General features: G+C 53.7%; 111 protein-coding genes and 5 tRNA genes (2 of these 116 running past the window's edge). 87 read left to right on the plus strand and 29 right to left on the minus strand.

What is annotated here, in order from left to right; all coding sequences use genetic code 11:
• The 7 genes from AC1EK1_RS03085 to fabD form a co-directional block, all read right to left on the minus strand.
• Window positions 1–115: the 5' portion of a chromate transporter gene (locus AC1EK1_RS03085; RefSeq protein ID WP_480305898.1), read on the minus strand. Its footprint begins 428 nt before the window's first position; only the first 115 of its 543 coding nucleotides appear in the window; it begins with the start codon at window positions 113–115; the stop codon falls past the left edge of the window.
• 137 nt (window positions 116–252) lie between these two features.
• Window positions 253–1467, minus strand: coding sequence for a bifunctional 3,4-dihydroxy-2-butanone-4-phosphate synthase/GTP cyclohydrolase II (locus AC1EK1_RS03090; protein WP_480305665.1), 1215 nt, complete (start codon window positions 1465–1467; stop codon window positions 253–255).
• 39 nt (window positions 1468–1506) lie between these two features.
• Entirely contained in the window at window positions 1507–3531 is a 2025-nt protein-coding gene (locus AC1EK1_RS03095) for an LptF/LptG family permease (RefSeq protein ID WP_480305666.1), read from the minus strand.
• A gap of 18 nt (window positions 3532–3549) precedes the next feature.
• Window positions 3550–5160: a ribonuclease Y gene (gene rny, locus AC1EK1_RS03100; RefSeq protein WP_480305667.1), complete on the minus strand. Its 1611-nt coding sequence runs from the start codon at window positions 5158–5160 to the stop codon at window positions 3550–3552.
• An 80-nt stretch (window positions 5161–5240) separates the two neighbouring features.
• Complete coding sequence (gene zapA / locus AC1EK1_RS03105; RefSeq protein ID WP_480305668.1) at window positions 5241–5564, minus strand: cell division protein ZapA; 324 nt, start codon at window positions 5562–5564, stop codon at window positions 5241–5243.
• Window positions 5561–5881: a hypothetical protein gene (locus AC1EK1_RS03110; RefSeq protein ID WP_480305669.1), complete on the minus strand. Its 321-nt coding sequence runs from the start codon at window positions 5879–5881 to the stop codon at window positions 5561–5563. The genes zapA and AC1EK1_RS03110 overlap by 4 nt, the downstream gene beginning before the upstream one ends.
• Entirely contained in the window at window positions 5865–6749 is an 885-nt protein-coding gene (gene fabD / locus AC1EK1_RS03115) for an ACP S-malonyltransferase (RefSeq protein ID WP_480305670.1), read from the minus strand. The genes AC1EK1_RS03110 and fabD overlap by 17 nt, the downstream gene beginning before the upstream one ends.
• 640 nt (window positions 6750–7389) lie before the next feature.
• Between fabD and AC1EK1_RS03120 the strand changes: the two genes are divergently transcribed.
• The 3 genes from AC1EK1_RS03120 (at window position 7390) to AC1EK1_RS03130 (ending at window position 9642) form a co-directional block, all read left to right on the plus strand.
• Complete coding sequence (locus tag AC1EK1_RS03120; RefSeq protein ID WP_480305671.1) at window positions 7390–7875, plus strand: alanyl-tRNA editing protein; 486 nt, start codon at window positions 7390–7392, stop codon at window positions 7873–7875.
• 68 nt (window positions 7876–7943) lie between these two features.
• Entirely contained in the window at window positions 7944–8333 is a 390-nt protein-coding gene (locus tag AC1EK1_RS03125) for a VOC family protein (RefSeq protein WP_480305672.1), read from the plus strand.
• A 43-nt stretch (window positions 8334–8376) separates the two neighbouring features.
• On the plus strand, window positions 8377–9642 hold the full coding sequence (locus AC1EK1_RS03130; protein WP_480305673.1) for an acetyl-CoA hydrolase/transferase family protein: 1266 nt from the start codon (window positions 8377–8379) through the stop codon (window positions 9640–9642).
• On the opposite strand, the gene AC1EK1_RS03135 is transcribed toward AC1EK1_RS03130, so the two are convergent.
• The 10 genes from AC1EK1_RS03135 to AC1EK1_RS03180 all read right to left on the minus strand — a co-directional run bounded on the left by AC1EK1_RS03135 (window position 9637) and on the right by AC1EK1_RS03180 (window position 22645).
• Window positions 9637–10170, minus strand: a complete 534-nt coding sequence (locus AC1EK1_RS03135; protein ID WP_480305675.1) for a GNAT family N-acetyltransferase — start codon at window positions 10168–10170, stop codon at window positions 9637–9639. The genes AC1EK1_RS03130 and AC1EK1_RS03135 overlap by 6 nt on opposite strands.
• Window positions 10167–11429, minus strand: coding sequence for a DUF2851 family protein (locus tag AC1EK1_RS03140; protein ID WP_480305676.1), 1263 nt, complete (start codon window positions 11427–11429; stop codon window positions 10167–10169). Before AC1EK1_RS03140 ends, AC1EK1_RS03135 begins: the two co-directional genes overlap by 4 nt.
• Window positions 11426–14239, minus strand: a complete 2814-nt coding sequence (gene uvrA / locus AC1EK1_RS03145; RefSeq protein WP_480305677.1) for an excinuclease ABC subunit UvrA — start codon at window positions 14237–14239, stop codon at window positions 11426–11428. Before uvrA ends, AC1EK1_RS03140 begins: the two co-directional genes overlap by 4 nt.
• A 637-nt stretch (window positions 14240–14876) precedes the next feature.
• Window positions 14877–15545, minus strand: a complete 669-nt coding sequence (locus AC1EK1_RS03150) for a hypothetical protein (protein ID WP_480305679.1) — start codon at window positions 15543–15545, stop codon at window positions 14877–14879.
• Between the two features lie 110 nt (window positions 15546–15655).
• Window positions 15656–16591, minus strand: a complete 936-nt coding sequence (locus tag AC1EK1_RS03155; protein ID WP_480305680.1) for a glycosyltransferase family 2 protein — start codon at window positions 16589–16591, stop codon at window positions 15656–15658.
• On the minus strand, window positions 16588–17664 hold the full coding sequence (gene rfbB / locus AC1EK1_RS03160; RefSeq protein WP_480305681.1) for a dTDP-glucose 4,6-dehydratase: 1077 nt from the start codon (window positions 17662–17664) through the stop codon (window positions 16588–16590). The genes AC1EK1_RS03155 and rfbB overlap by 4 nt, the downstream gene beginning before the upstream one ends.
• Window positions 17661–18551: a glucose-1-phosphate thymidylyltransferase RfbA gene (gene rfbA / locus AC1EK1_RS03165; RefSeq protein ID WP_480305899.1), complete on the minus strand. Its 891-nt coding sequence runs from the start codon at window positions 18549–18551 to the stop codon at window positions 17661–17663. The genes rfbB and rfbA overlap by 4 nt, the downstream gene beginning before the upstream one ends.
• Window positions 18552–18582: 31 nt before the next feature.
• Window positions 18583–20448 (minus strand): ABC-F family ATP-binding cassette domain-containing protein, encoded by a 1866-nt coding sequence (locus AC1EK1_RS03170; RefSeq protein ID WP_480305682.1) that lies wholly within the window; start codon window positions 20446–20448, stop codon window positions 18583–18585.
• Between the two features lie 9 nt (window positions 20449–20457).
• Window positions 20458–21672, minus strand: coding sequence for a DNA polymerase III subunit (locus tag AC1EK1_RS03175; RefSeq protein WP_480305683.1), 1215 nt, complete (start codon window positions 21670–21672; stop codon window positions 20458–20460).
• Window positions 21602–22645 (minus strand): dihydroorotate dehydrogenase-like protein, encoded by a 1044-nt coding sequence (locus AC1EK1_RS03180; protein ID WP_480305684.1) that lies wholly within the window; start codon window positions 22643–22645, stop codon window positions 21602–21604. The genes AC1EK1_RS03175 and AC1EK1_RS03180 overlap by 71 nt, the downstream gene beginning before the upstream one ends.
• Before the next feature lie 469 nt (window positions 22646–23114).
• Here AC1EK1_RS03180 and AC1EK1_RS03185 point away from each other — a divergent pair, with 469 nt between their 5' ends.
• Window positions 23115–23588, plus strand: a complete 474-nt coding sequence (locus AC1EK1_RS03185) for a Dps family protein (protein WP_480305685.1) — start codon at window positions 23115–23117, stop codon at window positions 23586–23588.
• Window positions 23589–23908: 320 nt separating this feature from the next.
• Here the strand turns inward: AC1EK1_RS03185 and AC1EK1_RS03190 are convergent, their stop codons facing one another.
• The 5 genes from AC1EK1_RS03190 to AC1EK1_RS03210 form a co-directional block, all read right to left on the minus strand.
• On the minus strand, window positions 23909–24667 hold the full coding sequence (locus AC1EK1_RS03190; protein WP_480305686.1) for a porin family protein: 759 nt from the start codon (window positions 24665–24667) through the stop codon (window positions 23909–23911).
• Window positions 24664–25806, minus strand: a complete 1143-nt coding sequence (locus tag AC1EK1_RS03195; protein WP_480305687.1) for a PCMD domain-containing protein — start codon at window positions 25804–25806, stop codon at window positions 24664–24666. Before AC1EK1_RS03195 ends, AC1EK1_RS03190 begins: the two co-directional genes overlap by 4 nt.
• 251 nt (window positions 25807–26057) lie before the next feature.
• Window positions 26058–26588, minus strand: coding sequence for a gamma carbonic anhydrase family protein (locus tag AC1EK1_RS03200; protein ID WP_480305688.1), 531 nt, complete (start codon window positions 26586–26588; stop codon window positions 26058–26060).
• 4 nt (window positions 26589–26592) lie between these two features.
• On the minus strand, window positions 26593–28389 hold the full coding sequence (locus AC1EK1_RS03205; protein ID WP_480305900.1) for an aminopeptidase P family protein: 1797 nt from the start codon (window positions 28387–28389) through the stop codon (window positions 26593–26595).
• Window positions 28390–28432: 43 nt separating this feature from the next.
• On the minus strand, window positions 28433–30010 hold the full coding sequence (locus AC1EK1_RS03210; RefSeq protein ID WP_480305901.1) for a DUF4301 family protein: 1578 nt from the start codon (window positions 30008–30010) through the stop codon (window positions 28433–28435).
• 402 nt (window positions 30011–30412) lie between these two features.
• Between AC1EK1_RS03210 and AC1EK1_RS03215 the strand changes: the two genes are divergently transcribed.
• A complete protein-coding gene (locus AC1EK1_RS03215) occupies window positions 30413–33094 on the plus strand; it encodes a transglutaminase domain-containing protein (RefSeq protein WP_480305689.1) in 2682 nt (893 codons plus the stop codon).
• 121 nt (window positions 33095–33215) lie between these two features.
• Here AC1EK1_RS03215 and murI read toward each other — a convergent pair whose 3' ends face one another.
• The 5 genes from murI to thiL are packed head-to-tail and all read right to left on the minus strand — an operon-like array spanning window position 33216 to window position 36838.
• Window positions 33216–34088, minus strand: coding sequence for a glutamate racemase (gene murI, locus AC1EK1_RS03220; protein WP_480305691.1), 873 nt, complete (start codon window positions 34086–34088; stop codon window positions 33216–33218).
• On the minus strand, window positions 34088–34480 hold the full coding sequence (locus AC1EK1_RS03225) for a YccF domain-containing protein (RefSeq protein WP_480305692.1): 393 nt from the start codon (window positions 34478–34480) through the stop codon (window positions 34088–34090). Before AC1EK1_RS03225 ends, murI begins: the two co-directional genes overlap by 1 nt.
• Before the next feature lie 33 nt (window positions 34481–34513).
• Window positions 34514–35011, minus strand: coding sequence for a dihydrofolate reductase (locus AC1EK1_RS03230; RefSeq protein WP_480305693.1), 498 nt, complete (start codon window positions 35009–35011; stop codon window positions 34514–34516).
• A gap of 10 nt (window positions 35012–35021) precedes the next feature.
• Window positions 35022–35816 carry a thymidylate synthase gene (locus AC1EK1_RS03235; RefSeq protein ID WP_480305694.1) on the minus strand — a complete coding sequence of 265 codons (795 nt, stop codon included), beginning with the start codon at window positions 35814–35816 and terminating at the stop codon, window positions 35022–35024.
• Window positions 35813–36838: a thiamine-phosphate kinase gene (thiL, locus tag AC1EK1_RS03240; RefSeq protein WP_480305695.1), complete on the minus strand. Its 1026-nt coding sequence runs from the start codon at window positions 36836–36838 to the stop codon at window positions 35813–35815. The genes AC1EK1_RS03235 and thiL overlap by 4 nt, the downstream gene beginning before the upstream one ends.
• Before the next feature lie 479 nt (window positions 36839–37317).
• Between thiL and cdaA the strand changes: the two genes are divergently transcribed.
• From cdaA to rpoC, 15 genes are all read left to right on the plus strand, one after another.
• Window positions 37318–38136, plus strand: coding sequence for a diadenylate cyclase CdaA (gene cdaA / locus AC1EK1_RS03245; protein ID WP_480305696.1), 819 nt, complete (start codon window positions 37318–37320; stop codon window positions 38134–38136).
• A 14-nt stretch (window positions 38137–38150) separates the two neighbouring features.
• The gene (locus tag AC1EK1_RS03250) at window positions 38151–40328 is read left to right on the plus strand and encodes a RelA/SpoT family protein (RefSeq protein WP_480305697.1); all 2178 of its coding nucleotides are present in this window, start codon (window positions 38151–38153) and stop codon (window positions 40326–40328) included.
• Window positions 40329–40511: 183 nt separating this feature from the next.
• A tRNA-Tyr gene (locus tag AC1EK1_RS03255) sits at window positions 40512–40594 on the plus strand.
• Between the two features lie 12 nt (window positions 40595–40606).
• Window positions 40607–40679 (plus strand) — tRNA-Gly (locus tag AC1EK1_RS03260).
• Between the two features lie 13 nt (window positions 40680–40692).
• Window positions 40693–40764, plus strand: a tRNA-Thr gene (locus tag AC1EK1_RS03265).
• A 278-nt stretch (window positions 40765–41042) separates the two neighbouring features.
• Window positions 41043–42230 (plus strand): elongation factor Tu, encoded by a 1188-nt coding sequence (gene tuf, locus AC1EK1_RS03270; RefSeq protein WP_480305699.1) that lies wholly within the window; start codon window positions 41043–41045, stop codon window positions 42228–42230.
• A 116-nt stretch (window positions 42231–42346) separates the two neighbouring features.
• Window positions 42347–42419: transfer RNA gene (locus AC1EK1_RS03275), tRNA-Trp, on the plus strand.
• Window positions 42420–42464: 45 nt separating this feature from the next.
• Entirely contained in the window at window positions 42465–42686 is a 222-nt protein-coding gene (secE, locus tag AC1EK1_RS03280; protein WP_480305700.1) for a preprotein translocase subunit SecE, read from the plus strand.
• A gap of 225 nt (window positions 42687–42911) precedes the next feature.
• The gene (gene nusG / locus AC1EK1_RS03285) at window positions 42912–43481 is read left to right on the plus strand and encodes a transcription termination/antitermination protein NusG (protein ID WP_480305701.1); all 570 of its coding nucleotides are present in this window, start codon (window positions 42912–42914) and stop codon (window positions 43479–43481) included.
• 159 nt (window positions 43482–43640) lie between these two features.
• A complete protein-coding gene (gene rplK / locus AC1EK1_RS03290) occupies window positions 43641–44087 on the plus strand; it encodes a 50S ribosomal protein L11 (protein ID WP_480305702.1) in 447 nt (148 codons plus the stop codon).
• Window positions 44088–44107: 20 nt separating this feature from the next.
• Window positions 44108–44809 (plus strand): 50S ribosomal protein L1, encoded by a 702-nt coding sequence (gene rplA / locus AC1EK1_RS03295; protein WP_480305703.1) that lies wholly within the window; start codon window positions 44108–44110, stop codon window positions 44807–44809.
• A 56-nt stretch (window positions 44810–44865) separates the two neighbouring features.
• Window positions 44866–45423, plus strand: a complete 558-nt coding sequence (rplJ, locus tag AC1EK1_RS03300) for a 50S ribosomal protein L10 (RefSeq protein WP_480305704.1) — start codon at window positions 44866–44868, stop codon at window positions 45421–45423.
• Window positions 45424–45489: 66 nt separating this feature from the next.
• On the plus strand, window positions 45490–45867 hold the full coding sequence (gene rplL / locus AC1EK1_RS03305; RefSeq protein ID WP_480305705.1) for a 50S ribosomal protein L7/L12: 378 nt from the start codon (window positions 45490–45492) through the stop codon (window positions 45865–45867).
• Between the two features lie 125 nt (window positions 45868–45992).
• Window positions 45993–49805 carry a DNA-directed RNA polymerase subunit beta gene (rpoB, locus tag AC1EK1_RS03310; protein ID WP_480305706.1) on the plus strand — a complete coding sequence of 1271 codons (3813 nt, stop codon included), beginning with the start codon at window positions 45993–45995 and terminating at the stop codon, window positions 49803–49805.
• Window positions 49806–49856: 51 nt separating this feature from the next.
• Complete coding sequence (gene rpoC, locus AC1EK1_RS03315) at window positions 49857–54176, plus strand: DNA-directed RNA polymerase subunit beta' (RefSeq protein ID WP_480305707.1); 4320 nt, start codon at window positions 49857–49859, stop codon at window positions 54174–54176.
• A 138-nt stretch (window positions 54177–54314) separates the two neighbouring features.
• On the opposite strand, the gene AC1EK1_RS03320 is transcribed toward rpoC, so the two are convergent.
• Window positions 54315–56009: a DUF262 domain-containing protein gene (locus AC1EK1_RS03320; protein ID WP_480305709.1), complete on the minus strand. Its 1695-nt coding sequence runs from the start codon at window positions 56007–56009 to the stop codon at window positions 54315–54317.
• 517 nt (window positions 56010–56526) lie between these two features.
• On the opposite strand from AC1EK1_RS03320, the gene AC1EK1_RS03325 reads away from it, so the two are divergent.
• The 11 genes from AC1EK1_RS03325 to kbl all read left to right on the plus strand — a co-directional run bounded on the left by AC1EK1_RS03325 (window position 56527) and on the right by kbl (window position 73095).
• Window positions 56527–58860, plus strand: coding sequence for an efflux RND transporter permease subunit (locus AC1EK1_RS03325; protein ID WP_480305710.1), 2334 nt, complete (start codon window positions 56527–56529; stop codon window positions 58858–58860).
• Between the two features lie 12 nt (window positions 58861–58872).
• Entirely contained in the window at window positions 58873–59661 is a 789-nt protein-coding gene (locus tag AC1EK1_RS03330) for an outer membrane lipoprotein-sorting protein (RefSeq protein WP_480305711.1), read from the plus strand.
• A complete protein-coding gene (locus AC1EK1_RS03335) occupies window positions 59661–60911 on the plus strand; it encodes a DUF1302 family protein (RefSeq protein ID WP_480305902.1) in 1251 nt (416 codons plus the stop codon). The genes AC1EK1_RS03330 and AC1EK1_RS03335 overlap by 1 nt, the downstream gene beginning before the upstream one ends.
• A gap of 83 nt (window positions 60912–60994) precedes the next feature.
• Complete coding sequence (locus AC1EK1_RS03340) at window positions 60995–61447, plus strand: hypothetical protein (protein ID WP_480305712.1); 453 nt, start codon at window positions 60995–60997, stop codon at window positions 61445–61447.
• A 561-nt stretch (window positions 61448–62008) separates the two neighbouring features.
• Complete coding sequence (locus tag AC1EK1_RS03345; RefSeq protein WP_480305904.1) at window positions 62009–62470, plus strand: N-acetylmuramoyl-L-alanine amidase; 462 nt, start codon at window positions 62009–62011, stop codon at window positions 62468–62470.
• 171 nt (window positions 62471–62641) lie between these two features.
• Window positions 62642–62866, plus strand: coding sequence for a hypothetical protein (locus AC1EK1_RS03350; RefSeq protein WP_480305713.1), 225 nt, complete (start codon window positions 62642–62644; stop codon window positions 62864–62866).
• Between the two features lie 273 nt (window positions 62867–63139).
• On the plus strand, window positions 63140–66493 hold the full coding sequence (locus AC1EK1_RS03355; RefSeq protein ID WP_480305714.1) for a SusC/RagA family TonB-linked outer membrane protein: 3354 nt from the start codon (window positions 63140–63142) through the stop codon (window positions 66491–66493).
• A gap of 24 nt (window positions 66494–66517) precedes the next feature.
• Window positions 66518–68092 (plus strand): RagB/SusD family nutrient uptake outer membrane protein, encoded by a 1575-nt coding sequence (locus AC1EK1_RS03360; protein ID WP_480305715.1) that lies wholly within the window; start codon window positions 66518–66520, stop codon window positions 68090–68092.
• Window positions 68093–68111: 19 nt separating this feature from the next.
• Window positions 68112–69794 (plus strand): substrate import-associated zinc metallohydrolase lipoprotein, encoded by a 1683-nt coding sequence (locus tag AC1EK1_RS03365; RefSeq protein ID WP_480305716.1) that lies wholly within the window; start codon window positions 68112–68114, stop codon window positions 69792–69794.
• A gap of 25 nt (window positions 69795–69819) precedes the next feature.
• Window positions 69820–71172, plus strand: coding sequence for a DUF4302 domain-containing protein (locus AC1EK1_RS03370; RefSeq protein ID WP_480305717.1), 1353 nt, complete (start codon window positions 69820–69822; stop codon window positions 71170–71172).
• A gap of 723 nt (window positions 71173–71895) precedes the next feature.
• Window positions 71896–73095, plus strand: coding sequence for a glycine C-acetyltransferase (kbl, locus tag AC1EK1_RS03375; protein WP_480305718.1), 1200 nt, complete (start codon window positions 71896–71898; stop codon window positions 73093–73095).
• Between the two features lie 397 nt (window positions 73096–73492).
• Here the strand turns inward: kbl and AC1EK1_RS03380 are convergent, their stop codons facing one another.
• Window positions 73493–73735 carry a leucine-rich repeat protein gene (locus tag AC1EK1_RS03380; protein ID WP_480305905.1) on the minus strand — a complete coding sequence of 81 codons (243 nt, stop codon included), beginning with the start codon at window positions 73733–73735 and terminating at the stop codon, window positions 73493–73495.
• A 203-nt stretch (window positions 73736–73938) separates the two neighbouring features.
• On the opposite strand from AC1EK1_RS03380, the gene AC1EK1_RS03385 reads away from it, so the two are divergent.
• The 56 genes from AC1EK1_RS03385 to AC1EK1_RS03660 all read left to right on the plus strand — a co-directional run.
• A complete protein-coding gene (locus AC1EK1_RS03385; RefSeq protein WP_480305719.1) occupies window positions 73939–74439 on the plus strand; it encodes an HU family DNA-binding protein in 501 nt (166 codons plus the stop codon).
• 146 nt (window positions 74440–74585) lie between these two features.
• Window positions 74586–74924, plus strand: coding sequence for a hypothetical protein (locus tag AC1EK1_RS03390; RefSeq protein WP_480305720.1), 339 nt, complete (start codon window positions 74586–74588; stop codon window positions 74922–74924).
• The gene (locus AC1EK1_RS03395; RefSeq protein ID WP_480305721.1) at window positions 74921–75346 is read left to right on the plus strand and encodes a hypothetical protein; all 426 of its coding nucleotides are present in this window, start codon (window positions 74921–74923) and stop codon (window positions 75344–75346) included. The genes AC1EK1_RS03390 and AC1EK1_RS03395 overlap by 4 nt, the downstream gene beginning before the upstream one ends.
• A gap of 44 nt (window positions 75347–75390) precedes the next feature.
• Entirely contained in the window at window positions 75391–75927 is a 537-nt protein-coding gene (locus tag AC1EK1_RS03400) for an NAD(P)H-dependent oxidoreductase (RefSeq protein ID WP_480305722.1), read from the plus strand.
• Entirely contained in the window at window positions 75924–76838 is a 915-nt protein-coding gene (locus tag AC1EK1_RS03405; protein ID WP_480305723.1) for a dimethylarginine dimethylaminohydrolase family protein, read from the plus strand. Before AC1EK1_RS03400 ends, AC1EK1_RS03405 begins: the two co-directional genes overlap by 4 nt.
• Window positions 76839–76883: 45 nt before the next feature.
• Window positions 76884–79481, plus strand: coding sequence for a bifunctional fucokinase/fucose-1-phosphate guanylyltransferase (locus tag AC1EK1_RS03410; protein ID WP_480305724.1), 2598 nt, complete (start codon window positions 76884–76886; stop codon window positions 79479–79481).
• Complete coding sequence (gene radA / locus AC1EK1_RS03415; protein WP_480305725.1) at window positions 79481–80863, plus strand: DNA repair protein RadA; 1383 nt, start codon at window positions 79481–79483, stop codon at window positions 80861–80863. Before AC1EK1_RS03410 ends, radA begins: the two co-directional genes overlap by 1 nt.
• 18 nt (window positions 80864–80881) lie before the next feature.
• Complete coding sequence (locus tag AC1EK1_RS03420; protein WP_480305726.1) at window positions 80882–82111, plus strand: anaerobic sulfatase-maturation protein; 1230 nt, start codon at window positions 80882–80884, stop codon at window positions 82109–82111.
• 106 nt (window positions 82112–82217) lie between these two features.
• On the plus strand, window positions 82218–83495 hold the full coding sequence (locus AC1EK1_RS03425) for a THUMP domain-containing class I SAM-dependent RNA methyltransferase (protein ID WP_480307236.1): 1278 nt from the start codon (window positions 82218–82220) through the stop codon (window positions 83493–83495).
• A gap of 293 nt (window positions 83496–83788) precedes the next feature.
• Window positions 83789–84196 (plus strand): 30S ribosomal protein S6, encoded by a 408-nt coding sequence (gene rpsF, locus AC1EK1_RS03430; RefSeq protein WP_480305906.1) that lies wholly within the window; start codon window positions 83789–83791, stop codon window positions 84194–84196.
• 10 nt (window positions 84197–84206) lie between these two features.
• Entirely contained in the window at window positions 84207–84470 is a 264-nt protein-coding gene (gene rpsR / locus AC1EK1_RS03435; RefSeq protein ID WP_480305728.1) for a 30S ribosomal protein S18, read from the plus strand.
• 58 nt (window positions 84471–84528) lie between these two features.
• On the plus strand, window positions 84529–85125 hold the full coding sequence (rplI, locus tag AC1EK1_RS03440; RefSeq protein ID WP_480305729.1) for a 50S ribosomal protein L9: 597 nt from the start codon (window positions 84529–84531) through the stop codon (window positions 85123–85125).
• Window positions 85126–85248: 123 nt separating this feature from the next.
• On the plus strand, window positions 85249–85866 hold the full coding sequence (locus AC1EK1_RS03445; protein WP_480305730.1) for a 50S ribosomal protein L25/general stress protein Ctc: 618 nt from the start codon (window positions 85249–85251) through the stop codon (window positions 85864–85866).
• A gap of 121 nt (window positions 85867–85987) precedes the next feature.
• Complete coding sequence (locus AC1EK1_RS03450; RefSeq protein ID WP_480305731.1) at window positions 85988–86599, plus strand: DUF3109 family protein; 612 nt, start codon at window positions 85988–85990, stop codon at window positions 86597–86599.
• Window positions 86586–87173 (plus strand): aminoacyl-tRNA hydrolase, encoded by a 588-nt coding sequence (gene pth / locus AC1EK1_RS03455; protein WP_480305907.1) that lies wholly within the window; start codon window positions 86586–86588, stop codon window positions 87171–87173. The genes AC1EK1_RS03450 and pth overlap by 14 nt, the downstream gene beginning before the upstream one ends.
• Window positions 87166–87645 carry an RNA-binding S4 domain-containing protein gene (locus tag AC1EK1_RS03460; RefSeq protein ID WP_480305732.1) on the plus strand — a complete coding sequence of 160 codons (480 nt, stop codon included), beginning with the start codon at window positions 87166–87168 and terminating at the stop codon, window positions 87643–87645. Before pth ends, AC1EK1_RS03460 begins: the two co-directional genes overlap by 8 nt.
• 452 nt (window positions 87646–88097) lie before the next feature.
• On the plus strand, window positions 88098–90743 hold the full coding sequence (locus tag AC1EK1_RS03465; protein WP_480305733.1) for a valine--tRNA ligase: 2646 nt from the start codon (window positions 88098–88100) through the stop codon (window positions 90741–90743).
• Window positions 90744–90778: 35 nt separating this feature from the next.
• Window positions 90779–91234, plus strand: a complete 456-nt coding sequence (locus tag AC1EK1_RS03470; protein ID WP_480305734.1) for a hypothetical protein — start codon at window positions 90779–90781, stop codon at window positions 91232–91234.
• Between the two features lie 25 nt (window positions 91235–91259).
• Window positions 91260–91332: transfer RNA gene (locus AC1EK1_RS03475), tRNA-Thr, on the plus strand.
• A 139-nt stretch (window positions 91333–91471) separates the two neighbouring features.
• Complete coding sequence (locus tag AC1EK1_RS03480; protein ID WP_480305735.1) at window positions 91472–92137, plus strand: TetR/AcrR family transcriptional regulator; 666 nt, start codon at window positions 91472–91474, stop codon at window positions 92135–92137.
• A gap of 119 nt (window positions 92138–92256) precedes the next feature.
• Window positions 92257–93108, plus strand: a complete 852-nt coding sequence (locus AC1EK1_RS03485; RefSeq protein WP_480305736.1) for a class I SAM-dependent methyltransferase — start codon at window positions 92257–92259, stop codon at window positions 93106–93108.
• Between the two features lie 166 nt (window positions 93109–93274).
• The gene (locus AC1EK1_RS03490; protein WP_480305737.1) at window positions 93275–93856 is read left to right on the plus strand and encodes an outer membrane beta-barrel protein; all 582 of its coding nucleotides are present in this window, start codon (window positions 93275–93277) and stop codon (window positions 93854–93856) included.
• Between the two features lie 600 nt (window positions 93857–94456).
• The gene (rpsL, locus tag AC1EK1_RS03495; protein ID WP_480305739.1) at window positions 94457–94840 is read left to right on the plus strand and encodes a 30S ribosomal protein S12; all 384 of its coding nucleotides are present in this window, start codon (window positions 94457–94459) and stop codon (window positions 94838–94840) included.
• 764 nt (window positions 94841–95604) lie between these two features.
• The gene (gene rpsG, locus AC1EK1_RS03500; protein ID WP_480305740.1) at window positions 95605–96081 is read left to right on the plus strand and encodes a 30S ribosomal protein S7; all 477 of its coding nucleotides are present in this window, start codon (window positions 95605–95607) and stop codon (window positions 96079–96081) included.
• Between the two features lie 61 nt (window positions 96082–96142).
• A complete protein-coding gene (gene fusA, locus AC1EK1_RS03505) occupies window positions 96143–98266 on the plus strand; it encodes an elongation factor G (protein WP_480305742.1) in 2124 nt (707 codons plus the stop codon).
• A 39-nt stretch (window positions 98267–98305) separates the two neighbouring features.
• On the plus strand, window positions 98306–98617 hold the full coding sequence (gene rpsJ, locus AC1EK1_RS03510) for a 30S ribosomal protein S10 (RefSeq protein ID WP_480305743.1): 312 nt from the start codon (window positions 98306–98308) through the stop codon (window positions 98615–98617).
• Between the two features lie 52 nt (window positions 98618–98669).
• A complete protein-coding gene (rplC, locus tag AC1EK1_RS03515) occupies window positions 98670–99287 on the plus strand; it encodes a 50S ribosomal protein L3 (protein ID WP_480305744.1) in 618 nt (205 codons plus the stop codon).
• 8 nt (window positions 99288–99295) lie between these two features.
• Window positions 99296–99925, plus strand: a complete 630-nt coding sequence (gene rplD, locus AC1EK1_RS03520) for a 50S ribosomal protein L4 (protein WP_480305745.1) — start codon at window positions 99296–99298, stop codon at window positions 99923–99925.
• Between the two features lie 12 nt (window positions 99926–99937).
• On the plus strand, window positions 99938–100231 hold the full coding sequence (rplW, locus tag AC1EK1_RS03525; protein WP_480305746.1) for a 50S ribosomal protein L23: 294 nt from the start codon (window positions 99938–99940) through the stop codon (window positions 100229–100231).
• Window positions 100232–100239: 8 nt separating this feature from the next.
• On the plus strand, window positions 100240–101076 hold the full coding sequence (rplB, locus tag AC1EK1_RS03530) for a 50S ribosomal protein L2 (RefSeq protein ID WP_480305747.1): 837 nt from the start codon (window positions 100240–100242) through the stop codon (window positions 101074–101076).
• A gap of 35 nt (window positions 101077–101111) precedes the next feature.
• Entirely contained in the window at window positions 101112–101378 is a 267-nt protein-coding gene (gene rpsS, locus AC1EK1_RS03535) for a 30S ribosomal protein S19 (RefSeq protein WP_480305748.1), read from the plus strand.
• Between the two features lie 60 nt (window positions 101379–101438).
• Window positions 101439–101846, plus strand: a complete 408-nt coding sequence (gene rplV, locus AC1EK1_RS03540; RefSeq protein WP_480305750.1) for a 50S ribosomal protein L22 — start codon at window positions 101439–101441, stop codon at window positions 101844–101846.
• A gap of 8 nt (window positions 101847–101854) precedes the next feature.
• Window positions 101855–102592 carry a 30S ribosomal protein S3 gene (rpsC, locus tag AC1EK1_RS03545; RefSeq protein ID WP_480305751.1) on the plus strand — a complete coding sequence of 246 codons (738 nt, stop codon included), beginning with the start codon at window positions 101855–101857 and terminating at the stop codon, window positions 102590–102592.
• A 106-nt stretch (window positions 102593–102698) separates the two neighbouring features.
• Window positions 102699–103121 carry a 50S ribosomal protein L16 gene (rplP, locus tag AC1EK1_RS03550; RefSeq protein ID WP_480305753.1) on the plus strand — a complete coding sequence of 141 codons (423 nt, stop codon included), beginning with the start codon at window positions 102699–102701 and terminating at the stop codon, window positions 103119–103121.
• A 58-nt stretch (window positions 103122–103179) separates the two neighbouring features.
• Entirely contained in the window at window positions 103180–103383 is a 204-nt protein-coding gene (gene rpmC, locus AC1EK1_RS03555; protein WP_480305754.1) for a 50S ribosomal protein L29, read from the plus strand.
• A 14-nt stretch (window positions 103384–103397) separates the two neighbouring features.
• Window positions 103398–103655 carry a 30S ribosomal protein S17 gene (gene rpsQ, locus AC1EK1_RS03560; RefSeq protein WP_480305756.1) on the plus strand — a complete coding sequence of 86 codons (258 nt, stop codon included), beginning with the start codon at window positions 103398–103400 and terminating at the stop codon, window positions 103653–103655.
• Window positions 103656–103685: 30 nt separating this feature from the next.
• Window positions 103686–104051: a 50S ribosomal protein L14 gene (rplN, locus tag AC1EK1_RS03565; protein ID WP_480305757.1), complete on the plus strand. Its 366-nt coding sequence runs from the start codon at window positions 103686–103688 to the stop codon at window positions 104049–104051.
• Between the two features lie 72 nt (window positions 104052–104123).
• Window positions 104124–104438: a 50S ribosomal protein L24 gene (gene rplX / locus AC1EK1_RS03570; RefSeq protein WP_480305758.1), complete on the plus strand. Its 315-nt coding sequence runs from the start codon at window positions 104124–104126 to the stop codon at window positions 104436–104438.
• Between the two features lie 93 nt (window positions 104439–104531).
• Entirely contained in the window at window positions 104532–105083 is a 552-nt protein-coding gene (gene rplE, locus AC1EK1_RS03575; RefSeq protein ID WP_480305759.1) for a 50S ribosomal protein L5, read from the plus strand.
• Between the two features lie 23 nt (window positions 105084–105106).
• Window positions 105107–105376, plus strand: a complete 270-nt coding sequence (gene rpsN, locus AC1EK1_RS03580) for a 30S ribosomal protein S14 (protein WP_480305760.1) — start codon at window positions 105107–105109, stop codon at window positions 105374–105376.
• A 761-nt stretch (window positions 105377–106137) separates the two neighbouring features.
• On the plus strand, window positions 106138–106536 hold the full coding sequence (rpsH, locus tag AC1EK1_RS03585) for a 30S ribosomal protein S8 (protein WP_480305762.1): 399 nt from the start codon (window positions 106138–106140) through the stop codon (window positions 106534–106536).
• A 35-nt stretch (window positions 106537–106571) separates the two neighbouring features.
• The gene (rplF, locus tag AC1EK1_RS03590; RefSeq protein WP_480305763.1) at window positions 106572–107123 is read left to right on the plus strand and encodes a 50S ribosomal protein L6; all 552 of its coding nucleotides are present in this window, start codon (window positions 106572–106574) and stop codon (window positions 107121–107123) included.
• A gap of 27 nt (window positions 107124–107150) precedes the next feature.
• The gene (gene rplR, locus AC1EK1_RS03595) at window positions 107151–107495 is read left to right on the plus strand and encodes a 50S ribosomal protein L18 (protein WP_480305765.1); all 345 of its coding nucleotides are present in this window, start codon (window positions 107151–107153) and stop codon (window positions 107493–107495) included.
• Window positions 107496–107534: 39 nt separating this feature from the next.
• Window positions 107535–108041, plus strand: a complete 507-nt coding sequence (gene rpsE, locus AC1EK1_RS03600; RefSeq protein ID WP_480305766.1) for a 30S ribosomal protein S5 — start codon at window positions 107535–107537, stop codon at window positions 108039–108041.
• Window positions 108042–108095: 54 nt separating this feature from the next.
• Complete coding sequence (gene rpmD, locus AC1EK1_RS03605; RefSeq protein ID WP_480305768.1) at window positions 108096–108275, plus strand: 50S ribosomal protein L30; 180 nt, start codon at window positions 108096–108098, stop codon at window positions 108273–108275.
• A gap of 78 nt (window positions 108276–108353) precedes the next feature.
• Window positions 108354–108806, plus strand: coding sequence for a 50S ribosomal protein L15 (rplO, locus tag AC1EK1_RS03610; protein WP_480305770.1), 453 nt, complete (start codon window positions 108354–108356; stop codon window positions 108804–108806).
• A 26-nt stretch (window positions 108807–108832) separates the two neighbouring features.
• Complete coding sequence (secY, locus tag AC1EK1_RS03615) at window positions 108833–110161, plus strand: preprotein translocase subunit SecY (protein ID WP_480305772.1); 1329 nt, start codon at window positions 108833–108835, stop codon at window positions 110159–110161.
• Window positions 110162–110194: 33 nt separating this feature from the next.
• Window positions 110195–111001, plus strand: a complete 807-nt coding sequence (gene map, locus AC1EK1_RS03620) for a type I methionyl aminopeptidase (RefSeq protein ID WP_480305773.1) — start codon at window positions 110195–110197, stop codon at window positions 110999–111001.
• Window positions 111002–111052: 51 nt separating this feature from the next.
• Window positions 111053–111271 (plus strand): translation initiation factor IF-1, encoded by a 219-nt coding sequence (gene infA / locus AC1EK1_RS03625; protein WP_480305774.1) that lies wholly within the window; start codon window positions 111053–111055, stop codon window positions 111269–111271.
• 35 nt (window positions 111272–111306) lie between these two features.
• Window positions 111307–111423, plus strand: coding sequence for a type B 50S ribosomal protein L36 (gene ykgO, locus AC1EK1_RS03630; protein WP_480305775.1), 117 nt, complete (start codon window positions 111307–111309; stop codon window positions 111421–111423).
• Between the two features lie 57 nt (window positions 111424–111480).
• Window positions 111481–111861 (plus strand): 30S ribosomal protein S13, encoded by a 381-nt coding sequence (gene rpsM / locus AC1EK1_RS03635; RefSeq protein ID WP_480305776.1) that lies wholly within the window; start codon window positions 111481–111483, stop codon window positions 111859–111861.
• Window positions 111862–111887: 26 nt separating this feature from the next.
• Entirely contained in the window at window positions 111888–112274 is a 387-nt protein-coding gene (rpsK, locus tag AC1EK1_RS03640) for a 30S ribosomal protein S11 (protein WP_480305777.1), read from the plus strand.
• 188 nt (window positions 112275–112462) lie between these two features.
• Window positions 112463–113062 (plus strand): 30S ribosomal protein S4, encoded by a 600-nt coding sequence (gene rpsD, locus AC1EK1_RS03645; protein WP_480305778.1) that lies wholly within the window; start codon window positions 112463–112465, stop codon window positions 113060–113062.
• A 51-nt stretch (window positions 113063–113113) separates the two neighbouring features.
• Window positions 113114–114109 (plus strand): DNA-directed RNA polymerase subunit alpha, encoded by a 996-nt coding sequence (locus AC1EK1_RS03650; protein WP_480305779.1) that lies wholly within the window; start codon window positions 113114–113116, stop codon window positions 114107–114109.
• Window positions 114110–114118: 9 nt separating this feature from the next.
• Complete coding sequence (gene rplQ, locus AC1EK1_RS03655; protein ID WP_480305780.1) at window positions 114119–114646, plus strand: 50S ribosomal protein L17; 528 nt, start codon at window positions 114119–114121, stop codon at window positions 114644–114646.
• 379 nt (window positions 114647–115025) lie between these two features.
• On the plus strand, window positions 115026–115343 hold the beginning of the coding sequence (locus tag AC1EK1_RS03660; RefSeq protein WP_480305781.1) for a DUF6377 domain-containing protein. Its footprint extends 1434 nt past the window's final position; the window shows 318 of its 1752 coding nt (coding positions 1–318); its start codon is at window positions 115026–115028; its stop codon lies off the right edge, out of view.

The following is a 115343-nucleotide window of genomic DNA, read 5'->3' on the forward strand; positions in this document are numbered from 1 at the left end:
TCATCCAGTGGTGCTTGTCCACTATCTGCCGGCGGATCAGCTCCAGCATCGCATAACCACCTCCGAAGGTGAAGCCACCGATCAGGAAAAAGGTGCAAAAGAGCTGCACAAGCATCCGAGCATCCATTGGCTTGCCGGCTGTGGTGCGGTCGTGGTCGGTAGGCATTTGGGTGGGTTTCATCTGTATGGTGGATCGATCCGGTGGCTTCCTCCCCACGGGGTGAGTGGCCAGGGCTCCGGCCCTTTTGGGGGCTAAATGTTGTGCAGGGTGTGTCCCATCTTTTCTTTTTTTGTACGTTGGTAGCAGGCGTTGTGTGGGTTGGGTTCGATCTCCAGGGGCACGTTTTCGACGATCTCGAGTCCGTAGCTTTCGAGCCCGATGCGCTTGACGGGGTTATTGGTGAGGAGGCGCATCTTTTTGACCCCAATGAGCCGGAGGATCTCCGCTCCGACCCCATAGTCTCTTTCGTCGGGATCAAATCCCAGGTGGATATTGGCCTCCACGGTGTCCAGCCCCTCTTGCTGGAGTTTGTAGGCCTCGATCTTTTTCATGAGTCCGATGCCCCGTCCCTCTTGGTTGAGGTAGACGACGACACCTCGCCCCTCTTTTTCGACAGCTTGCATGGCGTGATGCAGCTGATCTCCACAGTCGCATCTGAGGGAGCCAAAGATATCCCCGGTGGCGCAGCTGCTGTGTACTCGTACGAGGACCGGCTTGCCATCACGGATGTCGCCTTTGATGAGTGCGATGTGCTCTCGTCCGTTGCTCACTTGGCGGAAAGGGATGATGTGAAAGTCGCCATACTTGGTGGGTAGGAGTGCCTCTGTCCCCATCTCGACGATGCTCTCTGCTTGGAGCCTGTACTTGATGAGGTCTGCTATGGAGATGATCTTGAAGCCGTACTGATCTCTGATCTTGACCAAGTCAGGGAGGCGGGCCATGGTCCCATCTTCGTTGATGACCTCTATGAGGCAGGCGACGGGGTTCATCCCGGCGAGTCGTGCTAGGTCGACAGAGGCCTCTGTGTGTCCGGCCCGACGCAGGACCCCTTTGTTTTTTGCACGGAGTGGGCTGATGTGTCCAGGTCGCGCTAGGTCGGAGGCTTTGGTACGGGCATCACCAAGTGCGTTGATCGTGGTGGCTCGGTCGTACATGGATACTCCGGTGGTTACCCCCTTGCCGATCAGATCCACTGTGACCGTGAATGGCGTCTCATGCAGTGAGGTGTTGTCGGATACTTGGAGCGGGAGGTGTAGCATATCCGCCCACTCTTCGGACATAGGGGCACAGAGTACGCCTCGCCCGTGAGACATCATGAAGTTTACGATCTCCGGGGTTACCTTTTCGGCAGATATGATGAAGTCTCCTTCGTTTTCGCGATCCTCGTCGTCGACCACGATGATGATCTTGCCGGACTTGTAGTCCTCTATTGCTTCTTCAATGGTATTGAGTTTGAAATTGTCCATCTCTATATAAAAAACAAGGGTATTGGTATGTGCTGTAGATTACTTGGCATAGTAGCTTGCTCGCTTTACCTCTTCCAGGACTTGAAAGTTGACCTCCACTAGTCGGTTGATCTCTCGGAGGTAGACACGCTCTCGCAGTCGGTAGTAGATGTATATCGGTAGCCCTATGGGTAGGAGTATCAGGCAGAGGAGTCGCAGCCACTTTTGGCTCGGGCGGTAGGTCTTGCTGACTCGATCCAGCAACGGATAGGCTCCCAATCGGTGTACCAGTAGGATATCCGGTGAGTACCGTAGGTTGTTGATGATCTCGTGGATCAGGGTGTTGATCTTTTCGCGCTCTTGGGTTCGGTGGATGCCGAGGAAAAACTTGACGTAATGCATATTGCCCCGGTACTTGATGACATCGGTGGTCTCGTTGAGTGCGAGGATCTCTTTTTCGGCTAGGTCGTAGTCCGGCTCTGCCCCGGTGTCGGCGACGGGTGGGACATTCCGGGCCGTGTCGGTTCCGAGGAGCTTGCGGATGCTGTTGGCCGCACTGTCCAAGGTGAGCTTGTTGGCATCAATGGTGGCAATATAGCAGAGTAGGAGCCCCACGGGGCCGAGTACCATGTTGGGCAACCACATCCCATACCACACCTCCCAGGCACCACTGCGTGCCATCTTCATCCCGGTCGACTCCAAAAAGTAAAAGATGATGAAAAAAAAGACCGCTGTCACGAATGGGATGCCGATGCCCCCTTTCCGGATCAATGCGCCCAGCGGTGCTCCGACCAAAAAGAATACCACACAGGCAACAGGGTAGGTCGTCTTGCGCCAGTATTCAAACTGGTTTTTCTTCATCAGGCTCTCCATGTCGTCTTGCTCCATGTTGGAGAAGTAGAGGTCGCTCTGCCGATTGTTGAGGGTCGAGGTTGAGCTCTGGTAGAGTTGTCGCTTTTGGGTCATCCCCATAGTGGCAAACTTCTTGCCCATGTCGTACTTGGCTTGCTCTGCTTTGGGCAGTTGGGCAAAAGTGTTGACCGGTTTTCGGTCCAGCTTTTTGGCCAAGTTTTTGATGCCGGGGTGCGGATGGTCTTCGCCCAATTCGGTTTCTTGCTCTTCTCGGAGGACTTGCCGGATAGTGGTGGGTGCCCTGCCGATGTTGGCAAATACCTCCTGAGTGTTGTTGCGCTTGAGGACAATCTCCTGGTTGACCTGGGTGATGGAGTCGATCGACAGACGAAGTGAGTCGGTAAAGGCCTCCAGCTCCCACATGTTTTTGCCGACAAACTGGCTGCTCAGCATCCCCTCATCCACCATGTTGAGGTTGTTGTCAAAGTGGATCTGCACGACCTTCTTGTCAAATCTCTCACGCATGTAGGGCTCCATACCAGAGTTTGTCGAGTAGTAGCCCTTGTTTTCGCGGAGGTTCCGAAAGGCTTCGCCCGAGAGGAGTTCCAGCACAAGCACGCTGCCGTCCTTGATTGAGTAGAGACGTCCCGAGTCGGCTCTCAGCACGGTGGCGTTTTGAAATCCATCCTTGTAGTCGTAGATCATCATGCCGTACATCATCTTTCGCTCACTGTCCTTGCGCTCGACATAGATGCTGTACCCGTCGATCTCTCTATAAAAGACACCGGAGGGGATGGCCAGCTCCGGCGACTTGTTTTTGATCGAAAAGTAGTATTGCCAAAACTTTACCTGAGAGGTAATCATCAGGTCGTTCTGAAAGACAAAGAGCCCAACCCCCACGATTATGGATAGGAAAAAGAGGGGCTTGAGGATGCGGACAAAAGGGATCCCGGCCGCTCGCATGGAGAGTAGCTCCAGTCGCTCACCTAGGTTGCCAAAGGTCATGAGCGACGCCACGAGCATCGCTAGGATCAGGCCCAGAGGGGCGACTGTCATGGCGGCATAAAACAGGAGCTTGAGGAAGACGATCGTGTCCACCCCTTTGCCCACAATATCTCCCACAAAACGCCACAGAAGCTGGATCACCACGATGAACCATGCCACCGAAAAGCTCCCTAGGAGCAGTGGGGCAAAGGTCTTGATGACGTAGATATGGAGCTTCTTGATCCTCACAGTGGCTTGGGGGCCGGCTTACTTGGCGTAGGAGACCATGCGGGTCTCTCGGATGACTGTGATCTTGACCTGTCCCGGGTAGGTCATTTCGTCTTGGATCTGCTGTGCTATGGCGGTGGACAGCTCTTGCGTCTTTGCGTCGTCGATCTTGTCGGCACCGACGATTACGCGCAGCTCTCGCCCGGCTTGGATGGCGTAGGTCTTGATCACACCGGGGTAGGATAGGGCCACCTTCTCTAGGTCGTTGAGCCGCTTGATGTAGGCTTCGGCGATCTCCCGACGGGCACCGGGTCGGGCACCGCTGATCGAGTCGCAGACTTGCACGATGGGTGCTATGAGGGTCTCCATCTCGATATCATCGTGGTGGGCACCCACAGCGTTGCAGATATCCGGCTTTTCCTTGTACTTCTCGCACAGCTTCATCCCGAGTAGTGCGTGTGGCATCTCAGGCTCGTCGTCGGGGACCTTGCCAATATCGTGTAGCAGTCCGGCACGGCGTGCTTTTTTGGGGTTGAGCCCCAGCTCCGAGGCCATCACGGCACAGAGGTTGGCGGTTTCGCGTGCGTGCTGTAGGAGGTTTTGTCCGTAGGAGGAGCGGTACTTCATCTTGCCCACCAGTCGGATCAGCTCCGGGTGTAGTCCGTGGATCCCGAGGTCGATGACGGTGCGCTTGCCGGTCTCGATGATCTCGTCCTCTATCTGCAGGCGTACCTTCTCCACCACCTCCTCGATGCGGGCGGGGTGTATACGACCATCCTGTACCAGTTGGTGCAGTGCCAGTCGTGCGATCTCACGGCGTACCGGGTCAAAGCACGACAGTACGATGGCTTCCGGTGTGTCGTCCACGATCACCTCTACGCCTGTGGCCGCCTCGAGTGCGCGTATGTTGCGTCCCTCACGGCCGATGATCCTACCCTTGATCTCGTCACTGTCGATGTGGAAGATGGTTACGGCGTTTTCTATCGCTGTTTCGGCGGCCACCCGTTGGATCGTCTTGATCACGATGTTCTTGGCCTGAAAGTTGGCCGACATTTTGGCCTCGTCGATGATTTCGTTCACCATCACGGCGGCTTCGGTCCTGGCCTCTTCCTTGAGGCTTTCGACGAGTCGATCCTTGGCCTCGTCTGCCGAGAGTCCGCTGATGGTCTCCAGCTCGGAGAGTTCGCGCTTGCGGATGTTCTCTAGCTCTGTCTCGCGCTCTTTGTTGAGTTGGATCTGTTTTTCCAGGGCTTCGTTTTTTTCATCCAGCTCTTTTGTCCGTCCGAGCAGCTCCTCTTGTTTGAGGAGGATCGACTGCTCTCTGCTCTTGAGCTTGGTCTCTACGGTCTGCAGTTTGTTTTGCCTTGCTTGGACCTCTCTGTCGAGTGCGTTTTTTCGTTTCAAAAACTCCTCTTTGATCTCGAGCAGTTTGTTTTTCTTTAGCAGGTCGTTGTCGGCATTGGCTTTGCGGATCAGGTCTTCGGCATCGGCTGTCGCTTTGTCTCGTATCTGTTGGCCGGCCTCTTTGGCTTCGGCCAGTAGTCGGTCGCGCTCCTCGTAGCTTCTCCGTATCAGCTCCCGTCTTGTGAGGAAGCCTCCTACGACGAGCAGGAGGAGTGCCAGTATTATCGCTAGTATTATTGGACTCATTATGGTGGGGGTCTATATATAGTTGTGTTTGTAGTTTTTTTGTGAGTTTGTTCCCTCCTCTGTGTGTGGCTTTTGCCTTTTCAGGGCTCGCCATCATCTAGTTTGTCTAGGATCTCTATGATCGTCTCTATCCTGTTGTTGGTGTCGTCGGCCTTGTCTCTGTCGGTGAGTCGCTCGAGTCGGTAGGCGAGGTGTAGGGCGACGTAGGTGAGGATCTGCTCCTCGGAGGCCTCCGGGTGTGCGGTGGTGTATTGGCCGACCAGCGATCCTGCATTGGTGGCTCCGTTGCGGAGACACTTCTCTGTGGTGGGATCACGAGGTATGCGCAGAGTCATTCGCTCCCTGCCTATGCGGACGTTGATCCGCCACTCGTCATCTTTTCGCTCAGAGGGTGGTGTGCTCATCGGGGGTCGTTGTCTATTAGCTCGAGACAATGCTCTACCAGCTCGATCATCTCATCTACCTCTCGGCGTAGCTCTAGGACCGGAGCCACGGCCTCGGTGTCGCCACGGACCGAGAGCTTTTGCTCCAGTGCTCGGATCTCGCCCTTCAGTCGCTCTCGCTCCTCTAGTAGGCTGTCTCGCTCCTGCCGTAGCCCCGACAGTTGGGCGCGTTGGCGGCGAAACTTCTCCACCAAGTGTCCTGTCTTCTCCTCTAGGAGAGTGAGGAGACGGTCGCGGGAGTCGGTAGGCCCGGGGGAGGGGCTAGTCTTGGTAGCCACTTGTTGTCACCGAGTTGTCGATCTTTCGGATCAAACCTTGGAGGACAGCTCCCGGCCCAAACTCCACAAACTCCCCGGCGCCATCGGCGATCATCTGTCGGGTGAGCTGAGTCCAGAGGACCGGTGAGGAGAGTTGTTTCACGAGGTTGTCGCGGATCTCGCTTGCCCGGCTGTGGGGTAGAGCGTCCACGTTTTGGTAGACGGGGCAGGAGGCGTCTCCAAAGTTGGCCTCACTGATCGCCTGCGCCAGCTCAGCGCGTGCCGACTCCATGAAGGGGCTGTGAAACGCTCCACCGACCTTTAGGGGCAGAGCGCGCTTGGCACCGGCTTCTTTGGCTTTTTCGCAAGCGGCTTGTACGCCGGCGATGGATCCGGAGATCACCACCTGGCCGGGGCAGTTGAAGTTGGCACCTATCACCGTCTCACCGGTCACGCTCTCGCAGATCTCGATGACTTTCTCATCCGGCAGTCCGAGTATTGCGGCCATGGTGGAGGGGTGTGCCTCACATGCTTTTTGCATCGCATGGGCACGCTTGGAGACTAGGCGCAGTGCCTCCTCAAAGCTTAGGACACCGGCCACGGCCAGAGCCGTAAACTCTCCCAGTGAGTGCCCGGCCACCATGTCGGGTGCTTGCTGTCCGTGTATGCGATTGGCGATGTAGGAGTGGACGAATACCGCAGGTTGTGTCACCTTCGTCTGCTTTAGCTCCTCGTCTGTGCCGGAAAAGAGGGTGTCGGTCAGCGAAAAGCCCAAGACTTCGTTGGCGGTCTCAAAGAGCTCTCGGGCCTCAGGGTAGTTGTCGTATAGGCTTTTGCCCATGCCCACAAACTGTGCGCCCTGACCCGGAAAAACATATGCTGTCTTCATTGCTGTAATGTATTCTAGAGTTTTGGGTGTGTACTACACCACGATTACCCACAAACTTACCAAAAAAAAGCAGTCATACCCTATTTTATTCCCAAAATGAGGGGGATCGTGAGGTGTCCTTGGTACACTTTTTGTCCTAAGTACACCGCTTTTGGGGTTCTCGATCTGTGTGCAAGTGGCTGTGATTGAGTGGGTAATAGTCGTGCGGCGTGGCCCTGCCGGTCGTCTTCGTGTGGCGGTCTCAAGCGATTGGGTCGCTTGAGCCGAGTGGCAAGTGCGAGCGTAAAGAGTGGTTTCGGTGGCGGGTGCTAAAATCCTCTCTCTGTACTCGCAAACTTTTTTCTCCGGCCGAAAAACAATAAACCACACTGTGATTTGTTCAAATCACTGTGTGATTTCAACAAATCACTTAGTGATTTATTCGCGTCACAGTGTGATTTGAATAAATCACTTAGTGATTTTATCTTTTTCTCCGGTCAGGCGAATCTTTTTCTCCGACCTTGCCGGCTTTTTCTCCGACCTCAAAGAGAAGTTTCGACCTTTTTTGCAGCATTTCTCAATGGAGTCAGAGGGAGCCTGAGCCGACTCCCGTGTGCTAACTTGTGTCCGTTGAGTGAGAATTTCGTTAGCTTTGTCAGCCATGGAGCAAGTAATATTCAACGAACACAACAAAAAGGAGTACCCACCCATGCATACGGTGGAGCATGTACTCAATGCCGCAATGGTGCGGCTCTTTGGGACCGGCAGGAGTGTCGGTGCGCATGTGGAGCGAAAAAAGTCGAGGATGGACTTTGAGACCAAGTTTGTCCCGACAGATGAGGATCTGGCCTGTCTCGAGCGGGAGATCAACCGTGTGCTGGATCTGGACTTGCCGGTCACGTACCAGGTGGTGAATAAGCGTGATGCTGAGCGCTATGGGGTGGACGTGAGTCGCATCCCGGATGATGCGTCGGAGGCTGTGCGACTGGTGCGTGTGGGGGACTATGATATCTGCCTGTGTATCGGCCAACATGTGGAGCATACGAGGCAGTGTGGGCATATCGACTTGTATGCCCACAGCTATGACCGGGAGCGTGGACGGTGGAGGGTGCGTTTCAAGCTGACTGACCCCGATCCCTCCTTTTGACCCCCTATTTTTTTCCCCCCCCCCGAGTGGAGGCGAGGGGCTCCTATACTTTTTTTTGAGCAAAACGAATGATGAAAGAGAGACAGCCTGCGAGATTTGATCACTTCAACTTTAATGTCCTTGACTTGCAACGCAGCTTGGACTTTTACGAAAAAGCACTCGGCCTGAAGGAGGTGCGTCGCAAGGTGGCTGAGGATGGGTCGTACATACTGGTCTACCTCGGTGATGGCGGACAGACGGACTTTGCCCTCGAGCTGACTTGGCTGCGGGATCGCAAGGAGCCCTATGACCTGGGGGATCTGGAGTACCACCTCTGTCTGAGGGTGCGCGGTGACTACGATGAGTGGCGGGCGTACCACAAGGAGATGGGGGCGGTCTGCTACGAAAATGAGCAGATGGGGCTCTACTTCATCAGCGACCCGGACGGGTACTGGATCGAGATACTGCCTCTCCGCTAGGTCGGTGGGCACTTTTTTGGGAGCTACTAGGAGCCACAAGTGTATGCGTAGAGTATCTATAGCTGAGGCGGTGCGGGAAATAGAGGACGGGGCTTCGATCGTGATGAGCCATGCGGCTGTCACGGCTGATCTGCTGACGGACGAACTGGTACGGCAAAAGGGGGAGCATCGAGGACTCAAGCTCTTTCATCTGATCCACCTCGGCAGTCAAGCCCACTTGGCACCCGATATGGCGGACTGTGTGCAGGTGAGGACGATGTTTATCCACGGGAGGGCGATACTGGAGGCGGTGGCTGAGCGTCGTGCCGAGTATATCCCGTGCCATTTTAGCCAGTTGTCGGACTTTTTTGGGCATACAATACCGGTGGACTGGGCGGTGGTGCAGGTCACCCCTCCGGACAGTCGGGGGCGGTACAGCCTGAGTCTGTCGTGCGACTATGGTTTGCCGGCTGTCCAAAAAGCCAAGCGTGTGATCGCGATAGTCAATGATCGCCTGCCTTTTGTCTACGGCGAAAACTACATTACGGCCGACCGAATAGACCTGCTGGTGGAGCACAGTGCGCCCCCTTTTGGGATAGAGCCAAAGGTGCCGACTGATCTGGAGCGTCGTATCGCTGAGATCTGCACCGAGTATGTGCCGGATGGTGCCACGCTGCAGGTGGGTATAGGTGGTATCCCCGATGCGGTCCTGGACGGGCTCACCGATCGCAAGGACCTGGGGATCCATACCGAGCTGCTGACTCCCGGTGTGCAGAGACTGCATGATACGGGGGCCATCACCGGGGCAAAAAAGGGGCACCGGGTCGGCAAGATGATCGCGACCTTTGCTCTAGGCAACCAAGCACTCTACGACTGGCTGCACCTCAATGAGGAGGTGGAGTTTTATCCCGCAGGTGTGGTCAATGACTACAGGGAGATTGTCGCCAACAACCGTATGATCTCCATCAACTCTGCTGTGGAGGTGGATCTGCTGGGGCAGGTGAATGCAGAGGTGATCAACGGACGTATGTACAGTGGCACGGGCGGTCAGGTGGACTTTGTGCGCGGTGCGTGTGGCTCTCCCGGTGGGTGCAGCATACTGGCTCTCCCATCGACGGCAAGGGGTGGGGCGGTCTCTAGGATCGTCGCCGGCCTGACCGACCATACGGCTACCACGCTCCGAAACGATGTCGATGTCATTGTCACCGAGTATGGTGCCGCCGAGCTGAGAGGACGCACCATGAGCGAGCGGGCAAAAGCTCTGATCGAGATCGCCCACCCGGACTTTAGGGAACGGCTGGAGGAGGAGTGGGCTACACGCTTTTCATAGCTCGTCGGTGCAACCATAGACTCTGCTCCTGAGGGTGCGGATCGCATCCTCGGGGAGGTGCTCGCTGGTGCACATGAGCCGAAGGGGGACCTCCTCATCCGTCTCACGATAGGGGGGCTGGATGTAGGGCGTATCGAGCAGGTAGAGCCCGTGCCGCTTGTAGAATGCGACGCGTCGACGTGTGAGCTCGTCCTCCGGTAGCTCCACCTCCAGGATCAGCGGAGTGTCCTTGGGTAGTTGGTCGAGCAACCACTGTAGCGCACGGCTGCCGTAGCCCTTGCGACGCGTGGAGGAGATGATGGCGAAGTGCTCCAAGTAGTGAAAGGTCGGAAACTCCCAGAAGTGCATGAAGCCAATATAGTGCTCCCCATCGCAAAATGCGTAGGAGCGAAAGTCACTGTCGTCGCCCAGCAGGTCGGGCAGCAGTCCCACGTCTCGTCGCTCAACGGAGGGGAAAGCAGTGGTGTAGGTCTCGAGGATGTGCGCCCACAGTGGGTCGTTGGGGTCGGTAATTCTTTGTGGTTTCACGGTTGTTGGAAATGAAGGTGTTGGAAAATCAATGGAGCCACAGGGCATGTCAGGCAACTGTAGGGGGCGCAATAGTGCTCGTGCAGCTGGAGTATGGCCTGAGTGTCGGCACTTGATCGGGGGGCAATCCCGTGGTCGGAGAATAGGCGGACTATTCGGTTTTGCTCCGGAGGCAACGTGGACAGATAGGCGATGGCCGCCTCTGCCATGCCTCGATCGCCTGTACTCCGTCCGTAGAGGTAGGCTGTGGGGATGATGGCGTTGATCAGTAGGGAGAGTAGCGTCGTCTGTCCCGGACCACCCATTTTGCGCTTGGCCGGGTGACCAAAGTCGATGTGCCTTTGCCAGTAGTCACTTGGTGGGTGGCTCAGTAGATCGGTGAGTGTCGTGTAGTCTTGGGCGACCATAGAGGCCCGCAGCTCGTCCTCCCGATGTATGAGCTGTGCAGCGATGGCCAGCATCCTTGTCGGATAGGATGGAGGGCGGACCCTTAGTTTTTTGAAAAGCCCATGCGGTAGGGGCGTGAGCCCAAACTTTTGTCGGTAAAAGGCATACTCGCCATACAGCTTGGCCTCGTATTCGTCCCGCGGTTGTTCTTCGATCAGGCCGGCTTGGCCTAGGAGCATCGCCTCGAGTGCCGTGAGGTCCGAGGCATGCTTTTTTAGGTAGGTGTAGGGGAGGGATCTGGCGACCTGCTCCATGGCGTCGTTGTTTTGGTGTGCGCCGAGGTACCGCAGTAGGGAGCGGTAAAAGAAGGTGGTCGCATACGGCTCCTCGGCATCGGTGAGCTTGTCGAGCTTTTGCAGCATTCGGTCTTGGAGCAGGCGGGGGGTCAGGTCATGGATTCGGTCGAGGTCGACAGCGGATATCTCCGGAGCGCACCGTAGGGCTTGCGGGCCCTCCTCCAGTGCTTCTATGCGTCGGATCACGCTCTTCTCCACATGGAGGGTGGCGGTGGGGATGCTCCTCTTTGTTGCATTTGTCGTGGGTCTGTCGTTGGTCAGTACCACGTGGAGTACCACGTTGTCGTATCTTTCGTCGGTGTCGTGTCCGTGATGGTACCAGTCCGATGCCTGTATATGGATCTCCACTGCGCCCACCCAGACGATGGAGCCGATCTCCACCTTGGCGACCAAGAAGTCGGGACCGGCACCAATGTTGTACTGCCCCACATCCAAGACAGTGACCGGCTCTCCGTCGACAGTGACCGAGTCGTACAGTCGGTTTTGCCAGATATAGTGCAGGGTACGCTCTTTCACCGGCTCATTGCTTTTTTGAGGTACTGTCCGGTGAAGGAGTCGCTCACCTCTGTCAGCCCTTCCGGTCTTCCTTGGTAGACGAGGTGTCCACCGGCTTTTCCGCCATCGGGTCCTAGGTCGATCACGTAGTCCGCACTCTTGATCACCTCCATATTGTGCTCCACGATGACGACAGTGTGCCCCTCATCCAGGAGTGCCCTAAAGGCATCCATCAGGACATGTATGTCGTGGATGTGCAGTCCCGTCGTCGGCTCGTCGAATATAAAGAGGGTATGCTCTCGTCGCTTGCCGATGAGGTAGGAGGCGAGCTTGACGCGCTGGCTCTCTCCACCGGAGAGGGTGCCGGAGTTTTGCCCCAGCTTCACGTACCCCAGTCCCACTCGCTCGAGGACGCTGATGGCTGAGGCGATACTGCCACAGTAGGGCTCTTCGTCGGCGTATTTCCCAAAAAAGGCTACCGCTTCACTCACTGTCATCTCCAGTATGTCGTAGATATTTTTGTCCCTAAAGCGCACCTCCAGCACATCGTCCTGAAATCTGCGCCCATGGCACTCCTCGCACTCGATCTCCATGTCGGCCATGAACTGCATCTCCACCGTCACCACTCCCTCGCCCTGGCAGTACTCGCAGCGGCCTCCCTCGCGGTTGAATGAAAAGAATCCAGCACTAAAGCCCAGTTGCTTGGAGAGTGGTTGCTCCGCCATCAGGTTCCGGATATCGTCATAGGCACCGATATAGGTCACGGGGTTGGAGCGGGTACTCTTGCCGAGAGCATCCTGTGAGACGTACTCGATTTGCTTCACATCCGACACATTGCCACTGATCTCGTCACATGCTACAGGGCTGTCGGTGGCCAAGCCACTCTTGATGGCACTCAGTCCCTCATAGAAGACCTCCCTTACCAGTGTACTCTTGCCACTGCCACTGACCCCCGTGACCACGGTCAGTACATTGAGCGGAAAAGTGACATCGATCCCCTTGAGGTTGTGCTTGTAGGCTCCCTTGATCACTATCGAGCGATCAAATGGGCGTCGCTCCGTCACCTCCGGGATCTTCATTCGACCTGTCAGGTACTCCACGGTGTAGGATTTGGTAGGCTTTTGGGGCAGGTCATTGGGGCTTCCTTGGTAGACGATCTCGCCCCCCAGTCTGCCGGCATTGGGGCCGAGGTCTATGATCAGGTCCGCCGCCCGTATCACCTCCTCGTCATGCTCCACGACGACGACTGTGTTGCCTGCATTGGTCAGGGCTCTCAGTACCTCGATCAGGAGGTGCGTGTCTCGTGCGTGTAGGCCGATACTTGGCTCGTCCAGTATGTAGAGGGCCCCTATCAGTCCGCCACTCAGCGACTTGGCTATCGTTATCCGCTGGCTCTCTCCGCCACTGAGGGTACCGGCTATGCGACCCAGAGTGAGGTAGTTTAGGCCGATGGCGTCCAAAAAGCCCACGCGGTGCCTTAGCTCGTCGAGGAGCTGCTCCCCTATCTTGCGGTCGTCGGCCGGCAGCTCCAGGTGGCGCAACCACTCGTTTAGCTCACCGATGGACATCTCGACCAAGTCTCCGATACTCTTGCCGGCTATCTTTACGTAAAAAGCCTCCTTTTTCAGCCGTTGCCCTTTGCACGTCGGGCAGATTGACTTGCCCCTATACCGAGCCAGCATGATCCGGTAGTGCATCTTGTGCGTGTTTTTGCGCAAAAAGTCAAAAAAGTCGTTGATCCCATACACTTGTCCCGGCTTGCCGTTCCACAGCAAGTCACGATCCGCATCGGAGAGCAGGTGGTACGGCTTGTGGATCGGGAAGCCCAGATCGGCCGTGTCTTGGATGAAGCGATCCTTCCACTTGGACATCTTGGCCCCTCGCCAGCACATCACGCACTCCTCGTAGAGCGACAGGCGTTTGTCTCGGATTACCCGATCCTCATCAATCCCCATCACCTGCCCGTACCCCTCGCAGGTCGGGCATGCTCCCAGGGAGCTGTTGAACGAAAAGAGCTTGTCCGTGGGCTCCTCAAAGAGTAGCCCATCCGCCTCAAAGCGGTCACTAAATGCTCGCTCTCCGCCCTCCCAAACGACCAAGCAATCGCCTCGCCCCTCAAAGAATGCGGTCTCCACCGAGTCTCCGATCCGGATGGTCGTCGCATCGCGATCCGGCTGTACCCGCACACGGTCGATCACCAAGTGCATCCCACTCTTTTTCATGCGGCTCAGACCCTTTGCCTCCAGTAGGTCGCTGATCCGAACCACCTCCCCCTCACGCAGCACACGCACATAGCCATTGGCCAGCTGCAACTGTAGGTGCTCCTCCAGTGAGCGACCGTGTGGCACAATCATCGGCGCACAGATCATTACCGCTGTATCCGGTGCGAGACTGTTCACAAAAGCTACCACATCTGCCGTGCTGTGACGCTTCACCTCCTCTCCGCTGATCGGACTGAAGGTGTGCCCCACGCGTGCAAAAAACATCCGCAAGTAGTCGTACACCTCTGTCATCGTCCCCACCGTACTGCGCGGTGTGCGGTTGGGGACCCGCTGCCGGATGGCGATGGCGGGCGGGATACCGGTGATGTAGTCCGCCTCCGGCTTGCTCATCTTGCTCACAAACTGCCGGGCGTACACGCTCAGGCTCTCCACGTACCGACGCTGACCCTCGGCATATAGGGTGTCAAAGGCAAGCGAACTCTTGCCACTGCCACTCAGACCTGATATCACCACCAGCTTGCCCCGAGGGATCTTGAGGGATATGTCCTTGAGATTATTGACCCGCACACCGTGGAGGTCGATATACTTTTGCTCCTCTACTTTGTCCATGCTCTATGCCCTGTCAGAGACTGTCTCACGAGAGGGATCTGCGAAATTGCACTTCGTGTATTCTCTGCCAATGGCTGTAAAGTTACCAAAATCAACGCATCGTTTCTAGGCTCTCTCATTCCCTCCGCCTATCGGTCGTTGAGGGGATTGTTTTTTTTTGGGGGGGGGGTGGTGCGGATTTTTTTTCTAGAGAATGTTGCACGAAGTGCCATTCTCGCACATTTGCTAAAATGTGCTGAGACTTTGCACGAAGGATGAGATGCAAGGCGCTGAGGATAAGGGCGAAGGGAGCGTACTCACGTACGTGACCTAGCCCGAATTCCGAAAGCAACGCAGCATATCGCCTTCGTGCAACAGTCTCTTCTATCCGTCTAAGCAATCGCTTCTGTCCGTGAAAACTTTTGCTTCTATCCGTGAATAGTTTCGCTTCTATCCGTGAAACTTGAGGTCCTCTGCAAGAATTTGATTTTTAGTGCTTTACAAAATCCGTTTTCGGACCAAAAAAATGGGGCTTTTTTTGCCCCCGATAGGAGACGAAAAAAAGCAAGGGCAACCCCCCGGGGGGCACTCTTGCTTTTTTGGGAAAAAGGCAATGAGCGTGGTCTCACACGCTCACTCTGCCCCGTATCTCCACTGATCAAAAGGCATAGGTCACCCCAAAGTCACAGGAGATGGTGGGGATGCCGTAGGTCGAGTCGGTCCTCTGCGAGTATCCGACACCAAAGCTGGGCAGAAGCATCGTCTTGATATTCAGACGATCGGTGATGCGGAAGTTGTAGCCGATACAGGGCGACATCATGAAGGTGTGCGACAGCTTGATAATGTCTTTGGACGGCTTTAGGGCGACCTTCCAGCTATCGTGGAAGTAGATCAGGTCAAAGCCGGCAAAAAATCCATCCCCTGCTTCGCCGGGACGAGCATACCAGCGGATCGCAACATTGACGAAGGGAGAGATGCCGTGGTAGTCTCCCATGAAGCCGATTCGAGTGGCGCCCTTGCTCTCTACGTTGCAGTTGGAGTAGTAGGGGTTTTCGCACTTTTTCTCCGGATCCGGGCCGAAGAGGAGGGGCTGAAAGTTCCAGTGAATTGCTTCGCCTATCCCATACCTCATGGTCCAGTGCTTGGCTATGGTGTGCTCAAAGGTGACCCCATTGCGCATACCCAGCTCTACGCTCCACCGTGTGGTCGGTAGGCCGGTTGATTGGGTGGATGTGGATTGGGACGATTGTCCCCATACGTTGTTTGCAAAAAGTGGCAGAGCCAAGGCGCAAGCCATCAAAGTCGTTTTGAGTCTCATGTGATTCATATCTATACAGAAGTCTTTTGATCTAATGAGGCGCAAAAGTAAAAAAAGTTATGAGCCGGCCAAGTGGTCGGTAGACTCGGCCACTGCTTTGTCTCTTTTTTGCTTGCTGATTATTTGCGGAAGGGCTCTTCGATGAAGCCGATGCCGTAGCCGAAGTGCTGTACAAAGGCGGCCACCACGCAGTAGACGGACTCTCGGGGGGTGTACCCCTTGAGGAGTGCATCTCCCAGTATCAGGAGGGCGTAGAGGAGGGGTAGCTGTACCAGGCCCACGGCGAGACTACCCAGGCAACCGAGGACAAAGAGGCTCGGCAGTGCGTGGACAACCTTGAGCGTGCCGGGGTGCTTGGCACGGAGTGTCCATCGTGCTCGTCCGCTGTGGCGTACTTGGCTAAAGAAGGCGGCGAATGTACTCCGTCGCTTGTGGTAGAGCCAGCAGTCGGGGTAGAGGGCTGAGGTGTGGCCGGACTCGATGACGCGCATGCTGAAGTCGAGATCCTCTCCGTACCTCATGCTCGTGTCAAAGCCCCCCAATTGGTCGAATACGCTCTTGCGTACCCCCATGTTGAAGGTCCGTGGGTAAAAGCGGTCGACGGTCTCTTTTTGCCCACCTCGTATGCCACCTGTGGTGAGGAAGGCGGTCATGCTGTAGCTGATGGCTTTTTGGATCGGGGTGAAGGTGTCGTGTCCTCGGTCGGGTCCGCCCCAGAGGTCGGCCTCTGTGGATCGGATGGCGCGAGTGACTGCCGAGAGGTACTCGGGGGGTAGGATGGTGTCGGAGTCGAGGAAGAGGAGCCACTCGCCCTCTGCTTGCCGGGCTCCGGTATTGCGTGCGGAGGACGGGCCTCCGTTTTTTTGAGTCAGGTACCGGAGTGCAAATGGTGCCGTGCTGTACTGCCGTACTACCTGCTCCGCGGTGATGGTGGAGCCGTCCTCTACGACGATGACCTCGATGGCCTCGTGTGGCTTGGTCTGGGTCGTGAGACTGTGCAGCAGCTCCTCCAGCTCTTCCGGGCGGTTGTATAGGGGGATGATGATGGAGATCATGGGAGAGGCGGGTTTTGCTCGTGATACATGGTCCGGTAGTAGTTGCGGTACTCTCCTCCGGTGACATTGTCCAGCCACTCTTGGTGGTCGAGGTACCAGCGTATGGTCTTTCGGATCCCCTCCTCAAAGGTGACCGATGGCTTCCAGCCCAGTTGGTCCGCTATCTTTTGGGCATCTATGGCGTATCGGAGGTCGTGCCCTTTGCGGTCCTTTACGAAGGTGATGAGTGGGAGTGAGTGCCCCTCGGGGTTGCCCAGCATCTCGTCGGTCGTGTGGATGACCAGCTTGATCAGGTCGATGTTGCGCCACTCGTTGTGCCCACCGATGTTGTAGGTCTCACCGGGTTGTCCCTTGTGTAGGATGAGGTCGATGGCTCGTACATGATCGGTGACAAAGAGCCAGTCGCGGATGTTGTCTCCCTTGCCGTAGATGGGTATGGGCTTGCCGGTGCGGATGTTTTGGATCACGAGGGGGATGAGCTTCTCGGGAAACTGGTAGGGGCCATAGTTGTTGGAGCAATTGGAGATGAGCGTGGGTAGGCCGTAGGTGTCGTGGTAGGCTCGGACGAAGTGGTCGGCGGATGCTTTGCTGGCCGAGTAGGGTGAGTGTGGGTCGTACCTATTGGTCTCGGAGAAGGGGGGCTCGCCCGGTGCCAGTGCTCCGTAGACTTCGTCGGTGGATATGTGAAAGAAGCGGGCAGTATCCATGAGGTCGTGTCGCTCCCAGTACTCTCGTGCGGCTTGGAGTAGGGTGAGTGTGCCGAGGACATTGGTGCGTGCGAAGGTGAAGGGATCCAGGATGCTGCGGTCGACGTGGCTCTCGGCGGCGGTATTGAGGATAGCGTCGATCCGGTACTGCTCCATCACGGCCTGCATGGTGGGGTAGTCGGCTATATCGGCGTGGATGAAGGTGTAGTTGGGGCACCCTTGGAGGTCTGTCAGGTTGTCGAGGTTGCCGGCGTAGGTGAGCTTGTCGAGATTGTGGATCTGTAGGTCCGGGTACTTTTGGACCATGTGTCGGACGAGGTTGGATCCGATGAATCCGGCTCCGCCGGTGATGAGTATGTTTTTCATGATTCTTGAGGGTCGTCTTGGTTGGCTACCTTTTGGAGGTACTTGCCGTATTCGTTTTGGGCCATTTCGTCGGCGCACCGGAGCAGTTGGCTCTGTGAGATCCAGCCGTTTCGGTAGGCGATCTCTTCGAGGCAGGCGATCTTGAGTCCTTGGCGTTTTTGGATCACTTCGACAAAGGTGGAGGCTTCGCTGAGGGAGTCGAAAGTGCCGGTGTCGAGCCAGGCAAACCCTCGGCCCATGAGTGTGATGTCGAGGGTTTTTGCTCGGAGGTAGGTGTCGTTGACGGAGGTGATCTCGAGCTCTCCTCGTGCCGATGGTTTGATCTGCTTGGCTATCTGTATAACGTTATTGGGGTAAAAGTAGAGGCCGACGACGGCGTGATGGGACTGTGGGTGGCGGGGTTTTTCCTCAATGTGCACGGGCTTGCCATCCCGTAGGGTGACGACTCCGTAGCGCTCCGGCTCATCCACTTGGTAGCCAAATATGTGGGCGTGGCGTGCACTCCGGACACTCGTCACGGCAGTGCGTAACATCTCACTGAGGCCGCGACCGTAGAAGATGTTGTCGCCTAGGATGAGGCAGACATCATCCGAGCCAATGAACTCCTCCCCGATCACAAAAGCCTGGGCCAAACCATCGGGCGAGGGTTGCACAGCGTACGAGAGGCGTATGCCGTAGTCGCTTCCGTCGCCCAGCAGGTGCCGAAATGCCGGGAGGTCGTGTGGCGTGGAGATGAGAAGTATGTCGCGTATACCGGCCAGCATAAGGGTCGACAGCGGGTAGTAGATCATTGGTTTGTCGTACACGGGCAGGAGCTGCTTGCTGACCCCTTTCGTGATGGGATAGAGTCTGCTGCCGGATCCGCCGGCGAGGATGATGCCTTTCATGGATGGTGTGGACATGGTTTTTGGGGGGTGGCTACTCGATTTCGCTGAGCTCCAGCCAGCGCATCTCTTTTTCGTCGATCTCGTCTTTTAGTGCGGTGTATTGGTTGGCAAGCCGAGTCAGTTCGTCCGGAGCCACTGTCCCGCTATTCATTGTTTCTGTGATTTGATGGAGTTGCTTTTGGAGCTCGGGGAGCTCGTTTTCGATAGCGTCGAACTCTTGTTGCTCTCTGTAGCTGCGTCTCTTTTTTCGGTCTTGCCGTATGGGCTTGTCGGTCGGTGGTGTGGTGGATGCTTGGGTGTGCGCCTTGGTGGCTGTGCTTTTTTGCCGGAGTCGGTAGTCGGTATAGTTGCCCGGAAAGTCCTCCACACTGCCATCTCCGCAGAGGACAAAGAGGTGCTCGGCCAGTCGATCCATGAAGAATCGGTCGTGCGATACTATCAGGAGGCAGCCACTAAAGTCCGTAAGGTACTCCTCCAGTACTTGTATGGTGGGGATATCGAGATCGTTGGTGGGCTCGTCCAGCACGAGGAAGTTGGGGTTGTCCATCAGGACTGTGCAGAGCTGCAGTCGTCTCTTTTCTCCTCCACTGAGCTTGGCGACGTAGTCCTGCTGGCGTGCCGGTGAGAAGAGGAAGCGGTTAAGGAACTGCATGGCACTAATGCTTTTGCCACTGCTCAGGGTAATGTGCTCCGCTCGGTCGGTAAGTACTTCGATCACCTTTTTGTCCTCCGGAAATTGGGGCGGTGTCTGGGCAAAGTAGCCAAAGCGGACGGTCTCACCTAGCGTGATGGTACCGGCTGTGGGCTGGATCAGCCCCATGATGAGCTTGATGAGTGTGGTCTTACCGGCACCATTTGGCCCTATGATACCCACTCGATCCCTGCGGGCAAAGTCGTAGGAAAAGTCGCGGAGGACCACTTTGTCGCCAAAGGACTTGCAGAGACCTCGGGCCTCAAAGATCTTTTTGCCAATATACAATGATCCGGCACTCTCCAGTGTGGGTTGGCGTGAGGTGCTGGCCGATCGGAGCCGTGACTCGGTCTCGTGAAAGGCGTCTTTGCGGTACTTGGCCTTGGAGGAGCGTGCCTGTGGTGTGCTGCGCATCCACTCCAGCTCACGCCGATAGATATTGCGGAGCGACTGTTGCTCTGCTTGCATTTGGTCCAGTCGCTCTTGTCGCTTTTCGAGGTAGAGGGAGTAGTTGCCCTCGTAGGTGTATAGTCTGTGGTCGTCTAGCTCAATGATGGTGTCGCACACTTGATCCAGGAAGTATCTGTCGTGTGTGACCATGAGGAGTGTTACGGGCTTTTCTCTGAGGTACTCCTCGAGCCACTCTGTCACGTCGGGGTCGAGGTGGTTGGTAGGCTCGTCCAGGATGAGGAGGTTGGGTGCGTCGAGTAGCACGGAGGCGAGTGCGATCCGCTTGTTTTCTCCGCCGGATAGCCCTTGGGTGGATCTGGTGGGGTCGGTGAGGTGTAGGCGATCGAGCAGTGCCGTGAGCTCTTGTGTGATACTCCAGCCATCGAGGGCATCCATCTGCGCCATGGCTTGCATGAGTGTCTGTGGATCCTTGCTCTGCTCGGCCTCCTCGTAGCGCTCGATGGCGTTGCGCAGCTCCGGACGTATCCCGCTGAGGCAGGCGGTGAGGATGTCGGGGTAGTCGCCAAAGTCGGAGTGCTGAGGTAAATAGGCCACTCGTGCTTCCTTGGGGATTAGGACCGTGCCGGAGTCTGCCGGCTCTTTCCCGATCAGGATCTTCAGGAGGGTACTCTTGCCGGCTCCATTTGGGGCGATGAGACCCACCTTTTGTCCTTCCTCCAGTGAAAAGGTGAGGCCTCGAAACAACTCAAGGACGCCAAAACTCTTGGATAAGTTGTCTACCTGTAGTATTGCCATAGTGGATTGCTATCGAGTGTATGATCTGGCGAAGTGGATCATGAGGTCAAAAAAGACGATCTTGATGTTGGCGTTTTGCATGAGTTCGTTGCGGGCATTGTCTAGGTTTTCCATGAGAGCGGGGTAGGCTGCAAAGGGCAGCCTCTCCGCTATTTTTTGTAACCGTGGCAGGTCGGCGGATGGGATGTAGACGGCATCTGTGAGGCCGAGACGCAGGGCATTGGCCTCGCGGAGCAGCCCGATGATCCGGTCGATAAGGTCGATTACCTGTGGGCGACTTGCTTTGGCGATCTCTTCGGTCATGCTCAAGTAGAGCCTGGGATCGCTCACCAGGGTCGTCTCGAGTAGGGTGAGGGCTTGTTGTGCCAGGGGGTCTTTGACTCCAGAGGCGAGGCGGAGAGCTTGGTAGAGATTGCCTTGTGCTAGGTGGCCCACCTCCACAGCCTCCACGGAGGCCAGTCCAAATCGATCGGCGAGCAATGTCCGCAGAGTCTCCTCGGGTATCGGGGGGATCCGAACTCTCTGAAAGCGACTGACGATGGTCGGTAGCAGCAGGTCCGGACGATGGCTTACAGCCAGGAAGATCATCTCCTCCGGGGGTTCTTCAAAGAGCTTGAGGAGCTTGTTGGCCGTATCGCTTCTCATGGTCTCGGGTTGCCAGATGAGGACTACTTGGTGGTGGCTTTGGAAGGACTTGAGGACGCTCTTCTTGGAGAGTTTGTCGGCCTCGGCCACCAGTATATTCAGCTGCTTATTGCCGGAGTCGAGTGTCTCTTGCCACTCTTGGTTGGTGAAGCGGACGTGCTTTTGCATCATTTTGGCAAAGGCGTCCGCATAGTCGCTTGCTGTTGTCTCCTTCTCACCCTCTTTTGCGATCGGATAGATGATGCTAAAGTCCGGGTGCTGCCACTCGTCCATCTGCCGGCACGAGAGACAGCTACCACAGGGACCTTCATCGGTGGGGTGCTCACAGAGAATGTGTCGGGCAAAGGCCACCGCCAGGGGAAAAGCCTCTCCGCCCGGCATCCCCTCCAGGAGTAGCGCATGAGGGATGGTCCCTCGGCTCACTAGGTCGCAGAGGTGACCGATCTGTCGTGCTTGGCCGTAGACCTCACTGTAGTCGGGGAGGATGCGATGGGGCATTGCCGGTGGATCAGTATAGGGTGTGGTGGGGTTGGCTGTTGCCACCAAAGCTATCTGTCGGACGGTCGTCGTGGCTGCCAAAGTGCTTCATGAATTGGCTCCTCTGCATCAGGTTGGCATGGTCGACACGCGTGGCGGCCAGCCTACCTATCAGCTCATCGACACTCTTGTACCTATGATCCTCCATCCACTTGTGGAGAAAGTCCAGGCTCTCCGCCACGATACGTGCACCGCCGTGGTAGAGTGCCGTGCAGTACTGGACGGCATTGGCACCGGCCAGCAGTCCTTTCACGAGGTCCTTGCCGTCACGAGCACCGGACGAGATAGCGATGGAGAGATCCGGCACCGTCCCACGTACCAGAGCGGTATAGCGTATGCCGTCCAAAAGGTCCGTCTCGCTGCTAAAGACTGGCCCCGAGACAATGGACTCATTCCGAATGTCAATGTCCGGAAAGTAGCTCCGGTTGAATAGCACCACACCCTCTGCTCCTGCGATAGAGAGGCTTCGGCAGAGGCTGATGATATTGGTATAGTACTTGGATAGCTTGAGGGTGATGGGGGTCGACGCCGGAAGGACGGCTACCAAGTCCGACACCATCTGTATGAGGTTGCGCTCCGCCACTCCCCACTCTTGCGCACGGTCAGTGTCGATACGCATGACATTGAGCTCCAGGGCATCGGCACCGGCTTCCACGAGAGTCCGGGCATACTCGATCCACCGATCCGACTTGTAGCAGTTGATGCTGGCGATCACCGGTATCTCCAGTGTGTCTTTGCAGGCCTTGACGAGGTCGGTGTGCTGTGCCAGTGCATGATCACGGACATAGCTTTGCAGGTATTCATCCGCCCCAGGAAAGTCATAGCTTTGGTTCTCCAGCGAGGCTGCTTCGTGCTCTATCTGCTCCTCAAAAATCGACTTGAGTACCACTGCACCGGCCCCTCCTTTGGCGAAGTCTTGTATCTTCTTGGGATCTTGGGTCAGGCCTGAGCTGGCTATGACGAACGGGCTTTGTAGGCTTAGGGTCTTAGCGTATTTGGTGGAGATGGTTGCCATAAACGTTGGGCGATGTAGGTTCTAAAAAAAACAAATGCACTTCTTTTCTTACCCCCTTTCACAAAGATAGCAAGAAATTGCAAGGTGCGACGCGACACCTACGTCTCCTGCTCGTCATCTCCGTGCTCCCAAAGCCTGTCGCCCACTTTTTGCATCTCCCGCTTTGCAAAGGTTAGGATCATTTTTTGTTGTCTGTTGTTGTGAAAAAACACAAGCCAGTGGTCTCTAAAACCTCAAGTCGCTATGCGATGGGGTACCTAGTAATAGGTATTTTCATTGATTGTGCATCTAGAGTGGCCTTACTTTCTGGATAATTAACAAGCTACGACACATGAAAGGTGGTATTATTGTTGTAACTTGTACACTCAAGAGAGAGTGTGTATAAAGTGAGAGGCTGGCTTCCCTCTTTTGATCCTTACTGTTTATTGGAAGCAACGGCACTCACTCATCTTTCATTACCTATAGAAGTATGAAAATAATAGAGATAACCGGAATAAAGTCCGAAAATGCCAAGAAGATGGTTGGTGCACTCAATGCGTACCTAGCCAACCTCCATGTCTACTACTCCAACCTGCGTGGCTTTCACTGGCATGTCCAGGGCGTCACTTTTTTTGGAATGCATGCCAAGCTAGAGGAGTTGTACGACCAAGTTTTTGAGCAGATCGATGCTGTGGCAGAGCGTGTATTGATGCTAGATGGTATTCCTACCCGCAGGTTTGAGGAGATTCAGGGCTTAGCAACACTTCGTGAGACAGGGGTCATCACCGATGCCACCGAGATCACCAAGCAAGTTCTTCACTCCATCAAGGTTTTGGTAGAGGGAGAGCGTGAGTTGTTGTCTCTTGCAGGAGAACTGAATGACGATGCCACAGCTGACCTCATCACCGGCTTTTTGACGATGCACGAAAAGCAAGCTTGGATGTTCACTGCGTTGCTCCAATAAGGTCAGTCTCATAGAGACGTGAGGGGGTGTGTCAAAAGTTACTTTGGCACACCCCCTCTTTTGGTCTTTCTTGCTAAAATCTGCTTTGCTTTTTTCCCTTCCTCGCAAGGCTCAATTTTTTCTTCTATCCGTCTAAGCGATCGCTTCTATCCGTGAAAAGTTTTGCTTCTATCCGTGAACCCGATCGCTTCTATCCGTGAAACTCAAAGCTCCTTGCAAGTGTTTGATTATCAGTCTCTCCAAAAAGGTGTTTTTGGCCCCGAAAAATCGCTTTTTTTCTGGGGGGTCCGCTTTTTGCCCTCTTTTTGGTCGGAGGTGACTCAGAAGCGGTAGCCGAAAGAGAAGTTCATAAAGATCGGGTAGAGATTCATCCCCAGGCCCTTGAAACTTCGCTCAAAGATCGTACCCCAGCCCCAAGTCAGGTCGGAGTTGATCGTAAAGTCTCGTACCGCCAGCCAGGTGGCACCTACCTGGAAGCCTCCATTGTGCCTCCTGAGGTGCTCGTTGAAGTTGTACGCACCCATGCCGTCATCACCGAAAGTGAGTTTTTCGCCCACCGGTGATCCAATCCGTAGGTAACCATCGTGCACAAATCCGGTAAAGCTCTGGCTGAGCATGTAGGAGTAGTAGTAGCCGGCACGTACCTTCCACTTTTCGCCCAGCTTGTAGTTGATCATCAGTGGCAGGGTGAGTGCCGTGGCGGAGTAGGTGGTCGAGACGGCACCGGTGTAGTTGCCCGATATAGTTTGGCCGGCATTGACGATCTCGGTGTGCTGGTTTTTGACCCGTGCATCGGTTTTCATCCCTTTTTCTTCAAACTTTAGCCCCAGCGAAATCCCGATCTCCGGGCTCTTGGGCAACCATCGTGTGACCACGACCTCGGCCGTGCCATTGAGTCGTGGACTGTAGGATCCGATGCCACGGATCTCGACCGGCAGTGGGCAGGGGGATACGGCACCGATATTGACTCCTTGCTTTAGTTCAAAGTCCCAGCCGAGCTGACGGTGACGTGGTGTGTCATCGGCACTGACGTTGAGGGCAAGTGCCAGTAGTGTGAGTAGAAACAATTGCTTTTTCATTGCTCGGCTTTTTCTTCTTTGGTGAATAGTTTGATTTCATCGACGGTCAGGTGGCTGTCCACTGCTCCCTCAAACTTTGCCGCATTTAGGCTCGACGAGAAGACAATGGAGTAGCTGTACTTCCCCTCACGGAGCTTGTCGGGGTCAATGGACTTCCCATTTTGTGGCTCAAAGGGGATCAAGAAGTGGTGCCACTTGCCATCCCCCACTTTCTCCTTGATCCGTGCCAGTAGCACGAGGTCGGGGTGGGTTAGAGAATTGGTGCCATCAAGGTGTTTGGTGCCGTTTGAGGTGTCAAAGACAATGGCATAGAGGTCAAAGGTATCCTGCTTGCCCTCTAGTACCTTCCGGTCCTTGTCGATCAGTACCGGCCCCGGTGTGTAGCGGTAGTAGCCTCCCAGAAAGGCCGGCTCGACCGTGAGTGGCATCCCAAACTCAGTTGCCTTTAGTGGGCTGAAAAGAAGCAGACCGGTATTGAGGTTGCCTAGGAATAGGCTTCCGGCCGCTATGGGCTTGCCTTTTGTGAAAAAGCCCATGTCCGGGATGCTACGGGTCACCAGTGCGGCCGCCTTGCCCCGATAGCCATCCTCTGTCTGGTAGGTGGGGTAGGCATTGGCGGGAGCATCCTGATTGGTCATCGAGAAGCCGAGGTTGCCTGTAGCCCAGTCCATAGCCGGGGTGCCGTCCTCATTTGGCTCATAGAAGATGTGAAAATACTTCTTGCCACTGTTGTCGGTGTGAAACCGTGCGTGCTCAAAGTCAAAGCTGAGTGGTGCCTCCTTTTGGGCAACGGACACTTGGTACTCTTTGGACCAAGCTCCATCCTCGGAGGTTACCGTGTAGGTTTGGGGCTTGCTAAAGTCCAATGGTGTCCCGGAGGCGGGATGGATCTTTGCCCCGGGGGTGAGCTCGAAGCATGGGGCCAGCTTGGTGGCATCCTCCCAGCCATGCAGGTAGATCGTCACGGTGTTGTTGGTCAGGACAGTGGGGCGCAACAGCGTCACGCCCTCTATGCTGACTCCCAGAATGTCCGCCTCGGCATTGGGCACCTCGTGTCGGATACATCCCGGAAGGATCCACGTGAGCAGGAGCAGCGCAATGACCACAGACCATTTTTGTCTCAGTGTTGTTGGCTTCATTGGTGTCTTTTTTGATGTGTTAGTACCTAATCTGCTTTCGTCCTCTCCCCTCAAAAAAAAATCAAGCAAAGGTACGCTTTATTTTTCAGAGTGTGACGGGAAGACAAGTCACCGCTGTCGGAAAGTCCCCAATGCTCTGACAATGTAACGGTTGCACTGATCGAAACTCCTCGCTTGGGGGCAAATACAAGGAGCGGAGTGTCCGGTGGGCACTCCGCTCCATTCGATATGGGTCGGAAAGGGTATGCGAACTACTCTCTCTCGTCCTGAGGAGGGTACCAGGAGGCGTACATCCGGTAGTTTCTTGCCGTGCGTTGGCTCAAAAACTCTGCTTGCTCCTGATCCAACCACTTCACAAACTTGGCCGGCACTCCGGCATAGAGGCTCCCCGGCTCCACCTGTGTGCCACTCAGTACGACCGCACCGGCGGCGATGACCGCACCTCGTCCTACGACGGCATTGTCCATCACGATGGCACCCATGCCGACCAGGACGCCCTCGCAAAGGTGGGCACCATGGATGATGGCATTGTGCCCCACGGAGACGTTGTCCTCGAGGATACTGACTGACTTTTCGTAGAGGGTGTGGATGATGGCGCCGTCTTGGATATTGACCCCTTTGCCGATCCGGATGCTGTTGACATCTCCTCGCACAACGGCCGAAAACCAAATGCTACTCCCACTCCCGATCTCCACGTCGCCTACCACGGTGGCATTGGCGGCCAAGAAGACCTCCTCGGCGATCTTGGGTGTAAACCCCCGCACAGTCTGGATTACCGGCATGGCTTTAGCGAGTGAGAGGGGTGGTCTTGGCTCGTAGCCAGTCGGCTTCGTGGACGGTCAGAAGGGGTGAGATCTCTTCGTAAACTCTCTGTTGGTAGTCGTTGTACCACTTTAGCTCCTCATCAGTGAGGAGCTCCACCTCCACCAGGTTGTTGTCGAGGTAGCAGAGGGTGAGGGTCTCAAAGCGGTAAAATGGTACCCCGTCCTCACCTACTTGGTAGGGAACGGTGCGGATCAGGTTCTCGATCCGGATACCGTACTTATTAGTGGGGTAGTAGCCCGGCTCGTTGGAGGTGACCATGCCCGGTAAGAGAGGGGTATTGTTCTCCTCCAGACGGATGTTTTGCGGCCCCTCGTGGACGTTGAGGAAGTGGCCTACGCCGTGCCCGGTGCCGTGGGTGAACATCTTGCACTCACGCCAGAGGAATCGCCGTGCCAGTACATCCAGCTGTGCTCCACGTGTGCCGGCAGGGAAGATGGCGGTGGCGATGCCTATGTGTCCTTTGAGGACATTGGTGTAGTCGTGCTTTTGCTGGGCAGTGGGGTGTCCGTCGAGGGAGATGGTGCGGGTGATATCCGTCGTGCCGTCGTGGTACTGGCCGCCCGAGTCGAGCAAAAACATCCCACTCCGCTCTAGCTTGGCCGATCCTTCCTTTGTCGCATGGTAGTGAACGATGGCGCCGTTGGCATTGTAGCCGGCAATGGTTGCAAAGGAGTCGCTGACGTAGCCCTCGCCTTGTGCCCTAAATTCGGCCAGCTTTAGTCCGATCTCGTACTCGGTCGGATGTCCTCCCTCTGCCAAGGTCTGCTCCAGCCACATGAAGAAGCGAGTCAGTGCCACAGCGTCTCGGCGCATCACACGCTTGCATCCTTGGTACTCGGCTTCGTTTTTCTGTGCTTTGAGTAGGGTTACCGGGCTCAGCTTGTGTACCTGGGTGCAGGATTCGGGTATGGAGGCATAGAAGGCATAGTTGGTCCGAACCGGGTCGACCCATACCACCTGGTTGTCTGCAATGGCTCGTACATCTTTGTAGATCTCTTCGTAGGGCTTGATGGTGACGCCGTTTTGCTCAAGGGTTTGGCGCACCTCGTTGGTGAGCTTTTGTGGTAGGGTGTAAAAGGCGACCTCCTCCGGGGTGATCATACCGTATGCGATGCCTACGGGGTTGTAGTCCACGTCTTTTCCGCGGACGTTGAAGAGCCAAGCCACCTCATCCAGCATGGTGAGTATGATGGTGTCTGCTCCGCCTTGCGCCAGCGCTTGGCGGGTCTTCTGTACCTTTTCGGCGGTGCTGACCCCGGCGTACTCGAGGGGTTGGACGAAAAATGGGTGTGTGGGGATCTCTCGCTTTTCTTCCATCAAGTCGGAGATGAGCTCCCGATCAGTGACCACTTTCACGCCACCGATCTTGAGCTCTCGTATGTAGTCGAGAGCGACGTTCGCGGGCATTGAGCGACCCCAAAAACCAACCCGCTTGACCTGCTCGTTGGTCCTGAGGTAGTCGGCGATGGTCGGGACACCGGGCATCCCCTCCTTCATCAGCTGTATGGTGGTCCCTTCTAGGACGGCTGTAGCCTCTAGGAAGTAGCGCGAGTCGGTCCACAAAAAGGCCTCGTCGGTCGTGACCACCACTGTGCCTGCGGATCCCAAGAATCCGGAGATCCACTGGCGGTACTGCCATACTTCGGGGGTGTATTCGCTCAGGTGCTGGTCCGAGCTGGGTATGATGTAGGCATCCAGGTTGGCTTTTGCCATGGAGGCCCTTAGGTCGTTGAGTCTGGAGATGATTTCGTTTTTCATACTCATATTATATAGTATTGGTGAGATTGTATGTTGTCTTGTTTTATTGTGCAGAGTGTGCGGGGCGCAGTAGGTCGTTGACCGTCTTTACGGGGTTGAATGTGTCGGCCGGCACTTCCACAAAGGCGGTGTTCCACTTGCTCATGGCGCCATTCCACAGGCCGGGCAGCTCGAGGGCTTTTAGCTCTTGCCCGTTTTTGCTCTTATTGCTGATAAATCCGGTGTCCGGGTCTACAAAAAGGCGCAGATCGTACTTATTCCCTCGGTAGTCTTTGGTACAGCAGACGATGTCTACGGGATTGAAGTATCGGCTGTTCCGAAACTCACTCTCGGCGTGCAGATCTTCTTTGTTGATCTGTGAGGCCTCCAGTATTTGCAGCCCCGTGCGGCCATCTTTGTCACGGATGATGTAGGGCCCGCCACCCGGCTCTCCCTCATTGCGCACCATTCCACACACGCGTATGGGGCGATTGAGGAGCAGGCGGAGTAGTCTTGCTATGGCCTCACTGTTTTCCTCCTGTCGAATCTCGGCGAGGGCATCATCGCCATCCACGCCGGACAGCTCCCCGGTCTCGATACAAAACGCATCCCGCATGAAGGCCTGTATCTCCGACAAAAGGGTGGCTCCGGGGTGAGGATTGCTTGCCAGCAGGCCGGCGTATCGGTACACTTTGTCGCGCAGGCTCACGAGGTAGCCGCCCAGTATCTTTTGGTGTATGATGGTGCTGCTTTTTTGGAAATCTGGGACGACGTTGTCGATATTTTTGATGAAGATGATGTCGGCATCGACGTCGTTGAGGTTCTCGATCAGGGCACCGTGTCCGCCCGGTCTAAAGACCAAAGCCCCCTTTTCGTCTCGTATGGGATGGTTGTCGAGATCCACTGCCACGGTGTCGGTACTCGGCTTTTGGATCGAGTGTGTGACACTAAACACAGTGCCGTAGGTCTCCTCGAGTGCCTCTTTGCGACGCTGCAGGAGTGCCTCAAAAGGCTTGATGTGCTCCGGAGAGAGGGTGAAGTGTAGGTGAGTCACCCCACTGCTGTTGCGAGTGTATAGGGCACCCTCGGCCAGATGCTCCTCCATGGCGGTACGAGGTGTCTGTGGGTACTTGTGAAAGAGGACAAGTGCCTTGGGGAGGTTGGCATAGTTGAGCCCCACCTCAGTCAGGAGGTACTTGATCACGACACGCTCCTCGCCTCGCTCGAATAACTTGGGTACGGTCTTGCCTCCCTCTCCGAGCATGCAGGCGCGGTTGAGTGCGTCGTAAAAGGCAAAGCTCTGTATGTGATCCAATACTTCACGGACCGCCGGAGAGGGCTCGTCACCATTGAGAAATCGATGTAGATCCCGAAACATCCGTGAGGCCGCTCCGGAGGCGGGGACAAACTTGAGGACCTTCACCGAAGGGTCTCGGAGCACGTCGGCCCAGGTCTCGAGAGCCGAGGCGGACTGCTTTTCGTTGAGGACGGTGATCCCACTTTTTGCATCGGCGGCACGAACAATGCTGAGGTACGGGAATCCCTCCTCAAAAGCACTTAGTTGTCGCTCCAGCTGGGTTCGGCTGATCCCTTTGCGCTCTATCTGCGCTAGGTCGGCGGGGGTGGGTTGGTAGGTTTCCATATTCATGTTAGCGTAGAGGGGTATGGCTATTTCCGTATCTTCACAAATGTACAAAATTCCCGCACACCGTGTCGGAATAGTCCGGGATATTTCCAAAACACGCCCTCCGCCGACACCCCGCTCCGAACCCCTCCCAAACGGCTCCAAAACGCCCATCTGTAAGTATCTGAAAATGAGTGTGTCCAGAGAGGCATCGAGTTTCACGGATAGAAGCGAAAGTTTTCACGGATAGAAGCGAAAGTTTTCACGGATAGAAGCCGATGCTTAGACGGATAGAAGCGAAAAAATCAATCGCTCGTCCTCCTTGTGCAATAGTCTCGGAAATGTGCTAAATTTGGGAGAGTTTGTGGCCCCTGTGCCCACTGTGTCGTTTTTCTCACTGCTAAGTCAATCATTTGCCCTATGAATACCCGATATCACCTCCTCGCACGCCTGCTCCTGCTCCTTGTGGGTGGCACTTTGTGGGTCGGCTGCACGAGCGAAGCCCCTCTCTTTCCGGACACGGTCGTCCGAAAGGCTGGTGAGGATCTCACCCAAAAGCTATCCGCACTCTCTCTAGATCCGAGCGTGACCAAGCCGGCGACGGATACCCTGACTCGCGAAGAGTCCGATGCGCTGACCTTCCTCTACGCCTACATGGATCTGCCGGATCTCATGGACCACACACCGGAGTACTATCTGGCCAATACCCGGGTGGCACTCCAAGCGCGTCGGGAGCTCCCGTGGGGGTCACGAGTGCCGGCCAAGATTTTTAGGCACTTTGTACTTCCGCTGCGGGTCAACAACGAGTTTTTGGACGACTTTAGGACCACCTACTACACCGAGTTGCGCGATCTCGTCCGTGGAATGACCATGGAGCAGGCGGTGCTGGAGCTCAACCACTGGTGCCACAGGCACATTACCTATGCGCCCAGTGATGGTCGTACCTTGCCTCCCCTCTCCACACTCCGCAATGCCCTCGGTCGCTGTGGCGAGCAGAGTACCTTTGTGGTCGCTGTGCTGCGTACTGTGGGGATTCCAGCCAGGCAGGTCTACACACCTCGCTGGGCCCATACCGACAACAACCACGCCTGGGTGGAGGCTTGGGTGGACGGTGAATGGCACTACCTGGGAGCCAGTGAGCCGGCCCCGGTGCTGGACAATGCGTGGTTCGATGCACCGGTACTGCGCGCCATGCTCCTCCACACGACGGCTTTTGGACACTACAGCGGCGATGAGGAGTTTTTGAAACAAACCCCCGTCTCCACTGAGCTCAATGTCTCCGACAACTATGTCCCCACCGCCAATGCCAAGGTGAGGGTGCTCAACCCCGACGGCACACCTGCGGAGGGAGCCGAGGTCACCTTTAGGCTGTACAACTATGCGGAGCTCTACCCCCTTGTCCGCCGGACAGCCAATAATCTGGGTGAGGCCAGTGCTCGCTTGGGACTAGGCGATATCGTCGTCGTCGCCAATAGGGGTCCGCTCATCGCGATGCAAAAGCTATCGGTACGACCGGATGCGGCACCGCTGGTGCTCACTCTGGGAAGCTGGGAGGATTTGCCGGAGGAGCAATTGTTTCGGCTGACTCCGCCCACAGAGAAGCGACCGAAGGTGCGCTTTACGCCCGAGCAGGCGGAGGCCAACAGCCGCAGGATGGCACAAAACGACTCCGTCCGGCTCGCCTATACCGCCACTTTCCCGACACGTGAGCAGGGCTACGACCTGGCCAAGTCGCTCGGACTGGCAGGGAAAATGGCAGATCAAGTGGCCGAGTATGTCGTCGACAGCAGAGGCAATCACAAGGTGGTCACCTCTTTTGTCACCTCGGCTTGCGCACAAGGCCGTGCCGAGCAGGCAGTGGCTCTGCTGAGTACACTTCGGACCAAAGATCTGGGAGATATACCCGCAGAGGTCCTACAGGACGCTCTGGATCGAGACCTGACACCCGCACAGTGGCAGGACCCCAATATCGTCTCTCCACGTGTGATGCTGGAGACCATATTTCCGGTGGAGAAAGAGCTGGAGAGCTGGGCTACAGAGATCACCGATGCGGCTCATGCCACTTCGATCCAGGGTCGTGCCAAAGCGATAGGGGAGCTGGTCCGTACTTTTTGGATCGATGACACCTACAACCCCAAGCGCATGCAGATGAGTCCGGCCTCCACGTGGCGACTAAGAGGAGGCGATGAGCGCAGTGTCATCGTCCTACTCGTGCGCCTACTGCGTGCGGCAAAGGTGCCGGCGCGCTACGACACAGCCAATGGCGTGGTCCTCTATGCCGATGAGTCCGGCGCCGAGCATATCGTGCCTCTGGCAACCCGCAAGGAGGGCGAGGAGGATGAGGAGGTGGCACTCTCCGGCGAGGGATGTCCGCTCCAACTCACCTATACCGAAACACAATCGTTCCTCAAAAAGCCACAGTACAATGTCCACTATAGTGTGAACTACCTGCGTGAGAAGGATAGCGACCTGAGAAGCTATGAATTTGAGTACGGTGCCGAGCTGTCCGCTGTCAACGGATCTCGCCTCTTGTACCAGCGCAACTTCCTCAGCACCGGTGTACGGCAGGCGGATGGCACAGCGCGCTATATGCTGCGCAAGTTGCCGTGCGACATCCCGACCGAGCTACGCTTTGACATCGATGAGAGTGAGGTCAATGTGATCGGTGAATTGGACGCAGAGAGCCTCTATTTCGACCTCGATGCTCGGGCCGAAAAGTCCATCCTGAGCACCACCGGCAGAGGATACTACCTACTCGTACTCGCCCGCCCAGGCCACGAGCCGAGCGACCATATCCTTCGAGACTTGGGGACACTAGTGGATGAGGGGGGCAAGCTCCCTGTGCCCACACTTGTCTTGACCCAAGAGGGACAGGATGGGCAGTCACTGCACGATCTCCTGCCACAAGCCATCCGAGGAACCGACACCCAAGGTCTGCTGGGCAAGGTGGCGGCCGGAATGGAGCAGACACAGCCACTGGACTATCCTGTGGTGGTGGTTGCGGATACATTCAACCGGATCGTGTTTTTCAGCCAAGGCTACACCATCGGCATAGGGGATCGTATCGCTGCCGTACTCAGCTCCATCCGAGTGGATGAGTAGACGCTTGTACCCTCGAGAAAAATGTTGCCCTCGTGCAAAAAAAAGAGAGCCATGACCTCATGGCTCTCCTTTTTTTGTGATAGGTGTGGTCGCCTAAGACGGACAAGCCCTCTTGCCCACCTTATCCGAGAAAAACATGCTCAACCGAGGCGTTTTTTAGCTCGTAGCCTATAAAGCGCGAGGCCAGCTGGGCAAAGCGTTCGTCCCCCTCAGTGGTGAGGAGATGGAGCTGTCCGCCCCTGGATAGTCGTTGCTCCATCTCCGGGTGTCGGCGTAGGTAGTCCATAGTGGACTCGTTCATGATATCGCTTTGTCCTTGGATCCGGATGTGGTCGGGCACATACTTGCGTATCACCGGCAGGAGAAGCGGGTAGTGGGTGCAAGCGAGCTGAATGAGGTCCATGTCGGGATCCATTGCCAAAAGGGCCTCCACCTCTCTCCGGACAAAGTAATCCACGCCCACACTGCTGTGGTACTCCCCATGCTCCACCAAGGGCACCCACATGGGAGCCGCATGCTGAGAGAGGGTGATCCTAGGGAAGTACTCGCTCATCTCTATGCCGTAGGTATTGCTCTGTACGGTTGCGGCGGTGGCTAGGATCCCCACATGTCCGTTGCGTGTGTTGGCATCCATATGCTCGACCGTGGGGCGAATGACCCCGAGGACACGCCGAGTGGGGTCGGCACTCCGGACGAGGTCAATGTTTTGGATAGCTCTGAGTGCCCGAGCAGAGGCGGTATTGCACGCCAGTAGCACCAGTGGACATCCTTGCTCAAATAGATAGGCCACCGCCTGTCCGGTATAGCGGTAGATGGTGTCGAAGGTGTGTTGACCGTATGGAGAGCGAGCGTTGTCGCCTAGATAGAGGTAGTCGTACTGTGGCAAAACCTCTCGCAGCCCTCGCAATATGGTGAGGCCTCCGTACCCGGAGTCAAAGATCCCGATAGGTGCTGTCCTGTCGGGCGGATGATGAAAAGCGTGATCCGGAAACATCAGGCAAACTCTATATCTCGTCCGAAAGGCGCAAGGGTGAGTTGGGCAAACTTGAAGTGCATCTTACCCCACGGGATGCCGATGATGGTGATGCAGAGCAAGACACCGACCACTAGGTGCGACAAGGCGGTCAGCAATCCACCGGTCAGGATCCACAGGACGTTGCCTACACACCCGATGGCACCACCCCTGGCGTCCGAAACCTTGGCACCAAAGGGGAAGAGTGTCAGGGTGCCAATCTTGAGGATCTGCAACCCCCACGGGATGCCAATGATGCTGAGGCACCAGAGCACACCGCAGAAAAAATACTCAATCGCCAGGATAAGACCGCCACCCAAGGTCCACCAAACTATTGTTTTGAAAAGATTCCAAGGAGATGTTACACTTGACATAGAGTTGATGTTCCGAAATATGAATAAAGTGAATTACCGGCGTTCCCAGGTCGTAAAGAGATAGGGGTAGAGGTTTTTTTCGTCCGCCGGATGTGCCTCTTTGTTTGTACAGATCCACCTTGTCGGGTCGATCTCCGGAAAAAAAGTGTCGGCCTCCGGAAAGGTCTGCTCCACCACTGTAATGTAGAGCCTGTCGACTCTCTCCATCGACTGCCTATAGATCTGCGCCCCACCGATCACGAAAGATTGCTCCTCATGGGCCACAAGTCCGAACGCCTCCTCCAGTGAGCCGGCCACTTCGATCCCCGGCCTTTTGTAGTCGGTGTCGCGAGTGATCACGATATTTCGCCTACCGGGCAGTGCACCCTTGGGGAAGGATTCAAACGTGCGTCGCCCCATGATGATGGGGTAGCCCATGGTTGTGGACTTGAAGTGAGCCAGATCTGCCGGTAGCCCCCTGCGCCAAGGCATGTCACCGCCTTGCCCTATCTCGTGCTTTTGGCCTATAGCTACAATGAGGTTGAGTCGCATAGCAAAAGTATCAGACAGCCACTGTCGCTTTGATCGCCGGCCAAGGGTCGTAGCCCACCAGCTCAAAGTCCTCGTACCGAAAATCCTCAATCTCCTTCACCTCCGGGTTGAGCAACATTTGGGGCAACGCTCTAGGCGCTCGCTGTAGTTGGGTGCGTGCCTGCTCGAGGTGGTTGAGGTAGAGGTGTGTGTCTCCGGTCGTGTGGACAAAGGTCCCGGCTTCCAGCCCCGTCACTTGGGCCACCATCCGGAGGAGTAGGGCATAGCTGGCTATGTTGAAGGGCACGCCCAAAAATAGGTCCGCACTCCTCTGATACATTTGGAGCGAAAGGACACCATCTGCGACATAAAATTGGAAAAGCAAGTGGCACGGAGGCAACCGCATCTCCTCGATCTGTCCGACGTTCCAGGCACTCACCACCATGCGACGACTGTCGGGGTTGGTCCGTATCGTCCGTATCACCTCTGCCAGCTGGTCATGCACCCGCCCCTCTTGGTCCATCCAGCGACGCCACTGCGCCCCATAGATTGGTCCCAGGTCTCCCTGCTCATCTGCCCACTCGTTCCAGATCCGCACCCCGTTTTCTTGCAGGTATCGGACGTTTGTGTCTCCGTGGACGAACCACAGGAGCTCATGAATGATGCTGCGGAGGTGTAGCTTTTTGGTCGTTACCAGCGGAAAACCATCCCGTAGGTCGTATCGGGCTTGGTGCCCAAAGGTGCTGAGAGTCCCGGTCCCGGTACGATCGCCCTTGCGAGTCCCGTGCTCCAGAGTGTCGCGTAGGAGGTCGAGGTATTGTTTCATGATCTTTGTTTTGAAAAACCTTGTGCCGTTATATCCGTCTCGCTACCCCCACTACTCACTAGGCGACAGCCATCACCGGCATCCGTGACAAAACCGATCTGGCTCACATCGGGCAGGGTGTCCAGTAGCTCTTTGGACGAGAGTGGAGCTGTGAAGAGTAGCTCAAAATCCTCCCCGCCATTCAGCGCACACATCGTGGGGTCCAGCCCAAAGTCCTCGGCCATCCCCACAGTCTCGTGGTCGATCGGTATGCGCTGCTCATACACTCTGCAACCAACCCCCGATGATTTGCACAGCTGCAAAAGGTCACTCGCCAGTCCATCAGTGACATCGATCATTGCACCGGGGCGCAACCCCACTCGGTCGAGCTCCCGGAGGATATCCAGTCGTGCGATGGGTCTCATCTGACGTTGCAGGATATACTCCCGTCCCTCAAAGTCGGGTTTGAAGTCCGCTGTACCATCATAGGCCACCTTTTCGCGCACCAGTAGCTGAAGGCCCATGTAGGCGGCACCCAGGTTGCCGGTCACGCAGAGGAGGTCACCCCGCCGAGCCGTCGAGCGCAAGATCGCCTCACCCTCACCGACACTGCCGATAGCCGTGACACTGATCGTCAATCCCGTGAGGGATGGGGTCGTATCGCCACCCACCAGATCCACGTGGTAAAACTCACACGCCTCTGCCACACCCGCCATGATGGCAGAGACATCCTCCACCTGAAAACGCTGCGAAAGCCCCAGAGAGAGTAGGATCTGATGAGGGGTCCCCCCCATCGCAATGAGGTCCGAAACCCCCGACGTCACTGCCTTGAAGCCTAGATAACGAAGCGGAAAATAGACCAAGTCAAAGTGAATCCCCTCCATCAGCAACTCCGTACTCACCAGAGTATGGGAGGCAACCGATGGGCCAAGGACAGCCGCATCATCCCCGATGCCCACTATTGTCGACTCATCATGTGTGGACCGAAAAGGCTCCGTGATCTTTTGCACCAGCCCAAAGGCACCAAGCTCTGCTATATCCATGGGATCTCTCTCGCTCTGTGGATTGTTTTACTACGTTGTGAGACCCAAATAAGGCCCCATCTTCACACAAACTTACAACAATTTCTTCGGGCAAGACAAAAACCACCCGGAGAAGCCCATTTTGAGGTCTGTTTTGGCACTTTTGCAACCTCCACAGAGTCAGTTGATTGCAAGAAGCCTCGAGTTTCACGGATAGAAGCAAAAGTCTTCACGGATAGAAGCAAAACTTTTCACGGATAGAAGCAAAACTTTTCACGGATAGAAGCGATCGCTTAGACGGATAGAAAAAATAAAGATGCACCGCGGATCGGAGGGGGCACCCTTATGTTTTTCCCCTTTTTCTCAATCCAAACAACCATCTAGCTCCGGGTGTCGCACCTCCGGCATCTTGAATCCCGGGTGGCGAAACATACGCCCAGAGGACCAGTGCTTCGCAGAAAATGGTATCTTTGGGCAGATACAGTGTGACTGACGACGATATGAGCTGGCTATCATTTACCTTCATTGACTTTTTGGACATCGTCATTTTTGGCTCTGTCCTATACCTTATATACAACTCGCTACGCAAGAGTGGGAGCAGCAACCTCCTACTGGGCATCGCCACCTTGGTCCTGCTGTGGGTGGTGGCCTCACTGTTGCTCAATATGCGCCTGATGGGCAAAGTGATGAGCGCAGTCATGAACGCCGGCTTGCTGGCGCTGGTGATCATCTTTCAGGACGATATACGGCGTTTTCTCAACGCCCTCGGCTCCGGTGGCAATCGATGGCTCTCCATCCGGAGACTCTTCAAGAGCCGGAGCAAAAGTGACGAAAAGGCCGAAGCCTCCTACATAGCCATGATCACCTTTGCATCGGTGAGTATGGCGCGCAAAAAAGTAGGCGCACTGATCGTCATAGAGGAGAAGATCAGCCTCGAACCCTACATGCACACAGGCGAGATCATCAATGCCGATATCAACTCCCGACTCATCGAAAACATCTTTTTCAAAAACTCCCCACTCCACGATGGAGCCCTCATCATCAGCCACCACAAGCTCATGGCTGCCGGGTGCATCTTGCCCGTGGCACAAGGACAGGAGTTGCCCAAGGAGATGGGACTCCGTCACCGGTCGGGACTGGGGATGAGCCAGCAATCCGATGCCAAGGTCATCATCGTCAGCGAAGAGCGCGGGGAGATAGCACTCGCCTACCGAGGCGAGCTCATCGCCAATGCCGATGTGGACCAACTGCAGGCCTTTCTCTCCTCCTCCTTCAAGGATATGAGCGAAGTGGGGACCATCGTGAATGTCAAGCCATAGGAGAGGAGTACAAAATGAGCCGTTTGAAGTACGACAACCGCACGACGACACAGCTCCTGAGACAGCTGGTCCAAGCCGATCACGATATCCCCAAGGCGCAGTGGCATCCCCTACTTGCCACCCTGCGACGTGTGGGACAGAAGCATGGAGACAGGGAGCCGGCCAACCAACTCCTCACCGCCTTGGTGATCGTCGAGGAGATCGGCCTGCGAGGTAGCTCCATCCTGGCTCACCTGCTGGAGCAACCGGTACTCGAGGGACTCTACACTGTGGATGAGGCAAGGGCGGTCTTTGGCCCGGACGTGGCACACCTCCTGGAGCTACTCCTACGAGTGACCGACCTGTATGCCACCTCACCGGTCGTCACGACCGAAAACTTTAGCCACTTCCTCCTCTCCTTTGCCGAGGATGTCCGGATCATACTCATATTATTAGCCAGACGGCTGCAGCTCCTCAGAGTGGCGGAGCAACACTTGGATGAGGATGCACGCCTCGGCCTGGCTATCGAGGTCTCCTACCTCTATGCTCCACTGGCTCACCGACTGGGACTCTATGGCGTCAAGAGTGAGATGGAGGACCTCTGCCTAAAGTACACCGACCGTCCGACCTTTGACTACATCAAGGAGAAGCTCGCCGAGACCAAAGCAAGCCGAGACGCCTACATCGAGGCCTTTATCGGGCCGGTGCGCAAGCGACTGGACGAGGCCAAGCTCAAGTACACCATCAAGGGGCGCACCAAGTCCATCTCCTCCATCCGCAACAAGCTCAAGAAAAAGAAGGTGGCCTTTGAGGAGATCTACGACCTTTTTGCCATCCGTATCGTCCTAGAGGCACCACCCGAGGAGGAGCGCGCCCAGTGCTGGCAGGTCTACTCCATCATCACCGATATGTACCGCCCCAATCCCGAGCGGCTCAAGGACTGGGTCTCTATCCCCAAGTCCAATGGCTACGAGAGCCTACACATCACCGTGATGGGCCCGAGCCGACGCTGGGTGGAGGTCCAGATCCGTACCCGACGGATGGACGAAGTGGCTGAGAAAGGGCTTGCCGCACACTGGCGCTACAAGGGGATAAGATCCGAGAGTGGTTTGGACGAATTCATGACCGGCGTCCGAAGCCTCCTCGAAAACCCCAACCAAAGCGAGGAGGAGCGCATCCAAGCCTTCAAGATGGACCTCTATGATGAGGAGATCTACGTCTTTACGCCACGGGGTGACCTAGTCAAGCTACCCAAGGGTGCAACCACCCTCGACTTTGCCTACCAGATCCACACCCGTGTCGGGAGCCATACCGTCTCTGCCAAGGTCAACGGTGTCAACACCTCCTTGCGACAAGTCCTCAAAAATGGCGATACTGTCGAGGTCATCACCTCAAAAAACCAGCAACCCAAGCCCGACTGGCTCAACTACGTCACCACCGGTAGGGCAAGAGCCAAAATAAAAGCCAGTCTGAGAGCGCAAAACGAGGAGGTCATCCGCCTGGCGAGAGAAGAGCTGCAACGACGGGTCAAAAACCGAAAACTCCCCTACAACGAAGGAGAGGTGGGCAAGCTGGTGCGCAAGATGGGCTACAAGCAACTCACCTCCTTTTTCCTCGACCTAAGCCACGATCGGGTCGACCTCAATGCTTTTTTGGATCGATACCGCACCTGTGTCGACACCCAAGAGACCGATACCTCCGAAAAGCTAAAGGCCGAGGACTACATCAGCCCAACCGTGCCCGAGCGCATCACCAAGGAAAAAGACGAGGTCCTGCTGATCGACAAAAACCTCTCCGGAATCGCCTACCGTTTCGCCAAGTGCTGCAACCCCATATATGGCGATAAGATATTCGCCTTCACGACCGGAAATGGCATGAGCATACACCGCATGGACTGCCCCAATGCACCAGATCTCTTTCGGAACTACGGCTACCGCATACTCAAGGCAGAGTGGACGGGACAAAAAAATGCCGTCGGTTACGAAGCCGCACTCCGTGTCGTGGGAAATGATGACCTAGCTGTGGTCAACAACATCACCGGTCAGATCTCTACCGAAAAAGAGGTGACCCTCCGCAGCTTCAAAGTCAACTCCGAAGATGGCCTTTTCGTCGGCTACTTCTACATTTACGTCAAGAGCTTGGGGGTGCTCACCGCACTCCTCAACAAGCTCAGAACCACCAAGGGAGTAAAGCAGGTGGAGCGAGTCGACTGACCGGGCGACCGCAGACAGTTGGTCAACTAAAATATTCGCTGTATATTTGTGCCAAGATTGAACGAAGGTACGGACAAATAAAAACAAGAGGGCAAAAGTTTTGCATATTTGAAATATTTGGTTACCTTTGCGAACGATTAACCGCTTGGTCAAATGGTGACGGCGGGCCCGAAAGGGATAATTGGGCAGTTACCAGAGTGGACAAATGGGGCTGACTGTAACTCAGCTGGCTTTCGCCTACGGTGGTTCGAATCCATCACTGCCCACAAAACAATCATGCGGAAGTAGCTCAGTCGATAGAGCATTAGCCTTCCAAGCTAAGGGTCGCGGGTTTGAGCCCCGTCTTCCGCTCAAAAAAAATAATGCCTATGTAGCTCAGTGGTAGAGCACTTCCTTGGTAAGGAAGAGGTCCCGGGTTCAAATCCCGGCATCGGCTCAAGTGGCGCTAGCATGGCCTATTCAAGTGCTTGATAGAGTGAGGAGGTCATCTACTGCTGACAAACAACGCAGGTGAAGAGGAAGAGACTCACGCGGGTCGATTGCCAGCCGTGTCGCCCAAGATAAGGCCTAGGCCTGATGAGGACACAGACGGCAGAGCGCCGTGGGTCAAGGCTTCACCTCCTTTTTGTGTTTTAGTGAAGAGGTTGTGAGTGTTGGCTCGTGCCGCGAGAGAGTGAATTACTTAACTCAACTATATTTTATTGTTATCAAACTATGGCAAAAGAACATTACGAAAGGACCAAACCGCACGTAAATATCGGTACAATTGGTCACGTGGACCACGGTAAGACGACCCTGACCGCTGCTATCACCAAGGTGCTTGGTGAGAAGTTCGGCAAGGAAATTCGCTCGTTTGACTCCATTGATAACGCTCCTGAGGAGAAAGAGCGTGGTATTACGATCAACTCTTCACACGTAGAGTACGAGACAGCGACCCGTCACTATGCACACGTTGACTGTCCAGGGCACGCCGACTATGTCAAGAACATGGTAACCGGTGCAGCTCAGATGGACGGTGCTATCATCGTAGTGGCTGCCACTGACGGTCCTATGCCTCAGACTAGAGAGCACATCCTGCTAGCTCGTCAGGTGAACGTACCTCGCCTTGTAGTCTTCATGAACAAGTGTGACATGGTAGACGACGAGGAGATGCTCGAGCTCGTGGAGATGGAGATGAGAGACCTGCTCTCTTTCTATGACTTTGACGGCGACAATACTCCTGTCATCCGTGGATCTGCACTCGGTGCACTCAACGGTGAGGAGAAGTGGGTGAAGTCTGTAGAGGAACTGATGGACGCAGTAGATAACTGGATCCCGCTGCCTCCTCGTGACGTGGACAAGCCCTTCCTGATGCCTGTAGAGGATGTCTTCTCTATCACAGGTCGTGGTACCGTGGCTACCGGACGTATCGAGACTGGTAAGATCCACGTGAACGACGAGGTACAGATCATCGGTCTTGGTGCCGAGGGTCGCAAGTCTGTCGTGACCGGTGTGGAGATGTTCCGCAAGATTTTGGATCAAGGCGAGGCCGGTGACAACGTAGGTCTGCTTCTCCGTGGTGTTGAGAAGGATGAGATCAAGCGTGGTATGATCATCGCTGCTCCCAACTCTGTGAAGCCTCACACCAAGTTCAAGGCTGAGGTCTATATCCTGAAAAAGGAAGAGGGTGGTCGTCACACACCGTTCCGCAACCACTACCGTCCACAGTTCTACATCCGTACGCTCGACGTGACCGGTGAGATCAAACTCCCCGAGGGACACGAGATCGTGATGCCTGGTGACAACGTTACCATCGAGGTGGATCTGATCAGCCCGGTAGCATGTAGCGTAGGTCTCCGCTTCGCAATCCGCGAGGGTGGCCGTACGGTAGGTGCAGGCCAGATCACTGAGCTGCTTGACTAATACGTCAGAAGAAGCATTGATCCTCTCCCCCGTGAGAGGTGACAAGAAATAGCATGAGCAGTGTAGCCGACACTGTTACGAAAAAAACAAGCCAAGGCTACACTGCTATGCTACATACGGGTTTAGCTCAGTCGGTAGAGCACTGGTCTCCAAAACCAGGTGTCGGGAGTTCGAGCCTCTCAACCCGTGCATAGAAAAATTTAGAAATTGTATATAGGAGATACTTTTAGGTTTATGGCTAAATCTAAGGATCGAAACATCTTTGTGCGAGCTTGGAACTATTGCGTTACCTGCTACGAAGAGCTACGCTATAAGGTGACATGGCCCGCAAAAAAAGAGCTCTCATCGAGTGCAGTGATTGTATTGGCAGCTTCCGTGATACTCTCTCTGTTTATCTTTTTGGTGGACCAGGCTTTCGAGTTCATCATGGGAGGTATTTATCACTTCATCGTCTAGCGTGAATCTGCTCAGTGTCACCTCTAGGTGGGGCTGAGTGTTCCGATAGCATGGCGGTGATGGGATGGTACTTCTGCTCACAGCATGTACACTGGCCGAGGCGCCAAGGGTTTTCCTGAAAGCACCTCCCACTCTGAGTGGCAGTGTGGCAGATAAGTGGAGTGATCACCTGTTGGTCATGAAACATTCTGCAAGTCATTCACGTCTAGAGAACAACCAACATCAATGAGTAAGAAAGACGACTTCAAGTTCTACGTACTACGTACCATTACGGGTAAGGAGACAGAGGTAGAGAGCTACATTTCCGGTATGCGAGATGTGGAGCCTTTGTTTCGTACCAATGTGCGCGAGATTCTGATCCCGATGGAGACTGTCCTACAGGTCAACAAAAGTGCCAAGGGCGGTAAGGTCGAGCGGACTCGCCCATACTACTCCGGGTACGTGTTTGTAGAAGCTCTGCTTGAGGGAGAGACGGCGCACCTGCTCCGTCGTGTGCCCAATGTACTGGGCTTCCTGGGCGGAGACGTGGAGCCGGTTTCGCTTTCGGACCACGATGTGAGACAGCTGCACGAAACAGCTGACAAGCTGAGTGAATCCTCAGATGATGTGGAGATGAACTTTGTCGTGGGAGAACGGGTGAAGGTGACCTTTGGTCCTTTCTCCGGCTTCTTTGGCGAGGTGATCGAGGTGATGGATGACCGCAAAAGACTGAAGATCCTGGTAAAGGTATTCGGTCGTGAGACAACCATGGAACTGGACTATGTACAGGTGGAAAAGGAGAGCCAGCCAGACTAATTGACCGAACGACACCGGAGCTTTGTGGTAGATGTTACGCACTCCCGGCCTTGGGAGTATCGCAAGGAGAAAAGGTGGCGGTCTCAAGTAGTAGCTCGTTTGTACTTTGATGTGTTCCACACCATTTTATTTATTAACACAACAAACTGAATTTTAATCATGGCAAAAGAAATTGCTGGCCAGATGAAACTGCAAATCAAAGGTGGTGCGGCTAACCCTTCACCTCCTGTTGGCCCCGCACTTGGTGCAAAGGGAATCAACATCATGGAGTTTTGCAAGCAATTCAACGCCAGGACCCAAGACAAAGCCGGACAGATCCTGCCTGTAGTGATTACTTACTATGCGGATAAGTCCTTTGACTTTGTTGTCAAGACGCCTCCTGTCGCTGTACAGCTTCTGGAAAAAGCGAAGAAGAAATCCGGTAGTGCTGAGCCCAATCGCAAGAAAGTGGCTACACTGACCTGGGACGATGTCAAAGCTATCGCAGAAGACAAAATGGTCGACCTAAACTGCTTCACTGTGTCAAGCGCAATGAAGTTGGTGGCCGGAACAGCAAGGAGTATGGGGATAGCCGTAAAGGGTGACTTCCCGGCTGATGTTCAATAACTAAGAAACAGATCGAAACAATGAGCAAACTGACGAAAAATCAAAAGTTGGCCCTGAGCAAGATCGAGCCGGGAAAAATCTACACACTACGTGAAGCAGCAGCGCTCGTAAAAGAGATTACGACGACGAAGTTTGATGCTTCAGTAGATTTGGATGTTCGCCTCGGTGTTGATCCTCGTAAGGCTAACCAGATGGTACGTGGTGTAGTTAGTCTACCACACGGTACCGGTAAGGAAACTAGGGTGCTGGTACTCTGCTCCTCTGATAAGGAGGAAGAGGCAAAGGAAGCTGGTGCAGACTTTGTAGGACTGGACGAATACATTGAAAAGATCAAAGGCGGGTGGACCGATATTGACGTCATCATCACCATGCCTGCAATCATGGGTAAGATCGGTGCACTGGGTAGAGTGCTTGGACCTCGTGGTCTCATGCCTAACCCCAAGAGTGGAACCGTGACCAACGAGATCGGAGCCGCTGTACGTGAAGTAAAGCAGGGTAAGATCGACTTTAGGGTCGACAAGTCCGGTATCGTTCACTCAACTGTGGGTAAGGTTTCTTTTGATGCCGACAAGATCTACGACAACGCCCGTGAATTTCTCAATACGCTCGTGAAGCTCCGCCCTGCGGCCGCTAAGGGAACGTATATGAAGAGTGTTTATTTATCAAGCACTATGAGTCCGAGCATCAAGGTGGATACACGCTCTCTCGAGGGTGACAAGTAACCATCGGATGCTGAACCGGTACTTTTTTTATACAACAGGAAGAAAACGGACCCATAATGAGAAAAGAAGATAAACAGAGAATACTAGACTCACTGGTAGAGCTAATCGGTCAGTACGATAACTTTTATCTCACTGACATGGAAGGCATGCCGGCGGACAAGACAAGCGAACTGCGTCGTGAGGCATTCAAGCGTGGTGTGAAGGTCGTTGTGGCCAAAAACACGCTCCTCCGGCTTGCTCTGAAAGAGGTAAATGAGGAGGCTTACAGCCCACTCTTTGAAACTCTGAAGGGTAACACCGCAGTGATGTTTAGCGAGACCGCCAATGCTCCGGCTCGACTGATCAAGGAGTTTACGAAGGACGCTCGCAAGGCTGCGGCCGCTACAGGAGCTCCTGTGCGCCCTGAACTGAAGAGCGCCTATGTGCAAGGAGGTATCTACCTCGGAGCAGGCAAGCTCGAAGAGCTCGTGAACGTGAAGAGCAAGGAGGAGCTACTCGGCGATATCCTACTCATGCTGGAGTCTCCAATACAAGGTGTGGTTTCCGCACTGGAGTCTGCCGCTGGTGGTACGATACATGGTGTGCTCCAAACCCTCGAAGAGCGTGGCGAGTAATCAACAAACAAGAGAAAGTGATTTTTTCAGTAAACAGATAACCAAACATAAATACAAGATACTAAAATGGCAGATATCAAAGCAATAGCTGAACAACTCGTGAACCTGACCGTTATTGAAGTAACCGAGCTCAAAAACATCCTGAAGGATGAGTACGGTATCGAACCAGCAGCAGCGGCAGTAGCAGTTGCAGGACCTGTCGCAGGTGGTGAAGCCGCAGCAGCTGAGGAGAAGACTGAGTTTGATGTAATCCTCAAGGCTGCAGGTGGTGCAAAACTTCAGGTGGTTAAGACCGTCAAGGAACAGCTTGGCGTAGGTCTGAAGGAAGCAAAGGAACTCGTAGACGGTGCTCCATCAACGATCAAGGAAGGTGCTGACAAAGCTACAGCTGAAGCACTGAAGGCTGCGCTTGAAGAAGCAGGAGCTGAGGTTGAGATTAAGTAATAAACTTCCTCTACTCTCGCACTAAATGTGCGAGAATATGGTTAAGAACCCCCAAACGGGGGGTTCTTAACCATTTCATGTCTTTTTCTGTCCCCTTTTTTATTTCATTCCCCTAATAACCCACCATGTCCTCAAATAAATCTGCACAAAGAGTAAACTTTGCGTCCATACAGCACCCTGTGGACTTTCCAGACTTTTTGGACGTTCAGCTCAAGTCCTTCAAGGATTTTATGCAGCTGGATACCCCTTCCGAAAAGCGAAAGAACGAGGGGTTGTACAAGGTGTTCATGGAGAATTTCCCGATCCATGACACTCGGAACAACTTCATACTAGAGTTTTTGGACTATTTCATAGATCCACCGAGGTACTCTATTGAAGAGTGCTTGACCAGAGGACTGACCTACAATGTTCCGCTCAAGGCGAAGCTCCGCTTGGAGTGTACCGATCCGGATCATGTGGACTTTGACACTTCGGTACAGGAGGTCTATCTAGGGCAGATCCCATACATGACACCATCAGGCACCTTTGTGATCAATGGTGCTGAGCGTGTCGTCGTCTCCCAAATGCACCGCTCACCAGGTGTGTTTTTCTCGGAGAGTGTGCACAACAATGGAACCAAGCTATATAGTGCTCGTGTGATTCCGTTCAAGGGATCGTGGATTGAGTTTGCGACGGATATCAGCAACGTCATGTACGCCTATATCGATCGCAAAAAGAAGCTCCCTGTGACCACTCTGCTGCGTGCTATTGGCTATGAAACAGACAAGGACATACTGAGTCTTTTTGGCATCGCCGAGGAGATGAAGGTCAATAAGACCAATCTAAAGAAAAACCTAGGTCGTAAAATTGCGGCTCGCGTACTGAAGAGCTGGATAGAGGATCTAGTAGATGAGGAAACAGGGGAGGTGGTATCCATGGAACGCTACGAAGTCGTGGTGGACCGTGATGAAGAACTAACGGAGGAAAATGCAGAGCTGATCCTTGAGTCGGGCGCAAAGAATATACTCCTGACCAAAGAGAGCGAGGGCGGACTTGACTATTCGGTCATCACCAATACGCTACAAAAGGACCCCTCCAACTCGCAAAAGGAGGCCGTCTATCACATCTATAAGCAACTGCGTAGCCAAGACCCGGTGGACGAGACGTCTGCTCAGGAGGTGATCAACAGCCTCTTTTTCTCCGACAAACGATATGACCTTGGAGACGTAGGCCGCTACCGCATCAACAAAAAGCTCAAGCTGGATATCAGCGAAGATATCAAAGTGCTGACCAACGAGGATATTGCCAGCATCATTACCTACATCGTTGCGCTAAAGAACGGTAAAGCCACTGTCGATGATATTGACCACTTGAGTAACCGTCGTGTACGTACTGTGGGTGAGCAACTCTACCAGCAATTTGGTATCGGCTTGTCCCGCATGGCGCGTACGGTACGAGAGCGAATGAATGTCCGTGACAATGAGGTTTTTACCCCCGTTGATCTGATCAACGCAAAGACGATAAGCAGTGTGGTCAACTCTTTCTTTGGGACCAATCCGCTGTCTCAGTTTATGGACCAGACGAACCCGCTGGCCGAAATCACACACAAGCGTCGTCTATCTGCACTAGGTCCCGGTGGTATTAGTCGTGATCGTGCGGGATTTGAGGTTCGTGACGTTCACTATACCCACTATGGTCGTCTCTGCCCTATTGAGACACCTGAGGGTCCAAACATCGGTCTGATCAGCTCACTTTGTGTGTATGCCAAGATCAATGACCTAGGCTTTATCGCCACCCCCTACCGCAAGGTAAAGGATGGCAAGGTGGATTTTACCAAAGCCGGTATTGACTATTACACTGCCGAAGCGGAGGAAGAAAAAACAGTAGCACAGGGTAATGCTCCTTTGCGTGAGGATGGAACTTTCCAAAATGATACTGTGAAGTCAAGGTATGGGTCTGACTTCCCTGTAGTTTCGCCTGATGAGGTGGATCTCATGGATGTATCTCCTATGCAGATAGCATCCATCGCCGCTTCGTTGATTCCTTTCCTGGAGCATGACGATGCTCACCGTGCGCTCATGGGTTCAAACATGATGCGACAAGCTGTGCCGCTGATCCACAGCGACGCACCGATTGTGGGTACCGGTTTGGAAGGACAGCTGGTCCGCGACTCTCGTACTCAACTTGTCGCTGAGCGAGATGGTGTCGTGGAGTACGTTGATGCTGCAGAGATAAGGATCAGGTACAATTATACAGAAGATGAGCTCTTTACCCGCTTTGATAGCGATACAGTCACCTATCGTCTGCCTAAGTGGCGCAAGACCAACCAGAGCACAACTATCGACCTACGTCCTATTGTTTTCAAGGGCGACAAAGTCAAGAAAGGACAGCTGCTTACCGAGGGCTATTCTACCGAAAATGGCGAACTGGCACTTGGACGCAACCTCGTAGTTGCCTATATGCCTTGGAAGGGCTACAACTATGAGGATGCTATCGTCCTGAGCGAGCGTATGGTGTCTGAAGACTACTTCACCAGTGTCCATGTCGACGAGTACAATCTAGAGGTTCGCGAGACCAAGCGAGGTATGGAAGAGCTGACAAGTGACATCCCCAACGTCAGTGAAGATGCAACCAAGGATCTTGACGAGCGAGGCATTATCCGCGTAGGTGCCAGAGTGCATCCGGGGGATATCATGGTCGGAAAGATTACTCCAAAGGGTGAGAGCGACCCCACTCCGGAGGAAAAACTACTCCATGCGATATTTGGTGAGAAGGCAGGAGACGTGAAGGATGCTTCCCTCAAGGCGAATCCCTCTCTGTCGGGGGTTGTGATTGACACACACCTCTATTCTCGAGCTGTCAAGACCAAAAACAGTCGTGTCACTCTGCGTGAAGTGAAAAAGCGCCTCACTGAGGAGGAGGAGAGTGAGAAGAAGGAGCTTCTGGATATCATGATCGACAAGCTATCAGTCCTCACAGCCAAAAAGGTCTCTCAAGGTGTCACCGATACTCAGGGTATAGTGGTGCTCAGCAAGGGAGCCAAGTTTACCAAAGCAGCACTCAAGCAACTTGAGCTACACGAAGTGAACGGCACCGGATGGACTAGTGATGAGCACACAAATACACTCATTGCAGAGCTTTTGCGCAACTACAACAACAAGGTCAAAAAGATAGAAAGCGACTACCGACGCAAGCAGTTTGATGCCACTTTGGGTGACGAACTCCCCAATGGTATCCTCCAAAATGCAAAAGTCTTGATTGCCAAAAAACGCAAGATACAGGTAGGTGATAAGATGGCCGGACGTCACGGAAACAAGGGTATTGTCTCCAAGATTGTTCGTCGCGAGGATATGCCATTCTTGGAGGATGGTACCCCAGTGGACATCTGCCTCAACCCCCTTGGTGTACCATCGCGTATGAATCTGGGTCAGATTTTCGAGGCTGTCCTTGGCTGGGCAGGCGCCAAGCTGGGGACCAAGTTTGCCACTCCTATCTTTGATGGGGCGACCCTTGATGACCTCAATACCTGGACCGACAAGGCAGGACTTCCACGCTATGGAACTACCTACCTGAGAGACGGCGAGACGGGTGAGCGCTTTGACCAACCCGCCACCGTCGGTGTGACCTACTTCCTAAAGCTGGGGCACATGGTAGATGACAAGATGCACGCCCGTTCCATTGGTCCGTATTCACTGATTACTCAGCAACCTCTTGGTGGTAAAGCACAGTTTGGAGGTCAGCGTTTCGGAGAGATGGAGGTGTGGGCCCTGGAGGCTTATGGCGCAGCCCATACGCTACAGGAGATCCTCACGATCAAGAGCGACGACGTAGTAGGACGATCCAAAGCATACGAAGCCATCGTCAAGGGTACTCCTATGCCCAAGCCCGGCATTCCGGAGTCCCTGAATGTTCTCTTGCACGAACTCCGTGGTCTTGGTCTCACTTTCGAGCTAGACTGATCACGCGCCACCCTATTCATTCCTCAATCATAGTAAAGCAATAAAGTACCTATGGCTTTCAAAAGAGATAAAAAGGTAAAGTCCAACTTTAATAGCATCCGCATAGGGATTGCCTCTCCTGAGGAGATCCTGGAGACCTCATCCGGTGAAGTCCTCAAGCCTGAGACAATCAACTACCGGACTTACAAGCCCGAGCGAGACGGCCTATTCTGTGAGAGAATATTTGGCCCTGTCAAGGATTATGAGTGCCACTGCGGAAAGTACAAGGGGATACGGTATCGCGGTGTAGTCTGCGACCGTTGTCAGGTAGAGGTGACAGAGAAAAAAGTGCGCCGTGAGCGTATGGGACACATCAAGCTAGAGGTGCCCGTGGTACACATCTGGTTTTTCAGGTCTGTCCCCAATAAGATTGCCTACCTGCTTGGTATTCCGTCCAAAAAACTAGAGAAGATTATTTATTACGAGAGCTATGCGGTCATCAATCCGGGCCCCATGGAAAATCTCGAGCCGGGTGACCTCATTTCTGAGGAAGAATACCTGGAGATCCTTGACGGACTTCCCGAGGGTAATCAAGATTTGCCTAATGGTGATCCCGGCAAGTTTGAGTCCGATACCGGAGCCGAGGCTATACTCTCTCTACTGGAGCGAGTGGATCTCGACAAACTCTCATATGAGTTGCGTGCCAGAGCATCCAAGGAAACCTCTCAGCAACGCAAAAAAGAAGCCCTCAAGCGTCTACAAGTCGTCGAGAGTTTCCGCGCGAGCAACGGCTATAGTCGCCCGGAGTGGATGGTGCTCAAGGTAGTGCCGGTCATTCCACCCGATCTGCGCCCTCTCGTACCTCTTGATGGCGGTCGTTTTGCGACCTCTGACCTCAACGAGCTTTATCGTCGCGTCATTATCCGCAACAACCGCCTTCGTCGCCTCATTGAGACACGCGCACCGCAGGTGATTCTCCGAAACGAGAAGCGCATGCTACAGGAGTCAGTGGATAGCCTTTTCGACAATTCCGGCAAGTCCGGAGCCGTCAAGGGAGACAGCAACCGACCGCTCAAGTCACTTACCGACTCACTCAAAGGTAAGCAAGGACGATTCCGCCAAAACCTCCTCGGTAAGCGTGTGGACTATTCAGCGCGTTCTGTTATTGTCGTAGGACCGGAGCTAAAGATGCATGAGTGCGGGCTGCCCAAGGAGATGGCGGCCGAGCTCTACAAGCCCTTTATTATCCGCAAGTTGATTGAGCGTGGGCTTGTCAAGACTGTCAAGAGTGCCAAGCGATTGGTCGATAGGCGTGTCCCCGAGGTATGGGATATCCTTGAGCATGTGATCAAAGGACACCCCGTCCTCCTCAACCGTGCGCCTACGCTGCACCGTCTTGGTATTCAGGCTTTCCAGCCTCGCCTGATCGAGGGAAAAGCTATACAGCTCCACCCCTTGGCTTGTACCGCATTCAACGCCGACTTCGACGGTGACCAGATGGCTGTGCACCTCCCGCTTAGCAATGAAGCCATACTTGAGGCACAGTTCCTTATGCTGGCTTCGCACAATATCCTCAACCCCGCCAACGGTACCCCTATCACCGTACCCTCACAGGATATGGTGCTTGGGCTCTACTACATCACCAAGCTACGTAAGGAGGCAAAGGGAGAGGGACACACGTTCTATGGCCCGGCAGAGGCTATGATTGCCTTCAATGAAGGACACATAGCCATGCATGCCCGCATCAAGGTTCGCATACAGGATATTGACAAGGACGGCAACAGCTACGAGCATATAGTCGAGACCTCAGTTGGACGACTGATGTTCAACTCTGTGGTCCCCAAGGGTATCCCCTACATCAACGACGTGGTAGGCAAAAAGGTCCTCCGCACCATCATTGGTGAGGTGATCAAGGAGTGTGGCATCGCCAAAACCTCCAAGTTCTTGGACGACATCAAGGACATGGGCTTCACCATGGCCTACAAAGCCGGGCTATCCTTCAACCTCGATGACGTCATCATCCCCGAGGAAAAGGAGGAGATGATCCAGGAGGGCTTTGAGGAGGTCGACAGCATCATGGAGGACTTCAGCTACGGAAATATCACCAACAACGAGCGTTACAACCAGATCATAGACGTTTGGACGAATGTGAACAATAACTTGTCCGCTGTCCTCATGTCACAGCTCAAGAGCGACAACGATGGCTTCAACCCCATCTACATGATGATGGATTCCGGAGCCCGTGGATCTGCCAACCAGATTCAGCAGCTATCCGGTATACGTGGTCTGATGGCCAAGCCACAGAGAGGTAGCGAAGGAGCACAGACCATGGAAAACCCGATCCTCTCCAACTTCAAGGAGGGCCTCTCCGTGCTCGAGTACTTTATCTCCACGCACGGTGCCCGCAAGGGACTTTCGGATACTGCGCTCAAGACGGCCGATGCCGGGTACCTTACCCGTCGGCTTGTAGACGTCTCACAGGATGTCATCATCACCGAGGAGGACTGTGGGACGCTCCGCGGAATTATCCGCCGAGAGATCAAGGAGGGCAACAACGTGGTTGCCTCACTGTACGAGCGTATTTTGGGCCGTGTCTCCGTACACGACATCATACACCCGCTTACAGGCGAACTGATCGTCAAGGCTGGTGAGGAGATTCGTGAAAGAGCCGCCGAGGCTATTCAGGAGTCACCGATCACCGAAGTGGAGATCCGCTCCGTCCTCTCCTGCGAGAGCAAGCGTGGGGTATGTGCCAAGTGCTATGGTCGCAACCTAGCTCACAACAGTCCGGTCGAGATCGGAGAGGTCGTGGGAGTCGTTGCCGCACAGTCCATTGGAGAGCCCGGTACACAGCTGACGCTGCGAACCTTCCACGCCGGAGGTGTTGCATCATCAGACACCGTGGAGCGCTTCTTCAAGGCCAAGTACGACGGTATCTTGGAGATAGACGAGTTGCGTACAGTTGACTACAAGCGAGAGGATGGCACCACTGCGATGGTCGTTATAGGCCGACAGGCTGAGATGCGTGTCGTGGACGAAAACACACAGATGACTCTCACCAATGCCAATATTCCCTACGGTGCGACACTGTACGTCAAGCCAGGGTCCAAGGTTGGTGCCGATGACATCATCTACGAGTCAGACCCCTTCAACGCTGTACTTCTTGCCGAAGTGGACGGTACACTCAAGTACGAGGATGTCGTCGAAAACGTCACCTTCCTCGTCCAGACAGACTCTAACGTCTCCTCCGTACACGAGGAACGGATCATCATCGAGAGTAAGGACAAAAAGCTATCCCCTGCACTCAATGTGGTGGACAAGGATGGCAACCTGCTCAAGACCATCAACCTACCGGTCAACGCACACCTTGTCAAGAAAGACAACGAAAAGGTACGCGCCGGTGAGGTACTCGCCAAGATCCCACGTGTGATCATGAAGACCGGTGATATCACCGGTGGTCTGCCACGTGTGACAGAGCTATTCGAGGCACGCAACCCAACCAACCCTGCCGTCGTATCCGAGATCGATGGAGAGATCCAACTTGGACGTATCCGCCGCGGTAATCGCGAGGTGATCGTCACCAGCAAGATGGGCGAGGAGCGCAAGTACCTCATACCGCTCTCCCGACAGCTATTGGTGCAGGAAAATGACTTTGTACGAGCCGGTGATCCACTCTCCGATGGAGCCATCACGCCGGCCGACATTCTGGCAATCCTTGGACCAAATGCTGTCCAAAACTACATTGTCAATGGTGTCCAAGACGTCTACCGCAAGCAGGGTGTTGCGATCAACGACAAGCACTTTGAGGTCATTGTACGACAGATGATGCGAAAGGTGGAGATCGTCGATCCGGGTGATACGATCTTCCTTGAGCAACAGCTTGTGGACAAGATCGAGGTCAACGAGGAGAACGACCGCCTGTGGGGTAAAAAGGTCATCACCAACCCAGGTGACTCCGAAAACTACTACGAGGGACAGCTGATCACCATGCGTCGCCTGCGCGACGAAAATAGTCAGCTCCGTCGCAAGGACCTCACCCCCATGGAAGTCCGTGACGCCATGCCGGCTACGACCAACCAAGTACTTCAGGGTATCACACGTGCGGCACTACAGACACAGAGCTTCATGTCCGCCGCATCCTTCCAGGAGACCCCCAAGGTACTCAACAACGCCGCCATCGAGGGCAAGATCGACAACCTGGATGCCCTCAAGGAAAATGTCATCTGCGGACACCTGATCCCCGCAGGTACCGGTCTCCGTGAGTACGAGGATATTGTCGTGATCTCCAAGAAAGAGGAGCAGAGACTTCGTGCACTCGAGGAGGTCAAGGCGGCCACAGCCCCCGAGGCTGATGCCGCGACCAATGAGCCATTCGTAATGCCGGAGGACTAAGTACCCACAGAGCTAGACAGCTCATCCAACACAGCAGAGAGCGGGCGTGCCAAGTAATTTTTGGCACGCCCGCTCTTTTTGTTTTGTCCAAAGTGCCCGTCCCGGACTACCGTCCAGCCACTTTGTCATCAGGTTCTATTATAGAACTTCTTTCAAGTAGCCAACGATCTTATTTTGGCGGTTCCGGATCTTCTCCTTATCCCAGAGGAGGTCATGCTTTGTCTCTTCTTGGACTTCCAGCTGTTGTTGCAAGTGGGTATAGCTCTCGCGCTTTACCTGAAATTTGCCGTTGCTCAGCGATATGTTGTGGCTGCCGGAGAGTAGCAAGTAGTTGCCCAAGCACTCCAGGTAGTTGGCGACGAAGTCCTCATCATAGGGGCAGTATCCATTGTCAGCTTCGGTGTTTTCGGTCTGTGGTGCTATGTGCTCTAGGTGAGGGGTGTCGATACTGTCGTATCTAATGGGCTTATAGCCACGCTTCCCGCTCTCTATCAGGTGGTTTTCGTACTTCCACAAAAGGATCTTTGCGGTCTCATGATATATACCCATACCGAGGCAGCGAGCAATCTCCTCATTATTCCAGTAGCCCCACCAGCCGGTTGCTTCCTTCAGCCAGTTGATGTGCTCTACGACCGTCTTTGCCTCCGACCTCATGTTGCAGTAGCAGTCATTGAGGCGCCATACCAGGTTGGCGCGAGTCCCGACGATGCTATTCCTCAAAAAGATCTGCTCCAGCGATCTCGCCAGTTGGTTCAGATCCTCTTGGCTCATCCCGTTGTGCATGGCTTTGATGACAAACGGAAACATGATGCCCTTATCTGCCGATACCAGCAGTGCGTGATAGTCCATGTTTTCCTTTTCTTCCCGTAGGAATCCGGCCACACTGGCAAAGCAGGATGAGAGACTGCGGGTAAAGTCGCGGATGAAGTCAATACTGTTGGGAGCACCCAGACGCTCGGTTATGAAGTCTGTGGCGCTTACATCAGTCAAGTTGTCTCTGAATACCTTGATGGTGTAGGTCAGGATATTGTCTTCATTGACGTAATCCTCTATCTGTGTGATCAGGCTGTAGATTTTCTCAAATCTGCCTGTTATTTCGGACAGAATGCTCTCCGTCTCACCTTGTGGCGCATACAAGTGTATGTGGTACATAAATTGCGCCTTGATGATCTCCAGGTTAGTGGGCTTTTTGCCACGGTTGTTTTGGAAAATAAACATCTGCACCGCCTCTGTGACATCCTTTACCACATGTGTCGTGCAGGAGGCGTTTGTGATGGCATTGAGGAGGACTATGAGCTCGGTTTCATCAGCATTGGAGAGTTGCGCTGTGAAGTAGTCAAATGCGGCCGCGATCCTTTTTTGCGAAGCCGTGTCACTCTCACCGGCATCGACAGAGACTTGGTCGATCACGTAGTCTCTGAACATCTGATTGTCGTAGCCAACGGTCGAGAAGCGATAGTTTGTACCTAGTTTGATGGTGTTGCAATGGAGGATAAATAGGTCATCGTCTAGCTCTTTCAGGTTTTTGACCTTTTTGACCTCCATTAGTCGCTTGTAGAGGGCAGACAAAAAGATGACTGCAGTCGTCAGTCGCTGTTGTCCATCGATGACAGCATACCGGTCTTTCCCCTTTTCCTCAAAAAGGAAGTGACCGAAATAGTACGGTGTCGAGGAGTGACTGCTCACATAGTTTCGCAGGTCGGACAAGAAGGTATTGACCTGCTTGGGGCTTTTGTCCGATCGGTCGGTGTCCCATGAGTATGCTCGCTGATAGTCAGGCACGCTGATTGAGCCAACAGATAGTAGTCTTGATAGGTGGGTTGAGGATTCCATAATGATATTATTTTACAATGTTTGAATGATGTATTAAAATGGTGATTTACTAGTTACACACCATAAAGATATGCCCCATGGTCTGCCATATATAGGCAGAGGGTCAAAACTCTCGCTCTACTGCAGGTACGGCAGCCCACTTTTGGGGGAGGATATTTTATTTCCATCCGTTTCGGCAATTGCGTATTGGGGCATAGAGTCGATCGAAAAACCATGTTTGTTGGGTAATTCCGAATGGCAGGTGAAACAAAAAATCAGTAGGATTAGGTATTGTGATCGGGTAGGTGGTTTGTTACATTTGTTGTTAGAGATCAATACTTTATCGAGACGAAAGCAATCCGGATCCTCGGATTTGTTGTCATCGGCTTGGCGGAGGCGCATGGTCTAGACTTGTCCTCTGCGTTACTTTTGAACAAAGATCGTTTTTTTTTTTTTTTTTACAAATGGGGCCCTGGTTCGCTATAGGAGGGATCGTTGCTTTTACTCCCCCGAGTCGCAATAAGGGTGATAGTGAAAGATGAAACTCACAAAAATCAACAGTAAGTTTAGACGACTGGCGGAGTGGATACTGTGTCATCGGCTTTGGGTAGCAGGGGTTTTTGTCGTGCTTCTTGCCCTCTCGCTTGTGGGGCTAAAGCGTATCGTGATGAAAACATCCTTTGAGGACTACTTTGTCAGCGGTGATCCGATGTTGCTCAAGACGGATGAGTTCAAGGCTGTCTTTGGCAACGACTACTATGTTGCAGTGTTGGTGAAGAGCCCGGACCTCTTTTCGCACCGAGGCTTGACCCTTCTCCGAGAGCTGAGTGATGAGCTACGGGATAGCCTGTCCTATGCCGAAAGGGTGACCTCACTCACCGACATTGAGTTTACGCAAGGGACCGAGGAGGGGATCTCTATCGAGCAGATTGTCCCCGAGGAGATCCCATCGGATCCCTCCGCACTACGAGCGATCAAAGCTCGTGCCTACAGCAAGCCACATTTGGCGGAGCGACTACTGTCTCGGGATGGGACGATGACCTGGATCATGGTGAAGTTGCGCCCTTTCCCCGGCGAGAGCGATAGAGCGACAGGAGAGGAGGCCCCGGATATGCTTACGGGCAGGGAGGCCGCTCATATAGTCAGCAAAGCAAAGTATGCCGAGCTGTCACCCAATGTGGCGGGGATGCCCTATATGGGCTACGAAAAGGTCCTGTACTTCCAAAACGAGACCATGCGACTGTTTCTTTTTGCTTTCATCCTATCGATCATTGTGATGTTCATCGTGACTCGGTCGATCCGCGGTATCATAGCTCCGTTGCTGACCACCCTGTTTGGCCTGACCATAGGGGTGGGGACCATGGGATGGCTGAGGTGCTATGTCGATATGGTCTCGATCATGATAGCGGTGATCCTGACTTTTGCCTGCTCTATAGCCTACAATATCCACCTGTACAACTACTTCAAGACCGAGTTCGTCCGGACCGGTCGACGTCGAGAGTCTATCCTAGAGGCTGTGGGTGAGACCGGGTGGAGTGTGCTCCTGTCCGGTGTGACCACGATTGTCGCGATGATGACCTTCCTTGCGATCAAGATAGTCCCCATGAAAGCGATTGGGATCAATACCTCCCTCTGTCTGCTTTCGGTACTGCTTACCTGCCTGGTGCTTACACCGATCATTCTCTCCTTCGGGAAGGATCGCCGGCCCTCACCCGACATGCCGAGGAGTTTTGAGGGTGTCATGGGAGAGTCGTTTAGTCGCTTTGGAGACTTTGTGATGGTGCACCACCGCTCGATATTTGTCTACTCCACACTCCTCACGCTCTTCTGTGGGGTAGGGCTCTTCTTCATCGAGCCGGCCTTTGATGTAGAAAAAACCATAGGTCGAAAGGTCCCCTATGCTCGGAAGTTCCTCGAGCTGTGTGAGACAGAGTTGGGCTCCATGTACTCCTACGACCTGATGATCACACTCCCTCATGAGGACGATGCCAAGAAGCCGGAGAATCTCCGCAAGCTGGACGAACTGACCAAGGTCGTGGCCGGCTATGACCTGACGAAGCGATACAGCTGTGTCACCGATATCATCAAGGATATGAACTGCACACTCAACGGCAATGAGGAGCGTTTTTATGCCATCCCGGACAGTGCCGACATGGTGGCACAGACTCTCCTACTCTACGAAAATGCAGGCGGTACGGAGTCGGAGTACTGGATGGACTATGAGTATAAGCGTCTGCGCCTACAGGTCGAGCTCAACAACTACAACTCATGTGAGGTAGAGAGAGAGATGGACAACCTACAGGACGAGGCCCGTCGCCTCTTCCCCGGTGCACAAGTGTCGGTGGTCGGAAACATCCCACAATTCACCGTGATGCAACAATATGTGGAGCGTGGCCAGATGTGGTCGATGCTACTCTCCGTATTGGTCATTGGGGTGATCCTGCTACTCATCTTTGGAAGCTGGAAAGTCGCCCTCGTTGGCATGATCCCCAATATAGCTCCTGCTATCATCGTAGGAGGTATGATGGGATGGCTGGGGTACCCGCTCGATATGATGACCGCTTCGCTGATCCCTATGGTGCTGGGTATCGCTGTGGATGATACGATTCACTTCATCAATTGTGGCCACGTTGCCTATGATCGGTGTGGCGACTATGCGGAGTCTGTCAGGAGGACTTTTCGGACAGAGGGGCTGGCGATCGTTATGTCCACGGTGATCATCTCCTTTACTTTCTTGGGCTTTGCCTTCTCGGATGCCATTCAGGTCCGAAACTGGGGTATCCTGGCAGTGGCCGGTATGATCTCTGCCCTGTTGGCGGATCTCTTTTTGACCCCCATCCTTTTTAGGTACCTCCGTATATTCAACAAATAAACCAAGTAGCATATGAAAACAACGAGACTTTTCACCCTGTTGGTCGTTATCCTATTGGCCGCCTGTTGGGCGCAGGCACAAGCCCAAAACCTCTCGGGACGGGAGGTGATGCAAAAAGCCAAAAACCGCCCCGATGGCGACACTCGCTATGCGATGGTGGAGATGACACTCCTACAAAAAAGCGGACGAAAGCGTGTGCGCAAACTGGAGTCGTGGAGTATGGATGAGGGTCAAAATACGAAGACGATTATGTTTTTTACCTACCCGGGAGATGTCAAGGGGGCCGGCTTCCTCTCCTGGACCTACAACGATCCCTCCAAAAACGACGACAAGTGGCTCTATTTGCCGGCTATGAAAAAAACTCGCCGCATCAGTGGCAAGTCCTCCCGGACGGACTACTTCATGGGAAGCGACTTTACCTACAACGATATGAGCAGTCGCAATGTGGACGAGGAGGAGCATACGCTCCTGAGAGAAGAGACTGTGGCGGAGCACAAGTGCTGGGTCGTGGAGTCGAAACCCAAAGACAAGGAGGAGCTCTACTCTCGGCGTATCACGTGGATAAGGCAGGACTGCCTGTTGCCGGTCAAGGCTGAGTACTACGACAAGCTCAACAAGCTACATCGTCGGCTCTCTGTCTCGCAAGTCAAGCAGGTCGACGGCTATTGGACCATCCAAGCGATGAATATGGAAAACGTCCAGACAGGGCATGCAACGGAGATAAAGATGAGTGGCCAAGAGTATGACCTCAAGCTGACTCCAAGTATGTTCACCGTCGCTAGGTTGGAAAAAGGACTATGATGACCAAAAAATCAATAGGGGTGCTCCTGCTCCTCCTTGTCTCCCTACTGCCACAGGCATGGGCGCAGACCGACTCCGGAGCAGAGGAGGGGGAGGAAAAGCTGCAGGTCCGGGTAAAGGGCTTTTTGGACTCCTATCATGCAGTCTGCTCCGAAGGGAAGGCTGAGTGGATGGCGTCACGAACCAGAGCTCGAGGTGAAGTGACGGTCGAAAAAGGTGATGCCGGACTCTTTCTGTCGCTGAATGCCACCTACAATGCACTCCTCAGAGATCGAACGGGGGTGGAGCTGCGTGAGGCCTACCTCTCCTATACGACCGAAAACCTCGACCTGCGTATCGGACGGCAGATTGTGGTGTGGGGAGTGGCCGATGGACTGCGCATCACCGACTGTGTGTCGCCCTTTGACTACACGGAGTTTTTGGCTCGGGACTACGACGACATACGGATGCCGGTCAATGCCCTGCGTGCACAGTACACCCTGGGGAGTGTCACTCTTGAGGGGATCTGTACCCCCATCCCCGAGCTCTGCATACTCCCCACTGATCCCAATAACCCCTGGGCCATACATTTGCCCGGCTGGACGGACTCGGAGAAAAACCGGCCGGCACGGACGCTCAAAAATATGGAGTATGGGGGTAGGATCAAAGCATCACTGCAGGGGGTGGACTTTTCCCTCGCTTTGTTGCGAACGTGGAATAAGATGCCGGCTTTCGAGATCGGACTGGCGGAGGATGGACTGTCGCTCATCACCATAGGCCAATACCGCCGCATGACCATGCTGGGTGCCGACTGCGCCTTGCCCATAGGGGAGTTGGTCCTCAGAGGTGAAGTGGCCTACAATATCGGAGAGGCACAGAGTGTGCGGGTCGGACACAAGGGGGAGCGTCGCAATACGCTCAATACGCTTGTGGGTGTGGACTGGTATGCCGGCAACGACTGGAATATCAGCGTACAGTACAGCCACAAGGTTACGCCCAACCCCGGCGATGGTCTCTCAGCCTATCGGCATGCCGGGCTTGCCACAGCAAGGATCTCCAAGGAGCTTTTGCAGAACACCCTGAAGCTCTCCACTTTTGCCTACGTGGATCTCGCTGATGGAGGCCTCTTCAATCGCTTTGCAGCCACCTATTCTTTGACCGATCAAGTGGCTCTCTCCGCAGGTTACGACTACCTCTCGGGCAACAAAGGCCTTTTCGCCCAATACCGCCACAATGATGAGGCTTGGATAAAACTGAAGTACAGCTTTTAGCCCGGCTCCACACCTCATGCCCACCATTACGGATTTTGTGTACATTTACCACGCAAATGTATCACTTAGTACCAAAACAAGATATGAAGAACTACCTATCAGAGCGACTGTGTCGCAAGGGCGCACCGGCCATCTGGATTGCTCTCCTATCAACACTCTGCCTACTCACTTCGTGCAAGCCTGACCTCTCGGAGCGTGATTTTGTGTTGGCACAAAAGCGAGACAGTCGGCTTATTGGCTCCTGGGTGAGTGTGGCGATGCATGAGGATCCCTCGGACAACCCACTCATTGTCTTTGAGTACACCCGTGAGGGTGAGGTCAAGAGGTACCAGAATGGTGAGCGGTTTTTCCTCAAGTACTACTTTTACACCAAGGGAAACATCCTGTACGAGCTGGAGCTGGGCGACGGCTTCAAGCGATCCAATTGGACCCGTGAGTACGAGTACCGCTTCTCTGAGGATGGGGATACACTCTATATCAAGGAGCGAGGAGGCACCATGGTGCGGCAATGGCGACGCATACGTGATGTAGACTAAAAGGTGACCTAGTGTGGAGGGTGGGTCGGTGCCGACCTATTTTTCCCCTTCTCTCCGTCTAAGCGATTGCTTCTAGCCGTGAAAAGTTTTGCTTCTATCCGTGAAATCGATCGCTTCTGTCCGTGAAACTCAAGGCTGCTTGTAAGTACTTGATTATCAAAGCCCCCAAAAGGGGCTTTTTTGATCCCCAAAATAGCACTTTTGGCCCCTTTTTCAGGGGCTTTTTTTTGTCGGAAAAAGTGGGTCGGGACTTGGCCGATCTGTTTAGCGTCATCTCAATCTTTGCGTCATTCCCTATTTATAAGCGATCTCGTAAGTCCGATCTGCCGACAATCCTCGTTGAGGCTTTTGTAAGTCCTTTTGTCTAAGCGATTTACTCCTGTTGTGGATTATTTTACCGTAAAAGTTTGGTAGTTTGCGTATATAGTTATTATCTTTGCACTACCGATTATTGTCCTCAACACTTTATTCTAATTATTGATTATGAAGATAACTTATTCGAGTATGCCATCATGGCAAAAACGTACCCCCACGCTTCCGACTCCGGAGCTGATCACGCACATGCTGGAGATCACTGCTGTGGCACGTCCGATCAGCTTGGCGGTGATCCACTGCAGTGCCTCACCGATCCGAGTGCGGTACACGCCCATGCAGCTGATCCGTGACCACCTGAGCCGAGGCTATACGCACGCCGGCTACCACTACTACATTACCCGTGAGGGAGACCTGTATGGGTTGCGCCCTCTGAGTATAGTGGGCGCCCATGCACGTGGTCACAATATCGGTAGTGTGGGGATCTGCTACGAGGGTGGCCTGGATCGCAACGGTCTGCCGGCCGATACCCGCACTCCGGCTCAGCGGCAGATGATGAGCCAACTACTGGGTCGCCTGCGCGAGCTCTATCCCGACCTGACCATCGTAGGGCATAGAGACCTCAGTCCCGACCGGAATGGCGATGGCAAGGTCACACCGGAGGAGTGGACCAAGAGCTGTCCCTGCTTTGATGCCAAGCTGCTCAACTAAGTCTCGCAAGAGAGGCAACCCACTGATGCAGTATGGTGAAAAGTAAGATAATTTTTGCACGCGTAGAGCCTGCCCTGCACCACCGACTCCGAGAGGTCAAGCGTGTCCTGGGCGTCTCATCGAGTGCGTTTGTACGACTGGCGGTTACGCAATTTTTAGGAGAACTATACAATGACGAAGGTTACATCAAGGAGGAGTATATCCACCGTGCAGAAAAACTACATGATCATCGAGAAACACTACGGACGCCTCCGGCGCGAATTTCTGACTCAGAGTGAGCGGAACAAGGTCTTTGACGGTCGAACCCCCGAGGATCGACTGCACGACCAACTACTCCGGCTGGCTCTGGGGCCCCTCCTCAGTGAGGAGCAACTCCGGAGTATACACCCCGCCTGATGCGGGTAAGAGGAGGTACCACGGCACGAGGGTGGTACCTCCTCCTTTTTTGACCACTAGGGGGGAATGGGGAAGCTGTGTAAGCGTTTTTTAGATTAAGAGAGGCGGTTTTTGGGAATATTGGGAAAAATGCGTAACTTGTCCAAAGACTGCAAAAGTGGAATACTAAACACCGAAGCAAACCAACTGAAAAAAGAAAAGGGCTCACCCTTGGTTGACTCAAAGAAATGAACCGAGAGGTGGACCGGTATTTATGAAAAACCAAATTAGCGCATGAAACAACTGCTTGTAAAGTTGCTACTGACTATGGTCTGCACAGCAGGTGTGGCACTAGGCCAGAAAGTGACAATCAAAGGAAAGATCCTAGAGGACAGCACGGGAGAGCCTATCGCGATGGCCCCCGTCCAAGTCAAAGGAGAGAGTAAGGGTGCCTATGCCGACATGGATGGAGCTTTTTCCATTGAGGTGCAGGTGGGGAAGACCCTGGTGTTTAACTACGTAGGATTCACGCCCTACGAATACACCGTAAAAGGAGCCAAGAGCGGCCTGGTGATCCGCCTCAAGGAGGAGGCTACGATGCTGGAGGGCGTGGTCGTCGAGACCGGGTACCAAAAGATCGATCGCCGGCTCTTCACCGGAGCCGCCACCGCTGTGGACGCCGACAAGGCCAAAGTGGATGGAGCGACGGATGTGAGCCGAATGCTCCAGGGTAAGGTGGCGGGCGTGCAGGTGCAAAACGTCTCTGGGACCTTTGGGGCAGCACCCAAGATCCGAGTACGTGGAGCCTCATCCATCTATGGCAACTCCAAGCCCCTGTGGGTGGTCGACGGAGTGGTGCTGGAGGATGTGGTGGACGTCAGCGCCGATGACCTCGCCAGTGGTAATGCCAATACCCTGCTCGCCAGTGCAGTTGCAGGACTAAATGCCAATGATATAGAGTCCTTCCAGATCCTCAAGGACGCCTCGGCCACCGCACTCTACGGTGCACGGGCCATGAACGGTGTCGTGGTGATCACCACCAAGAGCGGAGCGGCCGGACGCACCACGGTGAGCTACTCGGGAGAGTTTACCCTGAGGGAGCGACCCAGGTACAGCGACTACAATGTCCTCAACTCCGCCGAGCAGATGGATATATTTATGGAGATGTACCAAAAAGGGTGGCTCAACTACTCCTACACCAGCCGGACCAGCAATGCGGGAGAGTTTTATGTCATGTCCAAGCTCATCAACCAATGGGACCCGGAGAAGCAGACTTTTGGGATGCCCAACACACTGGATGCCAGGATGGACTTTTTGGAGGCGGCAGGCAAGCGCAACACCGATTGGTTTGGTCTGCTCTTCCGCCCATCCATACAGCAAAACCACGCAATCAGTATCTCGGGAGGTAACAAGACGACCAACTTCTATGGCTCACTCTCCTTCCTCTACGACCCGGGGTGGACTGTGGCCGACAGGGTACAGCGGTATACAGGCAACTTTAACCTGAACCACAAGTTTTTTGACAACCTCTCGCTCAAGCTCTCCTCCAACCAGAGCTATCGCCAGCAGAGAGCCCCCGGTACCCAAAACCGTGCCACTGACCCGGTGAACGGTACGGTATCGAGAGGATTTGATATCAACCCCTTTAGCTACGCACTCAACACCACACGCACCATGCGTGCCAAGGACTCTCGAGGTGAGCCGTTCTTTTACCAACGAAACTACGCACCCTTCTCGATCCTCAACGAGCTGAAGGAAAACAATATCCTCATCAACCAACTCGACAGCAAGTTCCAGATGCAACTGGACTGGAAGCCCATCCGACAGCTGGAGCTGAGCGTGCTGGGGTCTGCAAGATTCGTGAAGACCACAACCGAGGAGCGAATCACCGAACACTCCAACCGCGCCATGGCCTATCGTGCGGCACAGGACGCAGTGGTCACACTCAACAACCAATACCTCTACAGAGACCCGGAAAACGTCGACTCCTATCCGGAGGTCGTGCTGCCTCATGGTGGATTTTACAACACCACGGACAACCTCATGCACTCCTACTACTTTAGGACAAGTGCCAACTTCAACGACACCTACAACGACGCACACATTGTCAACCTACTGCTCGGAAACGAGATCAAGAGTGCAGACCGCATGGAGAGGTGGAACGATGGATTTGGGATGCAATTCGACAAAGGCAACAGCGTCTTCACCGACTACCGGATCCTCAAGCAACTGATCGAGAATAACAACAACTACTACGGCATGGGCAACTCGTACGACCGCTTCGTGGCCTTTTTTGCCACAGCATCGTACTCCTATATGGGGCACTACACCCTCAACATGACGGGACGATACGATGGCTCCAACCTCCTCGGTAGAGCACGGTCGGCACGCTGGCTCCCAACTTGGAATATGTCCGCCTCCTGGAATATACTGGAGACCCTCCTGCGTGACCAAAGCACCATATCCCACATGCTCCTCCGTGGTACCTACGGACTGACCGCCTCCATGGGACCGGCCCGCAACTCCCTCCCCATCTTTTACAACGGTAGGACCTACAGAGGACTCTCCAAGTACGACGAGTCCTATATCTATACCTCCTCTCTCGCCAATAAAGGACTGACCTGGGAAAAGCAGTACGAGACCAATATCGGGCTGGACTTTGGCCTGTGGCGAAACCGAATCAGCTTTAGCGGTGATGTCTACTGGCGAAGAGGATTTGACCTGATCGGGGATGTGATTACCTCTGGGATAGGCGGACAGCAATTCAAGACCGGCAACTACGCCAATATGGCGAGCCATGGATTTGAGTTTTCGCTCAACACCCAAAACATCATGACCAAAGACTTTAGGTGGCGAAGCAACTACACCTTCTCCTACAACCAAAACAAGGTGACCAACCTCCAAAACAACGCTCGACTCATCGACCTCGTACAGGAGTACGGCTCACCACTGGAGGGCTATCCGGTACGATCGATATTCTCCATCCCCTTTGCAGGACTCAATGAGTTTGGCGCACCCACCTTTTACCTCAACAAGGAGCGCAACAACCCCACCTACTCGGGTGTGGACTTTCAGCAAAACAAGGGACTGGACTTCCTGAAGTACGAGGGAACCGTCGACCCATCCATCACCGGAGGTATGGAGCAGACATTTGAGTACAAGGACCTTGCCCTCAGCCTCTACTTCACCTACCAAGCCGGCAACGTGATCCGCCTGCCGTATGAGTTCTTCTCCAGCTACAGCGACCAATACGCTATGCCCCGAGAGATGCTCAACAGATACCGTGGCAATGGAGACGAAAAGAAGACCAATATCCCGGCGATCCTGGACTACCGCCTCTACAGAGCACTGTCCGAGGGAAATATATCGCAGGCCTACAGCGCATACAACTACAGCGATGTCCGACTGGCAAAGGGAGACTTCTTTAGGCTAAAGGATGTCACCCTGAGCTACAACATCAACACCCAGTGGCTCCAAAAGCACGTCAACGGACTGAAGAATGCCCAACTGCGCTTTGTGGCCTCCAATGTCTGGCTCATCTATACCGACAAAAAACTTAACGGTGTAGACCCCGAGTTTGCCAACTCCGGTGGAGTGGCACTGCCCACACCACACCAGTACACGCTGACCCTCAGACTAGGATTCTAAACACAAGACCCGGAATAACACATTATGACACGACATAACAGACTATATACAACTGTAGCGTCATGCGGGGCGGTCTTGCTCCTGCTGATGGCTACCGGATGCAATAAGTTTTTGGACTACGCACCCGACGATCGTGCACAGCTCAACAACCTAGACGCTATAGCCGACCTGATGGTGGGCGCCTATCCGGACAATACTTATCAGCCACTGTATGAGATCCGCTCCGACAACGCTGTGGACAAAGGCATGCGTGCCTGGACACAAACTCAGTATCAGCGCGAAATATATGCCTTCCAAGAGCAGATCAACAATACCTACCAGGATAGCCCCGTAGGCTACTGGCGAGCTCTCTACTGGGCGACCTCGGCCGCCAATCAAGCACTTGAGAGCTTGGACGAACTGAAAGACCTCACAGCACAGGACAAACAGCGTGCCGACGAGATCCGTGGTGAGGCTCTGCTGGTCCGCTCCTACAATGGCTTCATGCTGGCTGAGACCTTTTGCAGACCATACGACCCGGCGACGGCAGCGCAGTTCCTCGGCTTACCCTATCCGACCAAGCCGGAGGATGAGCTGATCAAGCAATACGAGCGTGGCAACCTCAAAGAGCTATTTGACCACATCGTGGCAGACTTTGAGGAGGGCTACAAGCTCATCGGATCCAACTACAAAAACCCCAAGTTCCGCTTCAACAAGGTATCGGCGGCCGCCTATGGCACACGTCTGTACCGAAAACTGGCCAACTGGGACAAGGTCATCGAGATGGGGACCGAAGCCCTCGGCAGTACTCCTGGATCCAGGATACGTGAGTACCGGAAGTTTGCCAATATGACCTGGGCCGGATCCAAGGCCGCTTGGTCACTCCCGGAAGAGGAGTGCAACCTCATGGTTGCCTCCTGCCTGTCACGCTGGAACTGGCAGTGTGGAGACAGCCGCTACTCAGTGGACGAAGCCACTTGGCGCACGATCAATCCCACCAGCTCTTTCCTGGGTAATGGCGTCAACGTCGGTACCCGAATCTACGGTAATGGCGATGGCGGACTGTACCTCAACTTTGCCAAGCACGCCGGCTACCTCAAGTACACCAATGCTCAGCGGTCCAACTACTACGAGTACACCGGCGTGGTGATCTTCACCGGAGAGGAGGTCCTCTTCAACCTAGCCGAGGCGTATGCCATGAAGAATGACTTCGCCAAAGCCAACGACCTGCTCCAACTCTTTGTCGCACGATGGTTCTTGGGCTACAGTCCCGACTCCTATCTCTACAAAGTGACCTCCGACAAGATCAAAGACTACTACGCACAGGACAATCGGGAGTTCAAGCCCTACTACCCACTCTCCGAGGAGCAGACGTACTATGTCAAGGCCATCACGGACCTAAAGCGGTTCGCCTTTGTGCACGAGGGACTCAGGTGGCTGGATATCCGCCACTACAACCTACCTGTAGACCACAAGCTCTTGCACGACAACGACAAGCGCACCTCCGACCACCGACTAGAGCCCGGAGACCCCAGGTACGCCTATCAGTTGCCCTCCTCCGTACTCGGCTACAATCTAGAGCCCAACCCCGGATATGAGGCCTCCAAGCCTATTGACTAACCCTGATCCGAACACAACTATGTATACCAATATCATCACCAGACGACTAGCCACCCTCTCTGTGGCACTTGTCGCTCTTCTCGCCATCGGGTGCAGCAAGCAAGATACCGTGCGCGATCTCGACTTCTCACGATACAAAAAGAGCCTTGCCACACCCACGACCGACACCGACAAGTGGATTGAGGAAAACCTTCGCAATCCCTACAATATACAGGTACTCTGGCGGTATGCCGACATTGAGACCAATATGGGCTACAATGTCATCCCGCCCAGTGAAGAAAACGTACAGCCCTTCCTTGCGACGCTCAACGACGTCTTCATCAAGTCCTACATAGACATCTACAAGGGTAACCCCACCTATCGCGACTCTCGTGACTTCATACGCACCTACGTCCCCAAGCAGATCCTACTCTTGGGCGAGTGGGAGTACACCGGCAATGGCACGATACGCCTCGGGGTCGCTGAGGGAGGACGTCGGATCGTCCTCTCCGGTATCAACTACTGGCGAGATGCCAGCCAGATGGAGCGTTTTCTGCACACGATCTTCCACGAGTTTAGTCACATCATGCACCAGACCAAGCTCTACGACATCGAGTTCGAAAAGATCACCAAAGAAGGCTACACCGCTCAGTGGTCCAACCCCACCGACAACTACTCACTCCGCATGGCTCAGGCCAGAGAGCAAGGCTTTGTGAGCGACTATGCCCGCAAAAACCGCGACGAAGACTTCGTCGAGACCATCGCCTACTACCTGATGCTCACCCCCGAGGGCTGGGAAGACTTTCTCCGAAGCATCGATGGCTCCGTCAAGTACGATGACACCATGGAGAGCGTCCAAAAGGCCGGACTCTCACCCGATGAGCGACAAGAAGCACTCCGTGACTTGGACAAAAAGGTGATCACACAGGGCGAGATCTGGGACCGTCACCTCGACAACATCTGGGACCTCCTCCAAAAGCACATTGACTCCGGCGAGATCACAGCAGAGATCCGTGAGCAGATCATGACGGCATTAGACCAAAATAAGGTTACCGAAGACCAGTGGAACCTGATCATACGGCTCACCGGCAAGTCTCTCGACGACCACTACAACGACATCCTTGCCCGCTCTCCCAAGCTCGTGGTCACCTACGACGAGGTCTGGAGCGCACACTCCAATGTGATCCTCAAGATCCTCAACAAAGCGGTCATCAGAGGTGAGATCGCTCCCTCGATACTCGGAGATATCGGCCAAGCTCTGAAAAACAAGAAGCTCACACCCGAGCAAAAGACGCTGATCGAGGAAAAGGCCGGCAAGTCACTGGACGACCTCTACGTAGAGCAGTCTGTACCGGCGGCCAAGGAGACCAAGGTCCTAGGCTCCGCGCTCAATGAAAAAGCTGAGCACCAAGCCAAGGCCGCCAAGATAGAGGCTGCCGCCAAGGCACGTGACAAGATCCGCCAAAAGCAGACCTTCATCGCCGCATACCTCAAGGAAAAATGGAGCATCGACATGGACAAGCTACGTGACATCGTCCTAGCCAACCTCGCCGCCGTGCGCAACCCCTCTCCCACGGCAGAGCCCATCGTCTCCGGTATGGATGCCAGGATCATAGAGCAGGGACTCGACACTGAGTTTCGTTGCTGCACAAATGATAGCGACAGCCCAAAACTGCCCCAAAACGGCAAGGGTCAAAACGCAGAGATAGCCACCGAAAAGTAATCTCTTTTGTCAGAAAACAAAGACCATGACACGATATAAAAAACAAGCTCTCACAGCTCTTTCACTCGGCCTGCTCCTCTTGGTAGGGACCACCTCCTGCCAGCGCACCGAGGACCTACTCTTCGACAAATCCTACGGAGAGGGTACACTGGATCGGATCGATGAGACCGACCGTATACTCCGTGCGGCACCCAACGGCTGGGAGACCGACTACACCACCGGGTCCGGAGATACATTCAAGCTACAGTTCAAGTTTGGTGACAACAAGCAGGTGACCACCTACAGCGACTTTGATCCCAGCCCCACAGTCAGCTCCTACACCTTCAACCTCAGTCGTGGTGCCGTACTATCATTCGACACCTACGGCCTACTGCACCGGCTTGCCGACCCCGTTGTCCTCCCCAACATCTACGATGAGGGCCTAAAGGGAAAAGGCTACCAGGGCGACTTTGAGTTTGAGGTCCTCAGTGCCACCCCCGAGCAAGTGGTACTGCGCGGGATGAAAAACCGCAGAGACACCACCATCCTCAAGCCCCTCAAGCACGCACCGGATGCCAATGCCGACGTGCTCAATCTCCGGGCGCTCAACCAAAGCCTCTTTCCCGAAGTCTCCACACTCTACAAGAGCATAGACGTCAACGGCAGCCCCAGGGCAGACTTTGCCGTAGAACCAAGCAGCAGTGCACTGCTCTCTGCCACCTTCTACCGCAACGTCGCCATCGTCAAGCAACTCTCCGCCACAGGTGAGCCCATCGAGAGCCGGCATGAGCTAAAGCCCACCGCAACAGGGTTTGAGGTCACTCCGGCCATCTCTATCGAGGGCAAAAACTATGGAGAGTTTGTACGAAACAGTGAGGGCGACTTTGTGGCCAAGGAGGCACCGGAGGTGAAGTTCAACCTCATGAGCAACAAACCCCTCGTCCCCAATAGACACGGTGAGTATCTGCTCCGGACTCACTACTTCTCCTCTATCAACGGCAACCACTCCACCCTATTTGTGCGAGACATCATCGACAAGTACCGCGCAAAGGTCAACGGTAGCCTCTCCGAGGTCTACGTCGGTTTCTTCAATAACACCGATGCGTGGCGTCCGCTCGGCTTTTGGAACTCCGACAGAACCCGAAGGGTCTTTGAGGTCAATCCCCGACTGATCGAGGGCAACACCTGGACCTACGATGGCGTATGGGCCAACCCAGAGACGAAAAGTCTGATCGAGCAAGAGGGCACCGGCCTCCATGAGTTTGCCGTCTACTTCACCACCTACTTCGACCCCAACAACACTGTCTACATCGAGGACATCTCCGAAAATGGAGACAGCAGCTATCTCCGCATCGTGAGCGCCAAGGATGCTCGCTACTGGTACACTGTCAAGAGCTAAGGAGAGCCACTCCGGGACATATTGCAAAGCGTGGGACCCACACTCCGTGGGCCTCACGCTTTTTTTTAATGAACGAAATCCGCCCTTGCCACTCGTTTCCGCTTGGTACCCTATCCTCACCTATACAAGAAGTGGCGAATCCCGTGACAAAGGAACATTCCTACCACAACGGCCCTCTAAAAGGAGACTGTTGCACGAAGGCGATATGCTGCGTTGCTTTCGGAATTCGGGCTAGGTCACGTACGTGAGTACGCTCCCTTCGCCCTCATCCTCATCGCCTTGCATCTCATCTTTCGTGCAAAGTCTCAGCACATTTTAGCAAATGTGCGAGAATGGCACTTCGTGCAACATTCTCCAAAGGTGAAAAACAGGCGAATTTTGAGGCCCCAAAAGCCCCCTTTGGAGGTCTTGATAATTAAACACTTATGGAGGACCTCGGGTTTCACGGATAGAAGCAATCTTTTTCACGGATAGTAGCAAAACTTTTCACGGATAGAAGCGATCGCTCAGACGGGCAGAAAAAAGACACCCCCTCAGGATCGGCCGAAAAAAGGACACTTTAGAAGTGATCACCTGCGTTGAAACTATGGTTTTTTCGGTAGCCACTTTTTCGGAGGTCTCTTTTTTTTGAATTTCATCCGAATGTGGTACTTTTGAGCGGATATGGGGGTAGGGTGCCAGAGGGAGACTGATACATTATCTAACTATAACCACCAAACAACTATGTACGGAAAAGTAAAGGACTTTCTTGCCCGGGAGTTGCAGGCCACCAAGGAGGCCGGTCTCTACAAAAACGAGCGAATCATCACCAGCAAGCAATCAGCGGCCATCACGATCCAAGATGGCCAGGCGGATAAGCCGGTGCTCAACTTTTGTGCCAACAACTACCTTGGCTTGGCCGATAATCCCGAGGTGATCGAGGCGGCCAAAGCAGCGATGGATCGGAGGGGCAACGGCTTGGCGTCGGTCCGCTTCATCTGTGGTACACAGGATATCCACAAGGAGCTGGAGGCAGCTATCTCGGACTACTTTAGGACCGAGGATACGATCCTGTATGCCGCTTGCTTTGATGCCAATGGCGGATTGTTTGGCTCCCTCTTGGGCGAGGAGGATGCGATCATCTCGGATGCACTCAACCATGCCTCGATCATAGATGGTGTGCGGCTCTGCAAGGCGCAGAGGTACCGCTATGCCAATGGTGATATGGCAGACCTGGAGGAGCAGCTCAAGCGTGCACAGGCGCAGAGGTTCCGGATCATTGTGACGGACGGAGTCTTCTCGATGGATGGCAACGTCGCACCTATGGATCGTATCTGCGACCTAGCCGAGAAGTACGATGCTCTGGTGATGGTGGACGAGTGCCACTCAGCCGGTGTGGTCGGCAAGACCGGCCATGGTGTGGCCGAGCTCTATGACCTATATGGGCGCATCGATATCTTCACCGGCACTCTGGGCAAAGCCTTTGGTGGTGCTGTGGGTGGCTTCACGACCGGACGCAAGGAGATCATAGATATCCTGCGCCAGAGGTCTCGCCCCTACCTGTTTTCCAACTCATTGCCACCCTCAGTGGCCGGTGCCGGGCTCAAGGTCTTTGAGATGCTCAAGGCCTCGGACACTCTGCACACCAAGTTGATGGACAACGTGCAGTACTTCCGCCAAAAGATGGAGTCGCTAGGCTTTGACATCAAGCCGACCCAGAGTGCGATCTGTGCCGTGATGCTGTACGATGCGCCTCTGAGCCAGCGTTTTGCAGCACGCATGCAGGAGGAGGGGATCTACGTGACCGGCTTCTGCTTCCCCGTGGTACCTCGTGGCGAGGCCCGTATCCGTGTGCAACTCTCAGCCGCGCACGAGCATGCACACATCGACAGGTGTGTGGAGGCCTTTGAGAAGATCGGTAAGGAACTAGGGGTAATCAAGTAAAGACCCCGAGAGCAAAAAAGGCGACTTGTATCTGTCGCCAATAGAGGGCGGGTGTGTCGAGGTCCGACACCTCGCCCTTATTTTTTGTTTTTTCTCCCCCCTCTTCCCCCCTTTTTCAGACTCTTGTTCGTAGTGTTTTTAGCGTAGAAAAGAAGCCTTGCCCTCAAGACCTACCTGTGGCTCTCAACAACTTGAAAAAGGAAGGTTGGCTGTGGAGAAAAACGGCTACCGGCCACTCGGAAACTTCGTCTCCAAAGCGTCTGCTCAGCTCTTTGCGGGTTGAGTTATCTAGATGAGACTGTTGCACGAAGGCGATATGCTGCGTTGCTTTCGGAATTCGGGCTAGGTCACGTACGTGAGTACGCTCCCTTCGCCCTCATCCTCAGCGCCTTGCATCTCATCCTTCGTGCAAAGTCTCAGCACATTTTAGCAAATGTGCGAGAATGGCACTTCGTGCAACATTCTCTAGATTGTTACACTCACAGAAGACCCCCACTTCTATCACTTCCGGCCCTTCGGGCAGTGTGATGGAGGCGAGGTGATGGCAACAGGAGAATGCACGTCCTCCAACTGTTTCCAACCCCTCCGACAGTCTTAGAGCTATAGGACTTTCGCAGTATGCGAATGCATCGTTTTCGATCGCTCTCCCTGCTCATCAAGAACCGGTACCATGTGTGTCAATTGTTTTTCCCCATCCGAGATCGGTGGTGCAGTGTGGAAGAGCCCACTTGGGATAAGGGATCGAGCATGTTGTATAACGTTTTGGGAAGCTATAGTATAGAAGATGCGCAACTTCGGACGAACCAATCTTGTTTAACCAACCAACTAAAATTTCAAAAAACTATGGCACTAAGATACCGTGTATACGAACGCAAAAACACCCTGCAAAATGCTAAAAGGCCTCGCATAGCTTGTGCGGTACCCACGATGCTGGGGCGTATCTCCATCCGAGAACTGGCGGAGGATATAGCTGACCGCTGTACAGTCCACAGAGCCGATGTGCGTGCGGTGCTGGATGTCCTGTCGGTGTCGAGTATGAGCTTTATGACCAAGGGCTTTGGGGTTGATCTGGGTGACCTGGGTAGCTTTTCGTTCCGACTAAAGAGCAAGTCTGCGCCAAGCAAGGCCGACTTTACCAATGACCTGGTGAAGCGGGTGCTGATCCGCTATACACCGAGTGCGGAGATGAAGGCACGCTTGGCGGAGACCTCTGTCCTCAATGTCGACAGCCTGCTCAACCAACAGACGCCCTCGACGGGTAAGAAAGGTCAGAAGGCTCCGGACGCTGAGACACCGTCCAATGCCGGCACAGAGGGTGGTACACCCCATGGTGGCAACCTCTAATGTGTGCTCCGGCATATTTAGGGCAATGGTGTGAGCAGAGCTCAGGTAAGCTGAGAGGATAAGTATGGGCGGAGATCGTCTCGGAGTGGTCGAATGATCGGAAGAAATGGTCTCCCCCTTTTTTAACCAAAATAGGTAATAAGTGTATGGATATAGGAAGTGTACAGGTACTGCTGACGACTCTCCTGACGATGGGGAGTGGTGTGAGTGGATGGATCGTGGGGCGACGGAAGCGGAATAATGATTTTTTGACAGAGCAACAGGAGAGTATCGAGCTGCTGGCAGAGAGCAACAAGTCGATGATGGTACGCTTCACTCAGGTGTTGCAGGAGGTGGTGCAGCTACGAGGAGAGAATGCGGTACTACAGAGTAGGGTGAAGCGACTAGAGCAGGAGCTGGAGGAGCTGCGTGTATCGAGCCAAGCGATGCAGGCGACCCGTGAGGTGCGCCAAAAGTGGAGTGAAGCCAAGGTGGCTGTGGTATGAGTGTCGGTCGGGCTTTTGGGCGGTCGATCTGCCTGCTGGTGGTCTGTGCTGTGCCCTTGGTGTCGGGGTGTCGCAGCCACCGACAGGTGGTGATGGAGGAGGTGGTGAGTGCCGGGGTGCAGCCGGTGCAGATCTCGGGCGATACGGCTGTGGTGCGGTATCGCCTGAGCGCACCGGTCACTCTGTCTCCCTTGATGGCCTCCGGAAAGGGGGTGAAGCTCCGAGCCACGGTGGAGGATCGTGTGCTGACGGTGTCGGCTCGGAGTGAACCTAAGGAGGTGCAGGTGCCCTATGTGGTGGTCCGGCAGGTGCATGCGACTCCGGAGCGTGAGTCCGGTCGTGGGTATGGTGGGTATTGGTGGGGAGGGGGTGTCCTGGGTGTGCTACTGCTCCACCTATGGGTGAGCCGTCGTAGGAAATGAAAAAAAGGTACATTTGTGGAGCAACAGTACCAAAAGATAATCATATGAAGACATTAGTAGTCGTGGGGCATCCCCACATTGCCACATCAGTGGTCAACAAATCTTGGGCCGAAGTCGTTCGCACACTGGAGGGTGATTCGGTGACACTGCACCTGCTGGAGGAGGCCATCGGCAAGGATGGAAGATTCGACTTGGCGGCGGAGCAAGCCTTGATCTCTGCTGCGGACCGGATTATCCTACAGTTTCCGCTCTACTGGTATATGCCCCCCGGAATTATGGTGGAGTGGATGGATACCGTCTGGGCAGAGCATTGGGCCTGGGGCGAAGGGGGCGATGCCATGGTGGGCAAGCGTATCGATGTGGCTGTCTCGTGCGGTGCACCTGAGGTGGCTTTTTCGGGAACCACTCTGCAGCAATATCTTTCATTTGTGAAAGGATCTGCCGGCTTTGTGCGTGCGGAGAGTGGGTACTTTCATGCCTTTTATGGTGCGGAGGGAGACGGTGTGGCAGAGCGTTTGGAGGCCAATCGTGAAGCGTATAGAGCATTTGTTTTGGACCAAATAAGAGAGCAAAAATTATGATCAAACTACACATAGGAGACGAAGTCAGCACCCTCCGCAAAGTGGTGGTGGGCCTTGGAGACCACAATGGTCCTACACCTACACTGGAGGAGGCCTATGATGCCAAATCGTACAGCACGATCATCGCCGGAGTGTACCCCTCGGATGCACAGCTGAGTCGTGAGGTGGAGGGCTTGGCCCGTGCAATAGCGGCAGAGGGCGTGGAGGTGCTACGTCCCAAAGAACTGGAGGGAGTGAACCAGATTTTCTCGAGAGACGTGGCTTTTGTGCTGGAGGATAAGATCATACGGGCCAACATCATCCCGGATCGTGAAGCCGAGATGCGTGCGTATGATGAGATCTTTGCCCAGATCCCTGAGGATAAGATCGTGACCCCTCCGGAGTACGTACATATAGAGGGTGGAGATGTGGTGATGCTGGGAGATAAGATCTTGGTTGGTTGCTACCTCAGCCCTGACTATAGCACCTACTCCATGGCTCGGACCAATAAGTATGCGATAGGCTTCCTGAAAAGTCTCTTTCCCAAAAAAGATATTGTCCCACTGGAGCTGATCAAGCATGATACTGATCCCTATACCGGGGTGTTGCACTTGGACTGCGCTTTTCAGCCGGTCGGTGGGGATAAGTGTATCCTTTTCCCCGGTGGCTTTAGGCACACAGAGGACTGGGAGTATATCATGAATCTGTATGGAATAGAGAATACCTGTATCATCAGCCGTGAGGAGATGTATGAGATGAACCCGAATATCTTTAGTCTCTCCCCCAACAAGGTGATACTGGATGAGACCTTTGGCCGTCTCCGTCACTGGTTGGAGAGTAGAGGGGTGACCTGTATCCCCCTGCCGTACCGCCAGGTGAGCAAGCTGGGAGGCCTCTTTAGGTGCACCACGCTACCACTCTATCGCGACTGATCTCCTCATCCTCTCTCTCTGCCCCCCTTTCATAAAACAAGTGAGATGAATGTATATGTGAGCTTGCCCGAAGGCACGGAGTCCTATTTTAGGGCATTGTACCCGGACAAACGGTATGTCATCGGGCATGACCCCTGCGGACAAAAGGTGGGAAGTGGAGGTGCACTGAGGTACCTCCTGGATGAACACCCCTCCGGGGAGCGGTGTCTCGTGATCAATGCAGGTGGCGAAAGTCGTCGCCTGCCGGCCTATGCCTCCTATGGTAAAGTGCTACTACCGATGCCGGTACTGAAGTGGTCTAGGGGGCAACGAGTGACTCAGCGCTTGATAGAGCTACAGGAGGACTACCTAACGCAGCTGGCAGGTAAAGCCCCAAACCGAACAGTGGCGGTGGTCGCCAGTGGTGATGTGCTCCTGGCACTCCCCGACAAACTTCCCGACATGCCGGAGGCCGATGTGGTGCTTGTGGGACTGTGGAGTACGGCCGCCAAGATGACGGCGCATGGAGTCTTTTTGTGCCATCCGGATGAGCCAAACAGACTGGATGGAATGGTCCAAAAGCCTACTGTCGAAGAACTAGAGACGCTCGGGAAAAAGCACTTGCTGATGATTGACAGCGGGGTGTGGCTCCTCTCGCAACGGGCAATCGACAGGCTCCGTGGCATGACGGGCTATGTAGACCTCTATACCGACTTCCTCACCCAGAACAGCGACCTAGAGGTGGCGGTGTACCCGATAGGTGAGGCGACATTTTACCACTTTGGAAGTACCTCGGACCTCGTCGAGAGTACGCAGGAGTTGCAAAATCGGAGGATCGACCAGCGAGATATCCTCTCCGGTCGCTGGAAACGACATGGATCGGCGATTGCCCTAAATGCCCGAGTGGAGCAACCACTCAATGACCGAAATCACCACATATGGGTGGAGAATAGCCACATACCTATGGGGCTAAGGCTCACCGACCACAATGTCGTCACAGGGTTGCCGATGAATGATCTGGAGCTGACCTTGGAGCCGGGTATCTGCCTGGATGTGCTCCCGGTAAAGCGTGGAGGATATGTGGTGCGGATGTATGGATATGGGGATACGTTCAAGGATCAGACCTATCTGGGGCGGCCCCAAAGTTGTGATCCCTATACCACACCGATATTTCCTCACATTGATAGGGTGGAGGAGCTGGAGGAGCTCCTACGGGCGGTGATGAATGGGCAAGCGGTCGCCAATGACTGCTATGCGGCCTGCGAACTCTCCGCAGAGGTGGACTGGGAACGGGTAGAGCGACAGCGAATGGCTTTTTTGTCGGAAAACCTTGTGGCCATGCAACGCAACTATGCGGGAAGTGTCCTGTACCACTCGGATCTCTCGGTTGTGGGGCGACTGCTTGGTAAGGTGCCGGCTCAGCTGCCTGCTGAGGCTCCTCTGCTGATCCGCATGCAGGATGCGGCCATGCGACATGCTCTCACGGGGGATGAAAACGAGGCCAAGAAGGCGGATGAGTATTTGTGCGAATTGGTCTCCTCCACTACCGGTGCGACTTCGTCTCCTCGGCGGGATGTCTACTCTGACCAGATCATTTGGGCCCGTGCCCCAATGCGGATCGACCTCGCCGGAGGGTGGAGCGACACACCACCGTACTGCATCTATGAGGGTGGGGCGGTGACCAACTTTTCCCTCACGCTCAACGGGCAAGAACCCCTGCAAGTGTACGTCCGTCCCAATCCATCGGGGCAGATTATCTTGCACTCCATCGATATGGGGTTGCGCGAAATGATCACGACACCTGACCAACTCACGTGGTATCGCCGGCTGGGTGACCCTTTTTCCATCCCCAAGGCTGCGCTATGCCTCTGTGGTGTTTATCGTCGTGGCGAGTCTATGCCGGACCTCTTGGATCGAATAGGAGGCGGGCTGGAGGTGACCTTGCTGTCGGCTGTTCCGGCCGGCTCCGGGCTGGGAACAAGTTCTATTTTGGGTGCAACGGTTTTGGGCGCACTCAGCAACTATTTCGGACTGCACTGGACGAAAGAGGCGCTGGCGTCTCGGACTCTACTCTTGGAGCAAATGCTGACGAGTGGTGGTGGCTGGCAAGATCAATGGGGAGGTGTGTTTGGCGGGGTCAAGCTGATCACGACCGAGAAAGGACAACAGGAGCCACGCATGCAGTGGTTGTCGGACTCTGTCTTTCGGACCCCGGAGTGTCATCTGCTCTACTATACTGGGCTCACACGGCAGGCAAAAAGTATCTTGGGCGGGATTGTCCGGCGTATGATGCTCAATGAACACGACACTCTGGCTCACCTCCGACAAATCAAGCAACTGGCATATGATATGGCTGATGCTATAGGTAAGGATGATCTAGACGCCTATGGTAGTATATTGACCGAGTCCTGGAGTGCCAACAAAAAGCTGGATGAAGGCTCTACCACGCCTCAAATCGAGGCCATCATTTCAGGCATCAAGGACTATGCTCTAGGGTATAAACTCCCAGGTGCCGGCGGTGGAGGGTTCCTGTATATCGTTGCCAAAGACCCCGATGCAGCTCGGTATATATGCAAACAACTCAAGGGAAACACCCCAAATAGTACGGCAAGAATGGTGGATATGCACCTGTCGCAGGATGGTCTCATCGTAACACGATCCTAATGGCTAAAAGTAAACTAAAAACCGTATATATCTGTACTGAATGCGGTGCAGACTTTCCCAAGTGGTCCGGGAAATGCCCGACCTGTGGCGAATGGAATACCCTGAAAGAGTACAAGGTGGGACCCGATGAACCTGGTGTCCGTATCCGAAAAGATCGCTTGGCAACAGACAACTATCCCACTCCGCTATCCGAAGTATCGGGTGACTCGGCTCCCAGAATGGATCTGAAGGATGGAGAGCTGAATCGTGTACTGGGCGGAGGATTGGTCAAGGGCTCTTTGGTCCTGATCGGAGGCGAACCTGGCATAGGCAAGAGTACCCTAATCCTGCAAAGCGTAGTGCGTAACCCCGAGCTGAAGACCCTCTATGTCAGTGGGGAGGAGAGTCCGGGGCAGATACGGCTACGCGCAGAGCGCTTGATCGATGCCGACCGGGTAGATCATTGTCTACTATATAGTGAGACCCAGATGGATGTAATCCTCGAGACCGCCATGGAGGTCCTTCCCGACCTTTTGGTCATTGACTCCATTCAGACCATGCAGAGCTCCCGCTCCGAATCCTCGCCAGGTAGCCCCAGCCAAGTGCGGGAGTGCACAGCTCAGATGCTTACCTTTGCCAAAGAGTACGATATCCCGGTCATTATTGTCGGACATATCACTAAGGATGGCTCCATTGCCGGTCCCAAGATAATGGAGCACTTGGTCGATACGGTGCTACGGTTTGAGGGTGATCAAAATCACCAGTACCGCATCCTTCGGGCTATGAAAAACCGATTTGGCAACACCTCAGAGATAGGACTCTACGAAATGCTCCGCGACGGGCTCCGCCAGGTGGTCAATCCTTCCGAGATGCTCCTGACCGGAAATGACTCCTCCCTCAGTGGTATCTGTATTGGGGTCAGTGTGGAGGGACAGCGTCCACTCCTGCTCGAGGTACAAGCATTGGTCAGCTCTGCCGTTTACGGTACACCGCAACGCTCAAGTACCGGCTGTGATCTGCGACGTGCCAATATGCTCTTGGCGGTGCTGGAAAAGCGTGCCAACTTCAAGCTGATCCAGAAGGATGTCTTCCTCAATATTGCCGGAGGCCTTTATGTCTCGGATACAGCTATTGACCTAGCTGTGCTGAGTGCCGTGCTTTCCTCTAGCCTGGATATCCCAATTTCTAGAAATGTCTGCATAACGGGAGAGGTGGGCTTGAGTGGCGAGGTGCGAGCTGTCTCGCATATCCTGCCACGGATCAAAGAAGCGGCCAAGATCGGGTTTCAGACCATTATTCTCCCCGCCGACAATATCAAAGGCCTAGATCTATCTGAGTTTCCTATCCAAGTCCTACCGGTCAGTCGAGTGGACGAGGCTTTTCGTCTCCTTTTTAGATCCTAGCCGGAGTGTTCTGTTGATATGAGTATAGGATTACCATTTGCTCGACCACTCTACGTGATGGCCAAGCCGGCCGGATCCTACTGCAACCTAGCCTGCACCTACTGCTACTATCTCGAAAAGTCCAACCTCTTTGATGGTCGGGCTGCTCACCAGATCATGAGTGACGACCTCCTGGAGCGATATGTGCGTGAGTACATCACCAGCCAGACAACCCCGGAGGTCCTCTTTACATGGCATGGAGGTGAGGCACTCATGCGCCCCCTTGCCTTTTACCAAAAAGCCCTTGAGTTGCAACGCCGGTATGCCGGAGGCAGGCGCATCGACAACGCTGTGCAAACCAATGGCCTACTCCTCAATGACACCTGGTGCGAGTTTTTTAGGAAAAACAACTTCCTCGTCGGGATCTCCATAGACGGAGGCAAAGCGGCACACGACGCTTATCGCCAGACCCCCACCGGACAACCCACCCATCACAGAGTACTCAGGGCTATCAACTTGCTCAAAAAGCATGGAGTCGAATACAATGCACTTGCCGTGGTCAACGACATCAATGTCGGGGACCCGGTTTCTTTTTATCAGTTCTTCAAGGAGCTAGAGTGCCACTATATACAGTTTACGCCCATAGTGGAGCGCACGGCAGCCCACCCCGATGGGACCAAGCTGGCGCATGTGTCAGAAAAAGGCGAGCTTACCCCCTTTTCCGTTACCCCCGAGCAGTGGGGCGATTTTCTCATCGGGGTATTCGACGAGTGGGTCAAGTCCGATGTCGGCACCTACTATATCCAGCTGTTCGATGCCACCCTCGCCAATTGGGTCGGAGTCACTCCCGGGGTATGCTCCATGGCGCAGTACTGCGGACATGCTGGGGTGATGGAGCACAATGGCGATGTCTACAGTTGCGACCACTTTGTCTTTCCCGAGTATAAGCTAGGCAACATCCGCTCCAAGACACTTGTGGAGATGATGTACAGCGAGCGTCAGCAAAAGTTTGGCAGAGACAAATTTGACACTCTGACACGCCAGTGTCGCGAGTGTGAGTATCTTTTTGCCTGCTGGGGTGAGTGTCCCAAAAACCGCTTCGCTTGCGACGAATACGGTAATCCTGGGCACAATTATCTCTGCTCGGGGTATTTCCGCTACTTTCGGCACGTTGCCCCATATATGGACTTCATGAAAGAAGCCTACCTCAACGGTCGCCCCCCCGCCTCTGTCATGACCGACTTTCACCCGCTTAGAGCTGGGAAATAAACGGTCGAGAAGCACCACCGGATTGCTAAAAAAGTAGTAAATTTGCCACCAAACAAAAACAAATAAACCCTCACAACCAATGACAACTGCCGCACCTACTAGCCCTATGACCGGAGAGAAACCCTTTACCATGCTTGCTAAGACCCTCTTCGGACTAGAGGATATCTTGGCAGAAGAGCTCCGTACGATCGGGGCCACAGATATCCAACCCGGACGGCGAATGGTAGCCTTTAGTGGCACGTTGCGAACCCTATACAAGGCAAATGTTTTTTTACGGACTGCGCTGAGGATACTGGTGCCGATCGATCAGTTCGATGCCAAAAACCCCGACGAAATCTACGACCATCTGTACCACAAAGTCAACTGGTCACAGTATTTCCGGCCAAAAGATACATTTGCTGTGGATACAGTGGTTTACTCAGCGACCTTCACGCACAGCAAGTTTGTAGCCTATCGTGTGAAAGACGCCATCGCAGACTACTTCAGGGATCGCGAGCAACGTCGGCCCAACGTTTCGGTGACCGACCCTGACCTCTGCTTTCATGTACACATTGCCGACGAGCGAGTGACCATAGCCTTGGACGCATCCGGCGAAAGCTTGCACAAGCGGGGCTACAGGCTTAGCCAGACCGAGGCCCCCATCAACGAAGTCCTAGCTGCCGGGATTCTGCTCCGCGCAGGCTGGCAGGGTCAGTCCAACTTCCTAGATCCTATGTGCGGGAGTGGAACCTTTCTTGTAGAGGCGGCTCTGATAGCGGCGAATATCCCACCGGGACTTTTCCGTGAGAGCTTTGCTTTTGAGCGGTGGAGCAACTACGACAGCGAGCTATTCAGTGAGGTGATGGAAGATTGGGAGGAGCGACGCTTCGAGTACAAGATCTACGGCTCCGACAGCAACCCCAAAGCGATCGCCATGTCCCGTGGCAATGTGCGCAAAGCAGGAGTGGACCGATACGTCGAGTTGGCAGTCCGAAAGATAGAGGACTACACCGAGGCACTCAAGCCCTCAGAGACCGGGCTGCTCGTGACCAATCCTCCCTATGGTGAGCGACTGCGGCCGGACGCACTGGAGGAGCTGTACAAAAATATAGGCACCACCCTCAAGCACACATTCACCGGATGGAATGCTTGGATCATCTCTTCAAACATAGAGGAGGGGTTCAACGCAATAGGCCTAAAGCAGTTTCACAAAGAGACACTCTACAATGGCTCTCTCGAGTGTGAGCTGAGAGGGTATGAGCTTTTTGCCGGTAAACGCAACGACTACGTGCAAGAGCAGACCGAGCAGGGTGTCTGGCAACGAAAGCGGGAGTACCGCATGCGCAAGCGGGAAGAGCGCGAAGATTTTAGGCGCGCCCGCAAGACCTACCGCCAAAAGCAGTGACCCCGGTCGGCCGGTCCACTGTACCCTAAAAAAAAACTCAAGCCCCGAGGCATCTCCTGATCAAGGAGACGCCCCGGGGTTTCGTCGTTTTGCGAGACCTAGTTTCCCAAAATAGAAAGTTTTGGTATCTTTGCCGGTGAGAAAGACGGATCCCTATGGGGATCGTTCGCTCTCTCAGGAGCATTTTTGTGCCGTCTCTCCCGATGAGGTGAGGGCGATACAGAGTGTTCTTGGTGTGTATTTGTGATGACAACAACATCTATAATTTTATTTATTTACCAAACAAACAGATGATGAATCACTACGAAACCGTTTTCATTCTAACTCCCGTTTTGTCTGCTGATCAGACAAAGGAAACGGTAGACAAGTTCACTACCCTGATCACCGACAACGGTGGTGTGGTCGTGAATAAGGAGGAGTGGGGCCAGCGCAAGCTCGCTTATCCTATCCAACGCCTGTCTACCGGCTACTATGTATTTGTAGAGTTTGATGCAGAGTCAAACTTTGTAGACACGTTGGAGGTCAACTTCCGTCGTGACGAGCATGTTATTCGCTTCCTGACTTTCAAGCAGGACAAGTATGCCCACGAGTACGCTGAGAAGCGTCGCCGTCTCCGTTCCGAAAAACCGGCAACTGTTGCCCCGGAGACCGAGCAAAAGGCAGAGGAGAGCAATGAAGTAGAAAACACGGAAGAAAACTAAGTAAGAGACCATGGCAATAAAGAATACGAAATCCAGACGCTTCAGAGGGCCTATCAACCAGCCAAAGAAGTACTGCCGCTTCAAGAAGGCAGGCATCAAGTACGTGGACTACAAGGATCCCGAGTTTTTGAAAAAGTTCCTCAACGAGCAGGGCAAGCTCCTTCCTCGTCGTATTACGGGCAACTCGCTGAAGTTCCAACGCCGTGTGGCACAAGCAGTCAAGCGTGCGCGCCATCTGGCACTGTTGCCCTACGTGACTGACCTGATGGACTAGTGGTCCGGACAAGTCGGTAGTAGTATAGAATCATAGCAAAAACAAAAGGAGACAGAATATGAAAGTTATTTTGAAAGAAGATATGCCCAACCTAGGCTTCAAAGACGAAGTGGTTGAGGTGAAAGCCGGGTATGGACGCAACTTTCTAATCCCGCAAGGCAAGGCAGTCATTGCCAGCGATTCAGCCCTGAGGCAACTCGCTGAGGACCAACGCCAGCAAGCACACAAGCTCGCCGCTCTGCTTGCCAAAGCACAAGAGCAGGCAGCAAAACTCAAGGACGTAAAGGTAGAGCTGAGCGTAAAGACCAGCAACACCGGTCGTATCTACGGCTCCGTAACCCCCACCATGGTGGCCGATGCCCTAGAGGCACAGGGACACGATGTCAACCGCAAGATGTTGCTCATCGCCGGTGGTATCAAGGAGGTAGGTGAGTATGTGGCTCGTGTGCGTTTTCACAAGGATGTGACCGTGGAGATCCCCCTGATCGTCGTGTCCGAAAACGCAGCTGAGATCGCAGCCGCCAAGGCAGCCGCCAAGGCTGAAGAAGAGGCACACCAAGCTGAGCGTGCACGCCAGCTCGCCACCGATGGCGAAGAAGCCACCGAGGAGACCGAGGTGGTCGCTGAGGAGCAAGAGGAGTCAACCGAAGCCTGACACACAAGTGATAAAGCTAAGGTGTGATGGGAAAAACAAATTCGTGGCAACTGCACACAGCAGAGCGTGACCCTCACGTGCCGGCGAATTGGATTTTTTGAGTAACACAACAACACAATACCAATGAAAACTTATTCACTAAAAGCGCAGGCGCGCGAAAACATCGGCAAGTTTGCCGCCAAAGCCCTACGCAAGCAAGACCTCATCCCCGCTGTAATCTACGGTGGAGAGAAGAACCTCAATCTCGTGGTGTCACAGCGCGATGTGCGCAACCTGGTATTCACCCCGGATATCTTCTTGATCAACCTGGATGTCGACGGACAGGTACACACTTGCATCCTACAGGAGCTACAGTTTCATCCCGTGACCGATGCCATCATTCACATTGACTTCTTGGAGGTTTATGCCGACAAGCCCATTGTGATAGAGGTACCGGTGCAGCTGGATGGTCACGCTATCGGTGTGCGTGCCGGTGGTAAGCTCAACCAAGACATGCGCAAGCTCAAGGTCAAGGGCCTCTACAGCAATGTACCTGAGCGTCTGCACGTAGACATCAGCAAGCTTCGCCTGGGCAAGGTGCTCAAGGTGGGTGAGCTGGAGTTTGAAAACCTAGAGATCCTCAACTCCAAAAACGCCGTAGTCGCCGCTGTACGTGCTACACGTGCCGCACGTAGCGCAGGAGCTGTAGAGGAGGAAGACGAGGAGACCGAAGAGGGCACCGGAGACCAACCGGCAGAGTAAGCCCGACAAAACACCCCACGAGGGGATACAAAACTGCCCAAAGTGGTGTAGTGATCCTACCTATCGAGAGATGGTACGGGCCCACCACTATGGGCAGTTTTTTTAGAAGAGTATCAAGCAAATGAGTATACTAGACGTAGATGGCATCCTGGTCAGCAGCGAAGTCATCGACACCTACTTCTGCTGTGACCTCGACGCTTGCCACGGAGCCTGCTGTATCGAGGGAGACAGTGGAGCACCGGTGCTGGCACAGGAGGAACCCCTTCTGGAGAAGACCTATCCCCTGGTCCGCACCTACATCCCCGAGGCCCAGCAACGCTATATCCGCAAGCATGGCCTCACCTACACCGATGAGGATGGGGAGACAGTCACCATGATAGCGGCAGGCAGGAGCCAGTGTGTCTTCACCTGCTTTGAGGCAGATGGGTCGGCGCGCTGTGCCTTTGAGAAAGGCTACACCGAGGGTGCCAATCCCTACTTCTACAAGCCCCTCTCCTGCCACCTATTCCCGATACGCATGCAGCGTATGGGTGACACAGTGGCCCTCAATTACGAGCGTTGGTTCCCGATCTGCGAGCCGGCGCGCAAGCACGGACGCGAAGTAGGCGTGCGGGTCTACCAATTTGTGAAAGCCCCCCTGGTGCGAGCCTTTGGAGAAGAGTGGTATGAACAACTTTGTACTGTGGCTGAAGCGTATCTTCAGTGGAAAAACGAACGAAATGAGCTCAAGTAAATACCTCATCGTCGGCCTCGGAAACCCCGGAGCCGAGTACGAGCGGACGCGGCACAATGCCGGATTTATCGTGCTGGACCATCTCGCCGCTGACACGGGCGCCACTTTTGCCCCCGGGCGATACGGAGAGACAGCGGAGATCAGGGTCAAAAACAAGCAACTCCTGCTCCTCAAGCCCTCCACGATGATGAACCTCAGTGGCAACGCCGTCCGCTACTGGTTGCAAAAAGAAAACATCCCCGTCCAAAACCTCCTAGTCGTCGTCGATGAGCTGGCATTGCCCTTTGGGACACAGAGACTTCGGGCAAAAGGCAGCGATGGTGGGCACAACGGACTCAAGCATATACAGCAGACCATCGGGACACAAGCCTATGCGCGCCTGCGGATCGGTATCGGACACGACTTCTCGCGCGGAGAGCAGATCGCCTACGTACTGGAGCCTTTTTCGCCCCAAGAGGAGGCCGAGATGGAGCCCCTCTGTGCCCAAGCGGTAGAGACGATCCGAGACTTTTGCCTCATCGGTATCGAGAGGGCCATGAATATCCACAACACCAAGGGAAAGCAACATGACTGAGATACGCCTCGACAAGTGGCTCTGGACCGTGCGGATATTCAAGACCCGAGCACTTGCCGGCAGAGCCTGCAAAAACGGCCGAGTCCAAGTAGACGGACGTCCCGGCAAACCCTCGACGATTGTCAAGGTGGGCGACACGGTGAACGTGCGCAAGCCTCCGGTCACTTTTTCCTTCAAGGTGCTGGCCATCACCCCGGGACGCGTGGGGCCAAAGTTGGTCCCCAATTTCATCAAAAACACCACCCCACCGGAGGAGTATGAGCTCCTAGAGCTGCAGCGAGCCGCCAACCAAAGGCAAAAAGGACTCGGCAGACCGACCAAAAAAGAGCGACGAGACCTTGAGAGCTACATATTTCCTGAGTACGATGACTGGGACGATACAGAGACCGACGACGAAGAGGAGGACGAGGTGACCGACTACACTCCGGAGGACGAGCAGGAGATGCTCGACAGCATGGGCTTTTGGGATTAGACCGGACCGGGAGGGGGGTGCACTCTTCCGGACCGGCTTTGTTTTAGGAGCCCTTTTCGAGGGGGCTCTTTTTTTTGTTGAGTGAATTCCATTGACCATCTCGATTTATACCCAATTTTTGCTTATATACAAGGACGTCAATTCTTCTATCCGTGAAATCATTTGCTTCTATCCGTGAAACCGAACGCTTCTATCCGTGAAAAAATGGGGGCTGTCGGGGACTTTGGTTTAGAGCGAGTTAGGGCCCCCTTGATTTTGGGCAAATTCATTCGGTCGGAGTGGGCGAAAAATAGGGGAGATGTGAGATAAAAACCTTAACTTTGTACCCTGACTGTGTGCCAATTTTTTGCCACGACCTGCCGGTCATCGTTCGCTCCACATGGCGTGTTGCGGAGCTGACCCCTAGTCGCAGAGGAGGGCACACCAAGCCAAAACTATAGAATACAGAAAGCATGTCAACCGAACTAAGTGCGAAGTACAATCCACTCGAAGTGGAAGATAAGTGGTACGCCTACTGGCAAGAACACAAGCTCTTTTCCAGCCATCCCGATCACCGGCCGGCCTTCACGGTCGTGATCCCACCCCCCAATGTCACCGGCGTCCTCCACATGGGGCACATGCTCAATAATACGATACAAGATATCCTGGTCCGTCGTGCGCGCATGACCGGCTACAACGCCCTCTGGGTGCCCGGGACCGACCACGCCTCTATCGCCACTGAGGCAAAAGTGGTCCAAAAACTGGCCAAGGAGGGAATCAAGAAGAGTGACCTGACCCGTGAGGAGTTTCTCTCACATGTATGGGACTGGACTCATGAGCATGGTGGGATCATCATCAACCAGCTCAAGAAGATCGGTGCCTCCTGCGATTGGGATCGGGAGGCCTTTACCATGGATGAGCCACGAGCCAAAGCGGTGATAGGTGTCTTTTGTGACCTTTACCGAAAAGGGCTGATATACAGAGGGGTGCGGATGGTCAACTGGGATCCGGAGGCACGTACCGCCATCTCCGACGAGGAGGTGATCCACAAGAGCGTGCACAGCAAGCTCTACTATGTCCGCTACTATGTGGAGGGGATGCCCGATAAGTACATCATAGTCGCCACCACGCGTCCGGAGACGATATTTGGCGACACGGCAGTCTGCATCAACCCCACGGATGAGCGGTACCACTGGCTGCGAGGCAAGCGAGTGATTGTCCCCGGGGTGGGGCGCTCTGTCCCGATCATAGAGGATGAGTATGTCGATGTGGAGTTTGGGACCGGTTGCCTAAAGGTGACTCCCTCGCACGACATCAACGACTACATGCTCGGACAAAAGCATCGCCTACCGGCGATCGAGGTCTTCAACGACAATGGCACCCTCAACGACCAGGCGGGTAAGTATGCCGGTAGGGATCGCTTTGAGGTGCGGGAGACTTTTTCACAGGAGCTGGCCGACCTGGGGCTGATGGAGCGGGTGGAGGACTACGACAATACGGTGGGCTTTTCGGAGCGGACCTCCGTCCCCATTGAGCCCAAGCTGTCGATGCAGTGGTTCCTGAAGATGACCGACCTTGCCAAGCCGGCTTACCGAGCCGTCATGGACGACACAGTACGCTTGGTGCCCGAGCGATTCAAGGGCGTCTATGCCCACTGGATGGAAAACATCAAGGACTGGAATATCTCACGCCAACTCTACTGGGGACACCGCATCCCGGCCTACTATCTCGAGGATGGTAGGATCGTCGTGGGGGAGACTCCAGAGATCGCACTGGATGAGGCACGACGACTCACAGGCGATGACTCGCTCACGCTCGAGTCACTTGAGCAAGATCCGGACACGCTGGACACCTGGTTTTCATCGTGGTTGTGGCCGATCAGTGTCTTTGGCGACCCACTCAAGCCCGACAATGACGACCTAAAGTACTACTACCCCACCTCCGACTTAGTCTCCGGACCGGATATCCTCTTTTTCTGGATTGCCAGGATGATCATGGCCGGCTACGAGTACATGGGGCAACCACCATTCCGCAACGTATTCCTGACCGGTATTGTCCGCGACAAGCTCGGACGCAAGATGAGCAAGCAGCTCGGCAATAGCCCCGACCCTATCAAGCTGATAGAGCAGTACGGTGCCGATGGGGTGCGTATGGGGTTGATGAGTGCGGCATCCGCAGGCAATGATATCTTATTTGACGAGGGACTGTGTGAGCAGGGACGAAACTTCAATAATAAGGTGTGGAACTCATTCCGACTGATCCAAGGCTGGGAGGTCTCCGATACGGTCTCGCAGACACCGGTCCAGAGGGAGGCTGTCAAGTGGTTTGGCCACCTCCTCAGTGACACAGCGACCCGACTTGCAGACCACTTTGGCAAGTACCGTATCAGCGATGCGATGCTGCTCCTGTACCGAGTTGTCCGCGATGATTTTAGCAGTACCTACCTAGAGCTTGTCAAGCCGGAGTATGGCCGTCCTATCGATGCCGAGACACTGGAGGCAACCAATGGCTTTTTTGAACAACTCCTGATGTTGCTGCACCCCTTCATGCCCTTCATTACCGAAGAGTTGTGGCAGGCTCTCAGAGAGCGCCGAGATGGGGAGAGTATCATGCTGGCGCAGCTACCCAAGTATGCAGAGCCCGACAAGACTGTCCTCGCCGATATGGAGGTTGCCAGAGACATTATTACCAATATCCGCAATCTCCGTGCCACCAAGGGCCTTTCGCCCCGCGACAGTCTGAGCCTCTATGCACCCAAGGGGGTGATCACAGAGTCGATGAAAGCTGTGGTGAGCAAGATGGCCAATATCAGCGAGGTGCTGGAGGAAAAACCGGCAGAGAGTGCCACACTCGAGCGTTTTGCAGTAGGGGTGCACGCCTTTGGGGTTCCCATGGAGGGACATATTGATGTCGCCGAGGAGATCGCCAAGCTCCGGGCCGAAGAGACGCACCTACTGGGATTCCTCAAGGGTGTGCAAGGAAAGTTGAATAACGAGAAGTTCGTCCAACATGCCCCCGAGAGCGTGGTCGCACTTGAGCGACGCAAAGAGCAAGACACACTGGCCAAGCTGGAGAGCATCCGGACCAGACTTGCCCACTTTGGCCACACCGAAGCATAGAGGCACTTCACTAACCATCCTATAAGTTATTGGCCATGTCCGATTTGCAAAAAGAGCAACAGCTTATCCGAGGAGCCTTTGAGGACTTTTACGAGGCACTCGACAGCAAGAGTGTGGTGATCCTCAGCGAGGTCATGATCCAGCTCGACCTCACCGGAGGCGAGGTCACGATCAGCACCCCCGACGAGGCCGTGTCTGTGACCCTTACGGTCTATGCGTGGATCTCCGAGGACCCCGACAGCCTCTCGCAAAATGCCGACCGGGCTTTGGCTGCGACCTCGACGGTTATTCGGCAGCTCAAGGCGGAGGAGTTCTTTGAGCGTCCTATCTTTCAGGCACCCATCACCGTCCGCTATAACGATGGAGTCGCACCCAAGGATCGGATTTTGCTGAACCTTTCCAACGACTGGTCCGTCACCGACACCCCCCTCCTCCCGGGGATGGAAAAAGAGCTCCAAGCATTTCTCTCCGATCTATTGGCGGTGCATTGAGATTTTTGGTACCTTTGCCCAACAAGCCGAAATAGCTCAGTTGGTAGAGCAACGCATTCGTAATGCGTAGGTCACGAGTTCGAGTCTCGTCTTCGGCTCAGATACACAGGCGGAGCAGGATGGTCATTGGCCCTCCTGCTCCGCCTTTTTTGTATCAGGCCCTCTAGGTCAGTGGTGTCAAAATACCTACACTGTGGTATTGCACGGCACCCGACTTATCTCCACCTTTGCAGTGTTATGAAAAGAGAGCAGGACTCCGTGATTCGTGACCAGATCGTCACCGCCACCAAGGGCGCATTCTTGTCCAGAGGGTATGCCGCAGTGGGTATGCGGGATGTGTCCGAGTTGTCGGGCATTGGGCTGAGTCAGCTCTATGCCTACTTCGACAGCAAGGAGTCGATCCTGCGGGCTGTCTTGTCGCCTCTCGACAGGTCTATCTCCAAACTTTTCGAAAAGGAGGAGACGCAGTTGCAATCCCCGGACTTGCTCTTTTCGTCAGAAGCCTATCAGGAGATGTGGGTACGGGAGATGGTCACTTTTTCCATCAACCACCGACAAGAGCTAGCCTTTGTTCAGCGCTACCTCGGAGAGCCGGAGGTGAGAAAGTACTGGACCGAACAGCTGGAGAAAGCAGTGGACAGGAGCATGCACTTCATGTCTAGGCTGAGTCTTCTTTTGTCCGAAAAGATCGAGCCGGTCTCGCCACTTTTTATCAGACATCAGACGACCAACTGGATGAATGTCATGTTGCTCGTGGCCTCAACCGACGACCTGAGTGAGACTGGCCTAGAAGACTTTATAAAAGACTACGTCTACTTCGGGACCGGTGGCTGGCAATGGTTGCTGCTACCGGAGAGTCGAGTCGCACTACCTAGAGACAATGATCGCGTACCAAAAGCATAAGACAACAACCATAGTACGACAAAAAACGGTGAGCCACATGGACAAAAACTTCATGTGGCTCACCGTTTCCTTTTTCAGAACAAGAAGCAAATTTGTTCATCAATCAAAACGTGAAGAATATGGAGAAAAAAGTAATGACGGAAAGGATTACGGACGGGGTGCAGGATACTCTATTCATCCCCCTGCTGATGCGCTACGAGGATGTGCAAAGCAAGCATCCGATCCTGGATGATCCGGTAGTGACAACCATCTACGAACACCTGGACTACGACTGGTCCGCCTATACCAAGGGCTCGCACAGTATGAGCTACATCGGTTGCCTCGTTAGGGCACGAGAGATAGATGCTCAGGTGAAGCAGCTCAGTGACACATCCGGGGTGGCTCCAGTGGTGGTCAACGCCGGTTGTGGACTGGACACTCGGTTTCACCGCCTGAGTGGACGGATGCGCCAGGATGCAGTGCTCGTCGACCTCGACTTCCCCGAGGTGATGCAGGTGCGCCGGCAGGTGGTGCCACCTCTCCCGGGTGGGCGGGAGGTTCACAGCCTGAGCGGCAGTGTCTTGGACGAAAAGATACTGCGGCAGATCAAGTCGCTCGCACCCTCAGAGCAAAGCCCCTTTGTCCTCTCCATGGAGGGGGTACTGATGTACTTTACGAGGGAGGAGGTGCAGACCTTGTTGGAGCTTTTGCGAAAGTGCCTGGGCTCCCAAGTCCTATTGGTCGCCGACGTCGCCCATCCCATGATGGTCGGTCGGGGAAAATACCATGACGAGCTGAAACACTCGAGGGCCAATTTTGTGAGTGGATTTGGGTCCGGAGCCGAAATGGCCGCTTTGCTCCCCGGTGCCACTTGTCTGCGGGGGTCGGCTATCATGGATCTGATGGCACCCTATTCGCTTGTCGCACGACTCTGTCGCATTATCCCGCCACTCCGAAAAAACATCCAAGTCCTGACCCTCTCCCTCGGGTGACCTCCGTATGGAGCAGGAAACAACACACAGAGGAGAGCGCGAGGGTGGTTGTCCCAATGTTTTTTATTACCTTTGCCCTGGCTCATGCGACAAGTCGGTGAGACGAGTCGCATTAGAGCCTAGATAAAAGATGAATGTTTATTAATCAATTAAATTACGTAAAACGATGAAAAAGAGTATTCTTGCAATCGCACTGAGCGTATTTGCGCTCACATCAACCAGCGCACTGGCACAGACAGAAGCCGGACACTGCTTTGCTAAAGCCAACACCGGGCTCAACTTTGCAGCCACCGTCTTCACCAAGGCAGGCAACCAGACCGTGAAAAAAAACCTTCCAACCGAGTTCAACCTCGCTGTCGATGGGGGTTACTTTGTGGTGGACAACCTAGCTTTGGGAGCTTGTGTGGAGCTGAAGCATGAGGGCCAAGCCGGAAACAGCGCCCTGGCGTACGTAGTGGCACCAAAGGTTACCTACTTCCTGCCACTTGAGTCCGAGATCAAGCCTTATGCCAACCTCTATGTAGGATATGCAGGTGTGAACGGAACTGTAAAAGCCAATGACGTAAAAGTCTCAACCAACAAAGGTGGCCTTGCCTTTGGTGCCGGACTTGGTGCAGCCTACTTCCTGCAGTCCAATGTGGCCGTTTCTTGCGAGCTTGGCTACCAGCAGACTTCAATGAAGCTGGACAAGGTGACCTCGACCGTAGGCCGTATCGTTCCGACCATTGGCTTTAGCCTATTCTTCTGATCAGGCGACGGAAGATTACCCCCACCACTGTCAAGCGACCTAGGTCGTGAGGAGTGGAGAGCGGTAGACCAAAATATCGGGAGACTACTCTCCCACAATGATGACGAGGGTGCGCAACAGCTGTTGCGCACCCTCGCTTTTTTTTGGGGGGAGCTCACCGGAGTGCAAAAAGTCACCTCGTGGCGATCCGGATTTTTCTTCTATCCGTGAAACCATTTTCTTCTATCCGTGAAAAGTGTTGCTTCTATCCGTGAAACCAAACGTTTCTATCCGTGAAAAAACGGTACCTCTACAATGCGCAGATACTTAGGCGTTTACAAAAGAGTTCAGAAAAACGTTGAAAAGTGGCTCGGAAATAGCCCCTTTTTGCCCAGGTCCAAAGGTGAAACACGAGGCGGAAAAGAGGCGAGGAAAGTCGCTCCCCGGGTGATGATCAAGCCCGAGTGCCAAAGGCCCCACCGAAAATAAGAGGGTGCCCCCCCCAAAAAAATCACACGAAAGAGGTTTGGCAGACACAGATATTTTCTGTACCTTTGCAGTCGATTAAGACTTGCCCTGTGGGTAAGTAATTGAGAACTAACTAACAGAGTAATAAAGTAAATGCCAACGATTCAACAACTCGTCCGCAAGGGCCGTGAAACGATGGAGGAGAAGGGCAAGAGCCCTGCTCTGGGTGCATGTCCGCAGCGTCGTGGCGTGTGTGTGCGTGTATATACCACTACGCCTAAGAAGCCTAACTCTGCTATGCGAAAGGTGGCTCGTGTCCGCCTGACCAACGGCAAGGAGGTCAATGCCTACATCCCCGGTGAAGGTCACAACCTTCAGGAGCACTCGATCGTGCTGGTGCGTGGTGGTCGTGTGAAGGACCTCCCAGGTGTTCGCTACCACATTGTGCGTGGTACGCTGGATGCCAGTGGTGTGCAGGGACGCACGCAACGCAGAAGCAAGTACGGTGTCAAGCGACCAAAGGACGCCAAGAAGTAAGTAGGTTGCGTCCCCTGAGTGGGCGCACTTGTCTTTGGGAGAGGGGATAAGTGTGGAGGTGTCCACGCTGAGTAAAAGATCGAAATAAGAAATGGTGACGGCGAGGTGAGGCTCGCCCGGTAAGGCCGTGGCTGACTAAGAACAGCAGGGTGTCACTAGAGTATCGAAATCCCGGTGAGTGCATACTCATCGCCACTTGTGGCCGAGGAGCTCCTCTCTTGAGAGAAGGGCGTGATCGTGTCAGGCATCCTATGCCGAAGTGGGGCGGGTCGTGAAAGCTTATGGGCTAGCCCGGACGAAGAGAAGTGGAGAAATCACCGACGTGGGTGAGCAGGCGTGGCACAGAGCGTGTGGCCTGCTGAGATCCTGATCTGGTCGGATAGACGCTCGTCACAGCCCCCTATGGGGCGTCTGTGTGGAGTGAATGTGAAAACAAAAACAATCTAGAGAAGTCTAGAGCCAAGTTGCGGAGGTCTTTTCCGTATCTGCTTGCTCTACTTTGCGCACACCGAGGCTATAGGTGGCCCGGGGTGAGTGGTGTGAACGAAATCAATGGGTGTCGGAATGGGGCACCCCATGCCACAGGATCAAAGAGACAACGGTGCGAGGACAAGCCGGCTTGGACGTAAATTGCTTATTTTTTTTACTCGTGGCCTTTGCCAACGAGAAGCTATCTCACCGGAGTAGTCTGCAGGTGATGGGCATAAGGGCCCTTGTCGCTTGCGTGAGGATGAAAGGTGGGTCAACTTACTTAGAGAACAAAAATGAGAAAAGCTAAACCAAAAAAGAGGCACATCCTTCCGGATCCCGTGTTTGGAGAGGTGAAGGTAACCAAGTTTGTAAACCACATGATGTATGATGGGAAGAAGAACTTGTCTTTCGAGATATTCTATAAGGCTCTGGAAGGCGTGAAGAGCAAACTTCCCAACGAGGAGAAGACTCCTCTGGAGATCTGGAAGTCCGCGCTAGAGAATGTGACCCCCCATGTAGAGGTCAAGACACGTCGTATCGGTGGTGCCAACTTTCAGGTGCCTGTAGAGGTACGTCCGGAGCGTAAGGAGTCTCTCTCCATGAAGAACCTGATCAACTTCGCTCGCAAGCGTGGCGGACGCTCCATGGCCGACAAGCTCACCGCTGAGATCGTAGATGCCTACAACCAGCAGGGAGGTGCCTTCAAGCGTAAGGAGGATATGCACCGTATGGCCGAGGCCAACCGTGCGTTTGCACACTTCCGCAGATGATCGCATCGTCGCGGTAAAGTGCAGATAAAATGACTTTTTGAAACAAACACAAGCATAAATAATGGCTAATTCCACACATCTAGAGCTGACAAGGAATATCGGGATCATGGCCCACATTGATGCCGGTAAGACTACTACGTCTGAGCGCATCCTATTCTACACCGGACTGACCCACAAGATAGGTGAGGTGCACGATGGTGCGGCGACTATGGACTGGATGGAGCAGGAGCAGGAGCGTGGTATTACGATCACGAGTGCCGCTACCACTACATTTTGGAAATACAACGATCAAAAGTACAAGATCAACCTTATCGATACCCCAGGGCACGTGGACTTTACCGTCGAGGTGGAGCGTTCGTTGCGTGTCTTGGATGGTACCATCGCCGCTTTTGACTCAGTGAGCGGTGTCCAGCCACAGAGCGAGACCGTATGGCGCCAAGCTGATAAGTACAAGGTCCCCCGTATCGCCTATGTCAACAAGATGGACCGTTCCGGTGCCAACTTCTTGGAGGCTGTGCGCCAAATGAGGGACATGCTGGGTGCCAACGCCGTGCCGATCCAATTGCCCATCGGTGCAGAAGAGGACTTCAAGGGCGTGATCGACCTCGTGGCCATGAAGGCTATCCTTTGGCACGATGAGACAATGGGTGCCGAGTACGAGGTGGATGAGATCCCCGACGAGCTACTGCCCGAGAGCCGTGAGTGGAGAGAAAAGCTGCTGGAGGCACTGGCCGAGCTGGATGATGCCTTTATGGAGAAGTTCTTTGAGGATCCGGAATCCATCACCGAGGATGAGATCAAGGCCGTAATCCGCAAGGGTACTGTGTCCATGAAGATGAACCCTGTGATGTGTGGCTCCTCTTTCAAGAATAAGGGTGTGCAGACTCTGCTGGATGCTGTCTGCGCTTACCTCCCAAGCCCAATCGACACCCCGGAGGTGATCGGTCGCGACCCACAGGACGAAAGCAAAGAAATCGTGCGTGAAGTGTCCGAGGATTCGCCCCTCTGCGCCCTTGTATTCAAGATCGCAACTGACCCCTATGTCGGCCGACTCTGTTACTTCAGAGTGTACTCCGGCAAGGTAGAGTCCGGAAGCTACGTCTACAACAGCCGTACCGGCAAGCGTGAGCGCATCTCCAGGCTTTTCCAGATGCACTCCAACCACCAAAACTTCAAGGAGGAGATCCTCTGTGGTGATATCGGTGCCGGCGTGGGCTTCAAGGATATCCGCACGGGTGATACCCTCTGCTCCGAGGATCAGCCAATCACACTGGAGAGCATGGAGTTCCCCGCACCTGTGATCTCTGTCGCTATCGAGCCAAAAACCCAGAAGGATATGGACAAGCTCGGTATGGGACTTGCCAAGCTGGCAGAGGAGGACCCAACATTTACCGTGAAGACCAACGAAGAGACCGGCCAGACCGTGATCAGCGGTATGGGAGAGCTTCACTTGGAGATCATTATCGACCGTCTCAAGAGGGAATTCAAGGTAGAGTCCAACCAGGGCCGCCCAATGGTGACCTACAAGGAGGCTATTACGCAACCGGTAGAGCTGCGTGAAACCTACAAGAAGCAGACCGGAGGACGTGGTAAGTATGCGGATATGATTGTCCGTGTGGAGCCTGCCGATCCCGACTTTGAGGGTGAGCTGCAGTTTGTGGACGAGGTTAAGGGTGGTAACATCCCCAAGGAGTATATCCCCTCTATCCAGAAGGGCTTTGAGCGCGCTATGAAGACCGGTGTCCTCGCCGGATATCCTATGGATAAGCTGAAGGTGACCGTCATCGATGGATCGTACCACCCAGTGGACTCCGATCAGCTCTCATTTGAGGTCTGCGCCATGAACGCCTTTAGGAGTGCGGCCGCCAAGGCGGGTCCCGTCCTACTGGAGCCGATCATGAAGGTAGAAGTGGTGACACCGGAGGAAAACATGGGAGACGTCATTAGCGACATGAACAAGCGTCGCGGACAGGTAGAGGGAATGGACTCCACTGTCAATGGCGCACGTGTCGTAAAGGCAATGACTCCGCTGAGCGAGATGTTTGGCTACGTAACCGACCTGCGTACCATCACGAGTGGTCGTGCTACCAGCTCCATGACTTTTGACCACTTCGAGCAAATGTCAACCAGCATAGCACAGGCTGTCCTCGAAGAGCGTGACGGACGTGTCGACCTCCTCAAGTAATGCTGTAGAGTATATAATATAAGATAGTAGAGATAAGTAATGAGTCAAATTATCCGAATCAAGATCAAGTCTTATGACCACACCCTTGTGGATAAGTCTGCCGAAAAGATAGTGAAGGCTGTGGAGCCTACCGGGGTACAAATCTGTGGCCCGATCCCCTTGCCTACACACAAGCGGATATTCACGGTGAACAGGTCCACTTTCGTGAACAAAAAAGCTCGCGAGCAGTTTCAGCTGTCCACCTTCAAGCGTGTGATCGATATAGTCAACGCCACCACCAGTACTGTGGACGCTCTGGCACGCCTGGAGCTCCCAAGTGGTGTGGAGATTGAAATCAAGACGGACATCTGATAAATGTCCGAGATAGTGTAATAGATAAACGAACTAAGACGTTAAGACTGAAATGCCAGGATTAATAGGAAAGAAAATCGGAATGACATCCGTATTCAGTGCCGAGGGAAAGAACATTCCATGCACTGTTATCGAAGTAGGTCCTTGTGTGGTTACGCAGGTTAAGACGGTAGAGACTGACGGCTACAACGCCGTTCAGGTGGGCTTTGAGGACAAAAAAGAGAAGCATACCACCCAACCTCTACAGGGTCACTTCAAGAAAGCAGGCGTAACACCTAAGAGACACTTGGCCGAGTTCAAGTCTTTCAAAGAAGACTACAAGCTCGGTGACGAGCTGACCGTTGGGCTTTTTGAAAACAGCCACTACGTAGATGTAGTAGGTGTCAGCAAAGGTAAGGGCTTCCAGGGCGTAGTGAAGCGTCACGGATTTGCGGGAGTAGGGCAGACCACTCACGGTCAGAAGAACCGCCTGAGAGCCCCCGGATCTGTGGGCGCCAGCTCAACCCCCTCAAAGCTATTCAAGGGCCTCAGAATGGCCGGACAGCACGGCAACCGCAGAGTGACTGTCCAAAACCTCGAGGTGATGAAAGTAATGCCTGAGCACAATGTGCTTCTCGTGAAAGGAAGTGTACCCGGTGCAAAGGGAGCCATCTTATTAATTGAAGACTAAGTAATAAAATGGAAGTAAAAGTACTCAATATAAAGGGCGAAGAGACCGGACGTACCGTGACTCTGGAAGACTCTATCTTTGCGATCGAGCCAAACGAGCACGTGATGTATCTGGACGTGAAGCAACACTTGGCCAACAGACGCCAGGGTACAGCCAAGACCAAGGAGAGAAGCGAAGTGGCATTTAGCACCCGAAAACTCTTCCGTCAGAAGGGTACCGGTGGCGCACGCCGTGGTGATATCAAGAGCCCGCTACTGAAGGGCGGTGGTACTGTGTTTGGCCCTAAGCCAAGAGACTACTCCTTCAAGCTCAATAAAAAAGTGAAGCGCCTGGCACGTATATCCGCTTTGAGCCTTCGTGCAAAGGAAAATGGAATCATCGTACTGGAGGACTTCGCTATGGATGCCCCCAAGACGAAAGAATTCAAGAACATCCTCAAGGGCCTGAATATCGCAGACTGCAAGAGCCTTTTCTTGCTGGAGAATGCGGATAAAAACACCCTGCTGAGTGGACGCAACCTCAAGACCGTGACCTTCGCTCCTGCATGCCAGGCCAATACCTACCGTATCCTGAATGCACAGAAGGTTGTTTTGACAGAAAGCAGCCTCAAGCGGCTAACCGACGTACTCAACGCATAACGAGCAGTAATAATGAAAACTCTAATAGCACCAATCATTACAGAAAAGATGTCCGACATCACCGAGACCATGTCCAATAGGTATGGCTTCAAGGTTGTCCCTTCTGCTACTAAGATTGAGATAGCACAAGCGGTCGAGAAGATGTACGGCGTGAAAGTGACACAGGTGAACACCATGCGGTACGACGGAAAGCGAAGCTCTCGTTATACCCGCGGTGGCCTCATCCAAGGGAAGAAGCCTGCGTTCAAGAAAGCTATTGTAACACTAGCAGAGGGTCAGACCATTGACTTCTTTAGCAATATCTAAGCAAAGACATGGCAATTAAGAAACTAAAGCCCACGACTCCGGGCCAAAGACATAAGATTATTGGTACATTTGAGACCGTCACAGCAAGTGCACCAGAAAAGTCTCTCGTAGTAGGTAAGCGCAAGACCGGTGGCCGCAACAACACAGGTAAGATGACTGTCCGCTACATCGGCGGTGGCCACAAGCAACGTCTTCGTCTCATCGACTTCAAGAGGAAAAAGGACGGTGTGCCGGCTACAGTAAAGGCCATAGAGTACGATCCCAATCGCTCGGCGCGCATCGCGCTTCTCTACTATGCAGACGGTGAGAAAACATACATCCTGGCACCCGATGGACTGAAAGTGGGACAGCAGGTGATCTCCGGTGAGAATGTTGCTCCCGACTTGGGTAACTGCCTTCCTCTCGGCAAAATGCCGGTCGGTACGGTCGTACACAACATAGAGCTACGTCCCGGACAGGGAGCCAAGCTCGTCCGCTCAGCAGGTGTTTTTGCACAGCTGACTTCGCGCGAAGGCAACTATGTGGTGGTCAAGATGCCCTCCGGTGAGACCCGCCGTATCTTTAGTGGTTGCAAGGCAACCGTGGGCAGTGTCGGCAACTCAGACCATGCCCTCGAGCAGAGTGGAAAGGCCGGTCGTTCGCGTTGGCTTGGTCGTCGTCCTCACAACCGTGGTGTAGTGATGAACCCAGTGGATCACCCAATGGGTGGTGGCGAAGGACGTGCGTCCGGAGGTCACCCAAGAAGCCGTACTGGCCTATATGCTAAGGGCTTGAAGACACGTGCTCCTAAGAAACACTCCTCTAAGTATATCATAGAGAGAGCGACCAAAAAGAAGCGCAAATAACAGATACTGAAAACATATAGAGTCAGATAAATATTATGAGCCGATCACTAAAGAAAGGACCGTATATAGACCTAAAGTTGGAGAAGCGAGTGCTTGCCATGAACGAAAGTGGCAAGAAGAGTGTCGTGAAGACTTGGAGTCGTGCCTCGATGATCTCGCCTGACTTTGTGGGTCACACAATTGCTGTACACAACGGGAATAAGTTTATCCCTGTGTTTATTACTGAAAACATGGTGGGACACAAGCTCGGAGAGTTTGCGCCAACGCGTACCTTCCGTGGTCACAGTGGCAACCGTAAGTAATACTCCGCTACTGTACGGAAGATAATCATTAGTAAGAATAGAGAATAAATAGTAGAGAATATGGGTCGAAGAAAAAAGATGTCCGCAAATGCTCGCAAAGAAGCTAGGACAACACAATACTTTGCCAAGCTCACGAATATCCCCTCTTCACCACGCAAGATGCGCCTGGTGGCTGATATGGTACGCGGTATGGAGGTCAATCAAGCTCTAGGAGTCCTGAGATTTTCGAGCAAGAATGCGGCACGTCCCGTAGAGAAGACACTCCGCTCGGCTATCGCCAACTGGGAGCAAAAGAATGAAAGACGTGCAGAGGAAGGTGAGTTGTTCGTTTCCAAAATCTTTGTAGACGAGGGCGTAACACTCAAGCGTATGCGTCCGCGTGCCCAGGGAAGAGGCGCGAGGATTCGGAAGAGAAGCAATCATGTCACGATTTTCGTGGATACCAAGAAGGACGCTAAAAACAACTAATTTTTCAGATGGGACAAAAGACAAATCCAATAAGCAATCGCTTAGGCATTATCCGCGGATGGGATTCCAATTGGTTCGGTAAAAAAGAAAACTTTGCCGATACCCTCCTCGAGGATCACAAACTCCGTACCTATCTACAAGCTAGGTTGGAAAAAGCAAGTGTATCCAGGATTGTTATAGAGCGGACACTCAAGCTGGTTACGATCACAATCTGCACCGCACGCCCCGGCTACATCATTGGCCGCGGAGGCGCAGAGGTCGACAAGCTCAAGGAAGAGCTCAAAAAGATCACCGACAAGGAGGTGCAGATCAACATCTTTGAGATACGCAACCCCGATGTCGACGCCACCATCGTTGCGGACAGCATCGCTCGTCAGCTCGAGGGTCGTATGAACTATCGTCGCGCCGTAAAGCTCGCCATCTCCAACGCCATGCGCTCCTCTGCAGAGGGAATCAAAGTACTGCTGAGCGGACGACTCAACGGAGCTGAAATGGCACGAAGCGAGATGTTCAAGGAGGGACGTACACCCCTTCACACATTCCGTGCAGACATCGACTATGCACTTGAGGGTGCTCTCACCAAGGTGGGCCTCATCGGTGTAAAGGTTTGGGTGATGCGTGGTGAGGTCTATGGCAAGCGTGATCTTGCGCCCGACTTCAGCCAGCAGCGTGACATGGGCGGTCGTCGCCCCCAAAACAACGCCCGTGGCGGTCGCCGTGGCGGACGTCGTGGCGGTCGTCGCTAAGTATTTTGTAAAAAACGAAACCAAGTGCCATGGTCGCACGCCCGACACACCTGCCAAGCAGAGACAGTCATATAGTGCATCGTGGTATATAATGTGCAGATAAGCAATGTTACAACCAAAGAAAACCAAATTTAGAAGAATGCAGAAGGGCCGCTCCAAGGGTATTGCTCAGCGCGGTAACCAACTTGCATTTGGGTCGTTTGGCATAAAGTCTCTCCAGACAAAGTGGATCACCGGTAGCCAAATAGAGGCGGCTCGTGTGGCAGTAACACGTTACATGCAACGTCAGGGTCAGGTTTGGGTCCGGATTTTCCCCGATAAGCCCATCACTGCTAAGCCTGCAGACGTACGTATGGGTAAGGGTAAAGGTAACCCGGAAGGGTTTGTTGCCCCGGTGACACCCGGTCGCATGCTCTTTGAGGTAGAGGGAGTCTCCTATGAAGTGGCCAAAGAGGCCCTTAGGCTTGCCGCTCAGAAGTTGCCGGTCACAACCCGGTTCGTTGTCCGTCGTGACTACGAAATGAAGTAAGCAGACACCTTGCTTTCTGAGTGAAAAATAAACCTAGCTATCGATAAGATAAGTCAGCATGAAGACAAAAGAACTACGTGACCTCACCATTGAGGAACTCAACCAACGCATCGAGGCCGAAACCGCCTCCTATGTACGTATGCGCATGAATCACAGGGTAAATCCCCTGGATAAGCCGAGCACCCTCACTGAGCAGCGCAAGCTAATTGCGCGCCTCATGACTGTGCGTCGCGAGAAGCAATCACAAAACAATAACGAATAATATCCGCTCTGAAAATGGAAGAAAGAAATTTGAGAAAAGTAAGGCAGGGCGTCGTTGTCAGCAACAAGATGGACAAATCCATCGTAGTCGCTGTGCAGTGGAAAGAGAAGCACCCGATCTATGGGAAATTCGTGAGCAAGACAAAGAAGTTTCACGCTCATGATGAAAACAACGAGTGCAACGAAGGCGATACCGTACGTATCATGGAGACTCGTCCTCTGAGTCGCACCAAACGCTGGAGACTGCTGCAGATTGTCGAGAAGGCAAAGTAATTCAATATAGACGTATAAGTATACAGAGATATGATACAGCAAGAATCAAGGCTAGCGGTAGCTGACAACAGCGGTGCTCGCGAAGTCCTCTGCATCAGGGTGCTTGGCGGTACTCGCCGGAGGTACGCTTCCATTGGCGATATCATTGTGGTGAGTGTCAAGAGCACGATCCCCAGCAGTGACATCAAAAAAGGAGCAGTGACCAAAGCTATCATTGTCCGTACAAAAAAAGAGATCCGCAGAGCAGACGGCTCCTACATCCGCTTTGACGACAACGCATGCGTCCTCCTAAACAACTCCGGAGAGATACGTGCCACACGTATCTTTGGCCCGGTTGCTCGTGAAGTACGTGCCGTGAATATGAAGATTGTCTCACTAGCTCCCGAGGTGCTATAAGTATAGTCACACTACTGCGATGGATCACTCACACAGAGCCCGATCCGGAGTGGTAACAAACCAACAGATCATATGAGAAAGTTTCATATAAAGAAAGGCGACATCGTATTTGTCAACGCCGGTAAGTACAAAGGCAAGACCGGACGGGTCTTGATGATGGACACCAAGAACGAGAGAGCTATCGTCGAGGGATGCAATATCGTCACTCGTCGCACCAAGCCAAGTGCCAAGCATCCACAAGGAGGTATGATCAAGCAAGAAGCCCCCATCCACGTCAGCAACCTCAACCCCGTAGACCCAGTCACTAAAAAGCCTACACGCGTGAGGAGACAACTGAACGAAGCCGGGAAGCTCGAGCGTGTGTCAGTAAGTGGAAATAAGCTCTAACCACTCTTGGTAGGTAAGGAGAGATGCTTGACCACCATGGACAAGCCATCCCAGATTTAATCCCCCACACATTAAGAGACGACGACAAACAACATGTCAAGAGAAAATAGCACAAAAAAAGACTACAAGGAGCGCATCGTACCGGCCCTGATGAAAGAGTTTGGGTACACGACACCCATGCAGGTGCCCGTACTCGAGAAGATCGTCATCAACCAAGGTATCGGCGCTGCAACAGCTGACAAAAAGCTCATCGAAGTGGCTTCCAAGGAGCTGGCGCTCATCACAGGTCAGAAGCCCATCGTACGCACCTCCAAAAAGGATATCAGCAACTTCAAGCTCCGTAAGGGTATGCCCATCGGTGTCATGGTCACCCTTAGACGCGAGAGAATGTACGAGTTTTTGGAGCGTCTCATCCGTATCGCACTCCCACGTATCCGCGACTTCAAGGGTATCAAGAGCGATTTTGACGGACGAGGCAACTACACACTCGGCATCCAAGAGCAGATCATCTTCCCCGAGATCAACCTAGACTCGATCACCAAGATCATGGGTATGAATATCACATTCGTCACCTCAGCAAATACCGACGAAGAGGGATATGCACTCCTGCGTGAGTTTGGACTACCATTTCAGAAGAAGAACTAAATAATAGCATACACACAGATACAATGGCAAAAGAATCAATGAAAGCGCGTGAGCGCAAACGCGAGAGGCTTGTGGCAAAATACGCCGCCAAGCGTGCTCAGCTCAAGGCCGAAGGCGACTACGAAGGTCTGCAGAAGCTACCCAAAAACGCCAGCCCTGTGCGCTTGCACAACCGTTGCAATGTCACCGGACGCCCGAGAGGGTACATGCGTCTGTTTGGCTTGTCACGCATACAGTTTAGAGAGATGGCATCCAAGGGGCTGATCCCCGGAGTCAAAAAAGCCAGCTGGTAAAATGTTTCGGTGGAGGGTTCCCTCCACCGAACACTACCGAGCAAGATCTGAGACGGGGAATCTACCTGGGTCCATGTGACCAAGCAGCCTCATGTCCCCACTCATATCTGCTAGGTGCACACCAAGGCAACAACAAAGGCCTGAAAAGTTTATCCCATGTGTCGTCAGTGACGACCCAAAGGGGTAAACTTTTTTGCTTTTATCCCCCCCCCTGAAGAGGCCCCTTTTGGCCAATCTCAATAGGGAAAAACAGGCGATTTCCGACCCCGAAAAAAATCCCCTGCAACCCATTGATGCCCACCTACTTGCACGAGACCTTGAGTTTCACGGATAGAAGCGAAAGGTTTCACGGATTAAAGCAAAACTTTTCACGGATAGAAGCAAACGGTTTCACGGGTATAAATTTTGAGAAGCGGTAATTTTGTCGTTTTGCTCGGACGCTGCCCGCTATTTTTGTGTGACGAACACACCTCGGAAGATCAGCGCAACGAAAAAGAAGCTCACTTTGGCAGAAAAATCCCTTTTTTGGAAGTGCAGATCTTCAACTTATTAGGAGAGTTGGACAATTTTATTTACCTTTGCACTGCAGTTTTGGTATCGGTATAGCCGGTGCCGATACAGCGACCGAGGTCTGCAAATGCTGATGAGCCCTTGTGGCGTAAGGCATAGCGGATGCTCGAGTATAGTATTTAAATATTATCTGTCGGTCTTTTGGGAGCTGATGCTCGGGTGGTCGGCAGAACAATTTAATCAACATTTTTATGACAGATCCTATAGCAGATTACCTGACGCGGGTCCGTAATGCCATCATGGCCAATCACCGTGTCGTAGAGATTCCTGCCAGCAACATCAAAAAGGAGATGACCAAGATCCTTTTTGAGAAAGGCTACATCCTGAACTACATGTTCGTGGATGGCGAGAATCCTCAAGGGAGCATCAAGATCGCACTCAAGTACGACAAAGGCTCCAAGAAAAACGCTATCCAGCACCTGGAGCGCGTATCGCGCCCCGGACTCCGTAAGTACGTGGGTCACAAAGACCTGCCCCGAGTCCTCAACGGTCTTGGTATCGCGATTCTGTCCACTTCGCGTGGCGTGATGACTAATAAAGAGGCCGACGAACTCCGAATCGGAGGTGAGGTCCTTTGCTACGTCTACTGATTTTTTTTAGAAACCACTATTTGTAAGAATACAACATGTCAAGGATAGGTAAACTACCAATCGAAATTCCTAGCGGTGTTACGGTTTCTATCAAGGATCACGTAGTCACTGTGAAAGGCCCCAAGGGTCAGCTGACTCAAAGGGTTGACCCCTCAATCGAGATCAACGAAGAGGACGGATGTCTGCACTTTGTTGCCACCAACAATGAGAAGCAGACCAACGCTTACCACGGGACATATCGTTCCTTGGTTCATAATATGGTTGTCGGAGTCACCGAGGGCTACAAGAAGACACTGGAGCTGGTGGGTGTCGGATTCAGAGCATCCAACCAAGGCCAACTACTGGAGCTGGCTGTCGGCTTTTCGCACCCGATATACTTGATGCTCCCTGATGAGGTCAAGGTGGAGACCAAGATGGAGCGCAACAAAGCACCTCTGGTGATGCTGGAGAGTGCCGACAAGCAACTCCTTGGTCAAGTATGTGCTAAGCTGCGCTCACTACGTAAGCCGGAGCCTTATAAGGGCAAGGGAATCAAGTTTGAGGGCGAGGTGCTCAGACGTAAGTCGGGCAAGACCGCTGCGAAGTAATTCGATCACTAGCTAAAGCAAAGCACTATGTTAACGAAGAGAGAAAGAAGACAAAAAATAAAGAAGCGCGTCCGCAAAAATATTTTTGGAACACCGGAGCGCCCACGTCTCACAGTATTCCGCTCCAATAAGCAGATCTATGCTCAGGTGATAGATGATGAAGCCGGAAAGACTCTGGCGGCTAGTGATTCTCTGGGTATCGCTGACAAGCTACCCAAGAAAGAGATCGCCGCACAAGTCGGAGAGGCTGTAGCCAAGAAGGCCCTAGATGCCGGAGTGAAGAGCGTTGTGTTTGACCGCAATGGATACCTATTCCATGGGCGTGTGAAGGAACTCGCAGACGCAGCTCGAAAGGCAGGTCTGGATTTCTAAGCTGTTGATGTCGAATAGAAAGAAGAATACCAAAGAGATATGAAAAGAGTAACCTCTATAAACGGCTTAGACCTAAAGGACAGACTCGTTGCCGTGAATCGTGTGACGAAAGTGACCAAGGGTGGTCGTACTTTTTCGCTTGCCGCCATGGTTGTGGTCGGTGATGAAAATGGAATCATCGGCTATGGACTGGGCAAAGCCGCAGAAGTAGCCACTGCGATCAGCAAGGGAACCGAATCCGCAAAGAAAAATTTGATCCAAGTGCCGGTACACAAAGGTACAATCCCTCATGAGGTAAGTGCCAAGTTTTCGGGCGCACGTGTCATGCTCAAACCCGCATCCGAGGGTACTGGAGTAGTAGCCGGAGGTGCCATGCGTGCCGTCTTGGAGAGTGTGGGTATCACGGACTGCCTAGCCAAGAGTAAAGGCTCCAGCAACCCCCACAACCTCGTGAAAGCCACTGTGGCCGCTCTGGCACAGCTCCGTAGCCCGCTGGATGTGGCTCAGGCAAGAGGTGTTTCTGTAGAGAAGGTGTTCAAGGGCTGAACCCAAACCCAACCCAAGACACTTGTCTAAAGTCGAAATATAATCAACCTAGATATGGAAACAATCAAGATAAAGCAGGTGAGGAGTCGCATTCGTTGCCCCAAAGACCAAAAAGCGGCACTCGATGTCCTAGGCCTGAGAAAGTTGAATAAGGTGGTCGAGCTGGAGAAAACCCCATCAGTATTGGGAAACATCCGCAAGGTAAGCCACTTGATTCAGATAGTAGAAGACTAAAGTAGATAACGAATGGTGATAGCCACATCTCGGCCGACAAGGCTCAAGTGTGTGGCCACTATAATAAAGATTAGAGCAATGAGTTTATCTAATTTGAAACCAGCAGCAGGAGCGACCAAGAGCAGACGTCGCATAGGTCGTGGTCAAGGCAGTGGCTACGGTGGTACCTCCACCCGCGGTCACAAGGGTGCCAAGAGCCGCTCCGGATACAAGTCAAAGTTTGGATTTGAGGGCGGTCAGATGCCCTTGCAACGTCGCGTACCCAAGTTTGGCTTCACCAGCCCCAATCGTGTGGAGTATCGTCCGATCAACTTGGATGTGGTCGCCCAATTGGTTGCGGCAAAAGGTAGCAATGAGGTGTCGCTCGAAGACTTTGTAAAGAGCGGTATGGCTCGCAAGAGCGACCTCGTCAAGGTCCTTGGCAATGGCCAACTGGAAGCTAAGGTGACTGTGCATGCTCACGCATTTTCGGCAAGCGCCAAAGAGGCTATCGAAAAAGCCGGTGGCGAGGCATGCGTGATCGGTAAGTAAACTTGCGATAAAAGAAGACGATATCCATGAAGTTTATTCAGACGATCCGGAATATTTTGAAGATAGAGGACCTGCGAAATAGGCTGATCACCACTGTGTGGCTGGTCGTCCTATATCGCTTGGGTACCACTATCGTCCTACCCGGTATAGACCCGGCGTCTCTGGTGGCACTACGGGAGCAGACACGAGGCGGCCTGATGGCCCTGCTCGATATGTTCTCCGGAGGAGCTTTCAGCAACGCCTCTATTTTTGCACTCGGTATCATGCCCTACATCTCTGCATCCATCGTGATGCAGTTGATGGCCATTGTCGTGCCCAGCATCCAAAAGATGCAACGTGATGGCGAGAGCGGCCGCCGAAAGATCAACCAATGGACACGCTATCTGACCGTATTGATCCTCCTGATCCAGGGGCCACTCTACTTGGTCAACCTACGCACTCAACTCCTCCAGAGTGGTGCCGACCTGCCGGGTGGTTTTTGGTTTGGCTTCTCGTCCACACTCTTCATGGCCGCAGGGTCGATGATGACCCTTTGGCTCGGAGAGAGGATCACGGACAAAGGAGTGGGCAACGGTGTGTCTTTTATAATCCTTGTGGGTATCTTGGCACGCTTGCCTCAAGCCTTCGTGGCAGAGGTTGTCCTGCGCTACCAGCTACCGGGAGGACTTTTCGTGATCATCCTGGAGATTATCCTGCTCCTCTTGGTGATGGCCGGTGCCATCCTTTTGGTACAGGGGACCCGTCGAGTACCGGTGCAGTACGCCAAGCGTACCATCGGTAACCGCCAGTTTGGTGGCGCCCGGCAGTACATTCCTCTCAAGGTGAATGCTGCCAATGTGATGCCAATCATTTTTGCGCAGGCTATAATGTTCATCCCACTCTCCTTTATCGGATTTAATGCCAACAACTCATCATCGTTTTGGCAACACTTCGTTTCCGGTCAAGGATTCTGGTACAACTTTATCTTTGCGCTCCTCATAATCCTCTTTACCTACTTCTACACGGCAGTGACCATCAACCCCGGTCAAATGTCCGATGAGCTGAAACGCTCCAATGGATTTATCCCCGGAGTGAAGCCAGGTAAGTCTACCAAGGAGTACTTGGACGAGGTGATGAGCAGAATCACATTGCCCGGTGCAGTCTTCCTTGCACTGGTTGCCATTATGCCGGCCTTCGCTCAGGTGTTTGGCGTCTCAAAAGAGTTTTCACACTTCTTTGGAGGCACATCACTGATCATCTTGGTCGGTGTGGTACTGGATACCTTGCAGCAGATTGAGAGCCACCTCCTACAGCACCACTACGATGGACTATTGGAGACCGGGCATATCAAGGGTCGCCAAGGAAACTTGTACTGATCGACAGCGTCAATACGATAGATATAGAGTAAGATGTTTGGTAGACAAAACAATATCATCCTGAAGACAAGAGATCAGATCGATCTTTTGTACCAAGCCAACCAGCTTGTCGGACGGACACTTGCCGAGGTCGGTAAGCATATCGCCCCTGGTGTGACTACTAAGCAACTGGATACCATAGCCCACGACTTTATCCTAGACCATGGTGCAGTGCCTGCATTTCTCGGATACGATGGCTTCCCCGGAAGTATATGCGCATCGGTCAATGATGTCGTAGTCCATGGGATACCGAGTGACCGAGTTGTCCTCAAGGAGGGCGATGTGATCAGCGTCGACTGCGGTACCATCCTCAATGGCTTTACCGGAGACAGTGCCTTCACCTTCCCTGTAGGCGAGGTGGATCGCAAGGTCTTGCACCTCCTCAACACAACGAAAGAGGCCCTGGAGAAAGGAATCGAAGCCGTCCATGTCGGACGCCGAATCGGAGATATCGGACATGCTGTCCAGACCTACTGTGAGCACGAAAACTTTAGCGTCGTACGCGAGTTTGTCGGACACGGTATCGGACGAGAGATGCATGAGTCCCCCGATGTCCCCAACTACGGGCGTCGAGGTGTGGGACCTGTGATTGAAGAAGGTCTCTGTATCTGTATCGAACCCATGATCAACATGGGATCGAAAAATGTATTGATAGACGATGAGGACGGCTGGACCGTCCGAACAAAAGATGGAAAACCCTCCGCCCACTACGAGCACTGCATAGCAGTGGTTGACGGACGTGCCAAACTGATGAGCTCATTTGAGTTTGTGTACGATGTCCTCGGAGTAAGGCAATTTTAGGGACCTACGAAGCGTAGTCACTTTTATATCAGAAACTGAAAAGAAGAGCGTATGGCAAAACAACCAGCTATAGAGCAGGATGGTGTGATCCTTGAGGCTCTCTCGAACGCAATGTTCAAGGTAGAGCTTGACAATGGTCACCAGATCACGGCGCATATCTCTGGGAAGATGCGTATGCACTACATTCGTATCCTGCCCGGAGATAGGGTGAAGGTAGAGATGTCCCCTTATGACCTAACGAAGGGTCGTATCTCCTACCGCTACAAGTAAGAAAAATAACGACAGAAATAGAAGAGATACCCACCATGAAAGTAAGAGTTTCACTAAAGAAGCGCACACCGGACTGCAAGATCGTACGTCGCAAGGGACGCCTCTATATCATTAACAAAAAGAACCCTAAGTTCAAGCAACGTCAGAAGTGATGTCCGGCCATCGCTTAGAATGATGTACAAGCTATCAAATAAGACAATATTTACAATATGGCAATAAGAATTGTTGGTGTTGACCTACCCCAGGAGAAGCATGGTGCTATAGCGCTCACCGCCATATATGGCATTGGACGGAGTGCTGCATGCACGATCCTTGACAAAGCTGGGATTCCCCATGACGTCAAGGTGAAGGATTGGACGGACGACCAAGCAGCCGCCATCCGTGAGATTATTTCTGCTGAGTACAAAGTAGAGGGAGACCTTCGCAGCGAAATCCAGTTGAATATCAAGCGTCTGATGGACATTGGTTGCTACCGTGGTATACGTCATCGTATAGGCTTGCCACTTCGCGGTCAAAAGACCAAGAACAATGCTCGCACGCGCAAAGGCCGTCGCAAGACCGTTGCTAATAAGAAGAAGGCAACAAAGTAACGTAGTAATCACACCCTATAACTAGTATGGCAAAAAAAACTACTGCAAAAAAGCGGAATGTTCAGGTGGACTCCATTGGGCAAGCCCATATCCACTCCTCATTCAACAATATCATTATCACCCTTACCAACAACCAGGGTCAGGCTATTGCTCAGTCAAGTGCCGGTAAGATGGGATTTCGTAGCTCCAAGAAGAACACTCCTTATGCAGCTCAGATGGCTGCGGAGGATTGTGCAAAGGTTGCCTACGATGCAGGTCTTCGCAAGGTGACTGTTTATGTAAAGGGACCCGGCAATGGCCGTGAGAGTGCGATCCGTACCATTCATGGTGCGGGTATTGAAGTGATGGAGATTGTGGATGTGACGCCTATGCCACACAATGGCTGTCGTCCTCCCAAGAGACGCAAACCCTGATCCGCTAGATACACCAGTCCAACGATAAGAGTGAGAATGAGGGCTGTACGTAGATATATAGTGGTCCGGTTGGCTATTTTTAGCCATAGTCTCGAGCTACTTCTTAGCTCCCATCCGTACCAACGCGGCTGTGCGTGCTGATCCTCATGATATACATTAGTATAAACCTCTAGAAAATAAAAAATATAATGGCAAGATATACAGGCCCAAAGGCCAGGATAAATCGCAAGTTTGGTGAGCAGATCTTTGGCAACGTAAAAACCAAAAAGAATTACCCCCCGGGTCAGCACGGCAACAACCGTCGTCGCAAGACCTCTGAGTATGGTATTCAGCTGCGCGAAAAACAAAAGGCAAAGTACACGTATGGAGTTTTGGAGCGTCAGTTCCGTAAACTTTACGACCAGGCATCTCGCATGAAGGGTGTCCGTGGTGAGATTTTGCTCCAGCTACTAGAGCAACGTCTCGATAATATCGTCTATCGTCTTGGCCTTGCACCTACGCGTGCGGCAGCTCGTCAGCTCGTCAACCACCGCCACATTGTGGTCGATGGTCGTGTCATGGATATTCCCTCCTACAGTGTACAGCCCGGCCAAGTGGTAGGGATACGCGAGCGCTCCAAGAGTGTGGAGGTGATCTCTGACGCTGTGCATTCGCTCAGCCACAACCAGTATCCTTGGTTGTCCTGGGATGCCGCCTCTATGAGTGGATCGTTGCTCCACATCCCCGAGCGTGCTGACATTCCGGAGAATATCACCGAGCAGGCTATTGTTGAATTGTATTCTAAGTAATACGAACTACCTAACCCCGTTTTACTTACACTTATTCCTAAATATAGAGACATGGCATTATTAGCATTTCAAAAACCCGATCGTGTGATCATGCTCGAGTCTTCGCCTACACACGGCAAGTTCGAGTTCAAGCCACTTGAGCCAGGATACGGAATGACGATTGGTAATGCACTCAGGCGGATCTTATTGTCTTCGCCGGAGGGCTATGCTATCAACTCGATAAAGATCGATGGGGTGCAGCATGAGTTTGCCACCATTCCGGGTGTACTGGAGGATGTGACCAATATCATCCTCAACCTCAAGAAAATCCGTCTCAAGCATCGCCCGGATGCCGATGTGGAGGAGACCGTGATGGTCAGTGTCAATGGTAAAGAGAATACACAGTTTACCGGTAAGGACATTTCTGACCAGCTTCAGGGTTTTGACGTGCTCAACAAGGATCTGGCGATCTGTCACCTAGATCAATCTGCCGCCTTTACGATCCAGCTGACTATCGACAAGGGTAGGGGATGGGTCCCGGCGGAGGATATTGCTGAGACTTTCAGCGATCCGTTGCAGATTGCGATTGATGCCATATACACCCCTATTACCAATGTAAAGATTGATGTCGACAACACTCGTGTGGGGCAAAAGACCGACTACGACAAGTTGACCATTGATATCGACACCGACGGCTCGATTTCCCCGACAGATGCGCTAAAGGATGCGGCTGATATCCTGATGCACCACTTTGCTCTCTTTACCGATGAGCATATTGATGTCGAGATCGAGGAAGAGGAGGAGGTCGTATTTGATGACGACACACTCCGGACTCGCCAGTTGCTAAAGACTAGGTTGGCCGACGTAGAATTGTCGGTACGCGCCCTCAACTGCCTACGCGGTGCCGGTGTGGAGACCTTGGGTGACTTGGTGGGTAAAAGCCACAGCGACCTCCTAAAGTTCCGCAACTTTGGGAAAAAATCGCTCTCCGAGATCGAGGAGCTGTTTGAGAAGCTGGGTCTGACCTTTGGCATGGAAGTGAGTAAGTACAAACTTGATAAAGAGTAACAGACGATAATGAGACACAATAATAAATTCAACCACCTTGGCCGTACAGCAAGCCACCGCAGTGCGATGCTATCCAATATGGCTAATTCGTTGATTCAGCATAAGCGTATCACCACCACATTGGCCAAGGCTAAGGCTCTCCGAGTATACCTCGAGCCATTGGTGACCAAATCCAAGGAGGACACTACCCACTCCCGCCGTGTTGTATTCAGCAAGCTGCAAAACAAGCATACTGTAGCTGAGCTTTTCTCCAACATTGCCGGAAAAGTGGCTGAGCGTCCGGGCGGTTACCTGCGTATCCTCAAACTTGGTCGTCGTCAGGGTGACGATGCCATGATGGCTATCGTTGAGTTCGTAGACTTCAACGAGGAGCGCACCAAGGTGGCCAAGAAGTCAGAGGCAACCAAGAAGACTCGTCGCTCTCGCCGTGGAGGCAAAAAGTCCGAGACTGCACAAGCAACAGAGCCTACTTCTACCGAAGCAACCACCGAGGTGGCTGCTCAAGGTGCAGACAAAGAGGCAGGCAAGGAGGAGTAATCCTCTCCTGACCCAATCTATTTTTAGAGTGACCATTTCGAGCCATCGAAGTGGTCACTTTTTTTTTGATCCTTTACGGGGGTCCAGACTTATCGGGTGGGAGCCGGCTCATCTGCTCACCGGGTGGTTGTCTTTCTCGCTGTCACCTATCGGGTCCCCTTTCCGTTGGCCATATCGCTGATTGTTTGTATCTTTCTGTGTGGCAGAGGGCGGATAGGGCCTCTGCGGAGAGGCGATTTACTTGATTGCCATTGGGGATTTGGAGCCAAACACGTACTTGGTCATTTATCCCCGAGCATTGGAGCGAGAGCCTGTTTGTGGTAGTGCGTGCCGATGGCTTTGTTTTTGGGGCCACTGCTATTTTAGAGGAGACAGTACTATGGCTATCTACGATACATTGGGGGTGAGAGACGCTGTATGGTCGACGAGTGAGGGTAGGATACCACATAGGTCGCTAGGTTTCTCTGTAGGTGGGCTATGCGCCATTCTAGTACGGGTCGTGCTGTCGCATCATTATTGCTTCGTGACCCTTTGTCTCCTTCTTTCTATAGCCTGTTTGTCCTCATGTCACCCGGCTCCCAGGCTTGATCCTCGTACCGAGCCACTACTGGACAGTCTGGATTACCTGATCGATAGTCGTGCACACTATGCTGACCTCACGGAGGGACGCCTTGCGGAGCTTCGTGAGGCTTTGGCA

The organism is Porphyromonas sp. C0026D3 (assembly GCF_056590775.1).

Excerpts from the sequence above, each read along its gene's own strand:
- AC1EK1_RS03090 (WP_480305665.1), bottom strand. The coding sequence starts at position 1,467 with ATGGACAATTTCAAACTCAATACCATTGAAGAAGCAATAGAGGACTAC.
- rny (WP_480305667.1), bottom strand. The coding sequence starts at position 5,160 with ATGAGTCCAATAATACTAGCGATAATACTGGCACTCCTCCTGCTCGTC.
- zapA (WP_480305668.1), bottom strand. The coding sequence starts at position 5,564 with ATGAGCACACCACCCTCTGAGCGAAAAGATGACGAGTGGCGGATCAAC.
- fabD (WP_480305670.1), bottom strand. The coding sequence starts at position 6,749 with ATGAAGACAGCATATGTTTTTCCGGGTCAGGGCGCACAGTTTGTGGGC.
- AC1EK1_RS03120 (WP_480305671.1), top strand. The coding sequence starts at position 7,390 with ATGGAGCAAGTAATATTCAACGAACACAACAAAAAGGAGTACCCACCC.
- AC1EK1_RS03125 (WP_480305672.1), top strand. The coding sequence starts at position 7,944 with ATGATGAAAGAGAGACAGCCTGCGAGATTTGATCACTTCAACTTTAAT.
- AC1EK1_RS03130 (WP_480305673.1), top strand. The coding sequence starts at position 8,377 with ATGCGTAGAGTATCTATAGCTGAGGCGGTGCGGGAAATAGAGGACGGG.
- uvrA (WP_480305677.1), bottom strand. The coding sequence starts at position 14,239 with ATGGACAAAGTAGAGGAGCAAAAGTATATCGACCTCCACGGTGTGCGG.
- AC1EK1_RS03150 (WP_480305679.1), bottom strand. The coding sequence starts at position 15,545 with ATGAATCACATGAGACTCAAAACGACTTTGATGGCTTGCGCCTTGGCT.
- AC1EK1_RS03155 (WP_480305680.1), bottom strand. The coding sequence starts at position 16,591 with ATGATCTCCATCATCATCCCCCTATACAACCGCCCGGAAGAGCTGGAG.
- rfbB (WP_480305681.1), bottom strand. The coding sequence starts at position 17,664 with ATGAAAAACATACTCATCACCGGCGGAGCCGGATTCATCGGATCCAAC.
- rfbA (WP_480305899.1), bottom strand. The coding sequence starts at position 18,551 with ATGAAAGGCATCATCCTCGCCGGCGGATCCGGCAGCAGACTCTATCCC.
- AC1EK1_RS03170 (WP_480305682.1), bottom strand. The coding sequence starts at position 20,448 with ATGGCAATACTACAGGTAGACAACTTATCCAAGAGTTTTGGCGTCCTT.
- AC1EK1_RS03180 (WP_480305684.1), bottom strand. The coding sequence starts at position 22,645 with ATGGCAACCATCTCCACCAAATACGCTAAGACCCTAAGCCTACAAAGC.
- AC1EK1_RS03185 (WP_480305685.1), top strand. The coding sequence starts at position 23,115 with ATGAAAATAATAGAGATAACCGGAATAAAGTCCGAAAATGCCAAGAAG.
- AC1EK1_RS03190 (WP_480305686.1), bottom strand. The coding sequence starts at position 24,667 with ATGAAAAAGCAATTGTTTCTACTCACACTACTGGCACTTGCCCTCAAC.
- AC1EK1_RS03195 (WP_480305687.1), bottom strand. The coding sequence starts at position 25,806 with ATGAAGCCAACAACACTGAGACAAAAATGGTCTGTGGTCATTGCGCTG.
- AC1EK1_RS03200 (WP_480305688.1), bottom strand. The coding sequence starts at position 26,588 with ATGCCGGTAATCCAGACTGTGCGGGGGTTTACACCCAAGATCGCCGAG.
- AC1EK1_RS03205 (WP_480305900.1), bottom strand. The coding sequence starts at position 28,389 with ATGAAAAACGAAATCATCTCCAGACTCAACGACCTAAGGGCCTCCATG.
- AC1EK1_RS03210 (WP_480305901.1), bottom strand. The coding sequence starts at position 30,010 with ATGGAAACCTACCAACCCACCCCCGCCGACCTAGCGCAGATAGAGCGC.
- AC1EK1_RS03215 (WP_480305689.1), top strand. The coding sequence starts at position 30,413 with ATGAATACCCGATATCACCTCCTCGCACGCCTGCTCCTGCTCCTTGTG.
- murI (WP_480305691.1), bottom strand. The coding sequence starts at position 34,088 with ATGTTTCCGGATCACGCTTTTCATCATCCGCCCGACAGGACAGCACCT.
- AC1EK1_RS03225 (WP_480305692.1), bottom strand. The coding sequence starts at position 34,480 with ATGTCAAGTGTAACATCTCCTTGGAATCTTTTCAAAACAATAGTTTGG.
- AC1EK1_RS03230 (WP_480305693.1), bottom strand. The coding sequence starts at position 35,011 with ATGCGACTCAACCTCATTGTAGCTATAGGCCAAAAGCACGAGATAGGG.
- AC1EK1_RS03235 (WP_480305694.1), bottom strand. The coding sequence starts at position 35,816 with ATGAAACAATACCTCGACCTCCTACGCGACACTCTGGAGCACGGGACT.
- thiL (WP_480305695.1), bottom strand. The coding sequence starts at position 36,838 with ATGGATATAGCAGAGCTTGGTGCCTTTGGGCTGGTGCAAAAGATCACG.
- cdaA (WP_480305696.1), top strand. The coding sequence starts at position 37,318 with ATGAGCTGGCTATCATTTACCTTCATTGACTTTTTGGACATCGTCATT.
- AC1EK1_RS03250 (WP_480305697.1), top strand. The coding sequence starts at position 38,151 with ATGAGCCGTTTGAAGTACGACAACCGCACGACGACACAGCTCCTGAGA.
- tuf (WP_480305699.1), top strand. The coding sequence starts at position 41,043 with ATGGCAAAAGAACATTACGAAAGGACCAAACCGCACGTAAATATCGGT.
- secE (WP_480305700.1), top strand. The coding sequence starts at position 42,465 with ATGGCTAAATCTAAGGATCGAAACATCTTTGTGCGAGCTTGGAACTAT.
- nusG (WP_480305701.1), top strand. The coding sequence starts at position 42,912 with ATGAGTAAGAAAGACGACTTCAAGTTCTACGTACTACGTACCATTACG.
- rplK (WP_480305702.1), top strand. The coding sequence starts at position 43,641 with ATGGCAAAAGAAATTGCTGGCCAGATGAAACTGCAAATCAAAGGTGGT.
- rplA (WP_480305703.1), top strand. The coding sequence starts at position 44,108 with ATGAGCAAACTGACGAAAAATCAAAAGTTGGCCCTGAGCAAGATCGAG.
- rplJ (WP_480305704.1), top strand. The coding sequence starts at position 44,866 with ATGAGAAAAGAAGATAAACAGAGAATACTAGACTCACTGGTAGAGCTA.
- rplL (WP_480305705.1), top strand. The coding sequence starts at position 45,490 with ATGGCAGATATCAAAGCAATAGCTGAACAACTCGTGAACCTGACCGTT.
- rpoB (WP_480305706.1), top strand. The coding sequence starts at position 45,993 with ATGTCCTCAAATAAATCTGCACAAAGAGTAAACTTTGCGTCCATACAG.
- rpoC (WP_480305707.1), top strand. The coding sequence starts at position 49,857 with ATGGCTTTCAAAAGAGATAAAAAGGTAAAGTCCAACTTTAATAGCATC.
- AC1EK1_RS03320 (WP_480305709.1), bottom strand. The coding sequence starts at position 56,009 with ATGGAATCCTCAACCCACCTATCAAGACTACTATCTGTTGGCTCAATC.
- AC1EK1_RS03325 (WP_480305710.1), top strand. The coding sequence starts at position 56,527 with ATGAAACTCACAAAAATCAACAGTAAGTTTAGACGACTGGCGGAGTGG.
- AC1EK1_RS03330 (WP_480305711.1), top strand. The coding sequence starts at position 58,873 with ATGAAAACAACGAGACTTTTCACCCTGTTGGTCGTTATCCTATTGGCC.
- AC1EK1_RS03335 (WP_480305902.1), top strand. The coding sequence starts at position 59,661 with ATGACCAAAAAATCAATAGGGGTGCTCCTGCTCCTCCTTGTCTCCCTA.
- AC1EK1_RS03340 (WP_480305712.1), top strand. The coding sequence starts at position 60,995 with ATGAAGAACTACCTATCAGAGCGACTGTGTCGCAAGGGCGCACCGGCC.
- AC1EK1_RS03345 (WP_480305904.1), top strand. The coding sequence starts at position 62,009 with ATGCTGGAGATCACTGCTGTGGCACGTCCGATCAGCTTGGCGGTGATC.
- AC1EK1_RS03350 (WP_480305713.1), top strand. The coding sequence starts at position 62,642 with ATGACGAAGGTTACATCAAGGAGGAGTATATCCACCGTGCAGAAAAAC.
- AC1EK1_RS03355 (WP_480305714.1), top strand. The coding sequence starts at position 63,140 with ATGAAACAACTGCTTGTAAAGTTGCTACTGACTATGGTCTGCACAGCA.
- AC1EK1_RS03360 (WP_480305715.1), top strand. The coding sequence starts at position 66,518 with ATGACACGACATAACAGACTATATACAACTGTAGCGTCATGCGGGGCG.
- AC1EK1_RS03365 (WP_480305716.1), top strand. The coding sequence starts at position 68,112 with ATGTATACCAATATCATCACCAGACGACTAGCCACCCTCTCTGTGGCA.
- AC1EK1_RS03370 (WP_480305717.1), top strand. The coding sequence starts at position 69,820 with ATGACACGATATAAAAAACAAGCTCTCACAGCTCTTTCACTCGGCCTG.
- kbl (WP_480305718.1), top strand. The coding sequence starts at position 71,896 with ATGTACGGAAAAGTAAAGGACTTTCTTGCCCGGGAGTTGCAGGCCACC.
- AC1EK1_RS03385 (WP_480305719.1), top strand. The coding sequence starts at position 73,939 with ATGGCACTAAGATACCGTGTATACGAACGCAAAAACACCCTGCAAAAT.
- AC1EK1_RS03390 (WP_480305720.1), top strand. The coding sequence starts at position 74,586 with ATGGATATAGGAAGTGTACAGGTACTGCTGACGACTCTCCTGACGATG.
- AC1EK1_RS03395 (WP_480305721.1), top strand. The coding sequence starts at position 74,921 with ATGAGTGTCGGTCGGGCTTTTGGGCGGTCGATCTGCCTGCTGGTGGTC.
- AC1EK1_RS03400 (WP_480305722.1), top strand. The coding sequence starts at position 75,391 with ATGAAGACATTAGTAGTCGTGGGGCATCCCCACATTGCCACATCAGTG.
- AC1EK1_RS03405 (WP_480305723.1), top strand. The coding sequence starts at position 75,924 with ATGATCAAACTACACATAGGAGACGAAGTCAGCACCCTCCGCAAAGTG.
- AC1EK1_RS03410 (WP_480305724.1), top strand. The coding sequence starts at position 76,884 with ATGAATGTATATGTGAGCTTGCCCGAAGGCACGGAGTCCTATTTTAGG.
- radA (WP_480305725.1), top strand. The coding sequence starts at position 79,481 with ATGGCTAAAAGTAAACTAAAAACCGTATATATCTGTACTGAATGCGGT.
- AC1EK1_RS03420 (WP_480305726.1), top strand. The coding sequence starts at position 80,882 with ATGAGTATAGGATTACCATTTGCTCGACCACTCTACGTGATGGCCAAG.
- AC1EK1_RS03425 (WP_480307236.1), top strand. The coding sequence starts at position 82,218 with ATGACCGGAGAGAAACCCTTTACCATGCTTGCTAAGACCCTCTTCGGA.
- rpsF (WP_480305906.1), top strand. The coding sequence starts at position 83,789 with ATGAATCACTACGAAACCGTTTTCATTCTAACTCCCGTTTTGTCTGCT.
- rpsR (WP_480305728.1), top strand. The coding sequence starts at position 84,207 with ATGGCAATAAAGAATACGAAATCCAGACGCTTCAGAGGGCCTATCAAC.
- rplI (WP_480305729.1), top strand. The coding sequence starts at position 84,529 with ATGAAAGTTATTTTGAAAGAAGATATGCCCAACCTAGGCTTCAAAGAC.
- AC1EK1_RS03445 (WP_480305730.1), top strand. The coding sequence starts at position 85,249 with ATGAAAACTTATTCACTAAAAGCGCAGGCGCGCGAAAACATCGGCAAG.
- AC1EK1_RS03450 (WP_480305731.1), top strand. The coding sequence starts at position 85,988 with ATGAGTATACTAGACGTAGATGGCATCCTGGTCAGCAGCGAAGTCATC.
- pth (WP_480305907.1), top strand. The coding sequence starts at position 86,586 with ATGAGCTCAAGTAAATACCTCATCGTCGGCCTCGGAAACCCCGGAGCC.
- AC1EK1_RS03460 (WP_480305732.1), top strand. The coding sequence starts at position 87,166 with ATGACTGAGATACGCCTCGACAAGTGGCTCTGGACCGTGCGGATATTC.
- AC1EK1_RS03465 (WP_480305733.1), top strand. The coding sequence starts at position 88,098 with ATGTCAACCGAACTAAGTGCGAAGTACAATCCACTCGAAGTGGAAGAT.
- AC1EK1_RS03470 (WP_480305734.1), top strand. The coding sequence starts at position 90,779 with ATGTCCGATTTGCAAAAAGAGCAACAGCTTATCCGAGGAGCCTTTGAG.
- AC1EK1_RS03480 (WP_480305735.1), top strand. The coding sequence starts at position 91,472 with ATGAAAAGAGAGCAGGACTCCGTGATTCGTGACCAGATCGTCACCGCC.
- AC1EK1_RS03485 (WP_480305736.1), top strand. The coding sequence starts at position 92,257 with ATGGAGAAAAAAGTAATGACGGAAAGGATTACGGACGGGGTGCAGGAT.
- AC1EK1_RS03490 (WP_480305737.1), top strand. The coding sequence starts at position 93,275 with ATGAAAAAGAGTATTCTTGCAATCGCACTGAGCGTATTTGCGCTCACA.
- rpsL (WP_480305739.1), top strand. The coding sequence starts at position 94,457 with ATGCCAACGATTCAACAACTCGTCCGCAAGGGCCGTGAAACGATGGAG.
- rpsG (WP_480305740.1), top strand. The coding sequence starts at position 95,605 with ATGAGAAAAGCTAAACCAAAAAAGAGGCACATCCTTCCGGATCCCGTG.
- fusA (WP_480305742.1), top strand. The coding sequence starts at position 96,143 with ATGGCTAATTCCACACATCTAGAGCTGACAAGGAATATCGGGATCATG.
- rpsJ (WP_480305743.1), top strand. The coding sequence starts at position 98,306 with ATGAGTCAAATTATCCGAATCAAGATCAAGTCTTATGACCACACCCTT.
- rplC (WP_480305744.1), top strand. The coding sequence starts at position 98,670 with ATGCCAGGATTAATAGGAAAGAAAATCGGAATGACATCCGTATTCAGT.
- rplD (WP_480305745.1), top strand. The coding sequence starts at position 99,296 with ATGGAAGTAAAAGTACTCAATATAAAGGGCGAAGAGACCGGACGTACC.
- rplW (WP_480305746.1), top strand. The coding sequence starts at position 99,938 with ATGAAAACTCTAATAGCACCAATCATTACAGAAAAGATGTCCGACATC.
- rplB (WP_480305747.1), top strand. The coding sequence starts at position 100,240 with ATGGCAATTAAGAAACTAAAGCCCACGACTCCGGGCCAAAGACATAAG.
- rpsS (WP_480305748.1), top strand. The coding sequence starts at position 101,112 with ATGAGCCGATCACTAAAGAAAGGACCGTATATAGACCTAAAGTTGGAG.
- rplV (WP_480305750.1), top strand. The coding sequence starts at position 101,439 with ATGGGTCGAAGAAAAAAGATGTCCGCAAATGCTCGCAAAGAAGCTAGG.
- rpsC (WP_480305751.1), top strand. The coding sequence starts at position 101,855 with ATGGGACAAAAGACAAATCCAATAAGCAATCGCTTAGGCATTATCCGC.
- rplP (WP_480305753.1), top strand. The coding sequence starts at position 102,699 with ATGTTACAACCAAAGAAAACCAAATTTAGAAGAATGCAGAAGGGCCGC.
- rpmC (WP_480305754.1), top strand. The coding sequence starts at position 103,180 with ATGAAGACAAAAGAACTACGTGACCTCACCATTGAGGAACTCAACCAA.
- rpsQ (WP_480305756.1), top strand. The coding sequence starts at position 103,398 with ATGGAAGAAAGAAATTTGAGAAAAGTAAGGCAGGGCGTCGTTGTCAGC.
- rplN (WP_480305757.1), top strand. The coding sequence starts at position 103,686 with ATGATACAGCAAGAATCAAGGCTAGCGGTAGCTGACAACAGCGGTGCT.
- rplX (WP_480305758.1), top strand. The coding sequence starts at position 104,124 with ATGAGAAAGTTTCATATAAAGAAAGGCGACATCGTATTTGTCAACGCC.
- rplE (WP_480305759.1), top strand. The coding sequence starts at position 104,532 with ATGTCAAGAGAAAATAGCACAAAAAAAGACTACAAGGAGCGCATCGTA.
- rpsN (WP_480305760.1), top strand. The coding sequence starts at position 105,107 with ATGGCAAAAGAATCAATGAAAGCGCGTGAGCGCAAACGCGAGAGGCTT.
- rpsH (WP_480305762.1), top strand. The coding sequence starts at position 106,138 with ATGACAGATCCTATAGCAGATTACCTGACGCGGGTCCGTAATGCCATC.
- rplF (WP_480305763.1), top strand. The coding sequence starts at position 106,572 with ATGTCAAGGATAGGTAAACTACCAATCGAAATTCCTAGCGGTGTTACG.
- rplR (WP_480305765.1), top strand. The coding sequence starts at position 107,151 with ATGTTAACGAAGAGAGAAAGAAGACAAAAAATAAAGAAGCGCGTCCGC.
- rpsE (WP_480305766.1), top strand. The coding sequence starts at position 107,535 with ATGAAAAGAGTAACCTCTATAAACGGCTTAGACCTAAAGGACAGACTC.
- rpmD (WP_480305768.1), top strand. The coding sequence starts at position 108,096 with ATGGAAACAATCAAGATAAAGCAGGTGAGGAGTCGCATTCGTTGCCCC.
- rplO (WP_480305770.1), top strand. The coding sequence starts at position 108,354 with ATGAGTTTATCTAATTTGAAACCAGCAGCAGGAGCGACCAAGAGCAGA.
- secY (WP_480305772.1), top strand. The coding sequence starts at position 108,833 with ATGAAGTTTATTCAGACGATCCGGAATATTTTGAAGATAGAGGACCTG.
- map (WP_480305773.1), top strand. The coding sequence starts at position 110,195 with ATGTTTGGTAGACAAAACAATATCATCCTGAAGACAAGAGATCAGATC.
- infA (WP_480305774.1), top strand. The coding sequence starts at position 111,053 with ATGGCAAAACAACCAGCTATAGAGCAGGATGGTGTGATCCTTGAGGCT.
- ykgO (WP_480305775.1), top strand. The coding sequence starts at position 111,307 with ATGAAAGTAAGAGTTTCACTAAAGAAGCGCACACCGGACTGCAAGATC.
- rpsM (WP_480305776.1), top strand. The coding sequence starts at position 111,481 with ATGGCAATAAGAATTGTTGGTGTTGACCTACCCCAGGAGAAGCATGGT.
- rpsK (WP_480305777.1), top strand. The coding sequence starts at position 111,888 with ATGGCAAAAAAAACTACTGCAAAAAAGCGGAATGTTCAGGTGGACTCC.
- rpsD (WP_480305778.1), top strand. The coding sequence starts at position 112,463 with ATGGCAAGATATACAGGCCCAAAGGCCAGGATAAATCGCAAGTTTGGT.
- AC1EK1_RS03650 (WP_480305779.1), top strand. The coding sequence starts at position 113,114 with ATGGCATTATTAGCATTTCAAAAACCCGATCGTGTGATCATGCTCGAG.
- rplQ (WP_480305780.1), top strand. The coding sequence starts at position 114,119 with ATGAGACACAATAATAAATTCAACCACCTTGGCCGTACAGCAAGCCAC.